This window comes from Methyloprofundus sp. (assembly GCF_965251085.1).
Lineage (GTDB): Bacteria > Pseudomonadota > Gammaproteobacteria > Methylococcales > Methylomonadaceae > Methyloprofundus.
In genome coordinates this window covers 115,343-230,685 of record NZ_OZ252594.1, presented here as the reverse complement: position 1 = coordinate 230,685, position 115,343 = coordinate 115,343, and the positions used below count along the sequence as shown (strand labels likewise).

General features: G+C 42.5%; 107 protein-coding genes, 1 tRNA gene, 2 pseudogenes and 1 riboswitch (1 of these 111 cut by a window edge). Of the genes and pseudogenes, 41 read left to right on the top strand and 69 right to left on the bottom strand.

What is annotated here, in order from left to right; genetic code table 11:
• The 4 genes from guaA to ACQY3F_RS01055 all read right to left on the bottom strand — a co-directional run.
• Positions 1-1,189, bottom strand: the 5' portion of a protein-coding gene (gene guaA, locus ACQY3F_RS01070) for a glutamine-hydrolyzing GMP synthase (protein ID WP_428353092.1). 398 nt of this gene lie to the left of the window's left edge; the window shows 1,189 of its 1,587 coding nt (coding positions 1-1,189); it begins with the start codon at positions 1,187-1,189; its stop codon lies off the left edge, out of view.
• Between the two features lie 267 nt (positions 1,190-1,456).
• Positions 1,457-2,920 (bottom strand): IMP dehydrogenase, encoded by a 1,464-nt coding sequence (gene guaB, locus ACQY3F_RS01065; RefSeq protein ID WP_428353091.1) that lies wholly within the window; start codon positions 2,918-2,920, stop codon positions 1,457-1,459.
• A gap of 184 nt (positions 2,921-3,104) precedes the next feature.
• Positions 3,105-3,275 carry a rubredoxin gene (locus ACQY3F_RS01060; protein ID WP_428353090.1) on the bottom strand — a complete coding sequence of 57 codons (171 nt, stop codon included), beginning with the start codon at positions 3,273-3,275 and terminating at the stop codon, positions 3,105-3,107.
• Positions 3,276-3,288: 13 nt separating this feature from the next.
• Positions 3,289-4,089: a sulfite exporter TauE/SafE family protein gene (locus ACQY3F_RS01055; protein WP_428353089.1), complete on the bottom strand. Its 801-nt coding sequence runs from the start codon at positions 4,087-4,089 to the stop codon at positions 3,289-3,291.
• 176 nt (positions 4,090-4,265) lie between these two features.
• On the opposite strand from ACQY3F_RS01055, the gene ACQY3F_RS01050 reads away from it, so the two are divergent.
• A complete protein-coding gene (locus tag ACQY3F_RS01050) occupies positions 4,266-5,501 on the top strand; it encodes a multifunctional CCA addition/repair protein (protein ID WP_428353088.1) in 1,236 nt (411 codons plus the stop codon).
• 11 nt (positions 5,502-5,512) lie between these two features.
• The gene (locus ACQY3F_RS01045) at positions 5,513-5,995 is read left to right on the top strand and encodes a YajQ family cyclic di-GMP-binding protein (protein WP_428353087.1); all 483 of its coding nucleotides are present in this window, start codon (positions 5,513-5,515) and stop codon (positions 5,993-5,995) included.
• Between the two features lie 255 nt (positions 5,996-6,250).
• On the opposite strand, the gene ACQY3F_RS01040 is transcribed toward ACQY3F_RS01045, so the two are convergent.
• The 10 genes from ACQY3F_RS01040 to rpsU all read right to left on the bottom strand — a co-directional run bounded on the left by ACQY3F_RS01040 (position 6,251) and on the right by rpsU (position 16,324).
• Positions 6,251-7,114 (bottom strand): CPBP family glutamic-type intramembrane protease, encoded by an 864-nt coding sequence (locus tag ACQY3F_RS01040; protein WP_428353086.1) that lies wholly within the window; start codon positions 7,112-7,114, stop codon positions 6,251-6,253.
• Position 7,115: 1 nt separating this feature from the next.
• Positions 7,116-7,859 (bottom strand): 16S rRNA (uracil(1498)-N(3))-methyltransferase, encoded by a 744-nt coding sequence (locus ACQY3F_RS01035; RefSeq protein ID WP_428353085.1) that lies wholly within the window; start codon positions 7,857-7,859, stop codon positions 7,116-7,118.
• A gap of 408 nt (positions 7,860-8,267) precedes the next feature.
• Complete coding sequence (metF, locus tag ACQY3F_RS01030) at positions 8,268-9,113, bottom strand: methylenetetrahydrofolate reductase [NAD(P)H] (protein WP_428353084.1); 846 nt, start codon at positions 9,111-9,113, stop codon at positions 8,268-8,270.
• A gap of 242 nt (positions 9,114-9,355) precedes the next feature.
• Positions 9,356-10,645, bottom strand: a complete 1,290-nt coding sequence (ahcY, locus tag ACQY3F_RS01025) for an adenosylhomocysteinase (protein WP_428353083.1) — start codon at positions 10,643-10,645, stop codon at positions 9,356-9,358.
• A 25-nt stretch (positions 10,646-10,670) separates the two neighbouring features.
• A complete protein-coding gene (metK, locus tag ACQY3F_RS01020) occupies positions 10,671-11,831 on the bottom strand; it encodes a methionine adenosyltransferase (protein ID WP_428353082.1) in 1,161 nt (386 codons plus the stop codon).
• A 96-nt stretch (positions 11,832-11,927) separates the two neighbouring features.
• A tRNA-Ile gene (locus tag ACQY3F_RS01015) sits at positions 11,928-12,004 on the bottom strand.
• A gap of 24 nt (positions 12,005-12,028) precedes the next feature.
• Positions 12,029-13,852, bottom strand: coding sequence for an RNA polymerase sigma factor RpoD (gene rpoD, locus ACQY3F_RS01010; protein ID WP_428353081.1), 1,824 nt, complete (start codon positions 13,850-13,852; stop codon positions 12,029-12,031).
• Between the two features lie 48 nt (positions 13,853-13,900).
• On the bottom strand, positions 13,901-15,622 hold the full coding sequence (gene dnaG, locus ACQY3F_RS01005; RefSeq protein ID WP_428353080.1) for a DNA primase: 1,722 nt from the start codon (positions 15,620-15,622) through the stop codon (positions 13,901-13,903).
• A gap of 12 nt (positions 15,623-15,634) precedes the next feature.
• Positions 15,635-16,084 (bottom strand): GatB/YqeY domain-containing protein, encoded by a 450-nt coding sequence (locus ACQY3F_RS01000; protein WP_428353079.1) that lies wholly within the window; start codon positions 16,082-16,084, stop codon positions 15,635-15,637.
• Between the two features lie 6 nt (positions 16,085-16,090).
• Positions 16,091-16,324 carry a 30S ribosomal protein S21 gene (gene rpsU / locus ACQY3F_RS00995; protein WP_087868295.1) on the bottom strand — a complete coding sequence of 78 codons (234 nt, stop codon included), beginning with the start codon at positions 16,322-16,324 and terminating at the stop codon, positions 16,091-16,093.
• A gap of 113 nt (positions 16,325-16,437) precedes the next feature.
• On the opposite strand from rpsU, the gene tsaD reads away from it, so the two are divergent.
• Positions 16,438-17,448 carry a tRNA (adenosine(37)-N6)-threonylcarbamoyltransferase complex transferase subunit TsaD gene (gene tsaD / locus ACQY3F_RS00990; protein WP_428353078.1) on the top strand — a complete coding sequence of 337 codons (1,011 nt, stop codon included), beginning with the start codon at positions 16,438-16,440 and terminating at the stop codon, positions 17,446-17,448.
• 138 nt (positions 17,449-17,586) lie between these two features.
• Here tsaD and plsY read toward each other — a convergent pair whose 3' ends face one another.
• Complete coding sequence (plsY, locus tag ACQY3F_RS00985; RefSeq protein ID WP_428353077.1) at positions 17,587-18,159, bottom strand: glycerol-3-phosphate 1-O-acyltransferase PlsY; 573 nt, start codon at positions 18,157-18,159, stop codon at positions 17,587-17,589.
• A gap of 109 nt (positions 18,160-18,268) precedes the next feature.
• On the opposite strand from plsY, the gene folB reads away from it, so the two are divergent.
• Both folB and folK read left to right on the top strand, forming a co-directional pair.
• Positions 18,269-18,622 carry a dihydroneopterin aldolase gene (gene folB, locus ACQY3F_RS00980; protein ID WP_428353076.1) on the top strand — a complete coding sequence of 118 codons (354 nt, stop codon included), beginning with the start codon at positions 18,269-18,271 and terminating at the stop codon, positions 18,620-18,622.
• 13 nt (positions 18,623-18,635) lie between these two features.
• A complete protein-coding gene (gene folK, locus ACQY3F_RS00975) occupies positions 18,636-19,151 on the top strand; it encodes a 2-amino-4-hydroxy-6-hydroxymethyldihydropteridine diphosphokinase (RefSeq protein WP_428353075.1) in 516 nt (171 codons plus the stop codon).
• 2 nt (positions 19,152-19,153) lie between these two features.
• Here folK and ACQY3F_RS00970 read toward each other — a convergent pair whose 3' ends face one another.
• The 26 genes from ACQY3F_RS00970 to aroG form a co-directional block, all read right to left on the bottom strand.
• The gene (locus ACQY3F_RS00970) at positions 19,154-19,885 is read right to left on the bottom strand and encodes a pteridine reductase (protein WP_428353074.1); all 732 of its coding nucleotides are present in this window, start codon (positions 19,883-19,885) and stop codon (positions 19,154-19,156) included.
• A gap of 245 nt (positions 19,886-20,130) precedes the next feature.
• The gene (locus ACQY3F_RS00965; protein WP_428353073.1) at positions 20,131-20,586 is read right to left on the bottom strand and encodes a DUF3465 domain-containing protein; all 456 of its coding nucleotides are present in this window, start codon (positions 20,584-20,586) and stop codon (positions 20,131-20,133) included.
• Between the two features lie 27 nt (positions 20,587-20,613).
• Positions 20,614-20,850 carry a DUF2164 domain-containing protein gene (locus ACQY3F_RS00960; protein WP_428353072.1) on the bottom strand — a complete coding sequence of 79 codons (237 nt, stop codon included), beginning with the start codon at positions 20,848-20,850 and terminating at the stop codon, positions 20,614-20,616.
• A gap of 72 nt (positions 20,851-20,922) precedes the next feature.
• Positions 20,923-21,678 (bottom strand): twin-arginine translocase subunit TatC, encoded by a 756-nt coding sequence (gene tatC, locus ACQY3F_RS00955; protein WP_428353071.1) that lies wholly within the window; start codon positions 21,676-21,678, stop codon positions 20,923-20,925.
• Positions 21,665-21,973, bottom strand: a complete 309-nt coding sequence (gene tatB / locus ACQY3F_RS00950; RefSeq protein ID WP_428353070.1) for a Sec-independent protein translocase protein TatB — start codon at positions 21,971-21,973, stop codon at positions 21,665-21,667. Before tatB ends, tatC begins: the two co-directional genes overlap by 14 nt.
• Positions 21,974-21,976: 3 nt before the next feature.
• Entirely contained in the window at positions 21,977-22,210 is a 234-nt protein-coding gene (locus ACQY3F_RS00945) for a Sec-independent protein translocase subunit TatA (RefSeq protein WP_428353069.1), read from the bottom strand.
• A gap of 17 nt (positions 22,211-22,227) precedes the next feature.
• Positions 22,228-22,545 carry a phosphoribosyl-ATP diphosphatase gene (locus ACQY3F_RS00940; protein ID WP_428353068.1) on the bottom strand — a complete coding sequence of 106 codons (318 nt, stop codon included), beginning with the start codon at positions 22,543-22,545 and terminating at the stop codon, positions 22,228-22,230.
• Positions 22,546-22,626: 81 nt separating this feature from the next.
• Positions 22,627-23,016, bottom strand: coding sequence for a phosphoribosyl-AMP cyclohydrolase (hisI, locus tag ACQY3F_RS00935; RefSeq protein ID WP_428353067.1), 390 nt, complete (start codon positions 23,014-23,016; stop codon positions 22,627-22,629).
• Positions 23,013-23,789 carry an imidazole glycerol phosphate synthase subunit HisF gene (gene hisF, locus ACQY3F_RS00930; RefSeq protein ID WP_428353066.1) on the bottom strand — a complete coding sequence of 259 codons (777 nt, stop codon included), beginning with the start codon at positions 23,787-23,789 and terminating at the stop codon, positions 23,013-23,015. The genes hisI and hisF overlap by 4 nt, the downstream gene beginning before the upstream one ends.
• A gap of 9 nt (positions 23,790-23,798) precedes the next feature.
• Complete coding sequence (hisA, locus tag ACQY3F_RS00925; RefSeq protein WP_428353065.1) at positions 23,799-24,533, bottom strand: 1-(5-phosphoribosyl)-5-[(5-phosphoribosylamino)methylideneamino]imidazole-4-carboxamide isomerase; 735 nt, start codon at positions 24,531-24,533, stop codon at positions 23,799-23,801.
• Positions 24,534-24,573: 40 nt separating this feature from the next.
• Positions 24,574-25,215 carry an imidazole glycerol phosphate synthase subunit HisH gene (gene hisH, locus ACQY3F_RS00920; RefSeq protein ID WP_428353064.1) on the bottom strand — a complete coding sequence of 214 codons (642 nt, stop codon included), beginning with the start codon at positions 25,213-25,215 and terminating at the stop codon, positions 24,574-24,576.
• Positions 25,216-25,474: 259 nt separating this feature from the next.
• On the bottom strand, positions 25,475-26,068 hold the full coding sequence (gene hisB, locus ACQY3F_RS00915) for an imidazoleglycerol-phosphate dehydratase HisB (protein WP_428353063.1): 594 nt from the start codon (positions 26,066-26,068) through the stop codon (positions 25,475-25,477).
• 157 nt (positions 26,069-26,225) lie between these two features.
• On the bottom strand, positions 26,226-28,031 hold the full coding sequence (typA, locus tag ACQY3F_RS00910; RefSeq protein WP_428357577.1) for a translational GTPase TypA: 1,806 nt from the start codon (positions 28,029-28,031) through the stop codon (positions 26,226-26,228).
• Positions 28,032-28,142: 111 nt separating this feature from the next.
• Complete coding sequence (locus ACQY3F_RS00905) at positions 28,143-28,535, bottom strand: rhodanese-like domain-containing protein (RefSeq protein WP_428353062.1); 393 nt, start codon at positions 28,533-28,535, stop codon at positions 28,143-28,145.
• Positions 28,536-28,554: 19 nt separating this feature from the next.
• Positions 28,555-29,136 (bottom strand): methyltransferase domain-containing protein, encoded by a 582-nt coding sequence (locus tag ACQY3F_RS00900; protein ID WP_428353061.1) that lies wholly within the window; start codon positions 29,134-29,136, stop codon positions 28,555-28,557.
• Positions 29,129-30,031 (bottom strand): LysR substrate-binding domain-containing protein, encoded by a 903-nt coding sequence (locus ACQY3F_RS00895; protein WP_428353060.1) that lies wholly within the window; start codon positions 30,029-30,031, stop codon positions 29,129-29,131. The genes ACQY3F_RS00900 and ACQY3F_RS00895 overlap by 8 nt, the downstream gene beginning before the upstream one ends.
• A gap of 102 nt (positions 30,032-30,133) precedes the next feature.
• Positions 30,134-30,865: a phosphate signaling complex protein PhoU gene (gene phoU, locus ACQY3F_RS00890; RefSeq protein ID WP_428353059.1), complete on the bottom strand. Its 732-nt coding sequence runs from the start codon at positions 30,863-30,865 to the stop codon at positions 30,134-30,136.
• Between the two features lie 25 nt (positions 30,866-30,890).
• A complete protein-coding gene (pstB, locus tag ACQY3F_RS00885) occupies positions 30,891-31,724 on the bottom strand; it encodes a phosphate ABC transporter ATP-binding protein PstB (protein WP_428353058.1) in 834 nt (277 codons plus the stop codon).
• A 124-nt stretch (positions 31,725-31,848) separates the two neighbouring features.
• A complete protein-coding gene (gene pstA, locus ACQY3F_RS00880; RefSeq protein ID WP_428353057.1) occupies positions 31,849-33,507 on the bottom strand; it encodes a phosphate ABC transporter permease PstA in 1,659 nt (552 codons plus the stop codon).
• Between the two features lie 36 nt (positions 33,508-33,543).
• Positions 33,544-35,793, bottom strand: a complete 2,250-nt coding sequence (locus ACQY3F_RS00875) for an ABC transporter permease subunit (protein WP_428353056.1) — start codon at positions 35,791-35,793, stop codon at positions 33,544-33,546.
• Positions 35,794-36,185: 392 nt separating this feature from the next.
• Complete coding sequence (locus tag ACQY3F_RS00870; protein WP_428353055.1) at positions 36,186-37,172, bottom strand: PstS family phosphate ABC transporter substrate-binding protein; 987 nt, start codon at positions 37,170-37,172, stop codon at positions 36,186-36,188.
• Between the two features lie 1,008 nt (positions 37,173-38,180).
• Complete coding sequence (mpl, locus tag ACQY3F_RS00865) at positions 38,181-39,530, bottom strand: UDP-N-acetylmuramate:L-alanyl-gamma-D-glutamyl-meso-diaminopimelate ligase (protein ID WP_428353054.1); 1,350 nt, start codon at positions 39,528-39,530, stop codon at positions 38,181-38,183.
• A 246-nt stretch (positions 39,531-39,776) separates the two neighbouring features.
• Positions 39,777-41,669: a dynamin family protein gene (locus ACQY3F_RS00860; RefSeq protein WP_428353053.1), complete on the bottom strand. Its 1,893-nt coding sequence runs from the start codon at positions 41,667-41,669 to the stop codon at positions 39,777-39,779.
• A 260-nt stretch (positions 41,670-41,929) separates the two neighbouring features.
• The gene (trmB, locus tag ACQY3F_RS00855; RefSeq protein WP_428353052.1) at positions 41,930-42,556 is read right to left on the bottom strand and encodes a tRNA (guanosine(46)-N7)-methyltransferase TrmB; all 627 of its coding nucleotides are present in this window, start codon (positions 42,554-42,556) and stop codon (positions 41,930-41,932) included.
• Positions 42,557-42,619: 63 nt separating this feature from the next.
• Positions 42,620-43,597: a sulfur carrier protein ThiS gene (gene thiS, locus ACQY3F_RS00850; protein WP_428353051.1), complete on the bottom strand. Its 978-nt coding sequence runs from the start codon at positions 43,595-43,597 to the stop codon at positions 42,620-42,622.
• A 13-nt stretch (positions 43,598-43,610) separates the two neighbouring features.
• Positions 43,611-44,681 (bottom strand): 3-deoxy-7-phosphoheptulonate synthase AroG, encoded by a 1,071-nt coding sequence (gene aroG, locus ACQY3F_RS00845; protein ID WP_428353050.1) that lies wholly within the window; start codon positions 44,679-44,681, stop codon positions 43,611-43,613.
• 391 nt (positions 44,682-45,072) lie between these two features.
• Between aroG and ACQY3F_RS00840 the strand changes: the two genes are divergently transcribed.
• Together ACQY3F_RS00840 and ACQY3F_RS00835 are read left to right on the top strand one after the other, a co-directional pair.
• Positions 45,073-45,924: an HvfB family MNIO-type RiPP peptide maturase gene (locus tag ACQY3F_RS00840; RefSeq protein ID WP_428353049.1), complete on the top strand. Its 852-nt coding sequence runs from the start codon at positions 45,073-45,075 to the stop codon at positions 45,922-45,924.
• Entirely contained in the window at positions 45,905-46,660 is a 756-nt protein-coding gene (locus tag ACQY3F_RS00835; RefSeq protein ID WP_428353048.1) for a DNA-binding domain-containing protein, read from the top strand. The genes ACQY3F_RS00840 and ACQY3F_RS00835 overlap by 20 nt, the downstream gene beginning before the upstream one ends.
• A gap of 79 nt (positions 46,661-46,739) precedes the next feature.
• On the opposite strand, the gene ACQY3F_RS00830 is transcribed toward ACQY3F_RS00835, so the two are convergent.
• Entirely contained in the window at positions 46,740-47,144 is a 405-nt protein-coding gene (locus tag ACQY3F_RS00830; RefSeq protein ID WP_428353047.1) for a type IV pilin protein, read from the bottom strand.
• A gap of 177 nt (positions 47,145-47,321) precedes the next feature.
• Here ACQY3F_RS00830 and ACQY3F_RS00825 point away from each other — a divergent pair, with 177 nt between their 5' ends.
• From ACQY3F_RS00825 to ACQY3F_RS00810, 4 genes are read left to right on the top strand one after another with little or no spacing between them, the layout of a single operon-like run.
• Positions 47,322-47,867 (top strand): GspH/FimT family pseudopilin, encoded by a 546-nt coding sequence (locus ACQY3F_RS00825; RefSeq protein ID WP_428353046.1) that lies wholly within the window; start codon positions 47,322-47,324, stop codon positions 47,865-47,867.
• 56 nt (positions 47,868-47,923) lie between these two features.
• Positions 47,924-48,553: a PilW family protein gene (locus tag ACQY3F_RS00820; RefSeq protein WP_428353045.1), complete on the top strand. Its 630-nt coding sequence runs from the start codon at positions 47,924-47,926 to the stop codon at positions 48,551-48,553.
• A gap of 33 nt (positions 48,554-48,586) precedes the next feature.
• Entirely contained in the window at positions 48,587-49,909 is a 1,323-nt protein-coding gene (locus ACQY3F_RS00815) for a pilus assembly PilX family protein (protein ID WP_428353044.1), read from the top strand.
• Positions 49,910-49,935: 26 nt separating this feature from the next.
• Complete coding sequence (locus tag ACQY3F_RS00810; RefSeq protein ID WP_428353043.1) at positions 49,936-50,121, top strand: type II secretion system protein; 186 nt, start codon at positions 49,936-49,938, stop codon at positions 50,119-50,121.
• 1,102 nt (positions 50,122-51,223) lie between these two features.
• Here the strand turns inward: ACQY3F_RS00810 and ACQY3F_RS00805 are convergent.
• Positions 51,224-51,367, bottom strand: coding sequence for a hypothetical protein (locus tag ACQY3F_RS00805; RefSeq protein ID WP_428353042.1), 144 nt, complete (start codon positions 51,365-51,367; stop codon positions 51,224-51,226).
• A gap of 841 nt (positions 51,368-52,208) precedes the next feature.
• A complete protein-coding gene (locus tag ACQY3F_RS00800) occupies positions 52,209-52,418 on the bottom strand; it encodes an addiction module protein (protein ID WP_428353041.1) in 210 nt (69 codons plus the stop codon).
• Positions 52,419-52,708: 290 nt separating this feature from the next.
• Here ACQY3F_RS00800 and ACQY3F_RS00795 point away from each other — a divergent pair, with 290 nt between their 5' ends.
• A complete protein-coding gene (locus tag ACQY3F_RS00795; RefSeq protein ID WP_428353040.1) occupies positions 52,709-53,956 on the top strand; it encodes a hypothetical protein in 1,248 nt (415 codons plus the stop codon).
• Positions 53,957-54,082: 126 nt separating this feature from the next.
• Here ACQY3F_RS00795 and ACQY3F_RS00790 read toward each other — a convergent pair whose 3' ends face one another.
• The 6 genes from ACQY3F_RS00790 to gnd form a co-directional block, all read right to left on the bottom strand.
• Positions 54,083-54,565 carry an asparaginase domain-containing protein gene (locus ACQY3F_RS00790; RefSeq protein WP_428353039.1) on the bottom strand — a complete coding sequence of 161 codons (483 nt, stop codon included), beginning with the start codon at positions 54,563-54,565 and terminating at the stop codon, positions 54,083-54,085.
• Positions 54,566-54,747: 182 nt separating this feature from the next.
• Positions 54,748-55,308, bottom strand: coding sequence for a hypothetical protein (locus ACQY3F_RS00785; protein ID WP_428353038.1), 561 nt, complete (start codon positions 55,306-55,308; stop codon positions 54,748-54,750).
• Positions 55,309-55,472: 164 nt separating this feature from the next.
• Positions 55,473-56,138, bottom strand: coding sequence for a 6-phosphogluconolactonase (gene pgl, locus ACQY3F_RS00780; RefSeq protein WP_428353037.1), 666 nt, complete (start codon positions 56,136-56,138; stop codon positions 55,473-55,475).
• Entirely contained in the window at positions 56,135-57,616 is a 1,482-nt protein-coding gene (gene zwf / locus ACQY3F_RS00775) for a glucose-6-phosphate dehydrogenase (RefSeq protein WP_428353036.1), read from the bottom strand. Before zwf ends, pgl begins: the two co-directional genes overlap by 4 nt.
• Positions 57,617-57,657: 41 nt before the next feature.
• On the bottom strand, positions 57,658-58,230 hold the full coding sequence (locus ACQY3F_RS00770; RefSeq protein WP_428353035.1) for a Uma2 family endonuclease: 573 nt from the start codon (positions 58,228-58,230) through the stop codon (positions 57,658-57,660).
• 105 nt (positions 58,231-58,335) lie between these two features.
• Complete coding sequence (gene gnd / locus ACQY3F_RS00765) at positions 58,336-59,781, bottom strand: decarboxylating NADP(+)-dependent phosphogluconate dehydrogenase (RefSeq protein WP_428353034.1); 1,446 nt, start codon at positions 59,779-59,781, stop codon at positions 58,336-58,338.
• 734 nt (positions 59,782-60,515) lie between these two features.
• Here gnd and ACQY3F_RS00760 point away from each other — a divergent pair.
• Positions 60,516-61,004: a YchJ family protein gene (locus ACQY3F_RS00760; protein WP_428353033.1), complete on the top strand. Its 489-nt coding sequence runs from the start codon at positions 60,516-60,518 to the stop codon at positions 61,002-61,004.
• 99 nt (positions 61,005-61,103) lie between these two features.
• On the opposite strand, the gene ACQY3F_RS00755 is transcribed toward ACQY3F_RS00760, so the two are convergent.
• From ACQY3F_RS00755 to ACQY3F_RS00745, 3 genes are all read right to left on the bottom strand, one after another.
• On the bottom strand, positions 61,104-61,388 hold the full coding sequence (locus tag ACQY3F_RS00755) for a type II toxin-antitoxin system RelE/ParE family toxin (protein ID WP_428353032.1): 285 nt from the start codon (positions 61,386-61,388) through the stop codon (positions 61,104-61,106).
• Entirely contained in the window at positions 61,381-61,644 is a 264-nt protein-coding gene (locus tag ACQY3F_RS00750) for a CopG family ribbon-helix-helix protein (RefSeq protein ID WP_428353031.1), read from the bottom strand. Before ACQY3F_RS00750 ends, ACQY3F_RS00755 begins: the two co-directional genes overlap by 8 nt.
• Before the next feature lie 94 nt (positions 61,645-61,738).
• Positions 61,739-62,626, bottom strand: a complete 888-nt coding sequence (locus ACQY3F_RS00745; protein WP_428353030.1) for a fumarylacetoacetate hydrolase family protein — start codon at positions 62,624-62,626, stop codon at positions 61,739-61,741.
• Positions 62,627-63,429: 803 nt separating this feature from the next.
• A riboswitch (cobalamin riboswitch) is annotated at positions 63,430-63,651 on the top strand.
• Between the two features lie 203 nt (positions 63,652-63,854).
• On the opposite strand from ACQY3F_RS00745, the gene ACQY3F_RS00740 reads away from it, so the two are divergent.
• The 14 genes from ACQY3F_RS00740 to ACQY3F_RS00675 all read left to right on the top strand — a co-directional run bounded on the left by ACQY3F_RS00740 (position 63,855) and on the right by ACQY3F_RS00675 (position 81,652).
• Entirely contained in the window at positions 63,855-65,132 is a 1,278-nt protein-coding gene (locus tag ACQY3F_RS00740) for an OprD family outer membrane porin (protein WP_428353029.1), read from the top strand.
• A 257-nt stretch (positions 65,133-65,389) separates the two neighbouring features.
• Positions 65,390-66,019 (top strand): substrate-binding periplasmic protein, encoded by a 630-nt coding sequence (locus tag ACQY3F_RS00735; RefSeq protein WP_428353028.1) that lies wholly within the window; start codon positions 65,390-65,392, stop codon positions 66,017-66,019.
• Positions 66,020-66,178: 159 nt separating this feature from the next.
• Complete coding sequence (locus tag ACQY3F_RS00730) at positions 66,179-66,643, top strand: hypothetical protein (protein ID WP_428353027.1); 465 nt, start codon at positions 66,179-66,181, stop codon at positions 66,641-66,643.
• Positions 66,644-66,702: 59 nt separating this feature from the next.
• On the top strand, positions 66,703-68,436 hold the full coding sequence (locus ACQY3F_RS00725; protein ID WP_428353026.1) for a putative transposase: 1,734 nt from the start codon (positions 66,703-66,705) through the stop codon (positions 68,434-68,436).
• A gap of 34 nt (positions 68,437-68,470) precedes the next feature.
• Complete coding sequence (locus ACQY3F_RS00720; RefSeq protein ID WP_428353025.1) at positions 68,471-68,599, top strand: hypothetical protein; 129 nt, start codon at positions 68,471-68,473, stop codon at positions 68,597-68,599.
• 12 nt (positions 68,600-68,611) lie between these two features.
• Positions 68,612-69,079: a 23S rRNA (pseudouridine(1915)-N(3))-methyltransferase RlmH gene (gene rlmH, locus ACQY3F_RS00715; RefSeq protein WP_428353024.1), complete on the top strand. Its 468-nt coding sequence runs from the start codon at positions 68,612-68,614 to the stop codon at positions 69,077-69,079.
• Positions 69,080-69,726: 647 nt separating this feature from the next.
• Entirely contained in the window at positions 69,727-70,305 is a 579-nt protein-coding gene (locus ACQY3F_RS00710) for a Maf family protein (protein ID WP_428353023.1), read from the top strand.
• Positions 70,298-71,752, top strand: coding sequence for a ribonuclease G (rng, locus tag ACQY3F_RS00705; RefSeq protein ID WP_428353022.1), 1,455 nt, complete (start codon positions 70,298-70,300; stop codon positions 71,750-71,752). The genes ACQY3F_RS00710 and rng overlap by 8 nt, the downstream gene beginning before the upstream one ends.
• A 15-nt stretch (positions 71,753-71,767) precedes the next feature.
• Complete coding sequence (locus ACQY3F_RS00700; protein WP_428353021.1) at positions 71,768-75,307, top strand: YhdP family protein; 3,540 nt, start codon at positions 71,768-71,770, stop codon at positions 75,305-75,307.
• Positions 75,308-75,335: 28 nt separating this feature from the next.
• Entirely contained in the window at positions 75,336-76,157 is an 822-nt protein-coding gene (locus tag ACQY3F_RS00695) for a carbon-nitrogen hydrolase family protein (protein WP_428353020.1), read from the top strand.
• Between the two features lie 248 nt (positions 76,158-76,405).
• Entirely contained in the window at positions 76,406-77,851 is a 1,446-nt protein-coding gene (tldD, locus tag ACQY3F_RS00690; RefSeq protein WP_428353019.1) for a metalloprotease TldD, read from the top strand.
• Between the two features lie 519 nt (positions 77,852-78,370).
• Positions 78,371-79,702, top strand: coding sequence for a metalloprotease PmbA (gene pmbA / locus ACQY3F_RS00685; protein WP_428353018.1), 1,332 nt, complete (start codon positions 78,371-78,373; stop codon positions 79,700-79,702).
• 538 nt (positions 79,703-80,240) lie between these two features.
• Complete coding sequence (locus ACQY3F_RS00680; RefSeq protein WP_428353017.1) at positions 80,241-81,221, top strand: ISAzo13-like element transposase-related protein; 981 nt, start codon at positions 80,241-80,243, stop codon at positions 81,219-81,221.
• On the top strand, positions 81,218-81,652 hold the full coding sequence (locus tag ACQY3F_RS00675) for an NAD(P)-binding oxidoreductase (RefSeq protein WP_428353016.1): 435 nt from the start codon (positions 81,218-81,220) through the stop codon (positions 81,650-81,652). Before ACQY3F_RS00680 ends, ACQY3F_RS00675 begins: the two co-directional genes overlap by 4 nt.
• Here ACQY3F_RS00675 and ACQY3F_RS00670 read toward each other — a convergent pair.
• Both ACQY3F_RS00670 and ACQY3F_RS00665 read right to left on the bottom strand, forming a co-directional pair.
• Positions 81,617-82,807 carry a putative transposase gene (locus ACQY3F_RS00670; RefSeq protein WP_428357575.1) on the bottom strand — a complete coding sequence of 397 codons (1,191 nt, stop codon included), beginning with the start codon at positions 82,805-82,807 and terminating at the stop codon, positions 81,617-81,619. The two genes, ACQY3F_RS00675 and ACQY3F_RS00670, sit on opposite strands and share 36 nt — an antisense overlap.
• A 28-nt stretch (positions 82,808-82,835) precedes the next feature.
• Complete coding sequence (locus tag ACQY3F_RS00665) at positions 82,836-83,309, bottom strand: hypothetical protein (RefSeq protein ID WP_428353015.1); 474 nt, start codon at positions 83,307-83,309, stop codon at positions 82,836-82,838.
• Between the two features lie 551 nt (positions 83,310-83,860).
• On the opposite strand from ACQY3F_RS00665, the gene ACQY3F_RS00660 reads away from it, so the two are divergent.
• Complete coding sequence (locus ACQY3F_RS00660; RefSeq protein ID WP_428353014.1) at positions 83,861-84,280, top strand: hypothetical protein; 420 nt, start codon at positions 83,861-83,863, stop codon at positions 84,278-84,280.
• A 219-nt stretch (positions 84,281-84,499) separates the two neighbouring features.
• Entirely contained in the window at positions 84,500-84,850 is a 351-nt protein-coding gene (locus tag ACQY3F_RS00655; RefSeq protein ID WP_428353013.1) for a hypothetical protein, read from the top strand.
• 288 nt (positions 84,851-85,138) lie between these two features.
• Here ACQY3F_RS00655 and ACQY3F_RS00650 read toward each other — a convergent pair whose 3' ends face one another.
• The 9 genes from ACQY3F_RS00650 to ACQY3F_RS00610 form a co-directional block, all read right to left on the bottom strand.
• A complete protein-coding gene (locus ACQY3F_RS00650; protein WP_428353012.1) occupies positions 85,139-88,270 on the bottom strand; it encodes a TonB-dependent receptor domain-containing protein in 3,132 nt (1,043 codons plus the stop codon).
• 317 nt (positions 88,271-88,587) lie between these two features.
• Positions 88,588-89,748: a tetratricopeptide repeat protein gene (locus tag ACQY3F_RS00645; RefSeq protein ID WP_428353011.1), complete on the bottom strand. Its 1,161-nt coding sequence runs from the start codon at positions 89,746-89,748 to the stop codon at positions 88,588-88,590.
• Positions 89,749-89,799: 51 nt separating this feature from the next.
• Positions 89,800-90,426: an energy transducer TonB gene (locus tag ACQY3F_RS00640; protein ID WP_428353010.1), complete on the bottom strand. Its 627-nt coding sequence runs from the start codon at positions 90,424-90,426 to the stop codon at positions 89,800-89,802.
• Between the two features lie 15 nt (positions 90,427-90,441).
• Positions 90,442-90,846, bottom strand: a complete 405-nt coding sequence (locus tag ACQY3F_RS00635; protein WP_428353009.1) for an ExbD/TolR family protein — start codon at positions 90,844-90,846, stop codon at positions 90,442-90,444.
• 26 nt (positions 90,847-90,872) lie between these two features.
• Positions 90,873-91,466, bottom strand: a complete 594-nt coding sequence (locus ACQY3F_RS00630) for a MotA/TolQ/ExbB proton channel family protein (protein WP_428353008.1) — start codon at positions 91,464-91,466, stop codon at positions 90,873-90,875.
• Positions 91,467-91,473: 7 nt separating this feature from the next.
• Positions 91,474-92,973, bottom strand: coding sequence for a MotA/TolQ/ExbB proton channel family protein (locus ACQY3F_RS00625; RefSeq protein WP_428353007.1), 1,500 nt, complete (start codon positions 92,971-92,973; stop codon positions 91,474-91,476).
• A complete protein-coding gene (locus ACQY3F_RS00620; RefSeq protein WP_428353006.1) occupies positions 92,970-93,740 on the bottom strand; it encodes a DUF3450 family protein in 771 nt (256 codons plus the stop codon). The genes ACQY3F_RS00625 and ACQY3F_RS00620 overlap by 4 nt, the downstream gene beginning before the upstream one ends.
• Before the next feature lie 220 nt (positions 93,741-93,960).
• The gene (locus ACQY3F_RS00615) at positions 93,961-95,568 is read right to left on the bottom strand and encodes a hypothetical protein (RefSeq protein WP_428353005.1); all 1,608 of its coding nucleotides are present in this window, start codon (positions 95,566-95,568) and stop codon (positions 93,961-93,963) included.
• A gap of 466 nt (positions 95,569-96,034) precedes the next feature.
• Positions 96,035-96,898 (bottom strand): DUF3014 domain-containing protein, encoded by an 864-nt coding sequence (locus ACQY3F_RS00610; RefSeq protein ID WP_428353004.1) that lies wholly within the window; start codon positions 96,896-96,898, stop codon positions 96,035-96,037.
• A gap of 97 nt (positions 96,899-96,995) precedes the next feature.
• On the opposite strand from ACQY3F_RS00610, the gene ACQY3F_RS00605 reads away from it, so the two are divergent.
• The 5 genes and pseudogenes from ACQY3F_RS00605 (at position 96,996) to msrP (ending at position 103,960) form a co-directional block, all read left to right on the top strand.
• Positions 96,996-97,439: a YtoQ family protein gene (locus tag ACQY3F_RS00605; RefSeq protein ID WP_428353003.1), complete on the top strand. Its 444-nt coding sequence runs from the start codon at positions 96,996-96,998 to the stop codon at positions 97,437-97,439.
• 57 nt (positions 97,440-97,496) lie between these two features.
• The gene (locus tag ACQY3F_RS00600) at positions 97,497-98,477 is read left to right on the top strand and encodes a hypothetical protein (protein WP_428353002.1); all 981 of its coding nucleotides are present in this window, start codon (positions 97,497-97,499) and stop codon (positions 98,475-98,477) included.
• Positions 98,478-98,798: 321 nt separating this feature from the next.
• Positions 98,799-100,307 carry a hypothetical protein gene (locus ACQY3F_RS00595; protein ID WP_428353001.1) on the top strand — a complete coding sequence of 503 codons (1,509 nt, stop codon included), beginning with the start codon at positions 98,799-98,801 and terminating at the stop codon, positions 100,305-100,307.
• A 162-nt stretch (positions 100,308-100,469) separates the two neighbouring features.
• Complete coding sequence (locus tag ACQY3F_RS00590) at positions 100,470-102,941, top strand: VPS10 domain-containing protein (RefSeq protein ID WP_428353000.1); 2,472 nt, start codon at positions 100,470-100,472, stop codon at positions 102,939-102,941.
• A 69-nt stretch (positions 102,942-103,010) separates the two neighbouring features.
• Positions 103,011-103,960: pseudogene (msrP, locus tag ACQY3F_RS00585) on the top strand (protein-methionine-sulfoxide reductase catalytic subunit MsrP).
• 304 nt (positions 103,961-104,264) lie between these two features.
• Here the strand turns inward: msrP and ACQY3F_RS00580 are convergent.
• The 3 genes and pseudogenes from ACQY3F_RS00580 to ACQY3F_RS00570 form a co-directional block, all read right to left on the bottom strand.
• Positions 104,265-104,588, bottom strand: coding sequence for an NGG1p interacting factor NIF3 (locus ACQY3F_RS00580; RefSeq protein ID WP_428352999.1), 324 nt, complete (start codon positions 104,586-104,588; stop codon positions 104,265-104,267).
• Between the two features lie 111 nt (positions 104,589-104,699).
• A pseudogene (locus tag ACQY3F_RS00575) lies at positions 104,700-104,984 on the bottom strand (alpha/beta fold hydrolase); the annotation flags it as partial.
• 39 nt (positions 104,985-105,023) lie between these two features.
• The gene (locus ACQY3F_RS00570; protein ID WP_428352998.1) at positions 105,024-105,683 is read right to left on the bottom strand and encodes a YheT family hydrolase; all 660 of its coding nucleotides are present in this window, start codon (positions 105,681-105,683) and stop codon (positions 105,024-105,026) included.
• 1,108 nt (positions 105,684-106,791) lie between these two features.
• Here ACQY3F_RS00570 and ACQY3F_RS00565 point away from each other — a divergent pair.
• Both ACQY3F_RS00565 and ACQY3F_RS00560 read left to right on the top strand, forming a co-directional pair.
• Positions 106,792-107,130 carry a hypothetical protein gene (locus tag ACQY3F_RS00565; protein ID WP_428352997.1) on the top strand — a complete coding sequence of 113 codons (339 nt, stop codon included), beginning with the start codon at positions 106,792-106,794 and terminating at the stop codon, positions 107,128-107,130.
• A 118-nt stretch (positions 107,131-107,248) separates the two neighbouring features.
• A complete protein-coding gene (locus ACQY3F_RS00560; protein WP_428352996.1) occupies positions 107,249-108,223 on the top strand; it encodes an ornithine cyclodeaminase family protein in 975 nt (324 codons plus the stop codon).
• Here ACQY3F_RS00560 and ACQY3F_RS00555 read toward each other — a convergent pair.
• Positions 108,154-109,349 (bottom strand): ISAzo13 family transposase gene (locus ACQY3F_RS00555; protein ID WP_428352995.1). Its coding sequence is split into 2 segments (ribosomal slippage): positions 108,154-108,542 and positions 108,542-109,349, totalling 1,197 coding nucleotides; the frame shifts between segments, so codons are not numbered across the junction. The two genes, ACQY3F_RS00560 and ACQY3F_RS00555, sit on opposite strands and share 70 nt — an antisense overlap.
• Before the next feature lie 305 nt (positions 109,350-109,654).
• On the opposite strand from ACQY3F_RS00555, the gene ACQY3F_RS00550 reads away from it, so the two are divergent.
• The 4 genes from ACQY3F_RS00550 to ACQY3F_RS00535 are packed head-to-tail and all read left to right on the top strand — an operon-like array spanning position 109,655 to position 112,822.
• The gene (locus ACQY3F_RS00550; protein WP_428352994.1) at positions 109,655-109,960 is read left to right on the top strand and encodes a (2Fe-2S)-binding protein; all 306 of its coding nucleotides are present in this window, start codon (positions 109,655-109,657) and stop codon (positions 109,958-109,960) included.
• Complete coding sequence (locus ACQY3F_RS00545) at positions 109,957-111,348, top strand: NAD(P)/FAD-dependent oxidoreductase (protein WP_428352993.1); 1,392 nt, start codon at positions 109,957-109,959, stop codon at positions 111,346-111,348. The genes ACQY3F_RS00550 and ACQY3F_RS00545 overlap by 4 nt, the downstream gene beginning before the upstream one ends.
• The gene (locus ACQY3F_RS00540) at positions 111,348-112,442 is read left to right on the top strand and encodes an NAD(P)/FAD-dependent oxidoreductase (RefSeq protein ID WP_428352992.1); all 1,095 of its coding nucleotides are present in this window, start codon (positions 111,348-111,350) and stop codon (positions 112,440-112,442) included. Before ACQY3F_RS00545 ends, ACQY3F_RS00540 begins: the two co-directional genes overlap by 1 nt.
• 23 nt (positions 112,443-112,465) lie before the next feature.
• Positions 112,466-112,822 (top strand): RidA family protein, encoded by a 357-nt coding sequence (locus ACQY3F_RS00535; protein WP_428352991.1) that lies wholly within the window; start codon positions 112,466-112,468, stop codon positions 112,820-112,822.
• Between the two features lie 58 nt (positions 112,823-112,880).
• Here the strand turns inward: ACQY3F_RS00535 and ACQY3F_RS00530 are convergent, their stop codons facing one another.
• A complete protein-coding gene (locus ACQY3F_RS00530) occupies positions 112,881-113,201 on the bottom strand; it encodes a DUF5329 family protein (RefSeq protein ID WP_428352990.1) in 321 nt (106 codons plus the stop codon).
• 490 nt (positions 113,202-113,691) lie between these two features.
• On the opposite strand from ACQY3F_RS00530, the gene ACQY3F_RS00525 reads away from it, so the two are divergent.
• Entirely contained in the window at positions 113,692-115,248 is a 1,557-nt protein-coding gene (locus ACQY3F_RS00525; RefSeq protein WP_428352989.1) for a phospholipase D family protein, read from the top strand.
• Positions 115,249-115,343 lie beyond the last annotated feature (95 nt).

The window sequence follows — 115,343 nt, the reverse complement described above, 5'->3', positions numbered from 1 at the left end:
GTAAACCTAATTCCGTGCCTAATTTACGTACTTCATCTTTAAATAACTCACGTAAGGGTTCGAGTAGTTTTAGAGTCATATCTTCCGGCAAGCCACCAACATTATGATGCGATTTTATTAAATGCGCTTTACCACTGGCAGCACCTGCTGATTCAATAACATCCGGATAAATAGTTCCTTGTGCCAGCCATTTTGCATCGCTTAATTTCTCTGCTTGTTCATCAAAAATCTCGACAAACAGATTACCTATAATCTTGCGTTTCTGCTCAGGGTCAGTTTTACCTGCTAATGCTGTCAGATAACGTTCTTCTGCATCGACCCGAATAACTTTTACACCCATATGTTGGGCAAAAGTAGCCATAACCTGGTCGCCTTCATTCAAACGCAGCAATCCTGTATCAACGAAGACACAAGTCAACTGATCACCAATTGCTTTATGTAATAAAGCAGCAACCACGGATGAATCAACCCCACCAGAAAGGCCCAGAATAACCTGATCACTACCAACTTTTTGCTTTATGGTTTGCAGGCTTTCATCAATAATATGTGCTGAATCCCATAAGGCATCACAGCCACAAATATCCAGAACAAAGCGGCTTAAAATACGCCCGCCCTGTTTAGTATGGGTCACTTCCGGATGGAACTGCACGCCATAAAAATCACGCGCTTCATCGGCAATACCCGCAATAGGTGCGCCATCGGAACTGGCTATTAACTTAAAGCCTTCGGGTAATTCGACTACACGATCGCCATGACTCATCCACACATCTAATAAGCCGTAGCCTTCGGGGGAAGTATGGTCTTCGATATCTATAAATAATTTAGAATGCCCACGCGCTCTGACTTGCGCATAACCAAACTCACGGTGATCTGAACTTTCCACCTTCCCATTCAATTGCTCGGTCATGGTTTGCATACCGTAGCAAATTCCTAATACTGGAACACCCTCATTGAAAACTGCCTGTGGTGCTCTGGGTGTATTTCCTGCTGTAACAGATTCAGGGCCACCAGATAAAATAATCCCTTGTGCGCCAAAGGCAATCACTTCCTCATCGCTGCAATCACAGGAATAAATTTCGCAATAAACTCCTATCTCACGTATGCGTCGTGCTATTAACTGAGTGTATTGTGAGCCAAAATCCAGAATAAGAATTTTATGCGCATGAATATCTGTTGTTTGTTGATTCACGGTATTCTCTTGAGTTGTTCGTATGGGTGATAAGGGCTTTATTGCAGTAGAATCCATAGGCGTGGAACGCAGAACGTTTCCATATGCATTCCCACGCAGAGAGTTAATACTATTAAATCAAAGCGCCAAGTATAGGATGTGCTGAGGAACGAAGCGCATTTCGCAGTGATTGCTGCGTTTCCTATCGTCAACACATCCTATGTTAAAAATTTCAACTTAATAGCAGTAACAAAGAGCGTGAGGAAAAACCAGATTAAAAATTCGCAATTAAACCCGATAATTCGGTGCTTCTTTAGTAATGGTTACGTCATGTACATGGCTTTCACGCATACCCGCGCTGCTTACACGCACAAACTGCGCATTTTCATGTAATTTTGCTATGGTTGCACAACCTGTGTAACCCATACTCGCTCGAATACCACCGAGTGCCTGATGGATAACAGCAACCAGCCCCCCTTTATACGGCACACGTCCTTCAATACCTTCGGGCACTAATTTATCTGATGAATCGGCATCTTCCTGAAAATAACGGTCACTGGAGCCTTGCTGCTGCGCCATTGCACCAATGGAGCCCATGCCACGATAAGATTTATAAGAACGTCCTTGAAATAATTCAACTTCCCCGGGCGCTTCTTCTGTCCCGGCAAACAATCCACCCAACATCACTGAATAAGCACCGGCTGATAAGGCCTTTGCCATATCGCCCGAGTAGCGTATACCTCCATCGGCAATTAACGGCACACCTGTTCCTTTTAACGCCTGAGCCACATTGTCCACAGCAGAAATCTGCGGTACACCAACACCCGCAACAATACGCGTGGTACAAATTGAACCTGGGCCTATCCCTACTTTTACTCCATCAGCACCTGCTTCAACTAAAGCCAAAGCCGCATCGGCTGTGGCAATATTACCACCGATCACTTCTAAGTCAGGGTAGTTTTGCTTCACCCAGCGAACACGATCTAACACGCCTTGAGAATGACCATGTGCGGTATCAACCACAATTACATCGACTCCGGCTTCCACTAATGCGGCAACTCTTTCTTCAGTGCCCTCACCCGTGCCTACCGCTGCACCCACGCGTAAACGCTCTAGCTCATCTTTACAGGCAATAGGGTAATCTTTCGCTTTTTGTATATCTTTTACGGTAATCATGCCGCGCAAATGAAAATCATCATTCACGATTAACACTTTTTCGATACGGTGTTCATGCAATAATTTTAAAGCTTCTGTCTGGGTAAAGTCTTCCTTAACAGTCACTAAACGCGCTTTGGGTGTCATTACCTTAGCAATGGATTCATCCAGACGCGTTTCGAAGCGCAAGTCACGACTGGTGATTATGCCCACCAACTCATTGCCATCTACGACGGGGACACCAGAAATATTATGTTCCTTCGTCAGTGCCATCACATCAAGCACAGTAGCGGTCGATGCAACGGTAATCGGTTCCCTGATGACGCCACTTTCATATTTCTTGACACTACGCACTTCCTGCGCCTGTTCCTCGGCAGTCATATTTTTATGAATAATCCCGATGCCGCCTTCCTGTGCAATAGCAATTGCTAACCGGGCTTCTGTAACGGTATCCATTGCGGCAGAAACCAGCGGAATATTGAGCGCAATCTTACGCGTAAGCTGGGTTTTCATGGACACCTCACGCGGCATTACAGTTGAGTGTGCGGGTACTAATAACACATCATCAAAAGTTAAGGCTTCTTGTATAATTTGCATAACAGCTCCCGTCCAATCTTTAAAAATTAACCGATTATTGTACTATGCTTTATTAGATTTCAAATAGAAAAATAAAAATATATGCGTAGGGCGTGGCTTTAGCCCGCCAGTAATCAAAGAATGCTGCATAAGGCGGGCTAAAGCCGCGCCCTACAAAGATAGCAAAACCTCATCAAAAAGAGCACTACTCCACCAACTTAAAAAAGCTTTTCGGTGCACCACAAATGGGGCAAACCCAATCATCTGGAATGTCTTCCCATAAAGTGCCAGGTGCAAGCCCGCTATCAGGATCACCTTGTTCTTCATCATAGAGGCGCTCACACTCCATACACCGATATTTTTTATATTCAGCCATAATATCTCCTGGTTTATTTTAAAATAGCCCACAATAGCTTAGCCGCGACTACGAATAATAATATCGAAAAATATCGCTTCAACTGCTGGGTGGGTAGTTTATTTGCCAACTTAGCACCGAGAGGGGCCGTCAACATACTGCTTATCACTATACCCAAAAAAGCAGGCACATAAATATAGCCTACACTGCCTTCAGGCAAGCCTGTTTTCTGCCACCCTAACAAGGCATAGCTTAGGGTTCCAACAACGGCTATAGGCAGTCCACATGCGCTAGAAATAGCGACGGCATTACGCATAGGCACTTGATGTCTTGCCAGCAAAGGTACCGTTAAAGTTCCTCCGCCTATCCCCAGCACTGCAGAAACAAAGCCGATAACAGTCCCTGCTATCGCCGTAGCCAAGGCACTCAATTGCCTCAATTTTGCCACTATCTTGCTTGACACTGCCATTTCTATGGCAACATACAACATATACAAGGCAAAGATAAGGCGTAAAGTATCGGATGAAATTGAATCAGCCAGCAGGGTGCCGGCAATAACCCCCCAAAACATACCATAGGATAAATTAAAGACTGTCTTCCAGATAACAGCACCGAGACGATGCTGCATTAAAGTAGCTGCTATAGAGGTTATAATCATTGTTGCCAACGAGGTTGCCACCGCCATCAACATCAACAATTCATTGGCAATATTTCGTGATTCCAGCAAAAACAGAAAAAAGGGTACTAACACCAAACCTCCGCCAATACCAAAAAGACCCGCTATAAGCCCTGAAAAACAACCAAAAGCCAGACAAATAAGAAACATCTCAAACATAATTGCAATCTCTATAGTGGTATACTTTGTGTAGACACAATGCCGAATCTAGCAGTTGATTATTAACAATATATCCAGAATACTATACACCTCAGCAACAATATAAAAGCGAATTTCCAAATAAGCTACGAATCCTTTACCATGCATTTACATTTAATTAAAAACTCGTATTTATCATGAAAGCCTATCTAGTCGGTGGCGCAGTACGCGACACACTACTTAATCTCCCCGTTCGCGAACGGGACTGGGTGGTTATTGGCGAAACACCAGAGGCCATGATTACACGCGGCTATACCGAAGTAGGCAAAGATTTTCCGGTGTTTTTACACCCGCAAACAAAAGATGAATACGCACTTGCGCGCACTGAAAGAAAAACCACTCACGGTTATACCGGCTTTGCAGTCCATGCAACCCCCGATATCAGTCTGGAAGATGACCTGATACGCAGGGACTTGACTATCAATGCCATGGCTATTATGGATAATGGTGAAATTTTCGACCCGTATGGCGGCCAACAGGACCTGGCAAACAAAGTTTTTCGTCATATTTCCCCTGCTTTTTGTGAAGACCCAGTTCGGGTATTACGCATTGCAAGGTTTTGCGCTCGCTATCAACATCTGGGATTTAGCATAGCTCCCGAGACTCAAGAACTTTTGCAGCAAATGGTAGTGCAGGGTGAAATAGACCACCTCGTGCCAGAGCGAGTCTGGGCGGAAACAGTTAAAGCTTTGGGTGAAAAATCGCCTGCTGCGTATTTCCAGGCTTTACGTGACTGTGGTGCACTGGCACGTATTTTCCCAGAGCTAGACGCATTATTTGGGGTCCCCCAACCTGCCCAACATCACCCGGAAATTGACACCGGGGTGCATGTTTTAATGGTACTGGAACAGGCTACCTTATTAAGCGATAAATGCACAGTCCGCTTTGCTGCATTGATGCATGATTTAGGTAAAGCGCTCACTCCGGCAGAAAAATGGCCCAGCCATCACGGGCATGAAACCCTGGGGATTGATGCCTTAAAAACTCTTGCTCAACGCCTGCGGGTCCCCAATAATTATCAGAAACTAGCTTTACAGGTAATGCAATACCATACTCACTGCCACCGGGCTTTTGAGTTACGACCTAGCACATTATGCGATATGCTGGTCAGCATTGGGGCCTTTAAAGCAGAAAATCAACTGAATGATTTTTTACTTGCCTGCGAAGCCGATGCCAGGGGCCGCACAGGGTTTGAACAAACTGATTACCCTCAAGTAGACTATATTAGAGCAGCGCAAAAAGCCGCAAAACGCATAGATAGTTCCGCTATTTCAGACTGCAATATTCAGGGAAAACAAATTGGCCAGGAGATCCATCGACTGCGCACGCATGAGATTAGTAAAGTAAAAAAACAATTTACCCAAAAAATATAACAGGACACACCATGCCATCATTTGATATTGTTTCAGAATTTGATATGCACCAAGCACAAAACGCTCTGGACCAGGCCAATAAAGAAGTAAGCACTCGTTTTGATTTTAAAGGTTCGAATGCAGAATTCGAATTGAATGATAAATCAATTTTAATGAAAGCAGAGTCACGCTTTCAACTACAGCAAATGCTACCTATCCTGTTTTCAAAATTAACTAAACGCGGGATCGATATTGCCTGTCTGGAAACCGGCGATGTTAAAGAAGCAGCCAAAACAGCGCAACAACCGATAGAACTAAAAGAGGGTATCGACAAGCCTTTTGCCAAAAAAATTGTCAAACTGATTAAGGATAAAAAGCTTAAAGTACAAGCGGCTATAGAAGGGGAAAAAATTCGCGTCTCGGGGAAAAAACGTGATGACCTGCAACAAACCATGCAAATGTTACGTAGCGCAGATCTAGAACAACCTCTGCAGTTTAATAATTTTAGGGATTAAATATTTAGTTTCTTTGTAACTACTCAGACAAGCTGAGTAGTTACAGCAAAATAAACTCTGTAGGATGGGCAAAGGGCTTCATCCGCGCCCATCAACGAAAACATGATGGGCACGTCGTACCTCCTTTGCCCATCCTACAAAAACGCTTGCTCCATCAGGGTGTTTTTTATCAAATACCTGCTTTTCTGGTGCCTGGCTGGAAATATACAATCTAATTTCGTAACTATCAGATACGCTGAGTAGTTACGTTTCTTTTTACTTTTCACTGCGCTGAAAAAATAAATAAACACATAAAACCAGCGTCAACCATAGGGCTACCATAGGTCCTATCACGCCATCATAAGGGCTGATTAAATACAGTAGGTCGGAGTGCTTATTTACATCAGTAATTTTATGCGCCATTTTAATCTGCCACACCCATGCCGTATGACAACCAATAACCCAGGCCAGGCTCAGTTTTAGATGCGTGCGCATAACGGCTAGAAAAACTCCAACCATTAACAAGGCCCAAAAAGCCCCTAAATTTTCAGGGTTTAGTACATTCTGAAAGGCTTCCAGCAACAGTATGAAACTATCAGAGAGGCTCGCTTGCTCTACAGGTATAGACGTATTGGTTTTAATAAAATGCAAAATCGCATAATAAAATGAACTAACAAAAACAGTCGCAACTACACCTAGGCGCTTGAGGTATGCGGAGATTAAAATGCCGCGAAACATAGGCTCTTCTAATAATGAAATCAACAAAGCCAATAAAAATGCAACCAATAAACTAACGGCTAACTTATCAGCCGTCCAAACTCGGCTCGCATCAATATCAGTAACCCCCAAAGCATAACTCAGCAATAACACCGGCAATAATGTAAATAATCCGAGAACCATGCCACCCAGCATTTGCTTTAGAAATGTTTTAAAAGGCACAAAACCCAACTCAACAGCACTGACATTAAGCCAGCGCATGAACGGATAGATACTTAAAATCAACAATATCTGAGTGACTCGACTGATTATTTTGCTTAACTCCGCCGCCCCGTCCAGCAATACAAAAATGCCATAACCGATAAAACAGGCGATGATAGAAAATATCAGCAGCATTAAAAGAGGGATTAAACTTATGCGCATCTTATTCAGCATCGACACCTCCTAAATCACCCCATAAAACCTGCACTGCCGTTAAAGCGGTAAGCGTAGCTGTTTCGGTGCGCAACACGCGCGGGCCTAATCGCACCGGGACAAAACCCGCCTGCTTTGCTATTTCACGCTCTTGCTCAGCAAAGCCGCCTTCAGGTCCTGCCAATAAAGTCACCCGATTATCATCTGGCTGTATGTGTCTTAATGTCTGAGTCGCAAAGGGATCTAAAAAAAGTTTTAAGCCTGCCTGTTGATTAATCCAGCTGTCTATCGATTGAACATCGCTAACTTCTGGTCTAACAGTACGCCCGCTTTGCTCAGCCGCATGTTGCGCAATTTTCTGCCAATGACGTACTTTATTCTGGCCTTTTTCTGCTTTTAAATGCACGACACAACGCTCAGTTTGTAAGGGTGTAATCTGTGCTACACCTAATTCTACCGACTTTTGTACAGCAAAATCCATACGGTCACCACGTGAAATACCCAAACCCAATATAACTTGCAAACCTGACTCGACGCTACGATCAGTAAAAGATAATAGCTCAATCATGACACGTTTACGTGAGACCTCGACTATTTTCCCCTGATACTCACCACCAGCGCCATTAAATAAGGTAATTTCTTGTGTTTTCTTCAGCCTTAATACGCTACGCAAATAATGAGCGCTATCATCATCTAGCTCAATTGTCTGATGCAAAACCAAAGGCATAGCAACGTATAATCTTGACATTCTCATGATTTTCCTATCAACCTTAATAAGATTTAACCTAGATCCGGTATAGGTCTGTTAATAAATCTTCGGATAATGGCGGGCTAAAGCCACGCCCTACATCGCGCTGTTTCAACCTAGAAAAATCAGTTGAGCGCGAATTTATAGTGCAAGATATTGAGTTAACATAACACTTTCAAAAAATCTTAGCTTCACCCGTAGGTTAAGCGGGCATTTTTTGGAAGTGCGGTGGAATCAAGAGCTTGTGCTAGAAACCGTGAGCAACTGATTTTTCTAGATTCAAGCAATAAAAAGGCAGACAACGCTTGTTATGCCTTGCCTGCCTTTTTAAAAAACACTAAAACAAAAACAATGTTTCGTGTTTTTCGTGCCTTTCGTGGTTAATAATTTTTTAACGCCAATATACTTGCAGACTTATGCAAAATTCAAATTATCCCAAACGGCCAGAGTAGGTTTAGACTGGTTCATGGTATAAAAATGCAAGCCAGGCGCACCATTATCTAATAACTCCTGACATAATTTAGAAACTATATCTTCACCAAAAGCCATAATCGAAGCCTTATCATCACCAAAACATTCCAGTGTTTTACGCATCCAACGAGGAATATCAGCACCACACATATCTGAAAAACGAAATAACTGTGTAAAATTGGTTATCGGCATAATGCCAGGTACGATGGGAATATCGATACCGCTTTTCTCACATTTATCCATAAAATAAAAATAGGCTTCAGCATTATAAAAATACTGCGTAATAACCGCATCGGCACCGGCATCAACCTTTCGCTTAAAGTTGTTAAAATCTGCATCGGCATTATTCGCCTGGGGATGAATTTCAGGATAACCAGCCACATGAATCTGAAAATGATCGCCCGTTTCAGCACGAATAAAATCAACTAATTCATTAGCATAACGGAACTCCCCGGCAGACATCATCCCAGACGGCAAATCTCCGCGCAAGGCAACAATTTTGGAAACTCCGTGATCGCTGTAATTATTTAAGATCTCGCGGATATTTTCCTTAGTCGAAGCAACACAGGATAAATGCGGCGCGGCAGATACGCCATTATTTTGAATTTTAACAACCGTATCATAGGTTTTATCTCGGGTTGACCCGCCAGCACCAAAGGTTACCGAGAAAAAATCAGGATTAAGTCTAGCTAAATCACGATGCACTTGTTCTAAATTGATATCCCCCTGTTCTGTTTTGGGGGGATAAAATTCAAAACTAAATAAATCCGCTTTGTTATTTATAGTCATAATAATACTTTAATTGCATGTAAGTACCCAAGCATAATTAATTTAACAAATTTTACGCAGGATTTTTTTTCATTTTCAAGGCGCACAAATAGGCGCATAGCTGGCTACGCAACTATTTATACAACGCTGAAAATGAGAAAAAAGACAAGTAAAATGTTGAATTAATTATGCTTGGGTGCTTATATTGCGTAGAGCGGACTTCAGTCCGCTCTACCCTTTTCATCTAGCCAACGTTTGAGCTATTAATAGCGGTAATGATCCGGCTTATAAGGACCTTCTACCGGTACACTAATATAATCAGCTTGTTCTGCTGTCAATTCTGTTAATTGCACGCCTAGCTGAGCCAGGTGTGAACGCGCCACTTTTTCGTCCAGTTTTTTCGGCAGTATATAAACTTCATTCTTATAATCTGCAGTATTTCCCCATAATTCCATCTGCGCCAGCACCTGATTACAGAATGAATTAGACATAACAAAACTAGGATGCCCAGTGCCACAGCCCAGATTCACTAGACGACCTTCAGCCAAAATAATGATTTTTTTGCCATCCGGGAAAGTCACATGATCTACTTGTGGCTTAATGGTATCCCAGTCATATTGACGTAATGCCGCAATTTCAATTTCCGAATCAAAATGACCTATATTACACACGATGGCATTATTCCTCATCGCCAGCATATGACCATGATTAATAATATGGTAATTACCTGTTGCCGTCACAAAGATATTCGCCTGAGGAGCGGCCTCCTCCATAGTGACCACACGAAAACCTTCCATAGATGCCTGCAATGCACAAATAGGATCAATTTCTGTAATCCAGACCGTTGCACCTAAGCCACGTAATGACTGCGCACAACCTTTACCTACGTCACCATAGCCACAAACGACGGCAATTTTACCTGCAATCATTACGTCTGTTGCACGTTTGATACCATCGACTAACGACTCACGGCAACCATATAAATTGTCGAATTTCGATTTAGTCACTGAATCATTCACGTTAAACGCAGGTACTTTCAATGTCCCTTTGGTAACCATTTCATACAAACGCAATACGCCGGTCGTAGTTTCCTCAGAAAGTCCTTTTACATCCGCCATTAATTCCGGGAATTTTTCATGCATCAATACGGTTAAATCACCGCCATCATCCAGAATCATATTCGGACGCCAGCCATTCGGGCCAACGATCGTTTGCTCAATGCACCATTCTGCTTCTTCTTCTGTTTCACCTTTCCAGGCAAACACAGGAATACCAGCTGCTGCCATTGCCGCCGCCGCATGATCCTGAGTAGAAAAAATATTACAAGAAGACCAGCGTACTTCTGCGCCTAAAGCAGTTAACGTTTCAATCAATACCGCCGTCTGAATAGTCATATGCAAACATCCCGCAATTCGCGCACCTTTTAAAGGCTGTGCTGCACCAAATTCTTCGCGCAATGCCATTAACCCCGGCATTTCTGTTTCAGCAATGGATGTTTCTTTACGTCCCCATTCCGCCAGGGTCATATCTGCTATTTTGTAATCTTGACTCATTTTATTTTTATCCTAATCTAATATTTTAAAGGCCAGCGGCATCTTTTAATGCATCAACTTTGTCTGTTTTTTCCCAGCTGAATGTCTCTTCAGTACGGCCAAAATGACCATAGGCAGCGGTAGGCAGGTAAATAGGTTTTAGTAAATCCAGCATGGCAATCAATCCTTTAGGTCTAAGGTCGAAAACATCGCGGATAATTTTCACTAAACGATCTTCGCCGATTTTTCCAGTACCGAAGGTATCAATACTGATAGACGTTGGCTCAGCAATACCAATCGCGTAAGAAACCTGAATTTCACAGCGCTCAGCCAGTTCTGCAGCAACAATATTTTTAGCGACATAGCGACACATATAAGCAGCCGAACGATCCACTTTTGAAGGATCTTTTCCCGAGAAGGCACCACCACCATGACGCGCCATACCACCATAGGTATCAACGATAATCTTACGTCCTGTTAGGCCACAATCACCCACAGGTCCGCCGATAATAAACTGCCCGGTAGGGTTGATAAAATATTTCGTCCCTGCATGTAACCATTCCTTAGGTAAGGTCGGCAGAATAATCTCATCCATTACCGCCTCTTCCAGAAGCTTGCCACCCATTTCAGGCGAATGCTGAGTTGATAAAACAACGGCATCAATGGCAACTGGCTGGTTATTTTCATAGCGAAAAGTAATCTGACTTTTTGCATCCGGGCGCAACCAGGGCAAGGTACCATTTTTACGCACTTCTGCCTGACGCTTAACCAGACGATGCGCATAAGTAATCGGTGCAGGCATTAATACGTCGGTTTCATTACTTGCATAACCAAACATTAAACCCTGATCGCCCGCTCCTTGCTCATGATCATCACTATCATCTACGCCTTGTGAAATGTCTGCTGACTGTTTACCGATAGCATTAAGTACAGCACAACTCTCATAATCAAAGCCGATCTCGGAACTGTTATATCCAATGTCCTTAACTACACCTCTCACGACTTCTTCTGTGTCAACCCAGGCATCCGTAGTAATCTCACCGGCAATAATGACCATTCCGGTTTTAACTAGCGTCTCACATGCCACGCGTGACTTAGGGTCTTGTGCTAACAGGGAATCTAAAATTGCATCAGATATCTGATCAGCAACTTTATCCGGATGTCCCTCTGAAACAGACTCCGAGGTAAAAATATAGTTATTGCTCATTTTATGGTCCTTCTTTAACAAGGGATAAACACAACTCTGAACTTAATCGTTAAATTCAGATATAAAAAAAGGCCGCATAAGCAGCCTTTCTATGGATGGTGGGCCCTCCCAGACTCGAACTGGGGACCTGCCGATTATGAGTCGGATGCTCTAACCAACTGAGCTAAGGGCCCTAAACTAACAGCCTTACATAAATATTATTCTGCGTCTAAAAAGCATCTTAACTGATCAGAACGAGAGGGATGGCGCAATTTACGTAAAGCTTTTGCTTCTATTTGTCGAATACGCTCACGAGTCACATCAAACTGCTTGCCGACTTCTTCCAGCGTATGGTCAGTGTTCATATTGATACCAAAACGCATACGTAACACTTTCGACTCTCTTGCCGTTAATCCTGCTAACACGCCTTGAGTGGATTCTTTCAAGCCCTCTATTGTAGCAGACTCAACAGGTGAAAGCATCTTTGAATCTTCTATAAAATCACCTAGGTGCGAATCTTCATCATCACCAATAGGTGTTTCCATGGAAATTGGCTCTTTAGCAATTTTTAGTACTTTGCGCACTTTATCTTCCGGCATTTCCATCTGCACCGCTAATTCTTCAGGTGTCGCTTCTCTGCCTTTTTCCTGCATAATCTGCCTGGAGATACGATTTAACTTATTAATGGTTTCAATCATATGCACAGGAATACGAATCGTTCTAGCCTGGTCCGCTATCGAACGGGTAATTGCCTGACGAATCCACCAGGTTGCATAAGTTGAAAACTTGTAACCACGGCGGTATTCAAATTTATCCACTGCTTTCATTAAACCGATATTACCTTCCTGAATTAAGTCCAGGAACTGCAACCCGCGATTGGTGTATTTTTTAGCAATTGAAATCACCAACCTCAAGTTGGCTTCTATCATGTCCTTTTTAGCTCGTCTGGATTTGGCTTCCCCAATTGATACTCGACGGCTAATGTCTTTAAGCTCGACAATTGCCAAACCATTGTTTTCTTGAATAACAGAAAAATGGTTCTCAACTCTTTTTATTTCTTTATCTTTTTCCTTTAATACCTGTGCAATCGCTGCATCTTTCTCGGCAAAACGAGATAGCCATTTTAAGCTTGCTTCATTGCCAATAAAATTATTGATAAATTCCTTACGATTAATTTTTGCCTGCTTAACGCAAAGCTCCATGATATTTCTTTCTTGCTCACGAATACCCTTCGTAACGGTAGCGACAAGTGCAACCTGCTTTTTAAAATACTGCGGTGCCCATTTTACCTCAAGAAAGCAATTAGCTAATTCGTCAAATGCCTGATCAGCCTTGTCATGCTTATAACCGTGTTTCTTAATGACCGCTTCAACCTTAGTAAAAGCTTGTTTAATTGCAGCAACCTTGTCCTGAGCTTCCTCTATAGTCGGCCCCGTCGGCTCTACAACTTCATCCTTATCGTCGTCATCAGTAGTGGCAGCAGCATCAGCAGGCGTCGCTGCGACTCTAGAATCGTCATACTCCGGCTCGTTCAAGTCAATAAAGTCACTTAGAATATCAGTTAGGCGCAAACCATTTTCATTCCCAATACTTGCAAAATCTACTATTATTGTATCAACAACTAACTTGGAGCGTGACACGGCACGTACAATCTGTCGATGCCCTTCCTCAATCCTACGTGCAATCTTTAACTCCTCAGGTCGGGTTAACAATCCAACCGAGCCCATTTCACGCATATACATTCTGACCGGGTCAGTAGTACGCCCGAATTCACTATCTACCGATGCTAACGCTGCAACTTCTTCTGCATCATCGTCATCGTCGTCAGCGGTTACTTCTTCAGATAAATCCTCATCGTCTGGCGCAGATTCATGCACTTTAATACCCAGACCATTGATCATGCCTATGATATCTTCAATTTGTTCAGGATCAACAATTTCGCTAGGCAAGTGATCGTTCACTTCGGAATACGTTAAATACCCCTGCGCTTTTCCTTTGGCAATTAATTGTTTTAGTTGGGACTGCTGTTGTTCTTGATTCATTATTCACTCTTAAAATGCTATATCAATCCAACTGATATAGAAAATTACTTATGTACGGTTAGCCAACATGTTTAACAACTCCTTTTGCTCATGCTCAGCTAACCCACTCGCCCTCTCCTTTGCAATCAATTCATCAAGGCGTCGCTCTCTGCCCTGATCAATCAATCTATCTAACGCACCTGAAAACTCTGCATTTATTTCATCCCCTGAAATAAAAAACTCATGGTTCATCATGATGTGTATATATTTTTCTTCGTCCTTGCCTCTGAAATGTTCTATTAACCTAGGCAAATTAATATCGGGGTGCTTCTCGATTATTTCAACTATTTTTTTTAGCAAGGCTATTCCAGGAAACGCCAACACCTGCCACTGAATTTCTTTTTGTTCGAAAACCTCTATCAAGCCCGGATTTTGCAGCAATAATGAAATAGCAATCCTTACCGGAGATAACTTTGTATCTTCCTGTTTTTGCTTGCGACTTGCCTGCTTAAGTGTAGTTGGCTTTTCAAAAAAATCTAGCTTATCTATTCTGGATAATGTTTTTAATTTCTCCAGCATCAGGGTTTGAAATACCCCATTAGGCAAAGTTTGTAAATATGCCTTAGCTTTATCTACCAAGCTAGCCCGCCCTTCCATATCATCCAGATTAAGACCACGCCCTAAACGTTCAAAAAAGTAATCTGATAAGGCTTGCGCCGAGGCAATATTACCCTCAAACTCTTCCAGTCCGTGATCTCGTACAAAAGTATCCGGATCACTGCCTTGAGGCAACTGCATTATTCTCACCTGCCTGCCATCGCGCAAACTTGGAAATGCAGCAAGAACAGCCCGCCAGGTAGCTTCTTTGCCTGCCTTATCGCCATCAAAACAAAATATAATTTCACTGGTAAAGCGAAATAATAATTCTAGATGTTCTTTTGAAGTCGCCGTTCCCAGCGTGGCTACCGTATAAGGCACCCCAAACTGCGCCAAGGCTATAACATCCATATAGCCTTCAACAACAACAATGCGCTCAGGCTTTGAATTCTTCGCCAGCAACTCATATAAACCGTAAACCTCTCGGCCTTTATGAAAAACTGTCGTTTCGGGTGAGTTTAAATATTTTGGCAAGGAATCATCCAGAACCCGCCCACCAAAACCTAATACTCGCCCGCGTTTATCGCGGATAGGAAAAACCACGCGCCCACGAAACCGATCGTAAGCCGAGCCTCCTTCTTTCGCAATAGCCAAACCCGCTTCTACAAGCTGTTGCGCATTAAACTGCTTGACTAATCCATCCCAGCCATCAGGGGCAAAGCCAAGCTGAAACTCGCGCGCAACATCACCACTCAAACCGCGAGATTTAAGATAGTCTACCGCCACTTTAGCCGACTTATTTTCACGCAACTGCTGGATATAAAAACCTGTCGCCTGCTCCAGCAGCTGAAAAACTTCTGCCGTATTATTTTTCTTTAGCGGCACAGCTCCCGACTCTCTCGGCACTTGCACGCCAACAAAATCAGCCAGATCTTCTACCGCTTCGACAAAGTCCAGATGACTATAGTCCATCAAGAAACTGATGGCATTGCCCCCCGTACCACAACCAAAGCAGTGATAAAGCTGCTTATTACGAGTTACCGCAAAACTAGGTGTCTTTTCAGTATGAAAAGGGCAACGAGCAACATAACTACTGCCCGTTTTTTTTAGCGGGACATAAGAATCTATCAGGTCAACAATATCTACCCTGACCAGAAGGTCGTCTATAAAAGCTCGAGGGATTCTGCCTGCCATGAAGCTTAAGTCCTATGTCGCTAACATTGCCTTTATTTTTGTACTGACAACAGCCATATCAGCCCTGCCTTGCATGGCTGGCTTTAAGATTGCCATCACTTTACCCATATCTTTTATAGAACTTGCGGCACTCTCTGCGATAGCTGCTGTAACCATGTCGCTAATTTCTTCTTCACTCCAGGCCTGAGGCAGAAAATCTTGAATAATCAACACTTCAGCTTCCTCCACTTCTACCAATTCTTCCCTACCCGCATCGCGGTATTGCCTGATTGACTCTCGGCGCTGCTTAAGCATTTTATCTAAGACAACGATTATTTGCTCGTCATCCAGAACAATTCGCTCGTCAACTTCCTTTTGCTTAATAGCCGCCAGCATTAATCGAATAGTTCCTAAACGAACCTTTTCCCGATCTCTCATGGCCTGCTTCATTTCGTCCTTAAGGCGAACCTGCATAGTAGTCATCTTCGCTTACAGCTGCGGACGGCCACGACGCAAGTTCTTCAAAGCATAGCGCTCACGCGATAATTTTTTCAAATGACGTTTTACAGCTGCTGCAGCTTTACGCTTACGTTCTGCCGTTGGTTTTTCATAAAACTCACGACGACGTACTTCAGACAAAACACCTGCTTTTTCACAAGAACGCTTAAAGCGGCGCAGAGCGATATCAAATGGTTCGTTTTCTTTAACTTTAATTGCGGGCATAAATTTTTCCAGTTTGCTAAAATTCAATTTCTTAATAAGCTAGCCACATTAAAATCTTGTCAGCTAGCGAAACCCTCGATTATAGCAGTAATCTAAATAAAATCAAAAAATCAATGTACATTTTAGGCATCGAGACCTCTTGCGATGAAACCGGCGTAGCACTATACCATAGCGACCAAGGCCTTATACAACATAGCCTGTATAGTCAGATTGCGATGCATAATGAATATGGCGGCATCGTTCCTGAGCTTGCGTCTCGAGATCATATTCGTAAACTTATCCCACTCATAGATGAATGCCTGCAGCGCAGCCAATTAATTAAAACTGACATTCAAGGTATCGCCTATACAGCCGGCCCAGGCCTGATAGGCGCTTTACTAGTTGGCGCTGCGACTGCCAAAAGTCTGGCATGGTCATTAAATATTCCAGCCATAGGCGTTCATCACATGGAAGGCCACTTGCTTGCACCTATGCTAGAAGAGCAGCCCCCAGAATTTCCCTTTGTCGCTCTGCTGGTTTCCGGCGGCCACACACTACTGGTTGAAGTTAAGCAAATTGGACAGTACCAGTTACTCGGCGAATCGCTTGATGACGCTGCTGGCGAAGCCTTTGATAAAGCCGCTAAAATGCTCGGGCTTGCTTACCCTGGCGGCCCCTTATTAGCAAAGCTTGCAGAACAAGGCCATGCAGGCCGCTTTAAATTTCCACGCCCGATGACTGATCGCCCGGGCTTGGACTTCAGTTTTAGTGGGCTAAAAACATTTACCATGAATACCTTAAATGCGACCCAGAAAACTCAGCAGGATAAAGCCGATGTTGCTTTTGCCTTTCAGCAGGCGACCGCCGAAACGCTGGCAATAAAATGTAAACGCGCCCTGCAGCAATCGGGTTTAAAACGCCTGGTTGTCGCAGGCGGCGTTAGTGCTAATACCCAGATTCGGCAGACTTTAACCGCTATGGCGCATAAACAAAGAGCAGAAATATTTTTTCCACGCCCTGAGTTTTGTACTGATAACGGCGCAATGATAGCTTATGCGGGTTGCCAGCGCTTCCTAGCCGGGCAACAAGAATCTTTAAGCATTAGCGCAAGACCGCGCTGGCCGATAGATGAGTTATATTCTTAGGCAGTTGTACAGATAATATTTTTTACCATGAAGGGCATGAAGCACTTGAAGGCATCACTACTCCAACCTGCGTCTTATCTTTTCCCTTCATTATCTTTATGCTCTTCATGCTCTTCATGGTGAAATACCCTAAAAGCATCAACTTTCATCACCCGCCAATAAACGCTGAATATTGCTTTTATGTCGCCAGATTAATATAACTGCAATCAAGGCCGCCACATACACCAGCGCGTGCATGCCCATTATTAAGTAAACATATAAGGGTGCAAGTGAAGCTGCAATCAAGGCAGATAAAGATGAGATTTTAAATAGCTTATAAATAGTAATCCAGGTAAACAACACGGCTAAGCCTACCATCCAGTTTGCGCCTAGCAAAACACCAAAAGAAGTAGCGACACCTTTGCCACCGGCAAAGCCGAAGAAAATTGGGTATAAATGCCCTAAAAAAGCAGCCAGAACAACACCTGACAATATAACGGGACCTACTCCTAAAAGCTGTGCGATTACGACCGGAATCAACCCTTTAAGCATATCGCCCAATAATGTAATTGCCGCCGCTTTTTTCCCACCAATACGCATCACATTGGTTGCCCCAGGATTACCTGAGCCTTCAACACGTGGATCCGGCAAGCCCATTATTTGACATACAATAATAGCACTGGAAATAGAACCTAATAAATACGCAGCAGGGACTAAAAGCCAATCAATCATTTTTTTATCCTATTTTAAAAAATATCAGTTCACTACTGCATAACAGGGCAATTTCCCTGCTACAATTAACGACACAGTAGATGTAATTATAATAATAACCGGAGTCTAAATGGACATTATTTTTTTAGGTGGCTTGAAAATTGACACAATCATTGGTATCTATGACTGGGAACGCGAAACCAAGCAAACAGTTATTCTGGATATTGAAATGGCTCATGACATCAAAAAAGCTGCTGCAACAGATGATATAGAAGACACCTTAGACTATAAAGCTGTTTCTCAACATGTCATCACTTTTGTTGCACAAAGCGAATATTTTCTGGTTGAAAAACTCGCTGAAGAAATTAACAGCACCATTCGTAAAGAATTTAATGTCCCCTGGGTCAAGCTGACACTCAATAAAAAAGGCGCGATCAGTGGCGCTAGTGATGTCGGAATTATTATTGAACGTGGCACGAAATAAATAGGGCCTTATCATGCCACTTTGTTTTATCAGCATAGGCAGCAACATTAATCGCGAGCATAATATTTCCTCTGCTCTAGAAGTATTACAGTGCAAATTTGGCAGCCTCACTTATTCCAGCGTGTACGAATCAGATTCCGTTGGCTTTTCAGGCGATGCGTTTTTAAATCTGGTGATTTCTTTTTACAGTGACCACGATCCTGTGCACATAGCCATGCAATTAAAAAACATTGAAGCAGAGCATGAACGTGTACGCACTAAAGAAAAATTTTCCTCGCGCACACTGGATCTGGACTTACTCTTGTATGATGAAAAAATTATCAGCACCGAAGCACTGTCCATTCCCCATGATGATATTCTCAATTACGCATTTGTGCTCGAACCTCTGGCCGAAATTGCACCTGACAAACATCACCCAATAAAAAACGTCTGCTATCAAAAACTCTGGCAAGAGTTTGACAAAAGCAAAGCAGCTCAACAGAAAATAGATCACTTAGCCTATACAAAGTCACTGGCAGAGCACTCCTAAACTCAGCTAAATAAAGTACGCCCACCATCTATGGTCAAAACCTGCCCGGTCATATACCCAGCGTCATTAATTAAATAGGCAATTGCCTGGGCAATATCTTCAGGGCTCCCGGTACGCTGCAATGCAACTTTCGCCTGTATTTCCTGCTTTTCCAGCTCGTCCACCTCATGCTCAGGCCATAAAATTGCGCCCGGAGCCACTGCATTTACTCTAATCTGCGGCGCCAGTTCTTTAGCAAGTACTTTGGTTAAAGCGACCAGACCCGCTTTTGCAATACTATAAACGGGAAATCCCGGCAGCCCATTTTGCGCATGAATATCAACAATATTCACTACACAACCTTTGCGCCGCTCCAGCACCGGCACAAGCGCCTGCACTAGAAAAAAAGGAGATTTCAAATTACTCGCCAGTAAATCATCCCATTGAGATTCAGTTACCTCACCCATTTCGGTCGCGTAAAAAGCAGATGCATTATTAATTAATACATCAATACCGCCCCAGGCGTGTTGCGCTTCTTTCGCCAGTTCCTGTATAGCCGCTATATGCTGCAATTCAGCCTGATAAAGCCGCACAGAATCCGGACGTATACTATTTAGCTCATTTGCTAGTGCCTGAGCCTGATCTTTTGAATTTCGATAATGCAGTAAAATATTTGCGCCTTGCGCATGTAGATAGCGTGCACAATAGGCACCGACTCGTTTTGCACTACCGGTAATTAAAATATTTTTTGTCATTATCCTAGAAACCGCAGTTGAGCAGGGATTTTGTGGAAAATCTGAGTGCGAAAGACAAGGCACAGCTAGCAGGCAATGGCCGTAGCCCTTGGCAATAGCTGTAACGCAGTATTTCGCGCTCAGATTTATTCACAAAGCCGTGAAGCGGAGCCTGTTCACCCTGCAGGTAATAAGTTGTTACGGTCATTATGCTTTATATTCAAATGCTTAGAGTATTTTTTAGCGTTCAACTGCGGTTTTTAGGATTATTGATAAGTTCTGCCCTTAAATCTTAACCAGCCAGAAGCATGATATCCCTTAGGGTCTTTATGCGTCCAATGAATAACGCCACCTTTTGCATTCCATTCATATTCTCCATAAAACTCCACCGTATCACCTTTTTTTATGCCGTCTAATCTGGGAGCCAGATCTATATTGTGAGCCACCAAGACAGATTGCCCGGTGCTATTGCGCAGAATAAATTTTTGATGCCTTGAGCCTTTGGTGTCATCCCGCAATACCTTTATTACAACACCTGCCCCCTCAATCTGCAGGTCGCTTCGTTTATTATTGTACGCCTGCTGCAGGCTATTATTATCTGTACGACTATTTGCAACATCAAAAGTCTGCAACAAACCTTCTGCTATTGAAGTGCCTTGACCTTGATAAGCCTCAAAGATGGCAAGCGTGATAGCTATTAATAAGATTAGGATTTTTTTCATTTGGGATCTATTTAGAGCTGTAACTGATTATTTTTCCAGGCTATAAATCACTTCAGCGATATCTTCCACTTTCTTTTCTAGTGCAGCCTGAGCATCACGCAAGCCCTGATTGTAATAATGAGTACCCATTTTTTCCGAGAAGAAATCTAATAAAAACTCCGCATCAAATTGACCGATATCCTGATCAAGCTTGTCGCTAAAATAGTCTTGAATATGAGTGACCATTTCTGCTGTTTCTTGTTTAGAAAACTTTATCGTAGACATTGGCAGGCTTTTTCTAGCAGTTTAGAAACATGATATTGCTGTTAGGCAGCGGGTTATTTATTGCGCGTTACCTTATGAATCTGACTCTAATCGCTTATGCGTATTTTTTCTGACAAACAGGCGTGAAAATAACAAGCCGGTTTCAAATAGCAGCCAGATAGGAACAGCGAGCAGTGTTTGAGAGATAGCGTCAGGCGGTGTTAAAAACATACCGATAATAAATGCAGCGACAATAATATAAGGCCTCTTTTCAGCCAGTTGCTGTGGTGTAAAAATACCGGCCCAGACTAATACTATGGTAACTATCGGGACTTCGAACGCCATACCAAAAGCGAAAAACATCGTTAGTACAAAATCCAGGTATTTGGCTATGTCGGTCATCACCGAAACGCCTTCCGGTGCCGCTGCGGTAAGAAAACCAAAGACTATAGGAAAAACCACGAAATAGGCAAACACCATGCCTAATATGAATAAGAACGTGCTGGCAAACAGTAAAGGAGCGATCATGCGCTTCTCATGAGCATAAAGCCCGGGTGCAACAAACGCCCAGAATTGGTACAAAATAATTGGAACAGCAATAAAGATTGCCGCGATCAATACCAGCTTAAACGGGGTTAAAAAGGGGGAAACGACATCGATTGCCACCATCGAAGTGCTTTCTGGTAAAAATTGCATTAAGGGTTTTGCCAAAAAACTATATATCTCATTGGCAAAAGGAGCCATTGCCAGAAAAACCAGCAATACAGATACAACAACTTTTATTAATCGACTGCGTAACTCAACAAGGTGAGATATTAGTGGCTGTTCCTGCTGTTCATTCTCCGCCATGCTTTTCTTTATCCACTTGCTCTTTTGTTGCATCTATAAAATGATCGACTCGACCCTGTAAATCCAGGTCTTTGGTCATAGCATCAATCTTGGCCTGCTGCTCATTCAGCAGCTGCCTTAACTCTTCTTCCTTAAGCTCTTCCTTAATTTCTTCTTTTACAGACGCGACCATATGACGGGTTTTGCCTACCCAAAAACCTGTAATACGTGCAACTTTAGGCAATTTTTCTGGCCCAATAACCAGCAAGCTCACTAAACCAATCAGGCAAAGCTCCCAAAAACCAATATCAAACATGCTTTAAGCTTTATCTTCTGGTTTTTTTTCTGCAACGTCGGTATCAATAACATCCGCGTCAATGACATCCTCATCCTTCTCTGACAACTTATCATCCTCTTCGCTATTGTTCATTGCTGAGCGAAAGCCTTTAATGGCTCCACCCAGGTCACCACCGATATTGCGCAAGCGCTTTGTGCCAAATAAAACAACCACAATGGCTAATACAATTAATAACTGGGGTATGCTGATGCCCATAATCATTCCTCTTTAGGTTATTTCTGACGCTGAGCTTTTTCTTCCAGACCTGACAAGCCAAAGCGTCGTTGTAATTCATTTAATACATCATCAGGGTGTAAACCCTGTTCGGCGAGTAATACCATACAATGAAACCATAAATCTGCTGTTTCATAAATAATTTGCTCTTTATCACCATCTTTAGCCGCAATAACGGTCTCGGTCGCTTCTTCACCAATTTTTTTTAAAATCGTGTCCAGACCTTTAGCATAAAGACTGGCGACATAAGAGGAATCAGCCGATTCCTGCTTGCGTTGCTCTAAAACAGCGGCTAATTCAGTTAAAACTTCACTCATTATTTTCTCATATTCACTGTAGGGCGTGGCTTTAGCCCGCCAACATTAATGGCGGGCTAAAGCCACGCCCTACAGTATAAATTATTTTTTATAGATCTCGGCGGGGTCTTTTAAGACCGGCGAATTTTCTTTCCAGACATCATCTGCCAGTGTCCGGTAAAAGCAACTTTCCCGTCCCGTATGACAAGAGATTCCACCTTCTTGCTCTATTTCCAGCAATAACACATCTTCATCGCAATCAACTGAAATAGACACAATTTTTTGTCTGTTTCCAGATTCTTCGCCTTTACGCCATAATTTCTGGCGCGAACGTGACCAGTATACGGCATAGCCATTTGCTTGTGTCAAAGCTAGCGATTCACGATTCATCCAGGCAAACATGACCACTTTACCCGTATCCGCCTGCTGAGCGATTACTGGCACTAAGCCTTCTTCTGTCCAGCGTATCTCATCTAGCCAGGCATCACTCACGTTAATCGTACCTCGATACCTTCGTTCTGCATATATTCTTTTGCTTCCTGGACACTGTATTCAGCAAAATGAAAAATACTTGCGGCTAATACAGCATCGGCTTTGCCTTCTATCACTCCTGCTGCCAAGTGTGCTAGATTGCCCACGCCACCCGAAGCAATCACTGGAACCGTAACCGCTTCACTAATCGCACGGGTTAACTCTAGATCAAAGCCAATTTTAGTCCCGTCTCTATCCATACTGGTTAACAGGATTTCCCCTGCACCATAATCAACCATCTTTTTTGCCCATTCGATAGCATCGATGCCAGTTTCCTTACGTCCACCGTGAGTAAAGATTTCCCAGCGATCAAGCTCACCTGCTGCACTCACTTTTTTAGCATCAATGGCAACCACGATACATTGTGCACCAAATTTTTCTGCGGCTTGCCTAACAAATTCAGGATTAAACACGGCGGCACTGTTAATACCGACTTTATCAGCGCCCGCATTAAGCATACAGCGTATATCTTCCAGTTTCCTAATGCCACCACCGACAGTTAAGGGAATAAACACTTCGCTGGCAACCTGCTCAACGACATGCACGATGGTATCGCGGTTATCATGGGTCGCGGTAATATCCAGAAAGGTAATTTCATCCGCCCCTTCTCTGTCGTAACGACGCGCAACTTCGACAGGATCACCCGCATCTCTGATATCCACGAATTTCACGCCCTTTACTACACGCCCATTATCGACATCCAGACAGGGGATAATACGTTTTGCTAAGCCCATAACAACCCTTTAAGCGAAAGATTCTGCAAGCTTTTCAGCGGCCGCAAAATCTAGCGTACCTTCATAGATAGCACGCCCGGTAATTGCGCCCATAATGCCATCTCCTGCAACGGCACCCAGCGCATGAATATCATCCATATTGGTGATCCCCCCGGAAGCAATAACCGGTATATTAATAGCACGCGCTAATTTAGCGGTTGCTTCGACATTAACCCCCTGCATCATGCCATCACGGGAAATATCTGTATAGATAATAGCCTCAACGCCATGCTCTTCAAATTTTTGCGCTAAATCTATCACATCATGGTGGGATAATTTTGACCAGCCATCAATGGCAACTTTACCGTCTTTTGCATCTAAACCAACAATAATATGCCCTGGAAATTCAACCGCCACATCGCGTACAAAATGGGGTTCACTAACCGCTTTAGTACCAATAATGACATATTTCACCCCCGCTTCCAAATAGCTTTGTATGGTGTCTTCATCGCGTATTCCACCACCAATTTGTACTGGCACATCTGGGTAGGCCTTAACAATTTGGTGAATGATATCCGCATTTCTTGGTTTACCAGCAAAAGCGCCATCCAGATCAACTAAATGAATGCGCCTTGCACCCGCTGCAACCCAGCGCCCAGCGACTTCTACCGGATTATCAGAAAAGACCGTGTCATCTTCCATGCGTCCCTGACGCAAGCGCACACATTTGCCGTCTTTTAAGTCAATGGCGGGTATTAACAACATTTTTTAAGCCTCAATTATTATAATTATTCAACAAAACAAATCAGGACTGGCCATCCCAACACAAAAAGTTTTTCAGCAATTGTAGACCCACTGCCTGACTTTTTTCCGGGTGAAACTGCACAGCAAAGACATTATCCTTTGCTATGGCACAGGTAAATGCCTCTGGGTACTCTGTTGTTGCAGCAATAGCATCTGGCTCATCAGGCTGAGCATAGTAACTGTGTACAAAGTAAAAGCGACTGTTCTGTACGATATTCTGCCATAAAGGATGCGCATGCTGCTGCACTTTATTCCATCCCATATGTGGGATTTTTAGCCTTTGGCCCTGAGCATCCTGCAAATCTTTTTCGAAATGAATCACTCGTCCAGGAATAAAACCTAAGCAGTCGGTACCGCCATTTTCTTCGCTACTTGACAGCAAAGCCTGCATACCAAGACAAACTCCCAGTAAAGGCCTGGTTTGAGCCACTTCAGAAATGACTGCCGTTAATTCGGCAGCTTTTAAAGCATACATACAATCACGGATCGCGCCTACACCTGGAAATACAACTCGGTCGGCGGCTAAAATGGATTGTTTATCAGAGACAACACGCACATCAACTTCAGGAGATGCGTGTTGCAGAGCTTTAGCAATGGAGTGAAGATTCCCCATGCCATAATCTATAACGGCTACAGAAGACATTTGAATTTGTAAGTAAATCGATTAAAAAATTGCAACTAAAAGCTAAGCCAAGCATACCGGGGAGTAGGCTTTAGCCTACACAACCCACTCCACATGTCAATGCAGCTAACTTAAGCCCTCTCTTGCTGGAGAGGGTTGGGTGAGGAGAATAAAACCATGCATTTATAACCCCCTCATCCCAACCTTCTCCCTCTGGAGAAGGCGCTTATCTTAAGTCAACAGCATTGACTCCACATGTAGGCTAAAGCCTACTCCCCATCTACAAAACACCTTTTGTAGAGGGCATAATCCCTGCCATTCGCGGGTCTTCGGTAATGGCCATACGTACTGCCCTACCCATTGCTTTAAATATGGTTTCCGCTATATGGTGAGCATTCACACCTTTCAAATTATCAATATGCAAGCTAACACCGGCATGATTAACAAAACCCTGAAAAAACTCACGGAATAAATCAACATCAAAGCTGCCGATCATTGCCCGCTTAAACTCAACTTCATAATGCAAACCCGGACGCCCTGAAAAATCAACAACTACGCGCGACAATGCTTCGTCTAATGGGACATAGGCATGTCCATAGCGAAACAGGCCTTTTTTATCACCTAAAGCCTGTGCAAATGCCTTGCCCAGCGTAATACCGATGTCTTCTACTGTATGGTGATCATCTATTTGTAAATCACCTTTACAATAGATGTCCATGTCGATTAGACCATTCCGGGCTATTTGATCCAGCATATGCTCTAAAAAAGGCACGCCGGTATCAAATTTTGCCTTGCCTGTACCATCCAGGTTAATACTGACGCTAATTTTCGTTTCCAGTGTGTTGCGTTCAACACTTGCGGTTCTATTGGTCATTTTCTTTTATCTTATTGTTCCCACAGCATCACTAGCATAAAGTAAAAGCAAGAGTGATAGGATGTGCTAAGGAACGAAGCGCATCTTTCGGTGATCGATGCGCGTCCTATCGTCAACACATCCTATGTTAACTCTCTTAAGAGCTAGAATTTAATGATTATTTCGAACGTTTACGCTCAATTTCAGTCAATAAAATCTTACGTAAGCGAATTGATTTTGGTGTTACTTCAACCAATTCATCATCACTGATAAATTCTAAAGCCTGCTCCAACGTCATCTTTTGAATCTTGGCACACGTTAAACTCTCATCGGTACCTGATGCACGTACGTTAGTTAGTGGCTTAGGCTTAGTCGGATTAACCACTAAATCGTTAGTTCGCGAATGAATACCCACTAACATACCTTCGTAAATTTCATCACCATTAACGACCAATAATTCACCCCGTGCCTGTAATGGATACAACGAGTAATCAACCGCTTTACCTTTGGCCATAGAGACCAACACACCGCGCACACGTAAACCCACACTGCCTTCTTTTACCGGCCCGTAATGATCAAACACATGGTAGAACAGACCCGAACCTGAAGTGGATGTTAAAAATTCAGTTTGAAAGCCCAGTAAACCACGTGAGGGTACGATATATTCCAGTCGTATGCGGCCTTTACCATCGGGCACCATGTCTTTTAGATCACCTTTACGGTCACCCAGTTTTTCCATGATCGTGCCTTGATGCTGTTCCTCGACTTCAATGGTCACATATTCATAAGGCTCTGATTTAACCCCGTCAATTTCCTTGATAATCACTTCAGGACGGGAAACCCCCATCTCAAAGCCTTCACGACGCATATTTTCAATTAAAACAGATAAATGCAATTCACCACGACCCGATACTTTAAACTTATCAGGATCCTCTGTTGAATCTACACGCAAGGCAACATTATGCTGTAACTCTTTATCTAAACGGTCGCTAATTTGGCGTGTTGTTATAAATTTCCCTTCTTTACCTGCAAAAGGTGAATTATTAACCTGAAAAGTCATACTCACCGTAGGCTCATCAATTGATAAGGCGGGTAAAGCTTCAACATTGTCAGGATCACACAGGGTTTCCGAGATTTGTAGCTTTTCAATACCACAGAAGGCGATAATATCTCCAGCACCTGCTGACTCCAATTCAACCCGCTCTAAACCGTTGAAGCCATATAACTTCAGCATTCGGCCGCTGCGAGTTTTACCTTCTACATCAACCAGAGTTAGTGGCATATTGCGTTTTACCGAACCACGCTGGATACGTCCGATACCAATAACACCTACATAAGAGTTGTAATCCAGGCTGATAACCTGCATCTGGAAAGGGCCATCTATGTCCACAGCAGGAGGAGCTACTTTTTCCACAATCGTTTCGAATAGCGGAGTCATATCACCACCAGATACATCTGATTCCAAGCCAGCATAACCGTTTAAGGCTGAGGCATAAACTATAGGGAAATCTAGTTGTTCATCGGTTGCGCCTAAATTATCAAATAAGTCAAAGGTCTGATCGACAACCCAGTCAGGTCGCGCCCCCGGGCGATCAACTTTATTAATCACAACAATTGGGTTTAGACCCATAGCAAATGCCTTTTGGGTGACAAAGCGTGTTTGGGGCATGGGACCATCAACCGCATCAACCAATAATAGTACACAATCAACCATCGATAAAACACGCTCTACTTCACCACCGAAGTCAGCGTGTCCTGGGGTATCAACAATATTAATGTGATAGCCATTCCAGTCTATAGCCGTGTTTTTTGCCAGAATGGTAATGCCGCGCTCTCTTTCCAGATCATTTGAATCCATCATCCGCTCGGATAATTGTTCATGCTCTGAGAACGTGCCAGACTGCTCTAATAATTTATCAACCAGAGTTGTTTTACCATGATCAACGTGAGCAATAATGGCTATATTTCTTAATTTTTCTATCACTTTATTTATACTATTGTTAATAATTGTCATGTTTTCCGGTAAGAAAACACCAGGTTTTTAAATCTTTTGCTCTTGGCTTATAAACTATGAATTTTCCAAGCTAGTTCTGTACTAGGATTGTTCCCAAGGCAATTGAGAAAAGCGCCAGCCACCTAAATCCCCCCGGTGTTTCTGCTCGTCCAAACCTCCTTCAAAGCCTTCAAGAACATTCACCAGGTGCTTAAAACCTGCTTCCTGCAAGGCCTCTGCTGCAGCTAAGGAACGCGAACCACTGCGACATAATAGCAACACAGGAACCGCGATATCGCTCACCGCTTGTTTAACCCGGGGAATAAATTCTGCATTTAACCGCCAGTCAGGCGCTTCCTTCCAGGGCACATGTATTGCATTTAAGGGATGACCTACAAAATCATACTCAACTTTGGTACGCACATCAATCAGCACAGCTTTTGGGTTAGCCTGCAGTAAATCCCATGAGTGCCTGGGGGTTAAATTTTCTATCATTTTCTGGTAACTCGTTAAGCTAAACTTTCTGTCCAATAAACATTGCTTCATTCCTTAGGCCTTGTTGCACTGCGCCTAAATTCGCATTTTCCCGATAATAAACCAGTTTCAGCGGAGCAAATAAGCTTAATAATTCATTTTCTGCCAATAAAAAACGCGGATTATTAGGCCCTTGTTGCGTCGTTTTTTGTTGTGTATAGGTTTGATAAAACAGCAGTCCACCCACTTTCAAACTCACCATTATCGCATCACAAATCGAGCGGTCAAGAAATCGACTAACAACAATGACATCAAAACAGTTAGAAGGAAAGTTACTTGGGGCTATTTCGCGGACGTATGTCTTTATATCTAAGGCTTCAGCATCTGCTTGCCGTTGTAAATGACTTAGCGCAATATCGGAAATTTCCCATGCTTGTGTAGTCAGGCCTTGCTTAGCTAATAACAGAGCATTAGCGCCCAGGCCGCAGGCTAAATCCAGCGCTGTACCCGATTGAGGTAATAAATATTGATTTTCCGCTAAAACGGCAGCAGGGCTCGCAACAGATAAGTCAGAAGTATTAGCATAAATACCATTCCACTTATCTTGCAGTTGTTTATTCACGCGCTGCGGATTGAGTTCTTAACCAGTCTTCAAGGTGTGCTAGAAAAGAACGCACCTTGGCGGATAAGTATTTACGATGAGGATACACCGCATGGATATCTACCGGCGCCATAGCATAGTCATCCAGAACAACCTGCAAATAGCCTTTCTCTATATCTCTGCTGACAATATATTCCGGCAACATGACTAAACCCAGTCCTTTTTTTGCCGCAATACGAATAGGGTCAGCTGCATTTGCTTCCATCCTGCCGCTGACCTTAACTTCTTTTTCCCCCTCCAGACCTTTAAAATTCCATTTATTGCGCGGAGGGATAGCCCAGTTAACCAGGCAGCTATGATTTTCTAAATCTTCAGGTATCAATGGCTTGCCATGCTCCTCAAAATACGCAGGCGAGCCGCAAAGCACTAAAGGAGAACTGGCTACTTTCTTAGCTATATGGCTGGTATCATCCATGCTGCCAAAAGTAATTGCGACATCAATTCCTTCATCCACCAGGTCGCCAAAATTACTTTGTAATACCAGATTTACAGATAAGTCTTTATGCAGGGCAAGAAACTCTGATATTGCCGGTGCAATATAGAGAGCACCAATAACAGGGGGGGAACTCACTTTTAATTTCCCGCGTGGCTCGGTATGCAACTGGGTAACCGCGCCCTCCATTTCTTCAATTTCGGACAATACTATGCGACAGCGTTTTAAATAGGCAGCCCCCACATCAGTCAAGCTTAAGCTTCGAGTGGTGCGATTAAATAAACGCGCCCCCAGATAACTTTCCAGTTGACCAATATGCTTAGTTGCCATTGCACGGGAAATAGTCATTTCTTTCGCGCCACCGACAAAACTACCCGCTTTGGCAACGCTTACAAAAACCTTCATTCCGGTTAATTTATCCATCAGCTGGCTAATTGAGAGTCTAAAATTATCTAGCAGTATACCGTTGTTTTACTAGAGCAGGAAACACAACCCTAAGCAGTGCCACACAATGTTGTTACTCAACTAAGGGCAAGAATCCTTCGCTCCTAACACAGCTTGTTTAATGTCTGCTTCATCCATATGCCGCACATCTTCGCCTTTCACCGCATAAATCACATAATCACAGACATTGCAGGCATGATCACCGGTTCTTTCTAAAGCACGAATAACGGCCATAATGTTTAATGCCCGTTTGATATTACGGTTATCTTCCATCATCGATAGTGTTAGCTGGCGAAAAACGCTGATATACTCCTGATCGATTTCCTTGTCCCGGGATAATATTTCAACTGAACTTTCTATATCTAAACGTGCAAACGCATTCAGCGCATCATGTAAAATATTTCTAACTAATTCAGATAGATGCTTTAATTCTCGAAATTCTGATAAATCCCGATTAGTCTCTTCAAGTTTAAAAGCCATTTCCGCAATCCGCGTCGCCTGATCGCCTATCCGCTCCAGCTCGGTAATTGTTTTTGAAATACCAATCAATAAACGCAAGTCAAATGCTGCAGGTTGCCGCTTGGCAATGATTAGCAGGCAATCTCCATCAATTTCCTGCTCCAGTGCATTGACCGTTTTGTCACTTTGCACGACATCTTCTGCTAAGTCAATATTACCTGTCACTACCGCTTCAACAGCATCAACTGTTTGCTGTTCAACCAGCCCACCCATAATAAGAACCTTATTACGCAGATCGCCTATTTCTTCATTAAATTGATGAGAAATATGTTGCCCTATACGTGATTTTTCCATTTGCTTGCTCGCTTAGTTTGCTGATTTATCCGTATCGCCCAGTAATATAATCTTCTGTTTGCTTCTTTTCTGGATTAGTAAAGATGGTGTTGGTATCACCGAATTCAATTAAATCTCCCATATACATAAACGCCGTAAAGTCTGACACACGTGCCGCCTGTTGCATATTATGCGTCACAATAACAATAGTATAGGTTTCTTTTAATTCATTAATTAATTCTTCAATTTTTAATGATGAAATAGGATCCAGCGCTGATGAAGGCTCATCCAGCAACAAAATAGTAGGCTCAATAGCAATCGCACGGGCAATCACTAAACGCTGCTGCTGCCCACCGGAAATACCCAATGCATTATCTTGCAAACGATCTTTTACTTCATCCCAGATCGCCGCACCACGCAAAGATTTTTCTACTGCTTCATCCAGCGTTCTTCGGTCATTAACCCCCTGAATTCGTAAGCCATACGCCACGTTTTCGTAAATCGACTTAGGAAAAGGGTTAGGCTTTTGAAATACCATGCCTACATGGCGGCGTAGCTCTGCGACATCTACACCAGGTCGATAAATATCTTTACCTTCAATACTGATACTACCTTCAATCCTGGCGCTATCAACTAAATCGTTCATGCGGTTTATACAACGCAATAAGGTTGATTTTCCACAGCCACTCGGGCCAATATAAGCAGTGACCTGTTTTTCAGGAATCTGCATACTGATATTTTGCAGGGCCTGTTTCTCTCCGTAGAACATGTTTAAGTTCTGAATATCAATACTCGTGTTATTGGCTGTCTTTATCGCTTGATTATCTCGCGTGATAGCACTCATATCAATGGCATGTGTACGCGCTGGTTCTGTACTCATAAGGTTACTCGATTGCTGTCTATTTAAATAATTATTTTAACCATGAAGGACTTATGCTTGAATCCTGACTATCATAAATGGCAAGCTCTAGCCTTCACTCTCTTCATGGCGAGAAACAAGCCGCTTAATTTTCTAAAGCTCTATATTTTTCACGCAAATGGTTTCTTATACTCACGGCAAATAAATTCAAGCCGATAATAACCATCACCAATAGCAATGCAGTAGCATAAACCAGAGGGCGGGCTGCTTCAACATTCGGACTTTGAAAACCAACATCATAGATATGAAAACCTAAATGCATAAATTTCCTATCTAAATGCATAAAGGGAAAGTTGCTATCCAGCGGCAGTGTGGGCGCTAACTTTACCACCCCAACCAACATTAATGGCGCAACCTCTCCCGCAGCACGGGCAACGGCCAAAATCAAACCGGTCATCATTGCCGGACTAGCCATGGGTAAAACGGTACGCCACAAAGTTTCTGCCTTAGTGGCACCTAATGCAAGACTGCCTTCACGTATGGATTTAGGAATACGCGACAAACCTTCCTCAGTAGAAACAATCACTACCGGTAAAGTAAGCAATGCCAACGTTAATGATGCCCATAACATTCCCGGTGTTCCAAAAGTAGGCGCAGGCAAGGCTTCGGGAAAAAACAGCGAATCAATATTTCCACCTAGGATATACACAAAAAAACCCAAGCCAAAGACACCATATACGATAGACGGCACACCCGCCAGATTATTCACTGCAATTCGAATAATACGCGTCATAGCACCTTGCTTGGCGTATTCACGCATATACACGGCGGCAATCACCCCAAACGGGGTCACAATAACGGCCATAATCATTACCATCATTACCGTACCAAAAATAGCAGGGAAAACGCCTCCTTCAGTATTGGCTTCGCGAGGATCATCACTTAAAAATTCCCAGACCTTACTAAAGTAATGTCCAATTTTTTGCAGCACATTCATCGCATTCGGTTGATAATACAACACAACTTTTTCTAATGCTATTTCAACTTCCTGTCCATTTGCAGCTGTTGCAACCAGGCTATCACGTCTAATTTTCTGGTTTAGCTCAACCAGGTTTGCTTGCAAGACTTTATATTTAGCTTCAAATTCTGCTTTCTCTGTTGCAAAACCCTGCTTTACCTGTGCATCAAACTTACCTTGCAATTCCAGTTTGCGTTGTTTTAAACGTAAGCGCTCCAATTGATAATTAATGACACCAATATCATGCTTTTCTATATCTTTAATTTGATCGAAAATATCCAGCATACGCTGCATACGTTTTTCTAAATCAGTCCAGGCAGCATCGCCCTCGGCAACTATCTTGCCATCCTGCTTAATGCTTTCCAGATAGCCATAAAAATTACCCCACTCACGGCGTTCCAGTACTAATAACTTCTCAGGGTAATCGGTCTTTTTAATATCCTTGCCCAGCAACCAGCGAAAGTCTAGTCCACTGATATCGCGATTACCCGTTTTTATTAAATATTGCTGTAGACCTGCTTTTGCCTGTTCGGGCGAATAACCTGCTGCGGCCGCAAGCTCGGGCTTGAGCACTTGCTTCTCAATTATTTCACCCACCACGGTACTTGCTTGTGTCGCACCTTTATCGACATATTCAATAGATGCCACAGAAGCGGGCCAGAAATGTCCTAAGCCTCGAATAGCGATAAGCAGCAACAGACCAAAGACCATAATCAAGCTTAAGCTCACTGCAGCAGCATTCAACCAAACCCATGGCGCGCCTGTTTTAAACCATTCACGAATCATACTCACCCTTTAAAGCTAAATTTCTATCATCAATCATCATAATGAGCTGTATTTTTCACGCAAATGCTGGCGTATTAATTCTGCCAGCGTATTAAAAACAAAGGTGAAGCTGAATAAAACCAGGGCCGCTAAAAACAGCACTCGGTAATGGGTACTATCGACTTCAGACTCGGGCATTTCGACCGCGATATTAGCCGACAATGTACGCATACCCTGAAAGACACTTAGATCCATCACCGGTGTATTCCCGGTCGCCATTAACACGATCATCGTTTCCCCCACGGCGCGCCCCAAGCCAATCATTACCGCAGAAAAGATACCCGGGCTCGCAGTCAACAACACCACTCTAGTCATGGTTTGCCACGGTGTTGCACCTAAGGCTAATGAACCTACGGTTAAATGCTTGGGTACGCTGAAAATAGCATCTTCAGTAATGGAAAAAATGGTCGGAATCACCGCAAAACCCATGGCAAGGCCTACTACCAGTGAGTTTCGTTGATCATAGCCTATGCCCAGCTCATCATTAAACCAGGCAATGATATTACCCTTAAAGAACAGCGCTTCTAATGGCGCACTGATGCTATATGCAAAGAAAGTCGCCAATAAGATAACAGGAATAAGCAAGGCTGCATCATAGCCCTCAGGAATTTTTGAGCTTATTTTTTCTGGCAGCTGGTGCCATGCAAAAGCAAACAATAACACTGCCACAGGTAGAACCAGTAATATACTAAACACCGACATTAAATGCTCTTCGATATACGGCGCTAGCCACAAGCCTGCCAGAAAACCTAAAATAACAGTAGGCAGTGCTTCCATAGTTTCTATGCTGGGCTTGACTATTCTACGTAGCGGAGCAGCCATAAAATACGCTGTATAGATCGCCCCCATAATCGCCAGAGGAACGGCTAATAGCAGCGCGTAAAAAGCCGCTTTTAAAGTTCCAAACACCAGCGGAGTCAAACTGTACTTAGGCTCAAAGTCGTTACTTGAAGAAGAAGACTGCCAGATATAATCAGGTTGTGGGTAGCTTTCGTACCAGACCTCCTGCCAGATTGATTTAATCGAGACTTCAGGATGTTCATTATCCACAGCCCAGACCTGGATCATGCCCTGATTGTCCTGTAATAAAAAAGCATTAGCTCTAGGCGCCATCACTAATAACTCAGGAACCGCAGTCGTAACTTTCGCCTTTAATAGCTGTCTTTCCGCAGTAGAGTGATAGACACTCGCTACGCCTTCAGCATCAACAACCACAAAGCCCTTACGGCGCTGTTCGGCATCAATGGCAATCACCGGCAAATCAGATACTTTAAAGACACGCAATTTCTGCAAGGAATAATGATTCATTGCATCCCGCACTAGACTCCATTGACTAACAAAGCCTTTGTTATCGCCAGCCAGTAGCGACAATTCACCGGTTAAAAAAACCAGGCTAGTGAGCTGTTCACCAACATTCAGGATTTTTCTATGCTGGGTAAGCTCTGGGTGCTGCTTATCGCTGATATTAAATAGACTTAAGTCACCATTTTTAGTTGCTAAATAGAGATTGCGTTGCTCCTTATCTAACAAAAGATATTCGAGGTTGATTGCATTGAAATCTAAAGTGACATCAATGCGCTCCATACTCTCTTCATCAGCAAACAGCGACTCTTCCTTAAAGAAATTTGTTAATACTATCCGGTAGTCTGAAGTTCTTGCGGCAAATGTGCTACCCGACTCATTGGCCCTAAAAGCAACATCGATAATTGCCTGCCCTTGCGGGTCGATCTGTAAAGCTTCTTTGCCCAATGGAAATTCTAATTGCGGTGTAATTAAACGTTTATCATTAGGATAGGTAATACGATATTTATGTCTGGCAACTATCACGGTGCCATTATCCAGACCATAAACCACATAACCCTTTGCTGGCGAACCTACAGCAAAGCTGGTAATAGTCGCACCCTCTGGCACGCCAATAGATTCGGTAGTCAGCACCGCGCCGGTATCAACCGCAAAAAAAACGGCTTTACCCTGAGCGGTAAAACGCACCCCCACTTCATTCTGCTCTTCCGAGGTTAAAAACAGAGTTTTTCCAGCTGAAGCTTCAGGTACTTTATATTGGTGTAACTCATGCGCATCTGCGGAGACAAATAGCGGATAAACCACATATATCAAATAAAAAAAGATTAAAACAATGGCAACAATAACGCCCAGGCCACCAGCAACAACACCATAGCGGGTAAATTGGTCTTTTATCTTGCGCCACTTCTGATAATTGGCACTTACCTGCAATTTTGATGTTGTCATAAATTATGAGCTTAAAAGATTGTGTCTTAAAATCAGCATTACATTATACTAAAATTTTATTACATCATTATGATAGACAAAAAAAGCCAGCACCCACATTTTATGAATACTGACTTCCTGGTTTTGCATCATTTGCCTCCCTTATACCTAGAAAAATCAGTTGCTCACGGTTTCTAGCACACGCTCTTGATTCCACAACACTTCCAAAAAATGCCCGCTTAACCTACGGGTGAATCTAAGATTTTTTGAAAGTGTTATGTTAATTCAATATCGTGCACTATAATTCCGCGCCCAACTGATTTTTCTAGGTTAAAAAGGGTGCAATTGAAACCTAAATTAAAAAGGCATCCCTGCCACAAAACATCCTTATTTGCTTGCCTAGAACAAACTGTTTATTTTAGTTCAGCCAATTTCTTTTCAACAACACTTGCTGGCAATGGAATATAGCCGTCTTTAATAACAATTTTCTGCCCTTCTTTAGAAAGTACCATTTTGATAAACTCTCTTTCTAAAGGTGCTAATGGCTGATTAGGTTTTTTGTTGACATAAACATATAAGAAGCGCGCTAAAGGATATTTACCTGTTAGCGCATTCTCAGGTGTTGCAGCGATAAAAGGCGAGCCTTCTCTTTTAGTTAAAGCAACTGCTTTTACACCCGATGTTTTATAACCGATACCTGAATAACCAATACCATTCAATGAAGTCGATACTGATTGTACGACCGATGCTGAGCCTGGTTGCTCATTCACATTATTTTTGAAATCGCCTTTACATAAAGCTTTTTTCTTAAAATATCCATAAGTACCTGACACTGAGTTACGCCCGTACAACTGAATGCTTTTATTTGCCCACGAACCGCTTAAGCCAGCTTCACCCCAAGTAGTGATATCCGTAGGGTAACCACATTTACGTGTAGATGACATAATCGCATCCACCTGTGCGATAGTCATGCCTTCTATAGGATTATCTTTATTAACATAAATCGCTAATGCATCAATGGCAACAGGAACTGCTGTCGGTTTATAACCGTACTTTTTCTCAAAAGCGTCCAATTCCTTATCTTTCATTTTACGGCTCATAGGACCGATATTCGCCGTAGCTTCTGTTAATGCCGGCGGCGCAGTTGATGAACCAGCGGCCTGAATCTGGATATTTACATTAGGATAATAACGCTTGAATGACTCAGCCCATAATGTCATAAGGTTCGCCAAAGTATCAGAACCAACACTAGAGAGATTACCGGAAACGCCACTTTCTTTTTTATATTCAACAAGACCAGAATCAACTGTTTGCACAGCCAATACAGTATTACTCGCGACAGACGCTGATACTAAGCCAACGATAGCAACTAAAGATTTCACCTTAGAGGTAAATTTCATGTTTAAACTCTCATATTCAAATTAATATTTATACTATTATGTATGGCGAATATGACAGCGTTATGACAAGACCTCGTAATTGAATTGCATGTATACTTCGCGCAGTCACGACTGAGGATTTCTAGCGGCTGTGAAAGTATTTTTTGTAGGTTGGGTAGAGGTACGAAACCCAACAATCGATGCCACGAAAGCAATTGATTAGCGGGGTTTACAAGCCCACTCGCAAGTTACGAAGCCTGTAATTTTAGGCGCATTAGTAGGCATCTTTCATTTGCCAGCTTACACTTTTATCCACGAAAATCACGAAAGACACGAAAATTGACGGCATTCTTCATATACCTTCCTGATTACCCATAACCCTCAGCTATACTTCGTCATTCCTGCATGCTTTAAGCAGGAATCTAGTCGGATAAGCATAGATTCCCGATAACAGACTTCGGGAATAACGAGGTTTTTAGCAGACTGATGTTTCAAGCTTTATTCTACTATGGCTGAGAATTGTACGTAATCAGGTATTCCTTTGAAAAAAGCGAATTGCATGATCACCCGTTAAAAATATTTTCGTGTTTTTCGTGTTTTTCGTGTTTTTCGTGGACAGTTTTTAAGATGGGTTTATCGTTGTAAATGTAAGCTACTAGAAAAATCAATTGCTCACGATTTCAAGCATAACCTCTATAGAGACTGTGAAAGTATTTTGTGTAGGATAGAGGTGTAAAACCCTACAATCGAGGCCACGAAAGCAATTGATTGGCGGGGTTTACAAGCTCACTCGCAAGTTACGAAACCTGTCATTTTAGGCGTATTATTAGGCATCTTTCATTTCCCAGCTTACACTTTTATCCACGAAAATCACGAAAGACACGAAAATTGACGGCATTCTTCATATACCTTTGAAAACAGCGAATTGCATGGTCACCCGTTAAAAATATTTTCGTGTTTTTGGTGTCTTTCGTGGACAATTTATAAAATGGGTTTATCGTTGTAAATTCCTGAGAACTTATAGATAAGCTACAGCTCATTTTGTAAGCGCTGATAAATACCACCAAAGCTACCGTTACTCATCATTAAAAAATGGCTATCAGGTGCAACTTCTTGTTGAAGCTCACTGATAATATGGTCTATAGAAGAACATATTTGAATATTATTTGTCTCGGTTTGCAGCTCAGACAAATCCCAGCCTAGTTCTTCAGGCTGATAAATAAGCACACGATCAGCGAGTATCAAGGAGTCAGCCAACACTTCACGATGCACACCCATACGCATCGTATTAGAACGCGGCTCGACCACAGCAATAATTTTCTCTGTGCCTACGTGTTTGCGTAAACCCTCTAAAGTCATTTGAATGGCGGTAGGATGGTGGGCAAAATCGTCGTATAGAGTAACGCCTTTTATCTGAGCAATCACTTCCATGCGCCGCTTAACATTTTTAAATTTTGATAACGCCGCTATTGCATCAACGGGTAATATGCCGATATGCCTTGCTGCTGCAATAGCCGCTAAAGCGTTATATACATTGTGCAAGCCCGTTAGTTGCCACTCGACATCTCCCTGAGCTTGCTGATTAAAGCTAATAGCAAATTGGCTACCATCTTCCGCCAGTAACTGCGCCTGCCATGCCACTTTCTGATTAATAGCGGTTAATTGCACTGGAGTCCAGCAGCCCATAGCCAGAGTATCTTGAATATTGCTATCAACTGCAGGACAAACAATCAGACCTTCACCCGGTATGGTTCTGACCAAATGATGAAACTGACGTTTAATCGCGTCTAAATCATCAAAAATATCCGCATGATCAAATTCCAGATTGTTTAACACGACTGTCCGTGGCCGATAATGGACAAATTTTGAGCGCTTATCAAAAAAAGCGGAATCATACTCATCTGCTTCAATCACAAAAAAGTCAGATTCGCCCGAGCGCGCCGAAATTCCAAAATTCATCGGAATTCCACCAATTAAATAGCCTGGCTTAAATCCCTGATGCTCCAGAATCCAGGCCAGCATGCTACTGGTAGTCGTCTTTCCATGAGTTCCCGCAACAGCTAAAACCCATTTATTTTGCAGCACATATTCAGATAACCACTGTGGCCCCGAGGTATACCTTAAACCCTGATTTAACACCGCTTCTACTTCAGGATTACCCCGCGACATGGCATTACCAATCACCACTAAATCCGGTTTAAGTTTAAGATTCTCGGCCTTATAACCCTGCATCAACTGAATCCCTTGCACAGCTAGCTGGGTACTCATAGGGGGGTATACATTTTGATCCGAGCCACTGACCGTATGCCCTAATTCTCTGGCAATTAAGGCTAACCCGCCCATAAACGTACCGCAAATACCTAAAATATGAATATGCACCAAGCGCTCCTGTTAAATGTGCGAATTAAACCTCTGGGAATATTTAGCAAATTATTATCTTAGGAGCGAGAATTCAACAATACCCGAGTCTGACTTGTTCCAGCCTACGCAGGAATGACGTTTCTTTTGACTCCACAGTCGCACTAGAAAAACAGGAGCATAGCAGGCTACGCAACTGTTTTTCTAGCACGCCTTTGATACCAAAATCCTGCGTCATACTTGCGGATATTATTAAACCCTCGCTCCTTAATGGTCTGCCTTACCTTCAATATTCATCTCAGAAATAATGGATTGTAACTCTGTAAACTGCTGTATTAAAGGTACTAACTTCTCCTCAAGGTGAGAAATATTTTCCGCGACGCTCTCTTTAGAACTACTCATTTTATGTAACATATACAAGCGACTATCTACCTGTTTTTTATGCTCTTTAATTTCGTTAGTTAAAGGCCAGAGCACCGTCTTACTCCATTTGACAGCCTCCTGATGCGCCTCTTTAAACACGAGCCGAGCTCTGGCAATAATCAGGTTGTATAGCTTTTGAAAGACGACCGCTTGCTCAGTCAGCGTCGTTTTGGTACTGGAACGAAAATCCTCACCTTCATCTAAAATCTGCTCTAAATGATCTTGAAAATGCTTAATCGAGAAAAATTTTGGCTCTACGCATTCAAACCCACATTCCACCCCAAATTGCTTATGAATCTTTTTTACCAGCTTACGTGTCTCATCTACATTATTGGCAGCCTGCTGCAATAAATCGCGCAAGTCATCAAATAAAATTTGAATATTTTTCTTCATTCCATAAGTCGTAAAGCTACTCGTCAAATCATCTTTGCTGCGTTGAACGATAGCATCGAATTTTCCTAATGCCAACGAGCTCACTAAAGCCTTTGCCTGCACTCCAAAAACACGCCGACTAGCCTGAAAATTTGCTACATTAAGTAAATAGGCTTGTTGACGGTCTCGAGTTTCCGTTAGCAAGGTTTCCATCATAGTCGCGTTATCACAATCAATTTTATTAAATTCTGCCAATTGATCCAGCATACGCTTATATTTTGCTTCACTCTGCCTCAAGGACTCACTGAGTAAAAAACCAATTCCATTTGCTACAGTCCGCTGCATTGCAGCCCGACGACGTAATAAAACATTTTTTGTTAAATAAGACCCTATTCTTTTTAAAGCTTTATTTTCCAATAAATCCGGACTGGCAGAGAAAGGAAAAACACGCTGTTCATTCACGCCTAAAATTCTAGCTGACTTGTTGATTTGGGAATTTAGCGCAAGTTCTTTTTCCGTTTCATTCAACAAACCATCCAACAAAGCCTCAGCTTTATGCATCATTACTGCAAGGCCTCTTTGATCAGTATCGCGTACTTTATTTATATAACTATGCCATATAGCCTGATCGTTTTCACTAAGACCCGTATCTGCTGCAAAGACATACACAATAAGTTCTGCACTGGGCAATACACTTAAGGTTAATTCTGGCTCGACTTGCAAAGCTTGCAAGCCAGGAGTATCCAGAATACATAAGCCCTGTTTTAGCAGAGGGTTGGAGAGGCTAATTAAAGCATATCGCCAGCAAGGAATTTCTACTTGATCCTGATCATGAAAATCAGCTTCATGAGCATCATAGCCATTCAATAATCCCAATTTATAAGCATGTTCTTTGGACACCTGTTTAACCGCAAGTGACTTCTTGATCGCTTCTTGCATTTGTGCAGGTGAATCGGGATCTAGCTCAATTTGTATCCAGGCTTCAGGGTTCTTTCTGTATTCAATCAGAGAAATATCTTCCAACCGGGTCTCTATATCCAGCAATCGTATATAATTCGCAGACCCATCATAAAACAATTCCGTAGCACACGTCGCCATGTGATCTATCGGCAGCGGCAGCAATCCTTGCTCTGTTTCTGCGAAAAACAAGGCATTAATTAATTCTATTTTATCTCGCGAATTTTCAGCAGCAAAACCCAGGATAATACGTTCGCTATTAAGTGCATTAAGCACATTATTTAATGCTTCTTTACTTTGAGTATCGGCTAGATCATACCGCTCTCTCCAATTAAGATAGCTTTCAATTGCCTGAGCAATATCATCTCGCCATTGCGCATATTCATGTAGCTGAGCCTTAAGTTTCATTCATCTTATGCCTTTATAACAGCTAGTCGTCTAGCGGATAAACTAATTAATTTAGTCTGCAGTAAAAACAAATTGTAATCTATAAATACCTTAGGCACCTGAAAATAAATAAGCGTCCAATATTTGGGCTGGATTTTTGTTTGTCATTAGTGCTGTAGCAATAGACGCATAGCAGGCTACGCGACTGTGGAGTCAAAAGAAACGTCATTCCTGTGTAGGCAGGAACAAGTTAGTCTCGGGTATTATTAAATTCTCGCTGCTTAGCGCCGCTTAAAGATCAAATCCCAAACGCCGTGCCCTAAACGCAAACCTCGTTGTTCAAATTTTGTTAAGGGTCGATAATCAGGCCTGGGACAATAATCCTGAGTGAAACTTTGATTAGTAAAAAACTCAGCACCGTTTAATATTTTCAAAATATGCTGGGCATAATGCTGCCAGTCCGTTGCCGCATGAAAATAACCTCCAGCAACTAATTTCTGGGCAATTAAATGCACAAAGCTGGGCCGCACTATACGCCTTTTATGGTGCTTTCTTTTGTGCCATGGATCAGGAAAGAATAAGTGTACAGCTGATAAACTATGCGCTGGAATACATTTCTCTAAAATCTCAATCGCGTCATGATAAAAAATTCTAACATTAGAAATGTCCTGCCTTTCCAGTTGCGCCAATAAATTGCCCACTCCAGGCTTATGTACTTCTATACCAATATAGTCCTGATCTGGATTTTCTACTGCGGTTTTCGCAAGACTTTCACCATTACCAAAGCCAATCTCCAAAATTACCGGCGCACTACGCCCAAAAATTGTGGCAAAATCACAGCTCGCTTCATGATCCAGACAGTACTTTCCCCAGAGTGTATCCAGCGCCTGTTTTTGAGCTGCCGTCATGCGCCCAATCCGGCGAATAAAACTCTTTATTCTTGGTGCATCCTGTTCCTCTAACTGCACAGCTTACCTAATCAATCCATCTAAAGGAGAAGAGGCCGAAGCAAAACGTTTTCTTGGCATCCGCCCAGCCATGTAGGCTTCACGCCCGGCCTGAATACCTTTTTTCATCGCTGAGGCCATTAATACCGGATTCTGAGCTGCTGCAATAGCGGTATTCATCAATACACCATCACAACCCAATTCCATTGCAACGGCTGCATCTGAAGCTGTGCCCACACCCGCATCAACTAAAATGGGTACATTGGCATTCTCTACAATGGTCAGAATATTATACGGATTTTGCACCCCCAAACCTGACCCTATAGGAGCTGCAAGCGGCATGACAGCAACACAGCCTATTTTTTCAAGACGCTTAGCTATAATTGGGTCATCATTGGTATAAACCATAACATCAAAGCCATCTTTAACCAGTAATTCAGCAGCCGCCAGAGTCTCAACTATCTCTGGTAATAAGGTTTTTTGATCTGCCAATACTTCCAGCTTAACCAGCTTATGCCCATTCAGTAATTCACGCGCCAACCGACAGGTTCTAACTGCTTCATCAGCGGTAAAGCAACCTGCGGTATTGGGTAAAATAGTATATTTATCAGGTGAAATCACTTCTAATAAATTTGGCTCGCCTGGATTCTGACCTATATTGGTTCGCCTAATAGCAACGGTGACTATTTCAGCACCGCTCTCTTCAATTGCCAGACGAGTTTCCTGCATATCCTTATACTTACCTGTACCGACTAATAGGCGTGATTTGTATTGTTGCCCGGCAATACTAAAGCTATCTTCCTGCCCACCCCCAATTGCCTGCACTACTTCCAGCACGTCCTCTGCTTTAACCTTAGTTTCTGCATATTGATCAAAGGGTAAAATTTCTTTATTCAATTCAACAGCTATACGCTTATTGGCTAAACCTAAATCGCCGACAACTTCTGCTACGGTAATACACTCTGTATATTGCCTGGATTCGCCATTTACATAAACATTCATTGTTTTGTTCCTGTTAGTTTTTTACAGTGCGTCTTTTTTGTACTGCATGCGCTAGATTCTGCAGTAAAACCTCGGTATCAGCCCAATCTATACAGCCATCAGTAATGCTTTGCCCATAAACCAGCGCTTGTCCGGGTACAATATCCTGGCGTCCTGATTTCAAATGGCTTTCTATCATCACGCCCATAATGCGCTGATCTCCCCCTGCAATTTGCTCCGCCACATCTTCAGCGACCAACAATTGCCGCTGGCATTGTTTCAGACTGTTCGCATGGCTTAAATCAATCATGATATTAGCTTTTAAATCCGCTTTTTGCATACTCTGCGCCACTTTATCAACACTCACAGCATCATAATTAGGCCCGTCACTACCCCCGCGTAAAATGATATGCGCATCTTCATTGCCAGTGGTTGAGAATATCGCAGAATGCCCTGCGCTGGTAACGGATAAAAAGTGATGCGGCTGCATTGCTGCTTTTATTGCATCATTGGCAATCGCAATAGTTCCATCGGTGGCATTTTTAAAACCTACCGGGCAGGATAAACCCGAGGCCAATTCTCTATGACACTGACTTTCTGTAGTTCGCGCGCCAATCGCCCCCCAGGCTATCAAGTCAGAGATATATTGCGGGGTAATCAAATCTAGATATTCAGTGGCAGCGGGTATGCCCAGTGAGTTTAAGTCCAGCAATAGCTTACGCGCAACACGCAGGCCTTTATTGATATTAAAGCTATCATCTAAATCAGGATCATTAATCAAGCCTTTCCAGCCCACTGTAGTACGTGGCTTTTCAAAATAAACGCGCATAATAATATGCAAATCCTGCCTTAGCTCTTCTTTAAGGCCCTTCAGCTTTTGCGCATATTCAAGCGCCGCCTTGGTATCATGTATAGAGCAGGGACCTACGATCACCAACAAACGATCATCCTGATCGGTTAAAATATCATGCACTGCTGCCCGGGCATCAGTCGTTGTTTTAGCAGTTACTTCGGTTAACGGTAACTCTTCATGAGTTTGAATCGGGGCCATAACCTCTTTGGTCTCCCGAATTCTTAAATTATCTGTATTAAATTGACTTTGCATGAGCTATACGAAAACGTTTATCACTGATGAATTAATTAACCGTGTATTTTAACACATAAACATAGCAATAAATAAGCCTGCCTTTTCAATCGGGAAAAGCTATAATCATAAAAAAAAATTGTAGGGCGTGGCTTTAGCCCGTTTTTATAAGGTACGCCCTTTGCTGGCTAAAGCCACGCCCTACCAGCTATATTTGATTAGTCTACTCATAGGTGCAGCCTCAATGCTGTTCACTTAAGAATAAACGCCTTCTCCAGAGGGAGAAGGCTGGGATGAGGGGATTATAAAGGCTTGATTTTATTCTCCTCACCCAACCCTCTCCAGCAAGAGAGGGCTTAAGTCAACAGCATTGAGGTGCAGCTTGGCCTCACAACCATCATCGGGGAAAATCATGCAACACACACAAAACCTGGTACATGACGCAGGCCTTGGTTTACGCAGGTCATTTATAGATCAGGCACTAACGACCCCTATCAAAAATGTCAGCTTTTATGAAATAGCACCAGAAAACTGGATGCCTCTAGGTGGAAGACTCGGCAAACAATTTCGCGCCATGACCGAACGCTACCCTTTTGTCTGTCATGGTTTATCACTTTCCATCGGCAGCACAGATCCGCTAGACGAAGATTTTGTTAAAAACTTAAAAGACTTTATGTGTCTACATAAAATCAAATTTTATAGCGAACACTTAAGCTACTGTAGCCACGAAGGACACCTCTACGATTTAATGCCTATTCCATTCACCGAGGAAGCAGTGCATCATGTCGCAAAGCGTATACAGCGCGTACAGGATATTCTGGAACAAAAAATCGCCATCGAAAACGCTTCCTATTACGCCGCTCCTGGTCAGGAAATGACTGAAATTGATTTTTTTAATGCCGTCGTGGCAGAAGCGGATTGTGATGTGCTATTAGATATTAACAATACTTATGTCAATAGCATTAACCATAACTACGATGCCGAAGAATTTTTACAAGCTATTCCCGCGCAGCGTATCAGTTATGCGCATATCGCAGGGCATTATGTAGAAGCCGAGGACTTTCTTGTCGATACCCATGGAGCAGAGGTTATCGACCCTGTATGGCAATTACTAGGCAAAGCCTACGAACTGTATGGAGTGTTTCCGACACTATTAGAAAGAGATTTCAATATCCCCAGCGTGGCCGAACTAGAACGAGAAGTTGGCACTATCCAATCGATACAAAACGCATGGCAGACACATAATGAACAGCTCTCAGCATAAAGTAGACTTTAAAGCCACACAGGCGGAGTTTACATCTTATATCCGCAACCCCGACACTCAGCCATGTCCAGAAGGTATCAAGCCGGAGCGCATGCAAATGTATCGCGAGCTATGCTTTAATAATGTTGAGAGTTTTTTATCCAGCAACTTCCCGGTATTACGCAAAATAACCAGCGACAGCCAATGGCAACAACTAGCGCAAGATTTTTTTGCCAATCACCCCAGCACAACACCGTATTTTTCGGAAATTCCTGAAGAATTTATTGTTTATCTGCAACAGGAAAGAGTTGCTGGCGCAAATGATTACCCGTTTATGCTAGAGCTTGCGCATTATGAATGGGTAGAAATGGCACTATCAATTGCTCAGGAAGACATAGTTGAACCGAAAATAAATCAAATAAGCGATTTAACACAAACACTCAGTATCTCACCCTTAGCCTGGGTATTGGCTTATCAATTCCCAGTGCATAAAATATCGCCAGATTATCTGCCCCTACAAGCGCCAGAGCACCCCAGTTATCTTGCCGTATATCGCAACCAGGAAGACCAGGTGAATTTTATCGAACTTGCACAGATGAGTTATTTTTTACTGCATACACTACAAGAACAACAAGCGATTAGCATTGCAGACTGTCTATCTCAAATCCTGCCTGATGATTCCGCTGAGTCACTGGAAAATTCAGCTATAGAAGCGATACAGCAGTTTGTAGATAAGCAAGTTATATTAATTGACTAACTACCCGATTATTTTTATCATAAAAAACAACGTACTCATATGGGATCTGTTGAGACATGAACACACAATGGGTTTGATTCTATCGACTCCAGCAACCAGTATCAGCGTAACTATCATTATCGATGATTTTCCCATCTTGGTTGACAGCATAAACACCACAATCTGAGTCGGTAAATGTTGGATCAGCCGTTATAAGGTAAGTTGTAGCATCAGCCCCCCCAACGATAGCAATATTGTAATTCCCCTCGGGAGAAGTAGCGATAACACCAATAAGTTCAAGTGTAGTACCGTAAGTGGAATTATTAGCTCTGTATTTTTCTTGTGCTAATTGCGCACCTAGTAGCGCCACCTTAGCATCCCCTCGCTTAGCACGTAAAACATAGTCCATATAGGAGGGATATGCAATACTACCTAAAACCCCAATGATGGCAACAACAATCATCAGTTCAACTAGTGTAAAGCCTTGACTCAGTGGTTTTTTCATGGAAATAGCCTTTAAATGAGATGAAATACTATTGCAAGCATAACATAGTGTTACCTTATTAAAAGATGATGATAAGTATAATATGAGAACCAGTTAACGGTAATATATATAAAACCGTGCTATGAATAACTATATACAGAAGCATCCTAATAATAAAAATACCTCAGGTTAAAGGAAATGAACAAAAAATACGGGCTAGCTTTTACCCTAACTGAACTAATGATTACAGTGGCTATAGCAGGAATTCTAGCGTCTATCGCTGCGCCGTCTTTTATAGAAATGATACAACGTTATCGTTTAAAAACTGTTGCAGAGGCTATACATGCAAGCCTTCAATATGCAAAAATGCAGTCGGTAAAGGAAAATAAATCAGTTGAGTTAAGCTTTAAAAGAACATCGAATACAGTTTGGTGTTACGGCATTACTGATGAAGCAATTGCTTGTGACTGCATTGCTGATGCCGCAGCGTGCACGATCACTGAAAATGGAACGGCAATACAAAAAGTTATTAGTAGCACTCATTTTTCTAATGTGCAGTTAGCTGCCGAACCCGCAAATGCCTTTTCATTTAACCCAATTAGGGCAACTGTAACTAGCAATGGTGTAACCATTAATAACGGTCCATATACCATTAGAATTAAAACCTCTGGCTTTGGGAAAGTCAGTTATTGTGTTCCTATTGGAGAGTCATTATGGGGAGGGTATAAGCAATGCTTACCATAAGAAGAAGAAGAAGAAGAAAAATAACTACAGAGTCGGGGTTCAATTTGGTTGAGCTTATGATTGCATCAGCCTTTGGAATGGTAGTGACTGCAGGAGCGATCACAATTTTTTTGGCGATAGCAAATTCTAATAGAGATGTCCTCAATGCGATTAAGTTAAATCAAGAATTGCGCGGTGCCATGTCTTTTATGGTTAGGGACCTAAGGAGAGCCGGTTCATGGAATTATGCAAATGCTGCTGCAGCAGCACTTGCAAAGGGGGACCCCCCACCATTGACGTCATCGAACCCTTTTAACCAAGCAGGACAAATTACCGGCACTCCTGCATGTGATCCTGTTGCAGATGATTGTACCTATACTTGCATAGAATTTACTTATGATTTATCAGGCGATGGAGCACATAACGGCAATTCAGAGTTATTTGGTATTGGCTTAAAGGACAACGCGATCAAAACGAAAGTAGCTGATAAAACTTGTCCAGATATGGACGGATGGCAAGGTATCACAGATGATTCAGTAGTTAATATCACAAACTTCCAAATTATCGACTTGTTTCCAGCAAGCTATGATGGCACACAAATCAGGCTATTGGAAATACGCTTAACAGGCGAACTCGTTAAAGATTCCTCGGTCAAACGGGATCTCGTTGAATTTGTTCGTATCCGCAATGACTTTTTAGAGCCATAATTACAATATTAGTCCTGCATAAAGGAGCTAAAAATGAAAACAAATAATAAAGGCACAACTTCCCTGCATAGTCGCAATAATGGCGCAGCAACACTGTTAGTAGCCGTAATATTAGGGTTTCTTGCTATTTTTATCGGTATCTTTGCAAGTCAGGTTGGCATTATGGAGCAAAAAACTTCAGCGAATGATGCCCGCTATAAAGAGGCTTTTGCTGCAGCTGAAGCAGGGCTGGAAGATGCAATACGTTATGTGAAAAAAAATGCATCCATTATTACAGCAGCAGCGGCTGAGGATCCTCCAGTGGCATACTATCTTAAAACGCCAAAATCAGTACTCACTGGAGGGGCAAGCTATTTTTTTGAAATAACCCGCGTAGAAAAAGCAAACGCCTTAGTTGAGGTTATATCGACCGGGACTTCCGCTGACGGCTCTGGCGAGGCAATTGTTCGGCAAATGCTAGGCTATTATAAACTTAATAATGCCGGTGATGGCCCCGACGTCCCATTGATTGTTGATGGCCCTATTGATGTGTCAGGTAGCATGGAGATCGTTGTTAATCCTAATGGTGGCGGAGCCGGTATCCCACTAAGTATGTGGACTAGTGAAACAATTACACTGGGTAATAATAGTGCGGGAACTTGTCATATGCATGAGTACCTTGATAGTGATGATATGCTAGATCCAGTCAATAACCCCTATCAAGTTTGCGACCCCAACAAATGTTTTTGTCTTGATAATGAACGTATTTCTAATACTGTTGATGATGACAACCCTAATGGTAATAGTACTCCAGGATATGACACAATTTCAACGAGTAGTGGATATAGTGATGGTAGTGGTATTGCCCCTAATTCTGATATAGATGAAATTGGTTTTCCAGATGATATGTTTGCGTATGTAACGGGGACTCCTGGCCCCGAGTGGGAAACCAAGAAAGGTGAGATTGCTGCTAATGGTGGCTTATATAACAATTGTAACGATCTTAACACAAACACCACTGGTAATATTTGGATTGAAGGAGATTGTGACCTTAAAAATGATATAGCTAGTGTGGTCGCACCCGTTCTATTAATTGTGCATGGTAACTTAACTATTACTGGTGGTAAAATTTTCGGTGTTGTATTTATTTTCGCTAAAGAAAATGTAATAGACCTTGAAGTTACAGGAAATGGTAATGGGGCCGTGTATGGTGCGCTGATCTCTGATAAACCATTAAAAATACTAACTAATGGATCATTTGACATTGTCTATCAAAAACGGATTTTTGACGCTATCTACGGTACAGGAGGTATTGACGAGACTTCTGATGCATTTAAGGATATTGCACGCGTTGCTGGAACATGGCGTGATTTTTAACCCACCTAAACACAATAGGTATAGTCATGAATATTAAAAGTAAACAAGGTTTTGGTTTGATTGAAATAATGGTAGCTTTAGTGATTGTTGCCGTTGCGGGTGCCGCAGGAAGCAAATTACTGGGCGTGCTTTTTGAAAGTAGTTCTGACGCACAATCCAGATGGCTTCCAGTATCTTGGCTACTTCCCTTTGCAGGAGTTTGTCCGCGATGACCGGGATCCCTAGTCGACGTAACTTGCCGTTCGTTTTGGGAATGTATTTTCTAAGAACCAACTTAGCCCGATAAGTATTTTCTTTGACTTGCTTTACCAGTTGCTCAATATTCGGTAGTAGATTTTCTTCGTATGCTTGCGCATCAATTCTATCCACTCCCGCGCTTGCTTTTCGGTTGATAAAATCCCAACACCAAAACAAGTAACCAACGGTTAACATGCCAAATAAATTCCGAAATCGGTAAGTTTTATCCTGTGTCGCTTTGTTTGCTATCCCCTGCAGGGAGGTTTGCTTCATTAGTCCAGTCCTTCATGTCTGGGTAAAGTTGCCTTTGCAGGCTACGCAGTTCAGTTCACCCCTTCCCCCTGTACGTAGCTTTCCCACGCTCCGAGTACTATGAGTGAATCTGACCCCCATACAACCTTCAGCCACCCTTCTTTTGGTTGGGCAGGCTTACCTGTTATTAATCATTCAGGAGCCGTATGGGCCTTGCAAGTTCTCTGTCACTTCTCTCTGCACATGTCACGCCTTACAACACCGGCAAATCCTCCAGAATCTCACCTTTACGATTCCTTTGTATAGGCTTCCGTTTTCCCGAAAACGTCGCCATTTGCTTTTTATCGTCTAACGATGCTAAAAACAGCTTCAGGGATATGCGTATCCCCTGTGACCTATGCAGTTCTCTGTGTACGCTTCGTCTCCATTGTTCGCTTTTGCAGCAGTCGTAACCGCTAACAACGCTCCGCCGAAGACGCAACACTCGATACTGGTGGTTGGTTAAACCTTATGAAACTAATACAATAGCTTCTCCAGACAAGGACTTTCACCTTGCAAGAAATGACAAGCTTCGCTTGCCGCACCAGGAATGACGGGGTTGTTAATATGCTGATTATTCATGTTTAATTTTGGCTATGTACTCATTAAGTGTTGGTGATCACCTAAGTTATTGTTTTTAGGTAGTCATAGCAAAAGATAAATGCCCGTAATCATTGGCCTTTAAGTCTTACCAACAGCTAATGCAGACATAGCCTTAATTTTACTATGGCTGAGAGCCATACGTAATCAGGTAAGAGTAGATATTGGTATCAATTAATACTTTATTCATTTCCAGAGTTCAGCATCAATGTGCCGCTCAGCATCAACCGCACCCTGAACAGTATTAAACTGTTCCTGATCCCAACTACCAAAAAGCTGATCTAAGTCATGAAAACTTTGTGTAAATTTTTTGCTTTTAATTATGCCCAAGTGCTGCTTTAATACGTCAATAACAACAGAATTGACACTTTTTTTTCTTCAAGAGCTAATTGTTTTAATCGCTCTGAAAGCTCATCATCAATACCTCGAACCGAAAGTGAACTCATAATCTTCTTTTCCTCACAAATAGTCTCAAAGTGCATTCATATTATGCATTTAGATAACGGCTGTCAAGCTGTACAGGATGTGTTGATGATAGGATACGCATCATGCGCGAAGGGCAAAAGGGGGCTTGTTTTTGCATCTAGCAAAAACCTGGGAGGTTCATGGCGAACTATCATTCGCTAATAGCGCTGAGAAATGAAACTTTCTCTGCTGAAAACATCCTTTGATTTCACTTCTTGTATACTTCTATTGCCTGCAGTTTATTTTTAAGCCCGTTTTTGCCATTTTTTAGGGTGGCAGCTTCCATGCATAACTGCAACAATAATTACAGATTCCCCCTCAATCATATAAAACACATTAAATGGAAAACGTTCTAATACTGCCCTATGTAATGATTTATGAACTTTTTCGTACTGAAAGGGATTTGCTTCAATAATTTCTCCCTTTTTCTCAACTTCGTTTATCCTAGAAAAATCAGTTGAGCGCGAATTTATAGTGCAAGATATTGAGTTAAAATAACACTTTCAAAAAATTTTAGCTTCACCCATAGGTTAAGCGGACATTTTTTGGAAGTGCTGTGGAATCAATAACTTGCGCTAGAAAACGTGAGCAACTGATTTTTCTAGGTTTATGAACTCAAAACCTAAATCAACTCTTTGTGTTTCATACCATTTAGCTGTTTCTTCAATATCCAATTCTGCTTCTGGTCGATACGTTATTATATAACTCACAGCTTCCTTCTAATATCGGCAAATACAAACTTTGCCTCTCTTCCTTTATTGTTATCAAGGGCGTAAGCTTCTAACCGAGAGTTGAGTTCTATCTTTTGTTCTTTTGTAATCGGTAGAACTGCTTTTTCTGCTGCAATGCTATCCCATAAGTCTTCAACTAACTGAATTTTTTCATCAAGTGGCAATGTATTTAAGTTTGCTATCATTTTAAGATACCTCTGATAATTTGAATTTTAGCACCTTTTATTTTTTCTTGAATATATCGCTTGGGTCAGTTGGCAGTGAATAGGGAGCACAAGCGTTATCACAATAAAACCCTGCAATATGTTCTGAGGCACTTGGAAATAAATAATCGTCCAATATTTGGGCAGGATTTTCGCCCCCCAGCCTTCTCCAATACGAAATGAGTCTGAAAGTAACCTCGTATTCTAATATAGAATGAGTCTAAACTGACAAAACCAGATAATCTGTTCATGATGAAGGAATGAAAGCCATCATGAATCTTAAAGCACTAAAAAATACGGAAGAATTACAATCATTTTTGGAGGGGTCACAAGCGGTTGCCTTTAGCCTGCCAGGTAAAAAGGAAGAGCGCTATGCCTTTATTCAATCTACCTTAAAACAGTTTCACTACCGAGCCATCACTAAACGGCAAAAAGGGGTTGTGATTCGGTTTTTACTGCAAGTAACCGATTATTCTCGGCAGCAACTAACACGACTGATTAACCAATACCTAAAGACAGGTGTTGTGCAGCTCAATAAAGTACATAAGCCCCTAGGATTCAAACAGAAATACGGCGCAACCGATGTCGCGTTATTAGCAGAAATGGATGAGCGATATGACACACCAAGCGGCGCCGTTATTAAAAAGCTTTGTGAACGAGCCTACTGCATTTTTAATGAAGATGACTATCAAAATATTGCCAATATTTCAGTCTCACATCTCTATAATTTACGGCACTCTGCGGGCTATCAGAAGCAACGAAGAACCTTTGATAAAACCAAGTCTAGGAAGGTTGCCATTGGCGAAAGACGTAAACCAAAAGCAGAAGGTAAGCCTGGCTATATCCGTATAGATACGGTACGTCAGGGCGATCAGGATGGTATAAAAGGCGTGTACCATATTAATGCCGTCGATGAAGTAACTCAATATGAAGTCGTCTTATCTTGCGAGCGGATTAGTGAACAATTTTTGCTACCCATTTTGACCGAAATGCTTGAAACTTTTCCCTTTAATATGAGGGGTTTTCATGCGGATAATGGCTCCGAATACATCAATCACAAAGTGGCTGAACTGCTTAACAAGCTCAATATTGAGCACACTAAGTCACGGTCAAGGCACAGCAATGATAATGCATTAGCGGGAAGTAAAAATGCCTCAGTCGTGCGTAAAATCTTTGGTTATAGTCATATAGAGCAGCATTGGGCTGATGAACTTAATGTTTTTAATAGAGAGCACCTCATTCCCTTTATTAACTATCATCGTCCTTGCTATTTCCCAACGACCCTTACCGATGAAAAGGGAAAAGAAAGAAAACAATATCACTATGATAAAATGATGACGCCTTATGAAAAGTTGAAATCACTGGATCGGAGTGAAGATTACCTAAAAGATACGCTAACTTTTAAGATGCTTGATAACGAGGCTTACAAGGTAAGTGACAATCAAGCAGCTGACAAAATGAACCTCGCTAAAAAGCGATTATTTAAACAAATAAATGAACAGAAAAAAGCCTGCTTTTAGGGGTGGACTAAAGGCTCTGTTCAGACTCATTTGTTAATTGGAAAATACTCCCCCTCATCCCAGCCTTCTCCCTGAGGGAGAAGGAGCTATTAACAGAGACTTTGACAATATATGCCTCATCACATCCTATATTGCTTTAAATTCTCCGCGTTGCTTATCCTTTACGACTTTGTCCCAATCAAATATTTTGCCGTTCATAGTGATATAAATACCTACGGGTAAAAGCTGCACGGCTGTTATAGCGCCGCCTAGATTAAATAAAGCATCTGACTGCTTTATTGCATGAGGTACCATTGCTCCGACTAGCACGATGGTTTTGTCTTTTATTGATAAAGACAGGTGTTTTGCTGTTTCTACCAGGGTATCTGTACCATGGGTGATGATGATTTGCTGTGCGTTAGTTGCTATACAGCTTTGCTTTATCCCGTCCCGGTCAGACTCGGTCATTTCCAGGCTGTCTTTTAGCATGAGTTGTTGAATATCTATCTCTACGCTACACCGTGCCTGTTTAAGCATGGCCGGCAAATGTGTTTCCGGGAAATATAATTCGCCATTTAGCTCGTTGTAGCGCTTGTCTAGAGTGCCGCCGGTAATAATAAGTTGTATCATTGATAGTCGATAAAAGGCTATTAGCCCCAGTCATTATGTTAATGACATAGGATGTGTTGAGGAACGAAACGCATCCTATAAAACACGCTTAATTCTGATCACTACAGCAATTACTCATGCTTGTTATTCCTATATAAAATCAAGTCTTCCCTTATCTAAAGACAGCCAGTAAAGTGAGTTTACTATTCGCTTTCTCCACCTTTACACTGGCTACATGTATCATTCCAGATTGGGTTTTCCAGATCATCTTTGTGCAATTTTTTAGTATCTTCCGGGTATATATGCCAGAACGATTGGTCTATCTTGGCATTATCGTAGCCTTCTTTTCTACCATGGTTAAAGGGACACCACCAGTTTTCAATTAGCTTTACCAGGTATGCATGCCACTCAAATAAACCGACACTTACCGGGCAGTACCAAGTACAGTTTAAAATCCAGTATAGACGGGTTTGTGCCAGGCTCAAGAAAAAGCTGGCATCCATGGTAATCTGATTTTTAAATTTATAGCGGTGAGTTTCCCTTTTTGGCAAGAAATCAAATAGGGTTTTGAGGTTTTCAGCACCGACCATTTTTAAATGGTAGTAGGATAAAAGCGCACTGGTAATTACAAAGGGCCAGGTGAGGATGGGCAAATAAACCAATGCCAGGCCTACTCCGCGGCGCCATGGGGCGATATTTCTATGGTTGCGCCCTATATTGACGCGGTGTTCTTCCTGGGTTGTAGATGATTCACAAGCTTTCATTGATGGTCTCCTTTTTTCAGAGTTATTTTTATTATTTAAATAAAATTTTAATGATACTGTCACACACAAGCATGTACAGAAATAGAAGTAGGGCGGTGCTTTAGCCCGCTGGCTATCATAGCAGCAGGCTAAAACACCACTCTACCTTGGGTTTTTACATTGTATTAAACACTCAATAACACATCCACATCCGATACGGGACATAGATGTGTTACTGGTAGATCTTGCTGATTTTTCCATGCAGCCAGCGCATCATGCTTATCACCAGAGACAATAAAGATAAGTTCCTCTGTATTGCTCAAAGCTTTAGCACTGATTGTTACTCGGTCAGACGGGGGTTTAGGCGAATTATGTACCGCATGTGTCAACTCATCAACATTGTGTACATGCCCGGGAAATAAGCTGGCAGTATGACCGTCTTCTCCCATGCCCAACAAGACTAAATCGAATTTACCCGCCTCAGCAACATCTTTGGCATATTGTTCGGCACCCGCTTCAGCACCGAGTTCAGCCGGTATACGGTGAATCTGTGCGCTAGGAATGCCTACTTTGTCCAGCCATTTTTGCTCAGCTTCCAGACTATTACGTTCGCTGTCATCAATCGGCAAGCAACGCTCATCACCATAGTAAATATGCCACTTGCTCCACTCGGCCTGCTGAGTCGCCAATAGTTGATAGGCTTTCACCGGGGCAGTGCCGCCTGCTAAAACCAGCTTAAAGGCATCATGCGCTTTAATAGCTTTGTCTCCTGCGTCTAATACACGCTGACATACCGCTTCTGCTAACTGATCAATTGAATCATACGGCTTCCAGTTTACAACTTGTGTCATTTCTCCACCCGCAAAGTATTACGCCAATGCTGACTGTCTTTGTCAAACAAGCGACGCTCATTTGGCCCCCACGAGCCTGCCGGGTAGGTTTCGATATAATCACGCTCAACCGCCCATTTATTAAGAATCGGTTCGACAATTTTCCACGCATATTCAACTTCATCGTAACGCAAAAATAATGAACGATCGCCTTCAATCACATCCAGTAACAGGTCTTCATAAGCATCTGAAGGCTGCTCATCTTCATTACGAAAGCTCGCATCTAGATTACTTATACGGGTTTTCATTTCCAGACCAGGCTCTTTTACTGTCATTTCCATACGAATACATTCTTCAGGTTGTATGCCTAAGAGCAACCAATTCTGACTAATTTTTTCTGCCATGGTATTTTTAAACAACTGTGACGGTGCATGTCTAAAACAAATGGAAATACTGGATTGAGTTTTTTCCATGCGCTTTCCGGTGCGCAAATAGATAGGAACACCACGCCAGCGCCAGTTATCTATATATAGCTTCATGGCTGCATAGGTTTCTGTCACGCTACTTTGAGGAATACCCTCTTCCTGCAAATAGCCATTTGCATCTTCACCATCTATGGTACCGGGTGCATATTGGGCACGAAATGACTGGGCATTAACGGCTTCTTCAGGAATCGGGCGTATCGATTTAAGTACTTTTACTTTTTCATCGCGCAAGTCCTCTGCATTCATGGAAACAGGCGGTTCCATCGCCACTAAAGTCAGTAACTGCAATAAATGACTTTGTAGCATATCGCGCATCGCACCCGTATGGTCATAATAAGCGCCACGAGTACCTATACCTAATTTCTCTGAATGCGTAATTTGAATGTGATCAATATAATTACGGTTCCATAAAGGCTCCAGCATCGCATTAGCAAAGCGGAAAACCAGTACGTTTTGTACCATCCCTTTACCTAGGTAATGGTCGATACGATAAATCTGCTCTTCACGTAGATATTTGCTGATTTTATTTTGTAATGAACGTGAGCTTTCCAGGTCGGTACCAAAGGGCTTTTCAATAACCACTCTGCGCCAGAAGTGTTTTTCTTCTAATAAATTCGGAACACTCAAGCGCTCAATAACCGAGCTAAAATCTTCAGGATTAATCGCCAGGTAAAAGGCAATATTCTGTGGGAATCGTTCCGTATCACTCAGTAAAGTTGCCAGGCTGCTATAACACTCCGCTTGCTGCAAGTCGCCTTTATGATATTGAAAACGGCCAATAAAGCGCTGGAATACTTTTTCATCAACACCGCCACGCGCCTTCTCTTCCAGCATAATACGCACTTCAGATAGCCATTTATCGTTATCCCAGGGGCGGCGGCCGATGGCTATAATTTTGGTGTCTTTATCCAGGCGGTTCTCAATATCCAGATGATAAAGCGCTGGCACTAATTTAATGCGCGATAAATTTCCCGTTGCGCCAAAAATAACATAAGTACAGGGATCAGTTTTCACTGTAGATTCCTTTAATTTGTTTTAATAATAAATAAGTCAGGCTATTGTTGCTCATCAACAATATCCTCAAAAATATCAGTCATCTCAATAGAGACATCTAAGCTCACAAAATCACATACATCCTCAGAAGTATAAACATGTAGCAGCCAATCATTGTCCGCAGTACGGCGAAAAAATTCGACAGTACGGGTTTTAATATCGACCAAGACATACTCTTTAAGGCTGGCTATCTGCCGGTAAGCTGTAAACTTGGCACCTCGATCATAAGCTTCTGTAGAATCCGATAACACTTCTACAATTAGACTAGGAAATGATAAGAATTGATCAGCCTGATGGTCATTTTTATTACATGAAACTAAGACATCAGGATAATAAAATGCGTCCATAGCCCCAATGTGCAATTTCATATCAGACATATAAGCTCGACAGGGTGTGCCGCGTAAATGCTGTTTTAAAGCCGCAAAAACATTGCCTGCGACCTGCACATGCTCACGCCGCGCCCCTCCCATGGCAAAAATTTCACCATGATAATATTCATGCTTCTCTTCTTGCAATTCCTCCCAGGCAAGATATTCATCAGCAGACATAGTGCTAGCTTCGACAGCTGGGCCCATCAGAAATTCCTCTTATTTGAGAATGCAGTAGGAGCGATCTTTAACCGCGACTGATAATAAACCGATCGTTCCTAAAGTATTTTCTCGTTAGGTTAAGTGCTTTATTTACGCGTTATAAGTCGTTGATGCCATATTTCCGCCCGTGCCTGTCCAGTCGGTATGAAAGAATTCACCACGCGGCTTATCTATGCGCTCATAGGTATGCGCGCCAAAGTAATCGCGTTGCGCCTGTAACAGGTTCGCAGGTAAACGAGCACTACGATAACTATCATAATAAGCCAGTGCAGAAGAAAATGCGGGTGTTGGTACGCCTAATTGTACGCCCAATATAATAGCTTCACGCCAACCTTGATCGGCGCCAGCAACGGCATCTTTAAAATAATCAGCCAGTAATAAATTATCTAGCTCAGGATTTTTATCATAAGCTTGCTTAATATCATTGAGGAACTGGCTACGGATAATACAACCACCACGCCACATAAGCGCGATACCACCATAGTTTAATTTCCAGCCATACTCTGCTTCTGCTGCTCGCATCAGGCCAAAGCCTTGCGCATAAGACACGATTTTTGCTGCATAAACTGCATCGCCAATGGCCTTAATCATTGCTTGCTTATCGCCAGAAAAGCTTGCAGTGGATTGTGGCAAGATTTTAGACGCTTTAACTCGCTCTTCTTTTTGCGAGGAAACGCAGCGTGCAAAGACAGATTCTGCAATCAGTGTTAATGGAGCGCCTAGGTCCAGGGCATTAATTCCGGTCCATTTTCCGGTGCCTTTTTGGCCTGCAGTATCTAAAATTTTATCAACTAATGGCGCACCATCTTCATCTTTAAAGCCAAGAATATTCGTGGTAATTTCAATTAAGTAAGAATCTAAAACACCTTTATTCCATTCTGCAAATACGCTTTGAACTTCATCCGCGCTTAAGCCTAAGCCTTCTGAGAGTAATTGATAAGCTTCACAGATAATCTGCATATCGCCATATTCAATACCGTTATGCACCATTTTCACATAATGACCTGCACCGTTTTCACCCACCCACTGACAACATGGCTCACCGTCCACTTTTGCAGAAATGGCTTGCAAGATAGGCTTAACTATTTCCCAGGCAGATTTATTTCCACCCGGCATAATTGAAGGCCCGTGACGCGCACCTTCTTCTCCACCAGAAACGCCGGTGCCGATAAAGCGGATGTTTTTTTCTGCCAATGACGCTGTGCGGCGATTAGAGTCGGTATATAAAGAGTTACCGCCATCAATAATAATATCGCCCTCTGATAATAAAGGCGTTAGTTTATCAATATAACTATCTACCACATCACCCGCTTTCACCATTAACATAACAATACGCGGGCTTTGTAGGCTATCGACTAATTCCTGCAGAGAAAAAGCACCGGTTACTTGCGTGTCTTTGGCGGGACCACTTAGAAAATCATCCGTTTTTCCTCGCGAACGATTATGCACCGCGACTTTAAATCCGTGATCATTCATATTCAGGACTAAATTCTGTCCCATGACCGCAAGGCCAATTAACCCAATATCCGCTTTCATTCTTTTACTCGCTTAATTTTTCAATAACAATATGGAGGGGTGACTATGGAGTGTGCATATAATCTTGCTAACAAAAACGCAAACTACGTTTATGTTGACTCCTAAAATTCACATTGATAACACACTAGCCTGAAATAGCGCACTAAAATAGCGCACACAACAGATCATTTTAGTGCATTTCTGGTATAAAACCAAGCACTAGAAATCAGCTATCGTAAATCTGCATGATATTTAACCCGTGGGATAATATAGCAAATTAATGTTTTCAATATGAACTTTGAGCAGTAAATAAAGCAGGTTGTATGCCAACTTTTATATTACGCGGATAATCTACCGCAGTCATTGATGAAGTTTTATAATGAATAGCGTTGCGCTTGTCACTTGAATTCACCCAATTCAAATAGTTTCCTTTTAAGTAACAAAAATATAAACACTTGTTTTATATGATTTTGTTGCTTGAACCTGGTTGGCTTTCTGGCAAGGCTTTAAATGCTGATTACGTACAACTCTCAGCTACAGTAGAATAAACCTAGAAAAACAGCATGTTAAAAACCTCGTCATTCCCGAAGTCTACCCAGTCAAGCGTGGGCACAAGCTTTATCGGGAATCTGCACTAAACCCATGAGATTCCTGCTAAAAGCTTGCAGGAATGACGGAGAATGGCTGAGAGTCATGGGTAATCAGGAATAGTTTTGCTATTATAGAGACTCTCTTTGAACATTCACGGACAGCTTATGTCAACCGATGCGGCTCACTGCCTTTGTGGCAGCTCTTTAAACTATCAACAGTGCTGTGAATTATTACACACCGAACAAACGCAAGCCTTAACAGCAGAAGCCTTAATGCGTTCACGCTTTACTGCTTATGCAATGCATAATGCGGACTATTTATTAAAAACCTGGGATGCCTCAACACGTCCTGCCGAAGTTGATTTTTCTAAGGACACCGGTGAATGGACGCAGCTAGAAATTGTGATGCTTAAAAAGGGAGCAGCAAAAGATCACAAGGGAATTGTTGAATTTAAGGCCTATTTCACTGTGGATGGCGAACAGCGTGTTATGAACGAAATCAGCCGCTTTGTTAAACAACAGGGAAACTGGCTTTATCAGGATGGCAAGGTAAAGTCCATTGCACTAGACCATGGCTCATTTAATCAGGGTCTAAATGCCCCCTGCGCCTGTGGCAGTGGCAAGAAATTCAAGCGCTGCTGCGGTAAAAAGTAATCTAGCAAAGGGATCGCATATTTTCATCATAAGACTTAAGTTATAGCCCTTGCTCTACAGTGTTAGTTTACACACAATTTCTTATAATAATTGCGCCAACTACTTCAGCGCAATTCTCGAGTATGCCAGACGCGGAGGATATATACACTTATCATGGGTCAATTCATACCTCATTTCGTAATGCCCTATTAGCAAGCGGCGAACTTCTCGACCGTCAAATTCATCCAATTGCTCACCGATACGCGGTTGTTCAATAATCCTCTGTGGTGCTTTAGTTAGTGGTTGCACGGTTCTAGTAGCGGCTTTCCTGATCACCTGAGCTAAAAAATCAAACAACCGGTTCAAATCAGACAGTGCTTTACTGGTCCACTTGACGTTATGCATGCGGTATTGGTAGCGGCGTCTCAGTATCGAGACTCTCTGCCCACATTTGAACTTCTGAGTGATCAATAAAGAGACCTTGATCAACCTCAGCTAACGCTTCAAGGGTTAAGCGGTACCGTTCATCTTCCTGGGCTACCCAGGCAGCTAAAGCCTGCTTTACAACCCAGGCTTTAGGCCGGTCAATACGTTCCGCCAAGTCATCTACTTTTTCTGCCAGGGGTAGCGGAATGCGTGCCGTTAAAACGCGAGTTTCCATATCCCATCCTCTTGCTAAATTAATCGTTATTAATCATAATCAATCAATTTTATTTAAGCAAGATTTTTGTGCTGCAAATACATTCCCCACACACTCATGCTGGAATGACGGAAGCAAGAATAAAACCATCAGGCTCATTAATCACGGGATTAGTCAGTGAGCCAATCTTTTCAATTTCTATTTTCACCACTTGCCCAGCTTTCATATAGCCACGCGGCTTCATTTTAACCCCTACTCCACTCGGCGTTCCGGTAGAAATTACATCACCTGGCTCCAGAGTCATCGCCTGACTTAAATAGGCAATCATTTGATAAATATTGAAAATCATATGCTTTGTATTAGATGATTGACGTAATTCATCATCCACCCAGGTTTTTAATGTTAGCTGATGAGGATCTGCAATCCCATCTGCAGTCACTATCCACGGCCCCATAGGTCCATGGGTATCAAAAGACTTCCCTATCATCCAGGTCGGGGTACGAAATTGCCAGTCGCGCACGGTGACATCATTAACCAGGGTATATCCAGCAATCACCTCATGAGCCTTGTCCACAGACACATGCCGGCAACGCTGACCAATCACAAAAGCTAGCTCGACTTCATAATCCAGTTTTTCTGAAACCTTAGGTAAATGTATCGCATCACCATCGGCAATGACACAACTACTTTCTTTACTAAAGAAAGTCGGATACTGCGGTTTTTCCAAAGCTGTTTCCGCAATATGATCAGCATAATTCAAACCTATTCCTAAAAATTTTCCAGGCCTTGGAACCGGTGCCAGTAATTTCACTTCGTTGACTAACAAGCGTGCTTGCTGACTAGTAATTAATTGTTGCAGAGCATCTAAGGCAGGTTGCCCAGCCGCTAAGAATTCCAGCATGGATTGCGGGATATTGCTTTGCTGCATACTATCCACAACGAATTCACCCACAACAGCACCTACGCGACTAATACCCTGGTGTTCAAATGTTACTAATTTCATACCCATCCCATAAATAAATATTTATATAAAGGAATGTACACGAAATAAAATCTACAACAAGTAACGGAAGCAAAATTTTTCTTAATTACCCACAACCCTCAGCTATACTTCGTCATTCCTGCATGCTTCTAGCAGGAATCTAGTAACTTAAACATAGATTCCCGATAAAAGACTTCGGGAATGACGAGTTTGTTAACATGCTGATTATTCATGTTTTTTTTACTATGGCTGAGAGTCATACGTAATCGGGAAATTTTTTGAGGCTGTGATAATACTCAGTATAATCCCCCGCCTTATTAAGGAGGGACTAGAGGAGGCTTGGGGTTTAATATTAATCTAAGCAATATCAATGATGTATATATTTATAGACCCCTCCTCAATCCCCTCCGACAATGCTGTTGACTTAATAATAAGCTCCTTCTCCAGAGGGAGAAGGTTGGGATGAGGGGTTATCAATGTAAAATTTTTTTCTCCTCACCCAACCCCCTCATGCAAGAGAGCGTTTAAGTCAACAGCATTGATCCCCTTCAGAGGCTAAAAGCACAATACTTTCACAGCCTTTTTAGTCCCGCCTTTTCCCTGCTGGACTAAAGATTCCGCTTCCAAGTTGACTAAGGCGCCTGGGAATAAAAATCTTGTAAATGGCTAGATTAAAGCAAGGTTGGATTCAACACACACACACACACACACACACACACACACACACACACACATTAACATCTTGTGTTTATTTCCCAGACCAAAACAAATGCCAGTAAAACGACCGATACAAGTAAGAGTTGTTCTCATTTGCATTTAAACGTATAGTATCTTCTGTTTCAGGTATCTTGAATTATTCAAGATTAAAAGGGAAGTTGGTGCATGACACACATAAAACCAACGCTGCCCCCGCAACGGTAATTGAGTTAAAAATCTACTGACAGCCACTGTTCTTACATGAATGGGAAGGTGTAGGTTTTGGATATGATCGAATTAGATCGCATCCGCTCATCAGCCCGGAGACCTGCCTGAAATAGCCCCGGAAGACATTCATGTTTTCTGGTTTAACGAACTTGTGCGGGTGAGCACATTAATCAGGTACCTATTTATGAACACTTATCATTTTTTTCATGCTGTAAAACCTTATTTTCTTATTATTCAATTCAATTATTTGAGCGCAGTTGCTGCTATCGCAGACTAAAGCCTGCTCTACACATAATCTAGCGTTTAACTACGGATATTGAATAATATGCAGGTTTATTTTTATGCCTTGTTACTCACATTGATCTCGCTACAGACTGCTATTGCTGTAGATCAAGACACTGAGACTAAAACCCTTTACCCAGCGCCCAAAGAAGATTTATCTCCAGGAAGCCCCTACAATATTAATACATCGAAACGCGAAGAAGGCATCAAGCACGACTTAAAATATGATGGCTTTAATGGCTATATCCGTGGTGGGTATATTCAAACCAACAAGAAAAATGTCTCTAACCAGCAAGCTTATGGCCTGGGAGGAGAGTTTGCTCTGGGGGTTTCCTGGGGGACTTATTTCAAACTACATGCTAGCGCTTTTAGCGCAATAAATCCTGGTTTTAATAGCGGCAATAAAGACGAGATACAAGGGGATTTTTTTGACGCAAACAAAAATAGTTATATCACTCTGGGCGAAGCTGTCCTGACTTTATCCTATGCAGATTTTCAGGTACATATAGGGCCACAACGCTTTAACTCGCCGCATATGGATGAAGATGATTTACGCTTATTACCTAATATCTTTGAAGCTTATTTAGTCGACTACCATATTGATGATGAGTTTTATTTAGGCTCTGGTTTTGTACGCACCGCTAAAGGCTGGGAAAATAATGGTAATGCAGCTGATTTTGTCGATATAGGTGAAGCTTTTGGCGGCACTGGCTCGCAATCCTGGCTAGCATGGGGGAAATATAACCAGGGTTATATCAGTGCCAGTGCCTGGTACTACTACATTAAAGATGTGCAGCAAATTTTCTTTACTGATATCACTTACCAGAATAAATTTAATGATATATTTTCTTATAATATCGGTGGGCAATTTGACCTGGGTCGCTCGGTAGGCAAACAGTCTATTGGTAAAGTTGATGCGAATACGTTGGGAGTATTTGCCTCGTTAAGCGCTTATGGCCTTACCTTTACCACCGCTTATAACAAAAACTTCGGTCAGTCAGCTGCCGTGAATAGTGTCGGTGGCGGTCCATTTTTTACATCTATGGAAGAAACTACTTTAGATGCGGTGAGTGGAGCAAATGCTCAGGGTTTATTATTGACCCTAGATTACCAGCCAATAGAAGAACTGGTGATAGGCGCAGCTGCAGGTGACTTTCAAGCAGGGAACTCCAATGATTTTCATACTCAAGAGTTCAATACCTATCTTAGCTTTCAGTTCAAGCGCATGCTTACTGTAGACTTTATGTATGCGTATATTAAAAATTTACTATCCTCTCAGAAAACCGAGCAAATTAGAGTGATTCTGGGCTATCAATTTTAATGACAAAGGAGCGAGGATTTAATAATATCCGCAAGTATGACGCAGGATTCTGGCATCACAGGCGTGCTAGGAAAACAGACGCATAGCCAGCTAAGTAACAGTTTCTACAACGCAGACGACGGATAAAAAGACCAGCCAGTTGCTTAAGTTATTTCATGCGCGTTGCTAAGTTCCAAAGCAGGTAAAATGGCCGAAGAGTTTAATTCATACTAGAATAGAGCTAAACTCTGATACATATTCCAGCCCTTTATAGACCTATGATTATGCGCCCAGCTCTGCTTCTGCTATTACTCAACTTATTCATCTCCACCTGTGCAGCTCAGGCTATCAGTATTGTTAGCAGCCAATGGCCGCCTTATGTTGATGATTCCCTGCCAGAAAAAGGTCTGGCGGTAGAACTGGTGAATAAAGCTTTACAAAGAAAAGGCTATCAGCCTACCTTGCATATTTATAATTGGCAACGTGCTCTGGAGGGAGTTGAAATAGGCGTATTTGATGCCACTTGTGCAATATGGAAAACTGCCGAGCGTGAACGTAACTTGATGTATAGCAAACCTTACCTGACCAATACCATCAGCTTTATCAAGAAAAAATCTACTCCTGTCGAGTACCACGGCCTTGCGGATTTACAGGGGCTAGTGATTGGTGTGGTGCGTGATTACGCTTACGACGAAAACTTCAATAAATCTCGCAGACTCATTAAAATCCCGGCAAATTTCAGTGTGCAAAATTTACAAAAACTGAATAATGGCACCATAGACCTTACTCTAGGCGATGAACGTGCGATTAACTATACCCTAGAGAAATTTTTACCCACGCATGTGAATGCCTTTGAATTTGTAAAACCTGCATTAACTTTCAAAAAACTCTATCTTCAGACATCTTGATTCGCTATCCTGAAAGAAATCCATTAAAACTTAAACTAGGCAATATAATTAAAGGGTTAGGGAATTATTGTCAAATGATTGATATTTTCAGCTAAAGAAATGAAAATGGTACTCATTTAGGTTAAACTAAGCCCTCATATCATACGAGGTATTCAATTAATGCAGCAACTCATGCTCCCAATAATTCCTCAGGGTACGACTATTATAAATGGTCAGGTCAGTGTTGATAACCGAAATGATGAGTGGTTTTATTTCCTCGGCGGTATCCCGATCTATTCTCACCAGGCTGACAATAAGAGATTATTTAGACTTCACACCTCTCAACTCATCAATACCGGTTCCTGTCGTTCAATCGATATTATTACAACCTTTGGTGTCTCTAAAAGTAGTGTTATGCGCTCATTAAGGCAACTACGAGAAAAAGGGGCTGATTCGTTTTTTGAACCTCGCCCGACTCGCAAGGGAGGACCACTCTTTACGCTTGAGGTTTTGCAGCAAGCTCAGGAATATCTGGATCAAGGTATGACGCCTAACGAAGCCGCTAAAGAATTAGGCATCCGGGCAGATACCTTTCGCAAGGCGATCAGTGATGGACGTTTAAAAAAAAGTCTGCCGCATCAATAGACCCCAATGATGGCAGTACCAAATCAGCCCGTGATATTATAGATGCCAATGCAGCCGATGTGCTTGGTACGGCCTGCACTCGAGTAGAAGAGCGAATCCAGGCTGCTTTGGGTGAGCAGGAAAAGGGAGCCTCAATCGAATTCGAATCCTGTTTAGATGTTCCTAAAGGCGGTGTGTTATGTGCATTGCCCGCGTTACTTAGCAATGGCTTATTAAATGACATTGAGCACCACCTTGGCAAACTGACAGGTTATTATCAAACCTTTCATATCCTATTGCTACTCGCCTTTATGGGACTATGTCGCATCAAAAATGCCGAACAACTTCGCGAGCATGCACCGGGTGAATTCGGCAAACTACTTGGCCTGGATCGGGTTCCCGAAGTGCGCTGTTTAAGAACCAAAGTAAAAGGACTGTCTGATCCAGAATCAGTTGAAAGCTGGGCGGCCGACCTCAGTCGACAATGGATGGAAAATGAACCAGAGGCAGCAGGAACACTCTACATAGATGGTCATGTCCGTGTCTATCATGGACACTTGACTAAACTTCCCAAACGGCATGTTTCACGCGAAAAACTCTGCTTACGGGGTATCACCGACTACTGGGTTAATGATGGTACGGGGCGTCCCTTCTTTGTCGTTGAAAAAACGGTGGATCCGGGCTTACTAAAAACGCTGGAAGAAGATATCGTCCCCCGATTACTCAAAGACATTCCGAATCAACCGAGTGCACAAGCATTACAGCAAAACAAACAAGCCTGTCGTTTTATCCTGGTGTTTGATAGAGAAGGCTATAGCCCCGCATTCTTTAGAAAGATGTGGGACAAGCATCGTGTCGCTTGCATGACCTATCATAAATTTCCCACCGAAAATTGGCCACTGGACAATTTTTCCAGTCAGGAGATCACACTACCGAGTGGTGAAAAAGTCATCATGAAACTCGCCGAACGAGGCAGTCTGGTTGGAACCAAAAAACAGGCGATGTGGATGAGAGAAGTGCGCAAGTTGACTGATTCTGGTCACCAAACCAGTATTATTACCACAGCCTATGAACTAGAGTTGACGGCTGTTTCTGGGCGAATGTTTAGCCGGTGGTGCCAAGAGAACTTTTTTAGATATATGAAGCACCACTATGGGCTAGATATGCTACAGGAGTATGGAATAGAGCCACTATCCGATACCCAAAAGGTGGTCAACCCTGATAGGCGCCAACAGGAAGGACAGCGTAATTCGATACAATCCAAACTCAATTACCGTCTATCTCGATTTGCAGCGATGGAACTTCATCCGGTGATTAAAAAAGATGAAACGGAAGATGTGAAATACAAGAAATGGGAAAGAAAACGAGCAGAATTACTCGAAGAAATAGAGCATTATGAAAATGAACTAAAAACCATCAAGGAAAAACTAAGCCAAACGCCCAAACACATTACCTGGCAAGAGTTGAGAGACGAAGATAAGTTCGAACAGCTTCTGCCAGGGAAAAAGCGGCTGATAGATACTGTCAACATGATCGCTTATCGGGCAGAAACAGCAATGGCCGCTCTGCTAACCTCACCGACAATCGACTTTCCGATGGCAAGGCAACTATTACAAACGCTGTTTGTGACAGAAGCAGATATATTACCCGATGAAGTAAAAAAACAACTTCGGATACGTGTGCATAGTACTTCCCGACCTGCAAGTAATAAAGCAATAGAAAAGTTATTTGAACAACTCAATCAAACGGAACTCAATTATCCAGGAACCGATCTGCGCTTAATTTATGAGCTGACTTCATCCGCAAAAAATTAGGAAATGGTCTCAAATTAGTTTCGTCTGAATCAAGATGTCTGATCTTGCCGTCAGTCGCTCGAATAAAAATGCGCAGACTATTATTGATGATTTTAATCAAGCGATTATTGAAATGCAGCAGGATGGTAGTTATGACCAGATTGTTGGTCAATATAAGTACTAGCTCAAAATCACCATGCAGATCTATTTAATAAGCGTAGGCCAGAAAATGCCCGGTTGGGTAAAACAAGGCTATGAAGAATATAGCAAACGCATGCCCCGGGAATGTGAATTGATTGTAAAAGAAATTGCAGCGGGAAAGCGTGGTAAGAACAGCGATGTTAAACGTATAGTCCGCGATGAGGGAGAAAGAATGCTCGCCGCTACCCCAAAAAAATGCCATATAGTCACACTGGATGTGCCAGGGAAAGCCTGGTCCACAGATAATCTGGCAAGTGCTATGCGAGTCTGGTTAGACAGTGGCCAGGATATCGCCCTGATGGTTGGCGGACCGGAAGGTCTGGCTGATTCAGTAAAACAAGCTGCGCAACAATCGTGGAGTTTATCTAAACTGACCTTTCCACACCCTCTGGTACGCATCGTTGTCGCAGAACAAATCTACCGCGCCTGGAGCATTATTAATAATCACCCTTATCACCGTTAATATTGCTTTGTGCATGACTGATTTAGTATAAAAACAGGGTAACTACTCAGCGTATCTGAGTAGTTACAAAAATAGATTGTATATTTCTAGCCAGGCACCTGAGAAGCAGTTATTTAATAAAATAACATCATGATAGAACAAGCGTTTGTAGGATGGGCAAAGGAGGTACGACGTGCCCATCATGTTTTCGTTGATCCTAGAAACCGCAGTTGAGCAGGGATTTTGTGGAAAATCTGAGTGCGAAAGACAAGGCACAGCTAGCAGGCAATGGCCGTAGCCCTTGGCAATAGCTGTAACGCAGTATTTCGCGCTCAGATTTATTCACAAAACCGTGAAGCGGAGTCTGTTCACCCTGCAGGTGATAAGTTGTTACGGTCATTATGTTTTATATTCAAATGCTTAGAGTTTTTCTTAGCGTTCAACTGCGGTTTTTAGGTTGATGGGCACGGATGAAGCCCTTTGCCCATCCTACAGTGTTTATTTTGCTGTAACTACTCAGCATGTCTGAGTAGTTACAAAATATGTTTTATTTTTGATAAAATATAGAATGGTCTCTTCTTCTAAGAAACGCGCTATTATAGATGTACAACGCTGATTTTTCTTGGATCGATAAATAAATTAACACGTCCGCAAAAGGTGCTGCACCCGTGATCCCCTCTTTAATTTTAGCCTCTGCCTCACCGCGTAGAAGTGAGTTGCTTAACCAGCTTAAGCTCGCACACACAATACAAGTAGCAGATATTGATGAAACACCCTTTAATAACGAAGCTCCTGCAGCATATGTGCTCCGCGTTGCACATGAAAAATCGGCTGCCATCCATCAGCATAGCCCGGATAATACGGTCATCATAGCCGCCGATACTTCGGTTGTTCTGGGCGATAAAATCATGGGCAAACCAGAAAGTCTGGAGCATGCTATCGATATGTTAAGCCACTTGTCGGCTAACACGCATCAGGTTTATAGCGCTGTCTCAATACGTGGTCAGCAAACTCAGCATTGTTTAAGCGTTTCAGATGTTACTTTTCGTGCCATTTCTACTCAGGAAATTATACAATACTGGCATACAGGCGAGCCGGCGGATAAAGCTGGAGCATATGCTATCCAGGGTTTAGCCAGCATCTTTATAGAAAAAATTAATGGCAGTTTTTCAGGCATAATGGGTCTGCCCTTGTTTGAAACTGCACAACTCTTAAACAATGAAGGAATAAGTATTTTCAATGACTGAAGAAATTCTAATCAATGTAACCCCGCCGGAAACGCGCGTAGCCATCGTTGAAAATGGCGTGGTCCAGGAAATTATCATTGAACGTACGCGCCAGCTAGGCTTAATCGGCAATATTTATAAAGGCGTTGTGTGTCGTGTTTTACCAGGCATGCAAGCCGCGTTTATTGAGATCGGTCTGGAGCGTGCTGCCTTTTTACATATTTCTGGTCTGTCTAGTAAGGAACTGGATGAAAAAGGCTCGGATAATATCGAGCATTATTTAATTGAAAACCAGCACATTATTGTCCAGGTAACCAAAGACCCAATCGGCAGCAAAGGTGCCCGCTTAACGACTGAAATCTCCATTCCTTCCCGTTACCAGGTTTATATGCCTTATGCCATTAAGGGCGGAGTTTCCCAACGCATAGAACATGAGCCTGAAAGAGAACGCTTACGTAGCTTTCAAAATGCATTCCAGATAGAGCACCAATCAGGTGCCTTTATTGCAAGAACTGCGGCTGAATGCATTAATGAGTCTATTTTAGAATCCGATATGTTATTTCTACTGCAACTATGGGAATCTATTCAAGAAAAGATTCCCTTAGCAGAACCCAGAGGGCTGATTCATTTTGATTTACCACTGAGTGTGCGTACATTACGCGATTTATATACTGATAATATTGAAAAAGTAAAAGTTGACTCACGCCAAACCTATCAGCGCCTGATTAAATTTGCCGAAGAATTTGTACCCGATATTCTACCGATCATCGAGCATTACACTCGGGAGCGCCCTTTATTCGATATTTATAATATCGAAGATGAAATTCAAAAAGCGCTGGGGCGTAAAGTAGGTTTAAAATCTGGTGGACATCTCGTATTCGACCAGACTGAAGCGATGACTACGGTTGATGTCAATACCGGGGGCTATGTAGGGGGGAAAAGCCTGGAAGAGACGGTTTTTAAAACCAATCTTGAGGCTGCACAGGCGATTTCTCGTCAATTAAGACTACGTAATCTGGGCGGTATTATCATTATTGATTTTATTGATATGCAAAGCGAAGAACATAAGTCGCTGGTTTTGAGCGCGCTGGAAAAAACCCTGGAAAAATGCCACTCAAAAACTAAAATTACTGAGGTTTCAGCCTTGGGCCTAGTGGAAATGACCCGTAAGCGTACCCGGGAAAGTCTCGCTCACATCCTATGCGAGCCCTGCCCTACCTGCGATGGAAGAGGAGAACTTAAAACCGCAGAAACCATTTGTCTGGAAATTTTTCGCGAAATCATTCGTGAAGTCAGGCAATATAATGTGCAGGAAATTCTGGTTCTGGCATCACACCCAGTGGTAGAAAAACTGCTGGATGAAGAAGCCGATGTATTATCCGAATTAGAGGCTTTTTTAAATATTCGCATTAAATTCAGATCCGAGAATGAATATAACCAGGAGCAGTACGATGTGGTTTTACTTTAAGCTAGCCTGAGCCTAATGATAAAACACATACAATGGGGTTGCGTACGTATTCTTTTCTGGAGCATACTGACTTTTGCCATCAGTATAAGCGGCCTGCGCTATGCTCTTTCAGAGCTGGATTTTTACAAAACAGATATTGAAGCGCTATTGAGTGAGCGCCTAGGTGCGCCCGTTACAATTGCCAGTATTCAGGGCGTATTAAATGGTCTCCACCCGGAACTTGTCTTGCAAGATATTCAAGTACATTCCGAGCAGAACAATAGTGCCGCAGTGCAGTTACAGGAAATTCATCTGGGCTTCAGTATACTGACAGCCATTAGACAGCCCTTACTAGAAGCGCTCAAGATCTCCATCATTGGCGCAAAACTCTCTGTCACCCGGCTAAAATCAGGTGCCATCGATATTGAGGGTTTACCCGGCACAGATAATGAACAACCTACCTGGCTAATGCGCGGCAGCCAATATAAGCTGATTGATAGTGAAATTCTCTGGCATGATGAAAAGCGTAATGCTGCCCCTGTGCTACTAGAGCAAATGAACATCACACTGAACAATGATGCAAATCAGCATCAAATTTATATTAAAACCGAGCTGCCTGAATTACTTGGAAAATCTTTATTCCTAGCCATGCACTTTAGCGGTAATGTCTTTACTCCAGAAAGCGTTAATGCGCGATTGTTTATTCAGGGACAAGATATCCATTTTGAAAAATTTATTACCGGTGACTTACCCTTTGATTTTTCATTTACCAAAGGTAATGGCAACTTTAGTATCTGGAGTAGGTGGCAGGCTGCAGAAATGACTCAAATGAGTGGTTCAATTAATCTAAGTAATGCCGCGATAAAAGATAATGACAATTCCTTGTTTCCTATCGACCACCTAGCCTTGCAATTTATATTAAAAAAGCATCTGCAGCAATGGCGTCTTGGCATTAAAGACTCGGTATTGAGTTCAAAAAAGTTGCATTCAAAAACAATCAGTCTTGAAATAGCTCAACTCGCTCTTGGGCTGGAGCGAAATGCTGACGGTGACTTAATTCATCTGGCAATTAACGCCCCCCAATTATCTCTGGGTCCCCTCAGTAAAATTATCCTGCTAAATAAAATACTACCTAAAAAGCTGCACAAGCAATTAAAGGCCTTTGCTTTAGAAGGGGATGTGAAGGAACTGTTATTAATCGCTAACCCAAAGCAGGAAACCTTCGCTATTAGCGCTCGCCTCGCTGACATAAATTTCCGGCAGATGGGTGATATTCCTGGGATTAAAAATCTGGATGCCTATATTAAAGGTTCAGAGCAACAAGGGGTATTACAAATAAACTCGCCACAGTTTAAATTTACCGCACCCAGATTATTTAGACAAACATTAAACTTTACCCATGCTTTAGGAAACATACATTGGCAACATAATGATGCCTGGGTACTCAGCAGTTCCTTGTTTGAGTTAAATTCAGATCATTTCAAAACCAGCACAAAATTTACGCTTACTTTAGCGCATGAAGACCGGCCCGCCTTTATGAGTATGCGCAATTCCTTTGACATATATGATGCCTCAAAAACACCTCATTTTCTGCCAGTAGGCGTTATAGACAAAGATATCGTTACGTGGCTAGACCAGGCTTTTGTTAGCGGCCATGTTAAACAGGGAGGAATCCTGCTACAAGGCGCATTAGCTGATTATCCATTCCAACAGCATAAAGGGGTTTTTGAAGTATTATTTGACGCCGAGGATGCCGAGTTACACTATGCCCCTGACTGGAGTGATGTTCAGGGAGTTTCGGCTGAAGTGCGCTTTTTCTCAACGAGTATGAATATAAATATTCATCAAGGCCATGCTAATGAATCGACGATTCAAAATGCAACGGTGTCTATAGATTCTTTTAACGACAGTCAATATATCGATGTAGTAGGCGATATAAAAAGCAGTTTATCTCACACCATCACTTATTTGATGCATTCTCCGTTTAAGGATCAGGTGAAAGCAATTGCTGATGTAGTTGATTTTACAGGTTCAACTGAGATCCATATGGATCTAAAAATCCCACTGGGCGAACAAACGCTGAAAGCTAATATAAACGCAAAAACTAAAAATGCCAGTGCCACCATTATTCCCATAGACCTGTTTATTGCGGATATTACAGCCGATTTACTGTTTACTGAAAAGGGTGTATATAGCCAAAAAGTCACTGCCATGTCCTTAGGGTTTCCATTAACTGGAGAGCTTACAACAACTGACACCGCCATTACCACAAAGGTTTCAGGCCCTATGTCTATTACACAATTGACAAGGCAATTTCCAAACCCTTTATGGCACTATCTTAATGGTACCAGCCAGTATCATGCGCAATTAGACTTTCCCAAAAATAGCGAGCAAATCTGTACGATTCAATTAAATTCGGATCTAGTCGGCACTTCGATACATTTCGCTCCCCTGTCTAAACCAGAAGCGCAAGTTCATCCGCTATCGATAAAACTAGGTATTGCCGCTACTGGTATAGACGCGTTCAATATCGCTTATGAAAACCGCCTTGCTTTGCAAAATCGCGTAGATATCAAACTGAAAAAAATCGCTCCGCACTGGCAAGGACTGATCCACACACCTGTCGCAAGCGGCAGTGTATTTATCCCTATAGCGTTTAATAATAAGTCTGAAATAAGCCTTGTACTGAAAGAATTAGACCTTTCTGCATTACAAAAATTCAAGTTGGATGGTGATGGAGAGCCGCTGGTAGTAAAAAATCTGCCCGCTATTCAGCTAAGTAGTCAGGAACTTTACTGGAATGACCAAAACCTGGGTAGCCTAGAGCTACAAACTCAACCCACTGACCAAGGCTTAACGATTAAGCAACTGGACATTAAGTCATTGAATGATAGTCTTTCTTTATCTGGGTATTGGCAGCAAGATAAGCAGCAATATTCTACCTCTATTTCAGGGAATTTCCTTAGTGAGGATTTTGGCACGTTTTTAAAACGCAACCAGCTGTCGAACGATATTGTTGAAACGACTGCCGACCTGCAATTTGTACTAAACTGGCCGGCAGCTCCCTATGCGCTCTCAAAATCAATCTTTTCAGGTTCGATAGACAGTCATCTTACTAACGGTCGTATTCTAGGGATAGACCCAGGGTTGGGGAGAGTACTGGGCGCATTGGATATATGGAAATTAGACAAACGTCTGCTACTTGATTTTTCTGACATTACCGATGCAGGTTTAAGTTTTTCTGAAACCACGGGACATATCACCATTAACCAAGGCTCGGTCAATACTAATAATTTACAGATTAATGCCATGCCCGCAAAAATTTATATATCGGGTACCACCAGCCTAGTGACTGAACAAATTGACCTAAGGGCAACAGTTCTGCCTAAATTTCCAATTGCTGGTACAATTATCGGCAATATTTCTAACGCTGTGAGCAAGGCCTTTGTCGGGAATGAACAGGCAGGTGGTCTTATAGCAAGCCTGCTTTATGAAATAAAAGGCACCTGGGAAGATTTTACGATAAATCGCCAGTTTAGTTCCGCCTTTGCTAAAGACCTCAAAGCCATACGATAAACAAAGCCCCTCCTTTTCGAGATTTTATATGAGTAGATGTGCCGCCATACAAATGGCATCCAGTCCCAATATTAGTTCTAACCTGATAGAAGCCGAACGTTTAATTAGCGATGCTGTCAAAGCCGGGGCTAATTTAGTTACCCTGCCAGAAAACTTCGCTTTAATGGGGCAGAATGAATTAGATAAGATCAATCAAAAAGAACAGGATGGTTCAGGCCCGATTCAGGACTTTCTGGCAAATACCGCTAAAAAATATGCCGTATGGATTGTGGCAGGTACCATGCCTATCGCAGACCCAGATAATACTGGCAAAGTGATGGCTGCGTGTCTGATCTACAATGAGCTAGGTGAGCGCGTAGCCCGCTACGATAAAATTCATTTATTTGATGTCCACGTACCAGGAAGTGAGGAGATATACCGTGAATCTGACACTATAACAAAGGGTACTACGCCACTGGTTATAGACAGTCCATTCGGTAAATTAGGAATTGCCGTATGCTATGATCTGCGGTTTCCAGAACTGTTTCGCACTATGCTGGAGCAAGGTATGGAGGTACTGATTATTCCCGCAGCTTTCACGCAAAAAACCGGCTCAGCTCATTGGGAACTATTGCTCAGAGCACGCGCAGTTGAAAACCTATGTTATGTTATTGCGCCCAATCAAGGCGGTTTCCATGTCAATGGTCGGCAGACTTTTGGTCATAGCATGATAGTGGACCCTTGGGGAGCCGTTATGGATTGCCTTAAAAGCAATGCAGGCTTTGTCGTAGCGGATATAGATCTTGCTCGTTTACATAAACTGAGAGAAACCTTTCCAGTGCTTCAGCACCGTCAAATTATTTGTGGATAAATAATCCTAGAAACCGCAGCTGACCGCTATTAAACACTATAAGCGACTGAATATTACACTAATGAATGTAAATACTTGTCACCTTTTGGGTGAATATACCCCGCTTCACGGTTTTGTGAATAAATCTGAGCACGAAATACTGCGTTACATCTCTTGCCAAGGGCTACGGCCATTGCCTGCGAGCTGTGCCTTGCCTTTCGCACTCAGATTTTCCACAAAATCCATGCTCAACTGAGGTTTCTAGAATAATGGACAATTCAGCTTTACAGCTTGCAAAACAAGCCATCCTGGTTCCAACTGGCTTACAGGAAAACAGTATCCATCGGGTGATGGATCAATTACTCAATGGCGCGGTTGATAATGGCGACATTTACTTTCAGTCCAGTCATTATGAATCCTGGGTACTGGAAGATGGTATTATCAAAGAAGGCAGTCATAATATCGAACAAGGCGCGGGCATTAGAGCCTTATGCGGTGAAAAAACCGGCTTTGCCTATAGCGATAAAATTGACCTGACTGAACTTTTATCTGCCGTTAAAAATGTCCAGGCCATTGCGCGCCAGGGTCAAACTGCACAAGTTGCCCTGCCCTCACATAACACTTACCCGCAGCTATATGCGCCAATCAACCCACTCAATTCATTAAGTGATCAGCAGAAAGTAGATTTCTTACGCCGCATAGATACCGAGACGCGCAAACTAGATCCGCGTATTGAGCAAGTTATTATCAGCCTGGTAGGCGTACAGGATCATATCCTGATCGCCAATCAGGGCAATTCACTTGCGGGCGATGTACGCCCTTTAGTGCGCATGAATGTCAGTGTCATCGTTGAAGACAAAGGCCGTCGAGAACAAGGCAGTATGGGTGGTGGTGCGCGTGCAGATTACACTTATTTTCTGCAAGAAGATCGAGCTTTAGACTATGCCCGGGAAGCGGTTAGACAGGCAATCGTCAATTTAGATGCTGTGCCTGCTCCGGCGGGTAGTATGACTGTTATTCTAGGCCCAGGCTGGCCAGGTATTTTATTACATGAAGCCATCGGTCATGGCCTGGAAGGTGATTTTAATCGCAAAGGCACGTCTGCTTTTAGTGGCCGAGTTGGCGAACGCGTTGCATCACCGCTATGCACCGTGGTCGATGATGGTACTTTGCCAGACCGTCGCGGCTCATTATCGATTGATGATGAAGGCACACCAACACAATGTACGACCTTAATTGAAGATGGCATTCTTAAAGGCTATATGCAAGATAAGCTCAATGCCCGATTAATGGGGGTTCAGCCTACTGGAAATGGCCGCCGTGAATCTTATGCGCATACTCCGATGCCACGTATGACTAACACCTATATGCTACCCGGTGAAAGTGATCCCGAAGAAATCATACAATCAGTTAAAAATGGCTTATATGCCAAGAATTTTGGCGGTGGGCAAGTAGACATTACCTCAGGTAAATTTGTCTTTTCTGCCAGCGAAGCGTATTTGATTGAAAACGGCAAAATCACCCAGCCCGTTAAAGGCGCTACGCTTATCGGCAATGGTCCCGATGTGCTAACACGCGTGAGTATGGTGGGTAATGATCTGGCTTTAGACAGTGGTGTTGGCACCTGTGGCAAAGAAGGTCAAAGCGTTCCTGTAGGGGTTGGTCAGCCTACCTTGAAAATTGATGCCTTAACGGTTGGTGGTACAAATGTATAGGGTGTAGAGCGGACTTTAGTCCGCTAATAAAGGAGTAAAAGCTTCAGCTTTTTTCTTGTAACAAACAGCTATAGCTAAAGCTATTGCACTCCTGCTTTTTTTATCACTATTACTTACCTTAGGAACGCGCACGAAATAACTTAAGCAACTGGCTTGTCTTTTTATCAGTCTTTTGCGTTGTAGAAACTGTTACGTAGCTGGCTATGTGCCTGTTTCTACGTCTTGAATACGAATAAAAATCCTGCGCCAGATGCTCAACTTATTCCATGCGCGTTCCTTAGTTCATCACATTTATTCCTATATGGAACAAAGTTACGCCGTCTTAGGCACCTGGAAACAAATAATCATCCATCCTTGCTGGTCTTTTTGTCCGTCATCAGCACTGTAACAATAATTACGTAGCCAGCTATGCGCCTATTGCTACAGCACCGATGACAAACAAAAAACCTGCCCAAATATTGGACGATTATTTATTTCCAGGAGCCTTATTCTTAAAGCCTTTAATTACCAAATAGATTTATGCAAAATCAAGAAGAAATCAGTCGTCTGGAAACGACCATTCACGACTTATTGCTAGAAGCAAAAAACCAGGGCGCCACCTCAGCTGATGCCAGCTTAAGCGTAGATACAGGCTTATCAGTTAATGCTCGCCTAGGTGATGTAGAAACTATAGAGCATCACTGTTCACAAGGCTTAGGTATCACTGTTTACTTTAATCAGAAAAAAGGCTCAGCAAGTAGTACTGACTTGTCCCCCCAGTCCATCAAGGAAACTGTCACTGCAGCTTGTAGTATTGCGCGTTATGCCAGCGAAGACCCCTATGCAGGTTTACCCGATGCTGAAAAACTTGCCACAGAATTTAAAGACCTCGACCTATATCACCCTTGGGACTTAAATGCCCAGGATGCAATTGACCTTGCCATCAGCTGTGAAGATAGCGCACGCCAATATCATAGCGATATTAGCAATTCAGAAGGCGCGTCGGTTGATACTTATCAGGGCATACGAGTCTTTGGAAATAGCCTAGGCTTTTTACACGGCTATGCATCCACCCGTCATTCCATTAGCTGTTCGGTATTAGGCGAGCGGGATGGTAATATGGAGCGTGATTACTGGTACAGCGTTGCACGCAAACATGAAGACCTTGATAGCGTAGAGCTAGTTGGCACAAAAGCTGCCCAAAGAACGATACAGCGCTTGGGGGCACGTAGTTTAAGCACCCGTAAATCACCGGTGCTCTATTCTGCCGAAGTAGCAAGCGGGCTGATCGGCTCATTTCTTGGTGCGATCAGTGGCGGTAGCCTGTATCGTAAGTCATCATTTTTACTCGATAGCCTGGATACAAAAATCTTTCCTGATTTTATCAATCTTTATGAACAACCTCATTTACCCGGTGCATTAGGCAGTGCTTGTTACGATGCTGAAGGCCTGCCTACTAAAGCAAATAAAATTGTCACTGACGGCATACTAAACAGCTATTTGTTAAGCACTTATTCTGCGCGTAAATTAGCCATGCAATCCACGGGGCATGCTGGCGGCGTACATAATCTTTGCATTAATGCAGGTGAGAATGACTTAAGCCAGTTACTCAAACAAATGAACACCGGCCTGCTGGTTACCGAATTGATGGGGCAAGGAGTCAATCCAGTTACCGGTGACTACTCCAGAGGAGCTTCAGGATTCTGGGTGGAACAGGGCGAAATTCAGTACCCAGTACAGGAAATCACTATTGCAGGTAATTTAAAAGATATGTATCAGCATATTCTCGCAGTCGGCAATGATATCGATTATCGCGGTAATATTCGCACCGGCTCTATTTTGATTGAAGAAATGGCGATCGCCGGAGAATAGATTTCCCCGCTTAAACCTCAGAACTCCTGATCTCGACATAAGTAAATCAAAAGCTTACCGTTTTCACAAGATAATTAGATGATACTAAAGTGCGTAGGTTGGCGCTGAGGTTGCGAAGCCCAACATGATATTGCACAGTGATTGTTGGGCTTCGCAAGCTCAGCGCCAACCTACATATCAATCATTGGCATCAAGTTATTATCCTAGAGTTCAGGGGGTCTGAACCTAGAAAAATCGATTGAACGCGGATTTATAGAGACTGTGGGCAACTGATTTTTTTAACTTTAATCCCTAAGGAACGCGCACGAAATAACTTAAGCAACTGGCTTGTCTTTTTATCCGTTTTCTGCGTTGTAGAAACTGTTACGTAGCTGGCTATGCGCCTGTTTCTACGTCTTGAATACGAATAAAAATCCTGCGCCAGATGCTCAACTTAGGGAGATGGAAAGAAATAATCATCCAAACGAAGTAAGCTTGTGTCTCAATAATTTATAATAATGAATTCTGAATTTATTCTCACACTAGGCAGATAAGCTTGTTGATATTAACAGATAGCATTATAGGTTGGATTATAAATACAGCCCATCGTTTAAAAGGCTCGGTACGTCGTATATTCATGGCTGAAACGGTGGAGCTACTAGGCTCAGGTGGTGCAAGTATTGCTGAAGAAAAACTAGGATGGAATAGAGGCACTATCCGAAAAGGACAATATGAACTTGAAACTCAGCCCATAGAAGATAATTTTTCAGCGAGAGGGCGTAATAAAAGTGAAGAGCATTTTCCTCATCTACTTGATGACATAAAAAAAATTGCTGAACCGGAGTGTCAAACGGATCCCTCTTTTAATTCCTGTCGATTATATACCCGGCTAACGGCTAAAGAAGTTAGAAAACGTTTACTGGAGATTGATTATTACGATGAAAAAACATTACCTTGCTCAAAAACTATCAATACAAAATTAAATGACCTGAGTTACCATCCAAAAAAGGTACAAAAAACAAAGCCTCATAAGAAAATCAAGGAAACGGATGCAATTTTTGAACAAGTTCATTCAGTCAATGGAATGGCAGATATCAACCCAAAAGAGATTCGTATATCAATTGATGCCAAAGCAAGAATGAATATAGGAAATTTTTCACGGGGAGGACGAAATCGGGTTTTAACAAAAGCAGAGGATCATGATTTAGATGTTAAGGAAAAGTTAACTCCTTTTGGTTTTTATCTGCCTGAACATGATGATTTTTTCCTTTTCTTTACAGCAGGCTATGCCAGCAGTGATTTCATCGTTGACCGATTGGAAGAAATTTGGCCAGAAATTCAAGAAAAATATGGAGTAGATATTCTGACAATTAACGCTGACAATGGTATGGAGAACAGTAGCTCCAGAACTCAGTTTATAAAAAGGCTTGTGGAGTTTGCTGAAAAAAGCAACATAAAGATAAAACTGGCCTACTACCCTCCTTATCATAGTAAATATAACCCAATATCACCGACTCCGCAGCGCTCGATCGAGCAATGACTGGGCAACAGGTTGTTATTGTTACTCTAGGTATCAGCGAAAACCCAATACGCGTACGCTTTTTTGGTACAGCAAGCACGCTTAATAATGTCCGCTCAGCGGGAACTCGCAATGTTATCACAGCGATGCGTAAACACGGCGTACAGCGGCTTGTGGTGCAAAGCTCGTACGGAGTTGGCGAAACACGAGGCCTGCTACGCTTTGTCGATCAATTATTTTTCAGCTTGATACTTAAGCCGCAAATCGAGGACACTGAAATACAGGAACAAGTGGTACGTGACAGTGGTGTTGACTGGGTTATCGCCCAGCCGGTGCATTTGACTGACGAAGACTCCAGCACCATTCCCTTTCTATCGACAAAAGGTGAAACCAGATTGATGAAGGTAGCGCGGAAGTCAGTTGCCAGATTCCTTGCACTTGCAGCGAGTTGACCACCTGATTGGGTCATCGGATAGTGGCTCTATTCCATACTCCTGTAGCATATCTAGCCCATAGTGGTGCTTCATATATCTAAAAAAGTTCTCTTGGCACCACCGGCTAAACATTCGCCCAGAAACAGCCGTCAATTCTAGTTCATAGGCTGTGGTAATAATACTGGTTTGGTGACCAGAATCAGTCAACTTGCGCACTTCTCTCATCCACATCGCCTGTTTTCCAGTTCCAACCAGACTGCCTCGTTCGGCGAGTTTCATGATGACTTTTTCACCACTCGGTAGGGTGATCTCCTGACTGGAAAAATTGTCCAGTGGCCAATTTTCGGTGGGAAATTTATGATAGGTCATGCAAGCGACACGATGCTTGTCCCACATCTTTCTAAAGAATGCGGGGCTATAGCCTTCTCTATCAAACACCAGGATAAAACGACAGGCTTGTTTGTTTTGCTGTAATGCTTGTGCACTCGGTTGATTCGGAATGTCTTTGAGTAATCGGGGGACGATATCTTCTTCCAGCGTTTTTAGTAAGCCCGGATCCACCGTTTTTTCAACGACAAAGAAGGGACGCCCCGTACCATCATTAACCCAGTATTCGGTGATACCCCGTAAGCAGAGTTTTTCGCGTGAAACATGCCGTTTGGGAAGTTTAGTCAAGTGTCCATGATAGACACGGACATGACCATCTATGTAGAGTGTTCCTGCTGCCTCTGGTTCATTTTCCATCCATTGTCGACTGAGGTCGGCCGCCCAGCTTTCAACTGATTCTGGATCAGACAGTCCTTTTACTTTGGTTCTTAAACAGCGCACTTCGGGAACCCGATCCAGGCCAAGTAGTTTGCCGAATTCACCCGGTGCATGCTCGCGAAGTTGTTCGGCATTTTTGATGCGACATAGTCCCATAAAGGCGAGTAGCAATAGGATATGAAAGGTTTGATAATAACCTGTCAGTTTGCCAAGGTGGTGCTCAATGTCATTTAATAAGCCATTGCTAAGTAACGCGGGCAATGCACATAACACACCGCCTTTAGGAACATCTAAACAGGATTCGAATTCGATTGAGGCTCCCTTTTCCTGCTCACCCAAAGCCGCCTGGATTCGCTCTTCTACTCGAGTGCAGGCCGTACCGAGTGACTCGGCTGCACTGGCATCAATAATATCACGGGCTGATTTGGTACTGCCATCATTGGGGTCTATTGATACGGCAGACTTTTTTTAAACGTCCATCACTGATCGCCTTGCGAAAGGTATCTGCCCGGATGCCTAATTCTTTAGCGGCTTCGTTAGGCGTCATACCTTGATCCAGATATTCCTGAGCTTGCTGCAAAACCTCAAGCGTAAAGAGTGGTCCTCCCTTGCGAGTCGGGCGAGGTTCAAAAAACGAATCAGCCCCTTTTTCTCGTAGTTGCCTTAATGAGCGCATAACACTACTTTTAGAGACACCAAAGGTTGTAATAATATCGATTGAACGACAGGAGCCGGTATTGATGAGTTGAGAGGTGTGAAGTCTAAATAATCTCTTATTGTCAGCCTGGTGAGAATAGATCGGGATACCGCCGAGGAAATAAAACCACTCATCATTTCGGTTATCAACACTGACCTGACCATTTATAATAGTCGTACCCTGAGGAATTATTGGGAGCATGAGTTGCTGCATTAATTGAATACCTCGTATGATATGAGGGCTTAGTTTAACCTAAATGAGTACCATTTTCATTTCTTTAGCTGAAAATATCAATCATTTGACAATAATTCCCTAACCCTTTAATTATATTGCCTAGTTTAAGTTTTAATGGATTTCTTTTAGGATAGCGAATCAAGATGTCTGAACTTAGGCAACTGGAATTAAATCAGTGTCCAATATTTAGGCAGGATTTTTATTTTTCATCAATGCTGCAGCAATAGGCGCATAGCTGGCTACGTAACTTATTGCTACTGTGCTGATGACGGACAAAAAGACTATCAAAGATGGCAAGCCCCTCTGAAAGCGTGTTGTTTTTTAAAAAAATAGTAGGCTATACCATTATCTTTATAATGGGTAGGGAGAGTTAACGTGGGAGAAATAAATTCCTTTTTGACTGACTCAAAACAGCCATGAGCGGGCATTGAAACTAACAATGTTCAATCGAGCCTGACCCTTTTGGTTTGATCCGGATAATAACTAGTTAGAACTTTAAAATTTACACCCGATAAAATTGGAACTTAATAATGAATGAATGGGATGATGATCCTCACTCAGGTGGGGTAAAAATACCTGAGAGAATTAAAGAAAAAACAAAAAAGCGCATAATAAGCTATGCAGAAAAACACTATGCCGGAAAATATACACGGATTGATGTCAGATATAAGACTCATTTTTGCTACATTGATGCGTACGTAGAGGCATTTGTTCCAGAGGATTATGATACATCTTTATTTTCTGAAACACGTGAAGAACGTATTGAGAGGTTGAATAATACACCAACTCACCTTTGTAGGATGCGATATAAAGGAAATGAAGAAAAATGGACTTTAGCTTTTTATACATATAGCCATAACAAATATGAGCCAAGTATATTTGATAATCGTGATTTTTATGGTACGCCAGAAGAAGCATTTCAAACATCAGCTGTATATCTAGATGATTGAAATTTATTATTAACAAAGAAATAATATCTCATAAAACGGCGATTAACGGCGATCAAGGGGTCGGCCAGCTTGATTTACAAGAGCAACAAGGTTTACAGCGCACGAAGGTAATAGTAAAGTAAAAGCTACATATCAAGCGCCCCCCTTTGTTACACCTTCTCCGCTTCCGTTACGTGCCTTTATTTTTCCGATGAAGCGGGCGTTAGGATCATACAAATAATGAATGTAAATGAATACACGGATAAAATAGTCGAAATCCTTAAGAGGACTTTAGTCGATAATTCTTTAACTATATGGGATGTATTTTGTGATGATAAAGATTTTAGAAAATGTAACTTTAGTGATTCACACATAGAGTTGATTAACTCAGTCTATCTTATAGATATCCAAAAAATGAATCAAGAAGATGTAATTAAGCTTTGGAAGAGAACAGAAGATGGTTTTATTCATGAAACATCATATTTTGGTGACACCCCTGAATACGATGGAGACATGACCTCTGACATTAGAGATGAAATTCTTCCTTTAATCGCTTTGGATATTGACTTTTTTTACGAAAAAAAATCCTAACAAAATTACTTTCCATTATGCGCTACGCTCTTCATAATGGGTAAGTGGGTTCGGCATTATTCCGTATAAAAGTAATTTATCCTATGACTGCAATGGGTCGATAGCTGTCTTTTAATGTAAGTAAGGTTCAATCTTGATTAATTTTTTAAAAGCCAGATAAGTATTTATCTGGCTTTGTTTTGGTTTTTATTATAATCCCAAAATTAACAACACACTTTCAGAGGGGCTTGCAAAGATGGATAATTCTTTGTTTGCAGGTACCTCATTACTCTCGGAGTATGTTTTAAATTAAAACCGCAGGTCAATCCCAATAGTAAATTCACGGCCTACTTTGAATGATCGTGTGGTTTTATCACCCTGAGTGATTCGTACTTCATCATTGATCAGGTTTTTCATTTTAACTCTAAGCGATAACCAGTCATTAATTGCCTGGGTAGCAATGATGTCCAGTTGATTAAAAGGTTGAGCGTATTTATCCGGCGCACCTAATAAGCCAACGGCTACGATACGCTCGGCAGTGATATTGTAAAGCAAGGTGGCACGCGTTCCCCAGTCGGCATTATCGTAACCCAGTTGAAAGTTGAACACATGTGGCGAATGGCCTTGCAATGGACGGTTGCTTGAGGTTTGGGCTTCGGTACTTTTCCCGCTTAACTCTACCGTAGATTGCGACCAGGTGTAGTTACTGCCGATATAGAATTCTTCTAATGCCGGGTGAATTACATCCAGGTTTTTCAAGACTTCAACCTCGATTCCATACAGGGTCGAAGCATCGGCATTCTGGAATGTCAGTAAGCCCGCCGTTCCCGGCAGGAAAACCTTCTCAATCGGATTAGTCATACTCTTCCAGAAAAACCCAAAGGATAGATTTTCATTAGCCGACATATAGTATTCCCATCGCGCATCATAGTTATCGATAGAGGTTTGCTCTAAATTGGGGTTACCCGTGGTTTCCTGCCCGGTACTTGGGTCAGTAAACGGAGCCGGCGATAATTCTCTGAAATCAGGCCGGGAAACTGTCTGACTAAAGCTTGCACGTAATTGCTGCTTGTCGGTAATAAACCATGTCCCCGCAACAGCTGGCAGCATATCCGTTTGGTCCACGATAGTTGTGATGGGCTCTTTGTCAACGCCTGAAACCCGGAATGTCTGGACAAACATATCATTATCTTCCCAGCGCAAGCCACCAACAAGACGAACACTATCAAAAAAGTTCATATCCAGCTGTCCGTAGTAAGAAATCAATGTTTGCTCAGCATCATAATTATCAGTCGAGCGCGTTGTCTCGCGGATCTGGAATCCATCCGGTGTAATATAAGTGGGATTTAAAATATCTTCTAATGAAGGTTGCGCCAGTACATCAGGGTCTCTTGCATCAGGTCCAACAGGCGTATAAGTATAGCGCCGGATCGAAGAATCACGCGTTTTGTGCTGATGAATAAATCCACTGTTTAAGGAAATACCAAAGTTATTATCGAACTCAAATGGCAGTTTGATATCAAAACGTCCGCTTTCATCTTTATCGGTTAATTCGCCATAAGAAGTCTGATTACTATCCGCCCGCCGCGAGAAAGAGTAGGAACCGTCATCATTTTCATCAAAACGATAATCACGAGTCTTCGGCTCTTCACGCTCTGCAGTTGAATTACTATATATCCAGTCGAATTTAAGATTATGTAGCTCGGGAAGCATATGGTCTCCACCCACTTGCTGCATAAATAGCTGATTCGTTGTCCACCTTAACTGGGTGCGTCGAGTACCGGTTTCGCCTTCACTAACGCCATTTTCTATGCTGGCTTCATCAAAGGCCTGACGTAACCACATGGTGGTAGCAAACAGACGATGGTTCTCTTTATAGGTAGCCTCCAGTTGTAAATAGGCATTTATCTGTGTCTCACGCACAGTTTCCTGAAACGTAGACTCTTCGGTTAATAATAAGTCACCATTTCCATCACTTCCAGAAGCCGCATATTCACTTCTCTGCTCTGTAATTGAAAGCCACTTCTGACTCCAGCGCGTCGCTGCGACATACCCCAAGGAAAAATCTCCAACATTAAACAAATCTCCTATTGATGCCTCAAATCGGCCATCCGGGTTGATTGTTTCCGGCTCAACATCCCATACATTAGACAAATCCTGCCCAAAAGTTTCTAACTCTTCGGGTGTAAAACCATCGGGATTAAACGGGGTTTGTGGTTTCAGAGTCGAGCCATCGGATGTTGCATCGGCAATTGAATCAGGAAGCTTACGCGTACCATCATCAAACGCGATCCAGTCCGTTTTCCCGCCATCATAACGTAAGCCATCCGAGAAAGTTGTATCGGTGATAAAACCCATTTGCCCGGACAAATTAAGGAAGAAATCTTCCGGTACACGTTTGGTACGCATATCCAGTGTACCCCCAGCAAATTCACCCGGGCGATCCACTGAATAGGATTTTTGTACCAGCAAACTATCCAGAAAGCTGGTAGGGAATAAATCCAGTGGCACAACTCTTCGTGTAGGGTCAGGACTAGGAATCGCAGCGCCGTTAACCAAAGTTGAGGAATAGCGTTCCCCTAAACCACGAATAAACACGAAGCGTCCACCAACAACGGTTAATCCTGATGCTCTTTTCAACGCACTGGCAACATCCGAGTCTCCATTACGACTGATTTGCTCTGAACCCAGTACCGTTGTTACTGCTGCAGAAGTTCTCTGTTCTTCAATCACCGAAGCAACTGAACCCGCAATAAAAGGTTCCAGAACTACGTATTCTGCTAACTCAACTCCGGCTGGAGTGAGTTTAAACTGTAAGTCAATGGTCTGATCTTTAGTTACCGCAACCTTATCTTTGGTTTGCGTAGTAAATGCGGAATGTAATAAGGAAATACTGTATTCTCTAACCGGGACTTTAGCTTTAAACTTCCCTCGTGCATTAGTCCTGTAACGCTCACTTAAACCACTCAGAAAAACCTGCACATCTTTAACCGGTTTGTTGGTTTCAGCTGAAATAACCGTGGCCGTAATATAGCCTTCACCCAGTTTTTCTGCTTTGATCATATCTTCAGCACTCCCCCCGATAGCAGTCCCAGCCGCAATATTACTTTCTATATGAAGAACCGGCTCACCTTTAAATTCTGGAAAGGTCAGAATAACTTGCACATCTTCATCTTTGCGCAAATGTAGCGCGAAACCAAATGATTTATTCTCGCGATTAATGGTCATTTGATAGTTCCCAGGGGCCAGGCTACCAAAGACACTGCCGCTTTCGCTAAAATCAGCAAAAGCTTTACCATTAATTAATAATTCTGCATTCTTTACAGGTCTGCCTTTAAGAAACAGAAAAATGGAAAACTCGGCTTTATCACCAGCCCAGACCATCGTGCTGCTCGTGACCAATAATAAAAAAATGGCAATAGGACGATATAAAAATTTCATGATTTATTTGCGTTTAATTGTACATAGCTAAACTGCACACTGATTCTGTCTTTATCCTAGAAAAATCAGTTGAGCGCGAATTTATAGTGCAAGATATTGAATTCATATAACATTTTAAAAAAAACATAGCTTCACCCATAGGTTAAGCTATGTTTTTTTGCAAGTGCGGTGGAATCAAGAGCTTATGCTAGAAAACGTGAGCAACTGATTTGCCTAGGTTTATAGACAACAATTCAACGTACCGGGATTTAATAAGTTAGTTTACGTATGCCAGATATAAGTCATAGCAACGGCTATGTCTGGCCAGTGTAGTTATTCTAGGTACATTGCCAGGGTTCCTCTTTGCAGGCTTCCATCATGCGTCGTAGCTCAAGCCCTTTTTTAAACAAATCTGAGTCAGTCAGAGAATCGATCTGCTTGCTAGCTGCAGTAAACTGTCCACTGGAAAAATACGCATATGCCAGGGCATAACGAATATTTTGATCGTCCAGCAAGCCTGTGCGATATAGACTGCTCTTCATATTGGCTGCTTTTTCATAACGTTTTAATGCCAGAAAAACCGCCAGTCTTTGTTTCAGTTTAACTTTATGATCACGAATAAGAGGGTTCAGGGTGAGTGCTTTATATAAACGACCTGCGCGGCGATATACCTCTGCTGCCTCGGCAATCAACTTCGGGTCATATTGGGCAGCCTGCTCGAGAATAAAAGCGCCTGAATTGAGTTGCCCCATGTCGATATAGGTATGCGCCAAGACTTTGGCAATGGTGACATTGTCTGGAAATCTCAAACGGGCCGCTTCCATAATATATAAAGTCTGTTGATATTCCTTACTCAAGCGTAAAGCATTCCCGATAGCGATGTAATCGCTTGCTTTACCGGCTGAAAGATTAAGGTATTGTTGACCTAATTGTGCGGCTTGTTGATACAGTTTAAGCTCAACCAGGTAGAAAACTTTACGGCGCATAAAACGGTAATCACCGCTAAACATTGCCTGTGCATTATTTAAAGTTTCTATCGCAGCACTCGCTTGTTTTAACTGCCAGTGTGATTGTGCTTTCATCTCCAGCAAGGTGGGATAATTGACCACGATATTGCCCACTTTATCTACCGCAACAATAACCTCTTGATACTCCTTTAGAGCATAATTTACCTGCGCCAGATAAACATAAATCACCTTATCTTGCTGACCTTGTTTAATCGCCTGCTGCAAGCTATCTTTAGCCGCTAACATATCGTTTAAATTCATATAAGCCAGGCCCTGCAAAGTATAAAAACGTACTAGGTCAGTATCCTCATCTTCCAGGTCAACACTTTGCAAAGACAATAAAGCACGATCATAGTGGCCATCTTTAAGCATAGTTGCAGCCAGGGATATATAGTCTGTTTTCGGCGCTTTTTTAGCCCAGACCAGGTCTGTAAGGCATAACAAAGCCGCCGCTAGCAAAACTAGCAGGACTGGTTTTTTTAATATTTTCATAAAGACAACGATATTTTTTTAAGTAAATATAGACTTTGCAACGACACAGGCTTAAGACGACAAATCAAAGCGGATTTTCTGTTTAGCCCAGACTTTTACGTTTTTCCCTTCATATTTAGCAGGCTCGAAACGCCAGGAATTTATACCCTGTATAGCCGCTTCATCAAACACACCAGTCGGGCTAGATTCAAGTACCTGCACCTGATCTACATTACCTCTTTCATCAATCAATAGTGACAAGATCACGTAACCCTTTATGCCTTTTTTCTTAGCCGCAGATGGATATTTAAAAGAACCTCTGCTTTTTGGCTTAGGCGCGACATCTACCAGGTCTTCAGTCATAATTGAGGAGCCCGTTTTACCGAGCAAGCCACTGTTTAAATCATCCAGAGCACCATCACCTAAACCCGGTATACCCAGATCAATACCAGAGAGTGATGAGTTCAAACCTTTAAACGGAACGGGGGCGCGTGCTGTTTTACGTACCCGCTTGGGCCTGGCTTTCTTTATTTTCTTTTTTGCCTTGGGTTTCACTTGTTTAACAATATCTAGTTGCGTCGTTTTTACCGGTTTTTGCTTATCCAGATCCGAAGCATACCGATTCATCGCCAGCACTAGGCCAAATACCAGTATAGGTCCCAACAACATTGAGATGCTGGCGACCACATTTTTATTCACCTTCATATACCGTGCTTAACCCGCTTCTTTTTCGGTTGCCACACCAACGCTTTTCGCTCCAGCCAACCGCGCCTGATCAACAACTTCAATCAGTTTTCCAGACGGGACACCCTCATCAATCACAACTAGAATGGATTTTTGGGTAGAAGTGCTTAATAAATCGCGTAATTTACTCTGAATAAGCCAGACTCTGATCGGCTCACCATCTAGATAAACATCGCCCATCTTATCGACAAACAAGCGTATCGCTTTGCTGGAGGCCATAGTCGAACTACTGGCACTGGGACGTTCCAGTTCCAGTGTCATATCCTTGACAAAAGTGGTGGTAACCATAAAAAAGATCAATAAAATAAATACGATATCAATCAACGGGCCTATATCAATACTGGTATCGAGTTGTGCGGTTTCTCTTCGGCGCATAATAATCTGTTGAATAAAGGTAAAAGTTAAGCCTGGCTACAAAGTAAATCTTTGACCTGTGCCAGATCGTTTTGCAGATTGATTTGTCGTCTGTTTAATGTGCTCTGAATCAAAACACCGGGAATTGCAACTGCCAGACCCATCTGCGTAGTAAATAATGCCTGTGAAATCCCGCCGGCAATGCCCCCTGACTGGGTAAATAAAGCCATTGAGGCAAGGGAATCGAAGGTTTCAATCATCCCTGATACCGTTCCCAGCAGTCCCAATAAAGGCGCAATCATAACGATAATCTTGATTAATACCGCAAATTTGCGCATTTCTTTGTCATATCCAGAAAATGAGCTATCCAGATGCCGACGAAAATTAACAAAGCCTTGCTGCTTCAGGACCAGACCGCGTTTAACCGCATCATCCAGAATACCCTTCACCGGTGCTTGCGGATTTTTCTGATAGAAAATCAACATATCGCGGACACCCATAGAGTAGCTTTGTTTCAAAGTCCAGTAACGATACCCCAGGCCGTACCAGAGCATCATGGTGCAAAACAACAAAGGCGGCATAACAAAGCCACCTGAGTCGAACAAGCCTTTCATGGACAGGAAAATTTCATTGATATCCATGGCTATATCAGGCCGTTTTTTCTGTGGCTAATATTAATGGATCATTTAACCCACCATCATCATCCATATCGACGACTAGCTGCCCTTGCTCGGTCGAACTTAATAGCGTATTGGTTATCTGTAATGCAGCGACTTCCATATCTATTTTGATGTTTTCCGACCAGGCCGATAATAAGGAGCCGAATAATAGGGTTGGAATAGCGACGATAAGACCCAGTTCAGTGGTCACCAACGCAATTGAAATACCACCCGATAATAACTTGGGATCACCGGTGCCAAACTCGGTAATAATATCAAAAGTTGTGATCATACCGGTGACAGTGCCTAGCAACCCAAGTAAAGGTGAAACCGAGGCAATCACTAGAATAGACGTTCCGAAACGATTCAGAACCGAGGATTCCTGTAATATCGCTTCGGAAATAATATCTTCCATATGGTCACGGTCATCTTTGATATGCCGCAGAGTCGACTCCAGAACACGGGTAATAGCACAATGTCCCGACTGACATATTTTCTTCGCTTGTTGCATTTCGTTTTTTTGCAAATGCTCAGTAATCTGCACCGTTAATTTCTGAGTATCAGAGCTATTACTCTTCAGTAGATAGACACGTACCAGAATTAGCATAACGGCCACACCACCCAGTACAACTATTATCCAGCCAATAACACCACCTGACTCAATAACACTTAACCAGGTTTTTTCAGGTGTTTCTTCTATCGCTTTCTCTCGCGACTCAAACAGAAACATTTTTAGTTGTTCAGGTTGTTCATTTTTGTCTAGCGCCATCGCGGTTTCAACAGCCGGCTCGCGCCATAACTTCAGGTTACCACCACCCGCTGGAACTAGGGCGCCGCTACCTTCAGGACTTATTCCAAAAGCAGCAATATTGCCTAATAAAACAATATCCCCTTTGACTTCCTTACCACTACTGAGAAAAAATTTACCTTCTATTTTACGTAACTCGCCCAGTTGTTTAACCAGAGCCAGCGCCTGGTCAAACAAAAAGCTTACTTTTTCCTGATCAGTACCCAGGGTGTAATTCACTTTGGTATCTGTCTCAATATTATATTTTTTCAGTGTCGATTCAGCTTGAGAATAGGTCATCAATAGCGCTTCATTGCGCTCAAAACCGGTCATGTTTTTCTGTTCGGCACTATTAAGTTCTGTTGAAACCTGGTCTATCGTCTCAGAACGACTTACCGATCCGCGCTCCAGTCCATTAATTTTATTGCTAAACTTACGCTCCTCACTGGCCGCTTTTTTCTTGAAATTACGCAAGCGATTTTGTAATTCCCTTTTCTGTGCATCCAGAAATGCGTATTCACGTTTATAGGCTGTTTTTAAATCAATGGGTTTGGCCACAGCTGGCTTATCTTTCTCAGTTTGTGGCTTGGCCGCTGCTGGATTTTGAGCAGTATTCGTACTTTTTGTCTGAGACTTATTTTGTTCAGCAGCCTGTGCTGAACTACATACGAGCACGGTCAGGAGTAATAATAATTTATTCATGATGACTTCATTGGATTAGGTAATACAAAATAGCCCTGGCGTATTTGCTTTTTTAAGGAATCAAATAAAATCGATATTTGTTCAATTTCCTGATTATTCGTTGTTTCCAGGTACTGCCAATTTCCATCACTCTTTCTACTGGCCATGCCAACACGATTATCGCCCGTTTTAAAATACATTAACGCTGATCCCAGCTTGGCAATATCTGCTAATACCTGTTCGTTATTCAGCTCGATAGTTTGCTGATAAATGCCATTTTCTTTGCTCAGACGGATTTCATCTTCAATAAACGCCCACATCCTGTTAACTGCTTTTTTGGCATCAATCAGATTATTGTTCAGCTGCTTTTCCAGCTTATTAATATCTATTAACCGATCTTCCACTTTAAAGGGAAAGCCATTTCTGACGTAGATCCGGTAACGGGTAATCACTTCTATCAGAGCCGGTTTTAAGCCTTCATTTGAAGCCTCGGCTTTTTGAGTTTCTTGCTGAAAATTTTCCAGTGTTGTTTGTAATTTTTTGATACTGATGTTCTGGCGACGCTCTTCAACACCCAGGTCAGTTAATTGTGAAGCGAGAGAGCTCATCAGGTTGCTATGCTTTTCTTTGGCCAGGTCTAATTGCATTTGTAGCTCTTCTACTTCACCGCGTACTTTGACTAGGGATTGTGCCAGATTTTCATACTCTTCAGCAGAGACATTGCCAACCGAAGCCATGCATATCAACAAGCAGGCCAGGTTAGATGTTTTGAATATTTTTACAAACATAGTGACAGGATTCGTTTATTTCTGAGGTAGAACTTGTAAAACACAGCGTAGACATCCTATAGGCAAAGCTATTTTGAGATGTTTCACACCGGTATTATGAGAGGGTCTTAAATGCTAATGACCCTCTATTAGATGCTCCCCGAAAAACCCAGGGTAACAAATAAAAAGGACCTCCTATAATAAGGAGGCCCTTTCTTGATCAGACTAAATATTTTTTAACTTAGAATGCAAACGTCCATTCTTTAGTCCAGTCATCATTTGCATTTGCAAATGCACCGACATAACTAACACTATCAAAGAAGTTATCGCCGACTGGCATTCCACCTGTAGGTAGAGGAGAGCCTGGAGCAGGTAAATAACCAATAAGTAATGGATCAGCAGCTTTATTCATCATTTGACTAGTAAACCAGTCACTGACTGCAAAAGTTGCACCTTTACCATCAGAAAAGTTAGTTGCGCAATCGACATAAGAATGAACCATAGTTAACTCACCTGTTAAATCACCCGGAGCACCTGCATTTACATACGTTGCTTCACCGTCAAGCTTTAAGCATGAACTACCAAAACCGGTGAATACAGAGTTCCAGATATTGACCCCAGTACCACGGCGTAATAGGACACCTTGCGAGCCCACAGCAGAACCGATCATCGTCATATTCGACAAAGTTGGTTTAGAACGTGGCTCAAGATCAGGGTTATCACCATTGTTATCCGCTTCGATTCCACGGTCGCCATCATCAGCAGCCTGTTGAACTAAAACAAACTGAGCTTTACCTTTCCAGCCGCTCCCCCAATCCAGGCTATCATCACCGATATTTGTTAATACCAAATGCTTCATTTGCACAGTACCGCCAAACATTTCAACACCATCATCCAGACCCGCGTGAACCTGTACGAAATCAATAACAGTCCTGGCACCCACACCAGTCAAAGTTAAGCCGTTTAACTCTTCATCAGGACGTACGGCAAAACCAGCAAACAGAATTTGCGTATACTTTAATAAACCACTGTTATCATTTGGCTCATTACCACCATAAGATTCAGATGTAACCGCTTCGAATGCAACCTCACAAAGCGCTACACCTTCATTACAGCCATTAACCGGCGCAAAACCAGCTATAACCAAACCGCCCCACTCACCAGCAGACTGCTGTAATGGACCCGTCATAACTACCGGATTATCGGGGGTACCTTCTGACATGATTTTTGAACCACGTCTGATCCATAGAAAGTCAGCACCTTGCTGACCAAAGACTTTAGTGCCTGGATTAATTGTTAACGTTGCATTATCAACTTTATCACCACCGATGAAAACGCCACCAGATAAGATCCATTGTGTATTTTTCGTTAGGGTAATATCTTCTTTAATTTCGCCGCTTAAAACACATGATCCGCTGACCGGGCCATCAGAGGAAAATGCAGGACAACCTTGAAATTCATTATTAACAAACTGATCTAAGCTGAAACGCATTGGGTTTGAACCCGGAATCATTTTTAGTTTTGCATAATACTCGGCTGCACCAAAAGTAATGGCAGGGATATGTAATGCATTGGTAGTAAAATCGAATACATCACGCTGACCAGTCACGGGAGCAATCGGAGCTGCACCAGCCAATTCAAATTCCAAATTAACAGGATCAACAAGTTTCAATTGTGCACTCCAAGTGCTTGAAACTTTCCCATCTAGCAACTCAACTACAGGAAGATCTAATATAGAAGTGGCTGGATCAAAGCTTGCAGTGTCAGCATGGGAGCTGAAAGACACTGCGCTTAACAAGCTGATAGCTGCTGCGGCCAGATTAGCGTTAGCACTTTTTAAAAGTAACATAGTCATATCTCTTTATTGTGGATAAATCTGCATAAACAAGCCTGCTAGGATAGTTTTGATTTATGACAGGTCCATGAAAGATCTATGACATTTGCATGACATTTTTGTGACAAAATGGTGACAACATATATTTCGCGCGGTCACGGATGCGGTTGTATAGTGAGCTGACTTTTGACGATAGCAAAACCTGCCCCGTGCTTGATACGGGGCGTTGAAACTGGCACATTGGCTACGCAACGGTTTCAGCAACGTAGCTATAGGTAAAGACTCAGCCGCTAGAAATCCGCAGTCGTGGCCGCGCGAAGTATATCTCACCCCAGGTTTATCAAGCTAATTCCTGAGTGGTGAAAAGTCTGTTTATCTGGACTGATAAGGAGGAAAGTAAAACGGAGAGACACAATATTGCGCAGCATTGAACTTAATTGGTAGAGTGCGTAAAAACGCACCCTACCAAACTTAAATAGCTTTATTCTTTTTCAGACACAATCAAAGCCTCTACCAATTCGCGCAATTTATTCTGGATCATGCGTGTATTTTCCGGGCCCATACGTAACATTTGCTTATCTAAAGCACTTAGCTTTTCCAGCTTGGGGTCGGCATATTTATAACGTACCGTCGGACGAATAACCTCAATCTTGCCATTAATCACAGGTGCTTCCAGAATTTTAGCCGTTGCAGCTTTAATAATATCCAGGACCTGATAATTTTCTGGATAGGAAAACTCATCAAAGACTTGCTGAAAAAGTGGCAAGAATTTCTGATATAAAACAACAGCAGCCTGACTATCAATAGCCTTTACGGCTTGTGCCAATTGATCGTAGCGCTGATAGGAGGCCTTAGAGATATACATCTTATCGTCAACTGTGTTGACCGTGAAAGGCTTGCTGAAAGCTAACTCACGTAAACGTTTTACTGGCGGCCGCGCCCCCTGAGACATATCATTAATAGAAAAAACACTTTTCCTGATTATCTGTTTTTTAAATAAAACTGGCTGTAACTGTGGGGAAATTTCCAATACATCCTGGGTAAATTCAACATCGCTATGCGCTAAATCAGGCAAAGGCGCAGATGATTCAAACTCCAAGCTGGAGTCATCATAAGCGGGTAGCTGACTGGCGAAATCCAGGTTTTCAGTGGGTGTTTCTGCTGCCGTTTGTGAATCTACTTCCGGGATGACTAAAACCTGCTCGGTATTCTGATTATCTGAACTAAACTCTTCATCATCAGCCAATAAAAAGAGTAATAAGCCAACCAGCAACACGACAACGAAAATGCCGATAATTACTATTGTAGATTTACTTGAGGTATTGATATTCTGATCCTGCATCATGTTCTCCTGGTAGGTTTTCCTGCTAAAGAAAGTTGCTTCTAGTACATATTAGTTATAATAAGCCTAAGTAATTACTTATTCAATCAAAGGGACCATAATGTCTTATACAATTTATTTGTCAGGCGAAATTCATAGCGACTGGCGCGAACAAATCAAGCAAGGTATTGAGCAACTCAACCTTGATATAGACGTATTAGGCCCGATTACCGATCACGATAGTAGTGATCATGTTGGTGTGAAAATCCTCGGCACAGAAGAGAATAGTTTCTGGAAAGATCATAAGGCCGCAAAAATAAATGCACTGCGCACCCAGAATTACATCAGTCGTTCAGATATCGTTGTCGTCCGGTTCGGTGATAAATACCGTCAATGGAATGCTGCATTCGATGCAGGTACAGCCTATGGCTTGGGTATTCCGGTTATCGTCATGCACGCGCCTGAATTAACCCACCCATTAAAGGAAGTAGATGCTGCGGCACTAGCAGTAACAGAAACACCCCAGCAAGTGGTTGAAATTTTAGAGTATATTTCGCAAGAGTAGATTTACCCCCGGATTGGTTTATCAAGCAAAACGCTGAATGGCCCAGCCGACATATAATTGCAACCTTTCATAACAGATATAAGCAAAGTAATGACCGAGCAACCTTTTATATTTAATCAAATCCATATTGAAGCGGCGCGTAATGCCTCGGATGATTTTAATTTATTCCACGATAAACATAAGTGGTTGCAAATTACGCATAATCCCTTCAAAGGGCCAATAGTTCTGGGATTTCAGCTGAATGCAATGATTGAATATCAGCTTTATCTGTACCGGAATGCACACCATGAAAACCGGATAATTTCTGAAAATGGCCTACGTTTTAGTAATTACCAGATTACCTATGTTAATGCGGTGCGCCCAGACCGGGAATTATTTCTCGACATAAAAAAAACAATCAATAAAACCATTCCAGAACTAACTTTATCAAATCGGATCGCGATTAAATCAGATAATAAAATAGTCTTGTTAGGTTCAAAAAAAGAAACCCAAAAACCATTATTTCTCGCAGATACTGATCTATCTAGTTTACCTGATTTAAATGCTCTTGCGGAATGCTCAAGGGTTCCCGGCAGTGACTTTTTTTTGAAACGAAAGATTGTCAATAACGGCAATGCAAAAAACTTTTTGTCCGGCTCTTTAGCCGAGCAATCGGATTACTTTGATGAAATAGATGGTCTTGCCGAATACCCTGAAATGTTCCCTTGTAGCCTGACTTCCGGGGCATTACTGAAAAAAGCACAAATAGAAGACCAGCATGACTTTAAACGTAACCCGATGGTCTATACTTCGCACAGCCTTTCGGTCAATCGTGAACACTTACGCCTGCTGAAAAATAATCATAAGTTACATATACTGGTGAAACAACTGCCAGAATCAAAATCACGCACCCTGAACAATACCGATATCATGCTACGCGTATACGAATGTTATGGTCTGCTTGAGAATGCCAAGGTATTATTCAGAGCCCGCTTGTGCCTGGTTCCTCTGGAGAAGTTACTCAATGGTTTAAATAATAGGCAAAGCCAAAAAACCTAGCATTTAGTTTAAAACACGACTACTGAGTAGTCCGGTTTAGCCACTGATACTATAAAAATGGCCCCATCTGAAATGCGGCAATCGCAACGCTATCTTGTGCAATGTCAACTATGCGTCATCAGCATTATCATCGACGATTTGCATACCGCCAGTCCTTACTGTGAATATTTCCGGATTTACACTGAGATTCCTAATCCAGGTTTTAATCTGATTTTTCAAAGTGCTAAGCTGTTCACTGTATTTTTTAGAGGGCAATGCTATACTCAAAAAAATATTTGCTAAATTCTGTCTTCAATTTTGCTCCCTGATAATGACATGCTCATGAAAAATTTAATCATCTTTCTATTGATAGGTACAAGCTTTACGCTCAGTCACTCTTCATTTGCCAATTTGATATACCCTGGAAAGATTAGTCACTTCAATGACGGCAGCCTTGATGGATGGTCAAAAGGTCCTCGATCTAATCTTCAACCTGAGATAATTACAGATGAGCTAGGTCGTCAATATTTAGAAGTAACTTCAGTTGGCGAACTGACTTTTGAAAGTGAACGCGATCCAGATAGCCGGCTTAGAGTTATGAACCGTTCTTCCTGGTTAACTAATTATAACCTGCTAGGCATTACAGCCTTAAAAGTTAGCATGGCAAATCTGGGCACTGAAACTTTACATATGCGACTTTTTTTTGGTGACACCAGACAAGAAAAAATATGTATGACTGCAACTGCCGTAGAACTCGCCCCAGACAAGCAGTGGCAGGAGGTCATATTTAGCATGCAGCAGCCTGAATTAATCTGCGGTACTATTGCTACTACAGACCGCATCATTCAACCCGCAGCTGTTTCAGTGGCAGAGCTGAAGAAAACATTAAATAATATTTTTATTATGTCACTTGAGACACCTGAATCTAATGGCAAGATAGAGGGTAAACTAGGGGTTGATGATATTCAAGCGCTGACTTATGCATCACTGGGTTTTGTGGCTAACTCGGCGCGGACAAACCAGCCTGCGATAATCGACCTGCACACTGATGTGGTCGCAGATGGTGAGTTAATACAGCATATTCACAATACTTCTGAATTGACTACCATTAATGGTATGCCGCTAGAATATCTATTAAACGAAAATAGCGGAACACTTGAAGCCGTCAGTGCAGGAAAAATTGAAAATTTACGCCCAGTCTCGGCTATTTTGACAGAGCGTGACACAGCCGGCGCAAGCTATAACGAAGACGGATATAAACAACTATTTACTGCCAATAATCGTCGTATCACTACCTTCCCCCAGTCAAATGCAGAGGCTGACTTTGCCAGTTTATTGCAAACACTCGGCTTGAACATAGAGCATGATAGACAAGGTAATCTCGCTGTTATACCTCAGGGAGGCAATAAAAGCGGGTCGTGGTTCAGTGTCCGGGTTGATGCTGTGAGTACCCTGTCAGATGCAGCGTTAGCTCCCAGGTTGTCATCTAAAGAATATAGCAACCTTGCTGGCGTAGTTGAGTTTATTCATAACTACACCATTAATAACGATTTGTATCAGCAAAGTTATCATGCGGTACCTGCTGACTGGGGCTCATTGAAGGGGTATTTTTTAAACATTTTAAAGGCGACTCATGCTCGTCTCTCTGCAACCGGAGTTATTAATCTGCTGATAGCAGGGGTTGAATATAACGCGCGCATGGCCGCTTTAGTCAGCCCTTACGATGGCAGTTCTGAATTAGCTGAAGAAATCGAGCTTCATGCGGCAGGCGATATAAACAAGGACGGTTTGCCGGATTTTAAAGTGGTTTATGAAAACGGACAGTCGCAAATTATTTATTTGTTACCCTAAGTTAATAAGAGTATGGTGTAACAACGCTATTTAGGTTGAATCAAGAGAGAGTTTTTTACCACTCGCTAAAAGTTAGCACACGGTTTTTGATCGTTACAACGGTCAGGCAAGCAATCATATAATGAATGCTGGAAGCCATTATTTTTAAAGGAATAAAATATTATGATTAAAACTCTTAACATCTGTTTAAAGGATGTAAAAAAACTATCAACTCTGATACTCTACCTGCCTTTCTTAAGCATTATCCCACAGGCCAATGCAGAGGATCGTACCTGGTCTAGAATTGGTCCTGAAGGGGCTATTATTAATCAGCTGGTCATTAACCCAAGCCAGGCAAATACGCTATATGCTGCCACCCAATCCAGTTCATTTTATTCCAGTAGCAATGAATATATTCTGAAAAGTCTTAATGGTGGCGATAGCTGGGTGACTTTACCCTGGCAGGGAAAAGCGTTAAGTACTAATGCAATCCTAGCCAAGCGAACACATCAAAAGTATTCTGCTTATTTTTATACTCCCCCCTCACAAGGCCGCACCCTAGCTGTCGATGCAAATAATGCAAATATTGCATTTACCTCATTGAGCGGTTTTTTACTAAAAACCAGCGATAGTGGCATGAACTGGCGTCCAGTAGGAAGAGATATCGATCTCGATAGCAGCTCATTTTTCTTAATGAACACCCAGGGCAATCCGTCTTTCAACGCGCTAACTTCCCCTAATAATGAGATCGCTAACAGTGAGGATGGTGGCGAGCATTGGCAATTAAGCAAGCAAAGCATGAATACCACGGTGCAGCAAACCATTGCACCCAGCTCTCGCTTCCCAGAAGGTGAGTCAACAATCCAGCTATTAAATGCTGCGCCTGATAACAACACTGTTTTGTATGGATATACAACACTAAGGCACCGTAGTGCTTTGGCTGCAGCGCCCGCTTTGTTATATAAAAGTATAGATAAGGGAGAAAACTGGCTAAATATCACACCAGCAGGCTATCAATATTTAGGTGCTCAGCTAGTTTTTGATCCTGACAATAGCGATATATTATTTTCTATTTTCGCTAAAAGCGAGGACGATTCTTTTGCCAATACAGTGGGTGAAGATTTAGTCATGAGAAGCGAGGATGGCGGTACCAGTTGGTTGGCTCTTAGCACCCCGGCAACAGACACAACAAATTATGATGTGCTGCAAGTGTATCTGGACCCTAGTGATAAAAATACGCTGTATGCCAATATAAAAGCAGTTACCGAAAACTCTTTTGAGGCGACAAAAGCGATTGCAAAATCAATAGACCTGGGCAAATCCTGGGAAATCATTGATACCTCCCCTTTTATTCCTGGCTCCATCGTTATTGACCCGGTGAATAACAATAAGCTATTAATGGCCGGTAAACAGGGAATACTACGCTCTGACGATGGTGGACAAAACTGGGCCTTAAGTAATACAGGGATTCAGCATATAGGCGGCAAACTGAGCGTAGCAAATGACAATAGGCTGGTGATGTATCTTGCAGCCAATGACCTCAGCTCTGTCATTGATAGGCGTGATGCCACGGGATTTTACTACAAGAGTATTGATGGCGGGCAGCAATGGAATACGTTTAATACCAGCGCCATTGTTACAGGTTTTTGTCATGAATTTAAAATTAACCCGCAAGACAATCAGGATATTTTTTGTCTAAGCGATGCCAATATATACCAAAGCCTGGATGGTGGAGAACAATGGGCGCTGCTTAAAAAGTCCGCTAGCCGGCAACTTATTCGTGCTCAGGATGGTCTGAGCATTTACCTGAGCGACAGCACAGGAACCAGTAAAAGTGAAGATAATGGCAAAAGCTGGGAAGTCATTTCCAACATTAATGAGGGTAAACTAAGCGTCCACCCGCAAAATCAGGCTATTCTTTATTATGTACTTGACGATCAGCTTTATTCGTCCACCGATAGCGGCGCAAATTGGCAAACGCTAGAAACTCCGGATAATATTGCTTTTAATCACTTAGTAATCCACCCGTTAAATCCTGAGGTGATGGCTTTATACGGCACTTATGCTTATCTTTCTACACAAGATGGCGGTAACAGCTGGCGCATAGTGTTAGAAACATTCAACAATGGCGACACTCAAGTTAATTCATTTCCTGCTGAATTTAATTTTATATCCCAGCTTGTTTTACATCCTACAGACCTAAACAGTATTTTTATAAAAACCAATACCGGCATTTATGCATCCTCAGACAGCGGGCTTCATTGGCAGCTGCGTAATTCAGGCATAGAAAGTAACATCACGAATAGTTATACCGGGGTGAACTTACTGACCTCGTCAACTGATGTCTTTGTCGATACAGCCTCAGGCATTTTTAAGTTAAGCGATAAGGTAAATTTTACAACGCTTTCTGATTGCATTTTTAGCTGGGTGGAACAGGAAAGTCCCGGTCTCTTTGCCCCATCATCCCCTGGTGCAGGGCTGTGGAATGGCTATATCTTTCGCTATTACCGCGAGACTAATAGCTTTTTAGGAATCCTGCATCAACAGGAAATTCATCAGTTTCAACCTGATGTGTCTGTCAATATTATCCCTCAGGGTTCTATTGCAAGCTATCAAAGCCAGAGCGGGTGTGCTGGCGATACCGCGCAAAATTGAAACCAGAAATAAGCAATCAGTACAACTTTAGTGCAATACATATTAATCTAATTTAGACAGGATAGCCCCATGTTAATCAAGGAAAAAGCATTAATTGCCAGTAGTGAAATTACCCCCCACTCCGTTTTCAAAAAACGTCGCCAAATCATTAAAGCAGCACTAGGGTTATCTATCGCGGGCCTCGTCCCCTCAACGGCTCATGCTACAGCAAAAAAAGCCTATCAAGACATTCCTTTGGCCCGTATTCGGGGAACCTGCCCATTACCCGCTTTGAAGAAGTAAGTAATTACAACAATTATTATGAGTTTACTTTTAATAAAACAGACTCGGCCACATTAGCGCAACCACTATCCATATCACCCTGGCAAGTCACTGTCGAAGGTGAAGTTGAAAAACCGGGTGTCTATAATCTGGAAGATATTTTAAGCAGCAACCCGTTGGAAGAAAGAGTTTACCGCTTTCGTTGTGTGGAAGCCTGGTCTATGGTCGTGCCCTGGATTGGCTTTCCCTTAGCGACTATGTTGAAAAAATTTAAACCTACATCACGAGCAAAGTATGTTGAGTTCACTACTTTGCATGATCCCGACATGATGCCAGGGCAGAATATTAGCAGCGTCCTTACCTGGCCCTATACCGAAGGCCTGCGTATTGATGAAGCGATGCACCCTCTGGCATTTGTGGCAACCGGAATGTATGACGAACAACTCCCAAAGCAAAATGGAGCACCATTAAGACTAGTGGTACCGTGGAAATATGGTTTTAAAAGTATCAAAGCAATCGTTAAAATTCGCCTATTAGAAACAATGCCTGAAACCGCCTGGAATAATTATTCACCCTCAGAGTATGGATTTTTCTCTAATGTTAATCCAGAAGTCCCTCACCCGCGCTGGAGCCAGGCTGAAGAAAGAGTGTTAGGCGGTATTTTTTCTACACCGAAACGTAAAACCGAGAAATTCAATGGCTATGGTGAGCAAGTGGCATCTTTATATCGCGGTATGGATTTAAGCAAGGACTTCTAATAAGCGGGACGGTAGTTTGAAGTTTTGTGCTATTGAAAAAATCACCTGATTACCCATAACCCTCAGCTATTCTTCGTCATTCCTGTATGCTTTAACTAAAAAAATTAGTTGAGCGCGAATTTATAGTGCAAGACATTGAATTCATATAATACTTTCAAAAAAGCATAGCAATTCATCAAAGATAATAAGGTGAGACTAAAATAGGTAGGATGCTGCTGAGGAACGAAGCGCATCCTACGAACCGTAATAAATATCCTATTGTTTTCAGAGAGGTCAAGTTATCTGAGATTATGGCTTACACGTACTATTCAAGTTCATCAAAAGCTAAAATCTTGCTAACTTCATAAGCTGGCTGTTGATAAGGATGGGTCTGCAATAAGGCTGCTACCACTTGTTTAATCAAACGATCAGCACAAACCATTTCCACTTTATATTCATTAAGACGGGTGATCTTCTCAGTTTCACCTATAAAAGGTTCGCTTCCAGGCAATGGCCTAAATTGTCCAGTTCCTAACACCTGCCAGGCACAGCAATCATAGTCGCCTATTTTTCCTGCTCCCTGTGCAAATAGAGCCTGTTTAACTTCTTCAAGATGCTCTTTGGGGACGAAAAAACACAGTTTATACATAGCTTATGTTTAGTTATTAAAGTTGAACCTGATAAGTAAAAAAATTGAACAGCAGCCTATTTTCTTTTCACTGTAGAAATTATTTTTAACGCTACCTAGGCTTGATCCACCCTATCCGGCTGAGTAAGATACAAAACCGTGAGCAACTGATTTTTCTAGGTTTAACTGTTGCTGTAAAAATTCAGGAATACGCTGCTCTAGCCAATATTCTGGCTGCAAAGGATTATTACCGGAAATAAACCCGACATGTCCGCCAGCTTTTGTTGCTTCTAAAAAGACGCTAGAAGATAATTCTGTAGTTTCAGGAATCACAGCAGGCGTCATAAACGGATCATCCTCCGCTTGAATTAATAAGGTAGGCACACGAATCGCCTGTAAAAACTGGCGCGAGCTGGAACGTTGATAATAATCTTCTACATTAGCGAAATCATAAAGCTAGGCAATGACTCGATCATCATATTGCCAGAATGAAGTAATCTTATCTAAATCGCCAATTTTCCTGATTATCTCTGCTTCTTCAGTTTTACCTAAAGACTCCAGGTGCAGTTGCTTTAAACTCACATATTCTTTTAATTCACGCAATAAACTGGCACGATACAATTTAGAGAAACCGCTGTCTAGTTTGCTTGCACAGGCACTTAAAACCAATGGCACCGATACCACTGTTGCTGCAAATAACTGCACATCACTGCCCTGCTCGCCTAACCATTTTAATAACACATTTCCACCTAACGAAAAACCTACCGCTGCTATTGGTGTATCGGGTTCTCGTGCGCGCAGGGTGCGATACAGAAAATCAATATCCCCTGTTTCTCCGGAATGGTAGCAACGGGATGTATGGTTATATTCTCCACTACAGCCCCTAAAATTCAGCGCAGCACTACGCATACCCTGTTGCAATAATGCCTGTTGCAAACCTTTTATATACACTGATTGAGAACTGCCTGTCAGGCCATGTAACAAAATCACCAGTGGCTGATCTCCTTCTCCACAGAAATCAATATCTATAAAATCATCATCTGGCGTCACTAATCTTTCGCGCTTTAATATAAGGTTTGCCGGCTTACGCAATAAAGCAGGAAACAGGGTTTGCAAGTGCGCGTTTTTTAACCACCAGGCGGGTTTAAAAGTTGACCGAATTAACATAAGTGCCGTTGTTGTATGTTTGTATATTTAAGCAATTAAGCAGGGCTTGATTGTACACAATGCCCACACTTTCACCATGATCCTAGAAAAATCAGTTGAGCGCGAATTTATAGTGCAAGATATTGAATTAATGTAACTTTTTCAAAAAATTTTAGCTTCGCCAATAGGTTAAGCCGACATTTTTTGCAAGTGCGGTGGAATCAAGAGCTGTGCTAGAAAACGTAAACAACTGATTTTTTAGGTTTATAAGTATACTTGATTATCCACAACTCTCGGCTAGACTCCGTCATTCCAGCTACCATTTTAAAACGGGACAAAGCAATGTAGGCTGGGTTAGCTTATCTAGCGAAGCGCAGATAACGTAACCCAGCATTTTACGTATACGGGGCTTTGCTGGGTTACGTTTTTTTACTTCGTTAAAAAAAAATCTAACCCAGCCTACGGTGTCCTGTCTTAAGTGCGTAGCCGTCATTCCTGCATGCTTTTAGCAGGGATCTCGTAGGTCAAGCATAGATTCCCGATAAAGCTTGTGCCCACGCTTGACTGGGTAGACTTCGGGAATGACGAGTTTTTAATATGCTGTTTTTAATGTTTTATTCTCTTATGGCTGAGAGTTGTACGTAATCAGGTAAGTATATGTGCTGAATTAATTTAACATTTCAGGATGGGTAGTAAAATGATGGGTTTCGCAAAAAGACGCTCTACCCATCCGCAAACCCTTAGCACAAATGTTAATATAATTATGCATCAGTTCATAGGAACGCGCACGGAATAACTTAAGCAACTGGCTTGTCTTTTTATCCGTCTTCTGCGTTGTAGAAACTGTTACATAGCTGGCTATGCGCCTGTTTCTACGTCTTGAATACGAATAAAAATCCTGCGCCAGATGCTCAACTTATTCTATGCGCGTTCCTTAGTAGCAAATGTATTCTATGTGTTTTACATAGAGATTTGTAAAATATCTATGTTTTGTCTTTTAGTTATACTTTTGTATGCCGCACAGTAACGGACTAAAGTCCGCTCTACCGTTTAATTTCTAGCCTGGAGATATTCAATCATGTCTTATGTATTTAAACAGCACCTAATCCGCACACGGCCCTTGCTATTATTCCTTTCTGCATTATTGCTAAGCCACCCTGTCTTAGCTGAAGAAGACTATGGTCGTTACCGAGCCATCGTGCTGGACGAAGGCGGAAATACAAATTCTTCGGGTAGCGTAGTACCCAGGGTATTTATAATCGATTCAAAAGAAGGACATATGTGGACTCTGGATCAAAAAACCAAACTACATGGCGTCAAGGGTGAGTTTACTCTCGGTACCATTTTGACTTATCAGGGACAAGTTCGTCCGGGTAAGAAAATGGGCGATATAGTCGAACAGGCTGCTATCTGGTGATAAAAATATAATCAACCTATACAACCTTACAGTTAATAGAGATAATATGACTAACGTTGCATACAACAGCCAGCGAATTAACACCCCCTATTCTCTACAATAAAAGTCAGGAGCACTAATGGCATCTCATCATGAGAGCACTAAGGCATCACATTACGTCGGTTTTACCTATCTTTCTCAGGAAGATTTACTGGATGCAGGCTGTTTCGATTTGCGCATGGCAATTGAAATTGCAGAAAAAGCGATGCTTGCATTTGAAGATCAGCGCATTATGTTCCCTGAAAAAGTAGTACAGATTTTTGATCCTGTCAGCCAGGATCGTATCAATTGCCTGCCAGCAACTTTACTGGATGAAAAAATTTGTGGCGCTAAATGGGTGTCGGTTTTTCCACGCAACCCAAAAAAGTACGACGTACAAAATTTATCGGCAATCTTTATCTTATCGGAAATCGAAAAAGGTTTTCCGGTTGCCGTTATGGAAGGCACACTCGCTTCTAATATGCGCGTAGCAGCCATTGGCGCCATTGCAGCCAAACATTTAGCCCGTCAAGACAGTCGTAGTATTGGCTTTATCGGTGCTGGCGAACAGGCAAAAATGCACCTACTGGCAATGAAGGTTGTGCGCCCTGGCTTAAAGGAGTGCAGAGTTTCGGCTAAAACGGCCGTTGAAGAAGAACAGTTTATTGATGAATTATCCCCCATCCTGCCTGATATCAACTTTATCAGAGCCAATACAGTCGCGAAGGATGCGATGCAAGGTGCTGATATTCTAGTCACAGCAACCAGTGCTCAGGCTCCGTTACTCAAAGCAGAATGGATGAAGCCAGGAGCCTTTTATAGCCATATTGGTGGCTGGGAAGATGAGTACGAGGTCGCACAGCAATGCGATAAAATTGTCTGTGATGACTGGGGCACTGTCACTCATCGCACCCAGACTTTAAGCCGTATGTATAAGGACGGCCTACTCTCGAATAATGATATTCATGCTGATTTACATGAACTAGGGGAGATGGAAAGAAATAATCATCCAGAACAACCAGGAGAAATGGTCAAAAACCATTTCTCCAACGATGGCATTCGGTCAACAAACTGATAATACGTCTTCATTGCTTTTTTACCTACCTTTACTCCTGTTTCATATATTTTTTCTGTTAATTTAACAATAGGTGCTTTGCCATTGTAGGTCATACTTTTGGCAAATTTTAAAGTTGTTTCAACTGTATCCATTATGTCGCCACTAATATGATTTTCATAGGCTCCCCATACTCGTTCAATTGGGTTATATTTACTATGATAAGGAGGGTAGTAGGCCAGTTTTATCTTTATGTTGCTTTTTTCAGCAAACTCCACAAGCCTTTTTATAAACTGAGTTCTGGAGCTACTGTTCTCCATACCATTGTCAGCGTGTGTGTCAGAATATCTACTCCATATTTTTCTTGAATTTCTGGCCAAATTTCTTCCAATCGGTCAACGATGAAATCACTGCTGGCATAGCCTGCTGTAAAGAAAAGGAAAAAATCATCATGTTCAGGCAGATAAAAACCAAAAGGAGTTAACTTTTCCTTAACATCTAAATCATGATCCTCTGCTTTTGTTAAAACCCGATTTCGTCCTCCCCGTGAAAAATTTCCTATATTCATTCTTGCTTTGGCATCAATTGATATACGAATCTCTTTTGGGTTGATATCTGCCATTCCATTGACTGAATGAACTTGTTCAAAAATTGCATCCGTTTCCTTGATTTTCTTATGAGGCTTTGTTTTTTGTACCTTTTTTGGATGGTAACTCAGGTCATTTAATTTTGTATTGATAGTTTTTGAGCAAGGTAATGTTTTTTCATCGTAATAATCAATCTCCAGTAAACGTTTTCTAACTTCTTTAGCCGTTAGCCGGGTATATAATCGACAGGAATTAAAAGAGGGATCCGTTTGACACTCCGGTTCAGCAATTTTTTTTATGTCATCAAGTAGATGAGGAAAATGCTCTTCACTTTTATTACGCCCTCTCGCTGAAAAATTATCTTCTATGGGCTGAGTTTCAAGTTCATATTGTCCTTTTCGGATAGTGCCTCTATTCCATCCTAGTTTTTCTTCAGCAATACTTGCACCACCTGAGCCTAGTAGCTCCACCGTTTCAGCCATGAATATACGACGTACCGAGCCTTTTAAACGATGGGCTGTATTTATAATCCAACCTATAATGCTATCTGTTAATATCAACAAGCTTATCTGCCTAGTGTGAGAATAAATTCAGAATTCATTATTATAAATTATTGAGACACAAGCTTACTTCGTTTGGATGATTATTTCTTTCCATCTCCCTAGTCTCTGGGCATAAATCGGGACGCGAGTCAGATGATGAACGCATCTATTTTAATGCGGTTGGCCTGGCCTATGTAGATATTTCACTGGCACAAGCCATGTTTAAACGCGCTGAGTCAGCACATATCGGCCAAAAGCTGGATTTACAGCAAACCATGGTGTTTGAACATCATAATATTATCAGCAAAATCAGACTATAAAATATGTTTAAACAACTCCCGAATAGCGATGCTGAAAATTATGAAGTTTTGCTAAATGGCCAAAAAGTATTAGTACCTAAAGGTACAACGGTTGCTGCCATGGCGCTAGTTCAGGGCATCCGGACTACGCGAACCACGCCAATATCAGCTAGCCCACGTGCACCATTTTGCATGATGGGAGTCTGCTATGACTGTTTAATGCTTATCGACGGTAAAGCCAACCAACGCGCCTGCGCCACTTATGTTCAACCGGGCATGCGCGTCGCAACACAACAAGGTGTGGGCCCTGCACAGGGAGATGCGTTGTGAAACAGCATTACCAATTATTGATTATAGGTGCTGGCCCTGCCGGTCTTGCGGCGGCTGTAACGGCTGCTGATCATGGCATTTCCTGCGCTTTACTGGATGAACAAGCTGCGCCGGGTGGACAAATTTACCGTTCAATAGAATCGGTGACTGATGCTCGCGCGGAGGTTCTGGGTACAGAATATCAGCGCGGTCAGACATTAGCCGAAGCCTTTCGCAACTGCGAGATTGATTACTTTCCCGAAAGCAAAGTCTGGTCACTTAACAATCAACGCGAAGTCGGTGTGTTACACAATGATCAGAACAATATCATTACTGCGGATCAGATTATAGTTGCCAGTGGTGCTATGGAACGGCCCGTGCCTTTTCCTGGCTGGACCTTGCCTGGAGTTATGCAGGCTGGTGCAGGACAAATCCTGTTTAAATCTTCCGGGGTTATCCCTAGTGATGGTGTCGTTCTGGCCGGGTCGGGACCATTGCTATTATTACTCGCCTGGCAATATATGCAAGTCGGCGTAGAGATTAAAGCCATGCTGGATGTCACGCCCTTAAGCAATCTTTTACTGGCATTACCCAAACTGCCCAGAGCCTTGCTAGCACATCATTATTTAACCAAAGGTCTGAGCTATCAGAAAGACCTATACCGTGCTGGCGTGGCCAGTAAAATCGGTGTTAGTAATCTTCGCGCTAAGGGCGATGGCGAGTTACAGTCTGTTAGCTATCGCCACTTTGGTCGCGAACATTCAATTAACACTGATTTATTAATGACTCACTTTGGCGTCATCCCGCATATCTGGCTGACTCAGGCAGCCGGCTGTGATCACCGGTGGGATAGTAGCCAACAATGCTGGCGACCACAGCATGATGAATGGGGTAATACCAGTATCGAAGGGATTATAGCTGCCGGAGATGGCGCCGGCATAAACGGCGCCCGATCGGCAGAGCATGCGGGTCGACTGGCAGGGCTGCAGGCATTATTTTCTCTGGGCATTATCTCTCAGGAAAAACGCGATAAACAAGCGATTACTGAACGTAAATGGATGCGCGATGAACTACATATCCGGCCCTTTCTTGAAGCCTATTTTGCTATTCCGCAAAACATGTTGGCCACGACTGACAAGGACACTATTGTTTGTCGTTGTGAGGAAATTACCGCAGGTGAAATCCGCGCAGCTGTTGCTAATAGTCACGCTGACAGTAATCAGGTCAAATATCTGTCCCGTTGCGGCATGGGCCCTTGTCAGGGTAGACAATGCGCTAACGCAGTTGCGCATATAGTTGCCGATGCAGGTGGGCAGGCGATATCCGATAACAGCTTTTTCCGTGGACGACCGCCAGTTGCCCCGCTTACTCTGGAGCAACTAGCCAGCTTATCTTCGGAGAGCAGATAATGAATACTGACGTACTTATTATTGGTGCCGGTTTGATAGGCACATCGACTGCTTTGCAACTGGCTATGCGCGGTTGCCGCTGTACCGTAATTGATAAAGATAGCCCGGGACGACATGCCTCTGGCTCAAATGCTGGCGGCTTACGCCAATTAAACCGTGACCCAGCGGAAATTCCACTCAGTGTCGCAGCCGCAAAGATGTGGCACGACATAGAAAATCTGGTCGACTCAGATTGCGATGCAAAATTCCCCGGACAAATACGCATCGCCGAGAACAATTCAGATATGCGCAAGCTAAAACAGCGCGCCGGCATGGGCTATCAGCATGAGGAAATCATCGACCGTCAAGAGCTGTATCAACTGGTTCCGGCGTTGAAACCTGGCTGTGTAGGTGCACTTATTTGTAGAGGCGATGGTTATGCGCGCCCTTACCATGCTTTGACTGCATTTCGCCAAAAAGCTGAATCTCTAGGCGCAAGCTTCCATGCACAATCCGAGGTTTACAAAATCGAGCAAGAGAGTAATGGCTGGTCTGTACGCACTTCTCAAGGCACATACAGCGCTGCTGTCTTGGTTAATTGCGCTGGAGCATGGGCAGGCAAACTTGCCACCCAGATGCAAGAACCGGTACCACTAACACCTAAAGCTCTAATGCTCATGGTCACTGAACGTTTGCCGCATTTTGTCGATCCAGTCATGGGAGCAGCCAGTCGCAAGCTTTCCTTTAAGCAAATGCAAAATGGCACGCTGATTATCGGCGGCGCACTCGATGCTAAACTTGATTTTAAGACTGAACAAACCGATATCGACTGGCAACAGCTCGCAACGAGTGCAAAAACAGTGCTAGACTTTTTCCCGCAACTTAAAGATGTGCGTATAGTTCGAGCCTGGGCGGGGATTGAAGGCTTTATGCCCGATAATATTCCAGTTATCAGCGCGTCGCAAATAACGCGCAATGCATACCATGCCTTTGGTTTTTCAGCCCACGGCTTACAGCTCTCTCCTATTGTTGGGCGCATTATGGCTCAACTAATTATAGATGGGCGTACCGATTTACCTATAGAGCCATTTAATATCAGCCGATTTGATGATTAGTTTGTTTTAATACAGGAATAAATATGAGTATTACCCGCTTAGGCACAGAAAGACGGCGTATGAGTAAAATAGTTATACATAACGAGACTATTTATCTTTGTGGTCAGGTAGCCAAAGATGCCAGCGCCGATATTCAACAACAGACCCAAACCATGCTGGATAAGGTAGATTTTTTATTAGCACAGGCAGGTAGCGATCGAGAACATATTCTTTCAGCTACGATTTATATCAAGGATATGCAGGATTTTGCCAATATGAATGAAGTCTGGGATGCCTGGGTAATCGAAGGTCACTCGCCTGCTCGCGTCTGTGTTGAAGCTAGTCTTGCCCGCCCGGAATTATTAGTGGAAATCTCTGTAGTTGCTGCTGTAAAAACATAAGGTCTTTTTTAGAATCCTAAAATCAACTCACGTAAAAAGCGTCAACCGCTGTATTTCATTATTCCGCTTTATGCTGCGTTCGATATGTTTGTAATTCCTGCAATAACCAGTCTCTGGTCTTTAGTGAACTTTGACCTTTACATTTCAGTAAATAATCTCTGCCTGTCATGGTGCTTTTTGAGGCTGAATATTCGATAAACTCCTCAGTAGTGCTAATATCATCCCTAAAGTAATCATACTTTTGTTGAATATGCTCTAGCACTTCAGGCCCGCTATGCAACGTCCAGTTCCTATCTATCTGGCAGGGTGTTTTACTTACAAAAGCAATTAAATAATCGACCTCATGCTTTGTTTCAGGTGGAACATCTGCTCGTGCCATATGGGTAAGGAATAGCATTACAATCAAAGAATAAGTTTTCATGGTATAGATCACAGTTGGCTAGCTGAAAGGTTCTGACATACGACTACGCAAGTAAGTCCAGATTTGTAGTAATGAATCAAACCTTTTTCGCATAGTATACTAAGGAATGTGCACGAAATAACCTAGTCAACTTGGAAGCGGGATCTTTAGTCCCGCATTGAAATGGCGGGACTAAAGATCCCGCTTCCATTACTTGTTGTAGGTTTTATTCCGTGCAATGTCCTAAGGAACGAGAATTCAATAATACCCGAGTCTGACTTGTTCCTGCCTACGCAGGAATGACGTTTCTTTTGACTCCGTAACCGCGCCAGAAAAACAGTTGTGTAGCCTGCTATGCGCCTGTGTTTCTAGCACGACTGTGAAGCCAAAGTCCTGTGTCATACTTGCGGATATTATTAATATCCTCGTCCCTAAGCCTAACAAAAGCAACACTGACTGCCACTAAACTATGACAAGAACCCTGCGAATCATATCTTTATTAGTCCTGACTCTTTTGGTCGGCTGTGCGACTATCGACAAAGAGATTGTGCGTATTCCCTCTTATGCGCTGGAAGGGCCTGAACTAACCAGTGCCAGTCAGTTTATACAAGCCGATCTTGACCAGCACCCGGGGAAATCAGGTTTTGTTTTGCTGGATTCTGGGGAAAGAGCCTTTACCTCGCGCAACGCGATGACCCAGATAGCAGAAAAAACTATCGATGTGCAATATTATATCTGGGAAGATGATATTACCGGTGCCATCCTGATTAACCAGTTAATCAAAGCCGCTGAGCGTGGCGTACGCGTTCGCTTACTGATAGATGATGTAAATTCCGGAGGTAGAGATTTCGGCATGACAAAGCTTGATACGCTGGCCAACTTTGAGGTCAGGCTTTTCAATCCTTTTGAAAATAGAAGTTTTCAGGCCTTTGAATTTATTTCAGATATGTCGCGACTAAATCATCGTATGCATAATAAATCCTTTATTATGGATAACACCTTTGCCATTATCGGCGGTCGAAATATAGGCAATAAATATTTTGGTGTTAATGCTGATATTAATTTCCGCGATCTGGATGTCCTCGCTGCTGGCCCCATTGTTAAGGATATTTCTCACAGCTTTGATGTCTTCTGGAATAGTGAGTGGGCCATCCCGATAAAAGCCCTTAACAAAAAACAACCCAGCGGCCAGGAAATTTATCAAAGCTTAGAACGATTACATAAATATATCGAAAATCATAAAGACTTCCCCTACCCCATTCATAGGGCTCAAGATGAAATTTATCAGCGTATGAATGCTAGCAAAAGCAATTTAATCTGGGCTGATGCTGAAATTCTGTACGACGATCCGGTGCAAAAAATAGACACGGGTACTGGCTATCAGGGAATCATTCCTCATCTACGCCAATGGGTGGATGAAACTCAAGATGAGATATTGATAGAATCCGCCTATTATATCGCGGGGCCAGGAGGTGCCAAAAGAGTGCGTGAATTGCGTGACAAAGGCATTAAAATTCGTGTATTAACCAACTCCATGGCCACTAATGATGTAGCTGCAGCCTATGTTTTTTATGCAAAATACCGTGAAGGACTGATTGAAAATGGCGTTGAGTTGTATGAACTAAGACCCGATATGAATGCTCAAAGAAAATTCTGGTCACTACTAGCGAGTAAATCCAGCGCGTCCCTGCATACCAAAGTCATCGTATTTGACCGCAAAAAAACTTTTATCGGCTCTTTCAATCTAGATCCGCGTTCAGTTGATATCAATACTGAAATCGGTTTGCTAATTGATTCTGCTGAATTAGCAGAACAGGTAGTTGCATATATGGATGTAGGAACCAAGTCTAGCGATAGTTACCGCCTGATATTGGAAAAAGAAGACCAAGAGGATGAGGGTAAACTGGTCTGGATTAGCGAACAAGATGGCAAAGAAGTCCGAGAATACAGTAATCCAAAATCCGGTTTCTGGCGCCCTGTTACAGCCTGGTTTATTTCCTTGCTTCCAATTGAAGACCAGATGTAATAATCATCACAACACGTAGGGCGCGGCTTTAGCCCGCCTTTTGTGCGTTACCGGCGGGCTAAAGCCGCGCCCTACAGATTTGCTTGCTGTCTCAA

What these genes read in the sequence shown, in the direction of transcription:
- ACQY3F_RS00565 (WP_428352997.1), top strand. Translation starts at nt 106,792, where the DNA reads ATGTCTTATGTATTTAAACAGCACCTAATCCGCACACGGCCCTTGCTA.
- ACQY3F_RS00610 (WP_428353004.1), bottom strand. Translation starts at nt 96,898, where the DNA reads ATGATGCAGGATCAGAATATCAATACCTCAAGTAAATCTACAATAGTA.
- aroG (WP_428353050.1), bottom strand. Translation starts at nt 44,681, where the DNA reads ATGCAAAGTCAATTTAATACAGATAATTTAAGAATTCGGGAGACCAAA.
- ACQY3F_RS00695 (WP_428353020.1), top strand. Translation starts at nt 75,336, where the DNA reads ATGAGTAGATGTGCCGCCATACAAATGGCATCCAGTCCCAATATTAGT.
- ACQY3F_RS00820 (WP_428353045.1), top strand. Translation starts at nt 47,924, where the DNA reads ATGATTGCATCAGCCTTTGGAATGGTAGTGACTGCAGGAGCGATCACA.
- folK (WP_428353075.1), top strand. Translation starts at nt 18,636, where the DNA reads ATGCCACTTTGTTTTATCAGCATAGGCAGCAACATTAATCGCGAGCAT.
- ACQY3F_RS00655 (WP_428353013.1), top strand. Translation starts at nt 84,500, where the DNA reads ATGAATGTAAATGAATACACGGATAAAATAGTCGAAATCCTTAAGAGG.
- ACQY3F_RS00940 (WP_428353068.1), bottom strand. Translation starts at nt 22,545, where the DNA reads ATGAGTGAAGTTTTAACTGAATTAGCCGCTGTTTTAGAGCAACGCAAG.
- ACQY3F_RS00860 (WP_428353053.1), bottom strand. Translation starts at nt 41,669, where the DNA reads ATGAAACTTAAGGCTCAGCTACATGAATATGCGCAATGGCGAGATGAT.
- ACQY3F_RS00540 (WP_428352992.1), top strand. Translation starts at nt 111,348, where the DNA reads ATGAATACTGACGTACTTATTATTGGTGCCGGTTTGATAGGCACATCG.
- ACQY3F_RS00770 (WP_428353035.1), bottom strand. Translation starts at nt 58,230, where the DNA reads ATGGGCCCAGCTGTCGAAGCTAGCACTATGTCTGCTGATGAATATCTT.
- ACQY3F_RS00795 (WP_428353040.1), top strand. Translation starts at nt 52,709, where the DNA reads ATGAATCTTAAAGCACTAAAAAATACGGAAGAATTACAATCATTTTTG.
- ACQY3F_RS00825 (WP_428353046.1), top strand. Translation starts at nt 47,322, where the DNA reads ATGAACAAAAAATACGGGCTAGCTTTTACCCTAACTGAACTAATGATT.
- hisH (WP_428353064.1), bottom strand. Translation starts at nt 25,215, where the DNA reads ATGTCTTCTGTAGCCGTTATAGATTATGGCATGGGGAATCTTCACTCC.
- ACQY3F_RS00750 (WP_428353031.1), bottom strand. Translation starts at nt 61,644, where the DNA reads ATGGAAACTCGCGTTTTAACGGCACGCATTCCGCTACCCCTGGCAGAA.
- ACQY3F_RS00645 (WP_428353011.1), bottom strand. Translation starts at nt 89,748, where the DNA reads ATGAAAATATTAAAAAAACCAGTCCTGCTAGTTTTGCTAGCGGCGGCT.
- ACQY3F_RS00580 (WP_428352999.1), bottom strand. Translation starts at nt 104,588, where the DNA reads ATGTATAAACTGTGTTTTTTCGTCCCCAAAGAGCATCTTGAAGAAGTT.
- ACQY3F_RS01055 (WP_428353089.1), bottom strand. Translation starts at nt 4,089, where the DNA reads ATGTTTGAGATGTTTCTTATTTGTCTGGCTTTTGGTTGTTTTTCAGGG.
- rpoD (WP_428353081.1), bottom strand. Translation starts at nt 13,852, where the DNA reads ATGAATCAAGAACAACAGCAGTCCCAACTAAAACAATTAATTGCCAAA.
- ACQY3F_RS00875 (WP_428353056.1), bottom strand. Translation starts at nt 35,793, where the DNA reads ATGACAACATCAAAATTGCAGGTAAGTGCCAATTATCAGAAGTGGCGC.
- ACQY3F_RS00660 (WP_428353014.1), top strand. Translation starts at nt 83,861, where the DNA reads ATGAATGAATGGGATGATGATCCTCACTCAGGTGGGGTAAAAATACCT.
- ACQY3F_RS00895 (WP_428353060.1), bottom strand. Translation starts at nt 30,031, where the DNA reads ATGGATAAATTAACCGGAATGAAGGTTTTTGTAAGCGTTGCCAAAGCG.
- ACQY3F_RS00675 (WP_428353016.1), top strand. Translation starts at nt 81,218, where the DNA reads ATGACTGGGCAACAGGTTGTTATTGTTACTCTAGGTATCAGCGAAAAC.
- ACQY3F_RS00740 (WP_428353029.1), top strand. Translation starts at nt 63,855, where the DNA reads ATGCAGGTTTATTTTTATGCCTTGTTACTCACATTGATCTCGCTACAG.
- thiS (WP_428353051.1), bottom strand. Translation starts at nt 43,597, where the DNA reads ATGAATGTTTATGTAAATGGCGAATCCAGGCAATATACAGAGTGTATT.
- ACQY3F_RS00945 (WP_428353069.1), bottom strand. Translation starts at nt 22,210, where the DNA reads ATGGGCATCAGCATACCCCAGTTATTAATTGTATTAGCCATTGTGGTT.
- ACQY3F_RS00960 (WP_428353072.1), bottom strand. Translation starts at nt 20,850, where the DNA reads ATGTCTACGATAAAGTTTTCTAAACAAGAAACAGCAGAAATGGTCACT.
- hisB (WP_428353063.1), bottom strand. Translation starts at nt 26,068, where the DNA reads ATGACCAATAGAACCGCAAGTGTTGAACGCAACACACTGGAAACGAAA.
- ACQY3F_RS00785 (WP_428353038.1), bottom strand. Translation starts at nt 55,308, where the DNA reads ATGAAAGCTTGTGAATCATCTACAACCCAGGAAGAACACCGCGTCAAT.
- ACQY3F_RS00800 (WP_428353041.1), bottom strand. Translation starts at nt 52,418, where the DNA reads ATGATAGCAAACTTAAATACATTGCCACTTGATGAAAAAATTCAGTTA.
- ACQY3F_RS00700 (WP_428353021.1), top strand. Translation starts at nt 71,768, where the DNA reads ATGATAAAACACATACAATGGGGTTGCGTACGTATTCTTTTCTGGAGC.
- tatB (WP_428353070.1), bottom strand. Translation starts at nt 21,973, where the DNA reads ATGTTTGATATTGGTTTTTGGGAGCTTTGCCTGATTGGTTTAGTGAGC.
- ACQY3F_RS01000 (WP_428353079.1), bottom strand. Translation starts at nt 16,084, where the DNA reads ATGACTACTATGCAGGTTCGCCTTAAGGACGAAATGAAGCAGGCCATG.
- ACQY3F_RS00735 (WP_428353028.1), top strand. Translation starts at nt 65,390, where the DNA reads ATGATTATGCGCCCAGCTCTGCTTCTGCTATTACTCAACTTATTCATC.
- plsY (WP_428353077.1), bottom strand. Translation starts at nt 18,159, where the DNA reads ATGATTGATTGGCTTTTAGTCCCTGCTGCGTATTTATTAGGTTCTATT.
- pstA (WP_428353057.1), bottom strand. Translation starts at nt 33,507, where the DNA reads ATGATTCGTGAATGGTTTAAAACAGGCGCGCCATGGGTTTGGTTGAAT.
- tatC (WP_428353071.1), bottom strand. Translation starts at nt 21,678, where the DNA reads ATGGCGGAGAATGAACAGCAGGAACAGCCACTAATATCTCACCTTGTT.
- ahcY (WP_428353083.1), bottom strand. Translation starts at nt 10,645, where the DNA reads ATGAGTCAAGATTACAAAATAGCAGATATGACCCTGGCGGAATGGGGA.
- ACQY3F_RS01060 (WP_428353090.1), bottom strand. Translation starts at nt 3,275, where the DNA reads ATGGCTGAATATAAAAAATATCGGTGTATGGAGTGTGAGCGCCTCTAT.
- ACQY3F_RS00720 (WP_428353025.1), top strand. Translation starts at nt 68,471, where the DNA reads ATGTCTGATCTTGCCGTCAGTCGCTCGAATAAAAATGCGCAGACTATT.
- ACQY3F_RS00630 (WP_428353008.1), bottom strand. Translation starts at nt 91,466, where the DNA reads ATGGATATCAATGAAATTTTCCTGTCCATGAAAGGCTTGTTCGACTCA.
- trmB (WP_428353052.1), bottom strand. Translation starts at nt 42,556, where the DNA reads ATGACGGCAGCTCAAAAACAGGCGCTGGATACACTCTGGGGAAAGTAC.
- ACQY3F_RS00665 (WP_428353015.1), bottom strand. Translation starts at nt 83,309, where the DNA reads ATGCAGCAACTCATGCTCCCAATAATTCCTCAGGGTACGACTATTATA.
- ACQY3F_RS00815 (WP_428353044.1), top strand. Translation starts at nt 48,587, where the DNA reads ATGAAAACAAATAATAAAGGCACAACTTCCCTGCATAGTCGCAATAAT.
- ACQY3F_RS01045 (WP_428353087.1), top strand. Translation starts at nt 5,513, where the DNA reads ATGCCATCATTTGATATTGTTTCAGAATTTGATATGCACCAAGCACAA.
- ACQY3F_RS00830 (WP_428353047.1), bottom strand. Translation starts at nt 47,144, where the DNA reads ATGAAAAAACCACTGAGTCAAGGCTTTACACTAGTTGAACTGATGATT.
- pmbA (WP_428353018.1), top strand. Translation starts at nt 78,371, where the DNA reads ATGCAAAATCAAGAAGAAATCAGTCGTCTGGAAACGACCATTCACGAC.
- tsaD (WP_428353078.1), top strand. Translation starts at nt 16,438, where the DNA reads ATGTACATTTTAGGCATCGAGACCTCTTGCGATGAAACCGGCGTAGCA.
- metK (WP_428353082.1), bottom strand. Translation starts at nt 11,831, where the DNA reads ATGAGCAATAACTATATTTTTACCTCGGAGTCTGTTTCAGAGGGACAT.
- ACQY3F_RS00620 (WP_428353006.1), bottom strand. Translation starts at nt 93,740, where the DNA reads ATGTTTGTAAAAATATTCAAAACATCTAACCTGGCCTGCTTGTTGATA.
- ACQY3F_RS00625 (WP_428353007.1), bottom strand. Translation starts at nt 92,973, where the DNA reads ATGAATAAATTATTATTACTCCTGACCGTGCTCGTATGTAGTTCAGCA.
- ACQY3F_RS00530 (WP_428352990.1), bottom strand. Translation starts at nt 113,201, where the DNA reads ATGGCACGAGCAGATGTTCCACCTGAAACAAAGCATGAGGTCGATTAT.
- rlmH (WP_428353024.1), top strand. Translation starts at nt 68,612, where the DNA reads ATGCAGATCTATTTAATAAGCGTAGGCCAGAAAATGCCCGGTTGGGTA.
- ACQY3F_RS01050 (WP_428353088.1), top strand. Translation starts at nt 4,266, where the DNA reads ATGAAAGCCTATCTAGTCGGTGGCGCAGTACGCGACACACTACTTAAT.
- folB (WP_428353076.1), top strand. Translation starts at nt 18,269, where the DNA reads ATGGACATTATTTTTTTAGGTGGCTTGAAAATTGACACAATCATTGGT.
- ACQY3F_RS00730 (WP_428353027.1), top strand. Translation starts at nt 66,179, where the DNA reads ATGCAGCAACTCATGCTCCCAATAATTCCTCAGGGTACGACTATTATA.
- pgl (WP_428353037.1), bottom strand. Translation starts at nt 56,138, where the DNA reads ATGACACAAGTTGTAAACTGGAAGCCGTATGATTCAATTGATCAGTTA.
- ACQY3F_RS00550 (WP_428352994.1), top strand. Translation starts at nt 109,655, where the DNA reads ATGTTTAAACAACTCCCGAATAGCGATGCTGAAAATTATGAAGTTTTG.
- ACQY3F_RS00745 (WP_428353030.1), bottom strand. Translation starts at nt 62,626, where the DNA reads ATGAAATTAGTAACATTTGAACACCAGGGTATTAGTCGCGTAGGTGCT.
- ACQY3F_RS00870 (WP_428353055.1), bottom strand. Translation starts at nt 37,172, where the DNA reads ATGAAATTTACCTCTAAGGTGAAATCTTTAGTTGCTATCGTTGGCTTA.
- dnaG (WP_428353080.1), bottom strand. Translation starts at nt 15,622, where the DNA reads ATGGCAGGCAGAATCCCTCGAGCTTTTATAGACGACCTTCTGGTCAGG.
- ACQY3F_RS01035 (WP_428353085.1), bottom strand. Translation starts at nt 7,859, where the DNA reads ATGAGAATGTCAAGATTATACGTTGCTATGCCTTTGGTTTTGCATCAG.
- gnd (WP_428353034.1), bottom strand. Translation starts at nt 59,781, where the DNA reads ATGAAAGCGGATATTGGGTTAATTGGCCTTGCGGTCATGGGACAGAAT.
- rng (WP_428353022.1), top strand. Translation starts at nt 70,298, where the DNA reads ATGACTGAAGAAATTCTAATCAATGTAACCCCGCCGGAAACGCGCGTA.
- tldD (WP_428353019.1), top strand. Translation starts at nt 76,406, where the DNA reads ATGGACAATTCAGCTTTACAGCTTGCAAAACAAGCCATCCTGGTTCCA.
- ACQY3F_RS00560 (WP_428352996.1), top strand. Translation starts at nt 107,249, where the DNA reads ATGGCATCTCATCATGAGAGCACTAAGGCATCACATTACGTCGGTTTT.
- ACQY3F_RS01040 (WP_428353086.1), bottom strand. Translation starts at nt 7,114, where the DNA reads ATGCGCATAAGTTTAATCCCTCTTTTAATGCTGCTGATATTTTCTATC.
- hisF (WP_428353066.1), bottom strand. Translation starts at nt 23,789, where the DNA reads ATGGGCTTAGCAAAACGTATTATCCCCTGTCTGGATGTCGATAATGGG.
- ACQY3F_RS00840 (WP_428353049.1), top strand. Translation starts at nt 45,073, where the DNA reads ATGCAACACACACAAAACCTGGTACATGACGCAGGCCTTGGTTTACGC.
- ACQY3F_RS00835 (WP_428353048.1), top strand. Translation starts at nt 45,905, where the DNA reads ATGAACAGCTCTCAGCATAAAGTAGACTTTAAAGCCACACAGGCGGAG.
- ACQY3F_RS00635 (WP_428353009.1), bottom strand. Translation starts at nt 90,846, where the DNA reads ATGCGCCGAAGAGAAACCGCACAACTCGATACCAGTATTGATATAGGC.
- ACQY3F_RS00590 (WP_428353000.1), top strand. Translation starts at nt 100,470, where the DNA reads ATGATTAAAACTCTTAACATCTGTTTAAAGGATGTAAAAAAACTATCA.
- guaB (WP_428353091.1), bottom strand. Translation starts at nt 2,920, where the DNA reads ATGCAAATTATACAAGAAGCCTTAACTTTTGATGATGTGTTATTAGTA.
- phoU (WP_428353059.1), bottom strand. Translation starts at nt 30,865, where the DNA reads ATGGAAAAATCACGTATAGGGCAACATATTTCTCATCAATTTAATGAA.
- ACQY3F_RS00595 (WP_428353001.1), top strand. Translation starts at nt 98,799, where the DNA reads ATGAAAAATTTAATCATCTTTCTATTGATAGGTACAAGCTTTACGCTC.
- ACQY3F_RS00755 (WP_428353032.1), bottom strand. Translation starts at nt 61,388, where the DNA reads ATGCATAACGTCAAGTGGACCAGTAAAGCACTGTCTGATTTGAACCGG.
- ACQY3F_RS00965 (WP_428353073.1), bottom strand. Translation starts at nt 20,586, where the DNA reads ATGAAAAAAATCCTAATCTTATTAATAGCTATCACGCTTGCCATCTTT.
- ACQY3F_RS00760 (WP_428353033.1), top strand. Translation starts at nt 60,516, where the DNA reads ATGTCAACCGATGCGGCTCACTGCCTTTGTGGCAGCTCTTTAAACTAT.
- metF (WP_428353084.1), bottom strand. Translation starts at nt 9,113, where the DNA reads ATGACTATAAATAACAAAGCGGATTTATTTAGTTTTGAATTTTATCCC.
- rpsU (WP_087868295.1), bottom strand. Translation starts at nt 16,324, where the DNA reads ATGCCCGCAATTAAAGTTAAAGAAAACGAACCATTTGATATCGCTCTG.
- ACQY3F_RS00905 (WP_428353062.1), bottom strand. Translation starts at nt 28,535, where the DNA reads ATGATAGAAAATTTAACCCCCAGGCACTCATGGGATTTACTGCAGGCT.
- ACQY3F_RS00615 (WP_428353005.1), bottom strand. Translation starts at nt 95,568, where the DNA reads ATGTTACTTTTAAAAAGTGCTAACGCTAATCTGGCCGCAGCAGCTATC.
- ACQY3F_RS00650 (WP_428353012.1), bottom strand. Translation starts at nt 88,270, where the DNA reads ATGAAATTTTTATATCGTCCTATTGCCATTTTTTTATTATTGGTCACG.
- ACQY3F_RS00525 (WP_428352989.1), top strand. Translation starts at nt 113,692, where the DNA reads ATGACAAGAACCCTGCGAATCATATCTTTATTAGTCCTGACTCTTTTG.
- ACQY3F_RS00790 (WP_428353039.1), bottom strand. Translation starts at nt 54,565, where the DNA reads ATGATACAACTTATTATTACCGGCGGCACTCTAGACAAGCGCTACAAC.
- hisA (WP_428353065.1), bottom strand. Translation starts at nt 24,533, where the DNA reads ATGTTGTTAATACCCGCCATTGACTTAAAAGACGGCAAATGTGTGCGC.
- pstB (WP_428353058.1), bottom strand. Translation starts at nt 31,724, where the DNA reads ATGAGTACAGAACCAGCGCGTACACATGCCATTGATATGAGTGCTATC.
- ACQY3F_RS00535 (WP_428352991.1), top strand. Translation starts at nt 112,466, where the DNA reads ATGAGTATTACCCGCTTAGGCACAGAAAGACGGCGTATGAGTAAAATA.
- ACQY3F_RS00970 (WP_428353074.1), bottom strand. Translation starts at nt 19,885, where the DNA reads ATGACAAAAAATATTTTAATTACCGGTAGTGCAAAACGAGTCGGTGCC.
- ACQY3F_RS00810 (WP_428353043.1), top strand. Translation starts at nt 49,936, where the DNA reads ATGAATATTAAAAGTAAACAAGGTTTTGGTTTGATTGAAATAATGGTA.
- ACQY3F_RS00605 (WP_428353003.1), top strand. Translation starts at nt 96,996, where the DNA reads ATGTCTTATACAATTTATTTGTCAGGCGAAATTCATAGCGACTGGCGC.